This window comes from Paenibacillus plantiphilus (assembly GCF_927798095.1).
GTDB classification, from domain to species: domain Bacteria; phylum Bacillota; class Bacilli; order Paenibacillales; family Paenibacillaceae; genus Paenibacillus_Z; species Paenibacillus_Z plantiphilus.
In genome coordinates this window covers 57672-173014 of sequence record NZ_CAKMMF010000013.1, presented here as the reverse complement: position 1 = coordinate 173014, position 115343 = coordinate 57672, and the positions used below count along the sequence as shown (strand labels likewise).

Genomic DNA, 115343 nt, shown 5'->3' with positions numbered 1-115343 from the left:
ATCGGCTAGCTGCGATTGTTCCCGCCTCCATAGCATCCAGAACAGCGCAATCCGGCTCATGCATATGCGTACAACCGCGAAACTTGCAATCGGGCGCCAATTCGCGCATTTCCCGAAAACAGCTGCCGAGCTCTTCAATACCCAGCTCTGTGAAATCAAGCTGGCTGAAGCCCGGCGTATCGGCCACATAACCATCGCCAATGCTAACAAGCTCGACATGCCTCGTCGTATGCTTGCCGCGTCCGAGCTTATTGCTGATCGCATTCGTCTCCAGAGACAGACCTGGAACGAGCGCGTTCAGCAAGGATGACTTGCCCACGCCAGACTGACCGGCAAATACGGAGAGATGTCCTTGAAGACGCCCTAGAAGCAGCTCTGTTCCATCTCCTTGGCTGGAGCTGGTCGTCATCACTTCATAGCCAATAGGCTCGTAGATCCGAATGACCTCCTGCATCATATGCTGAGCTGCTTCGGTATCCTCGCCTTCCCTTGCGAGATCCTGCTTGCTTAAGCAAAGCAGCGCCTGAATGCCCGCATGCTCGATATGCACAAGAAACTTATCCAGCAATGTCAAACTTAGCGCGGGCTCGGTTAAGGAGAATACCAGAACTGCAAGATCGATATTAGCCACTTGAGGACGAATCAGCTCCGAGACGCGAGGCAGAATAAAATCAACTGTGCCTTCACCGTTCTCTGTTGCTTCGAATTCCACCAAATCACCGACTAGCGGCGATTCGCCCCGCTTCTTGAATATTCCCCGTCCTCTGCACTGAATAGGAGTCGAATCCTTGTCTGCGCCTTGGGGCAGCACATAATAATAACCGCTCAAAGCCTTGACGATTCGTCCAACCTGACTATCACTGTTCCGGTTGTTCTGGTTGTTCTTGCTGTCCTTGCTGTTCTTCTGGGATTGTACCGTCATTAGTTTCAATCTCCTCGGTCTGAGCCGGCTCAACTACCGGTTCCTCTTCACCTGGAACTGTCTCCGGCATGGAATTATCGCCAGACTTCACTTCATCATATGTCTTCGTAAAGGTATCTACCAGCTGATTGTCTCTATATATCGTTACCATAGCCTCTGTATTCGGCGATAGCACCACTTTAACCTCGAAGGATTTTGTGTCTTTAATCTTCTTTTTGCCCCACTCGACATTCTCTTGGCGGGCATCGCTGTAAACGATTCGAATTTCGCTCGTTTTGCCTGCTTGCGCTGGCGAAATCATAATATTATACGTATACTCAAGCGCATCCTTAGGCAAGCCCGAGCTGATCGTTAATGTAATCTCAGCGCCTTCTGCCACGGGATCTCCCTCATCATACGGATGCTGGGCGAGCACTTCACCCTCCGGTTTGTAGCTCTCTTCCCGTACAATATTATTCTCATCAATTTTCAGACCCTTGGCTTGCAGCTTCTTGATTGCATCCTTCTCCATAAGTCCAACAACCTTCGGCATCGGGAACGTTTCTTTCCCTTTGCTTACTGTAAAGGTAAACGTTGCTGTTTTCGGATCGAATGACTCGCCTAGCGCCGGTGTCTGCTTTAAGATAATGCCAGGGGCCTCATCACTATGATCTTCCACCTGTTCAATGCGGTTACCGTCAATGCCCATACTTATAAGTTCTTCGTACACTTCACTATAGACGCGCCCTTTATAATCTTCAACTGTCTCCAGCTTGGGCCCAGAGCTGACGAACAGCTTGACGAATGCGCCGACCTTGACACGTTGATTGGCTATGGATTGGTCATATACGGTATCCTTAGGAACACCTTCCTTTTCCATATACACAGAAGGATTCTCCACTTTGAGACCAACTGCTTCCAACGCCTCGCGCGCCTTGACCTCTGTCATATTAACGACGTAAGGAACCTCAACCTCTTCCTCATCGAACCATCCAAGCACTGTCCTTGCTCCCCAGAAAACAAGTGCAATGATCAGTAATGTAGTTGCAACCGTTACAACTGGCTTCACCCATTTGCGCTTGCGTGAATCATCAAGCCCGCTGGAGTCCCAGCGCTCTTCTTGATCCGGCTGGGCATTCGCCGCGTCATTCCGGACTGCAGCTCCCGGAGCAGCCGCCAGCGTATCAGCAATACTGCCGCGAATAGCCGGCATAATGCGTGTCTCATCCAGATCAGAGGTATCGTTATTGAACGTAATCTTAGGTTCATTAAGACGATTAGGCTGCAGACAGGTCTCCAGATCCTGCAGCATCTCGCTTGCTGAAGCATAGCGCTCATTCTGATTTTTCCGCATCGCCTTGAGTATGACGTTCTCTACGCTCTGCGGTATGTAAGAATTGACGATTCGAGGCTCCTCGAACGTCTCCTGCAAATGTTTGAGCGCGACACTGATGGGACTCTCCCCGAGAAAGGGCAGCTGTCCTGTAAGCATCTGGTAGAGCACAATTCCTAAGGAATAGATATCGGACTTCTCCCCTGTACTAATTCCCTTTGCATGCTCTGGAGAGAAATAATGAACAGAACCAAGCACCGAACCGGTTTGTGTTATCGTAGAGGACGTTACAGCACGAGCAATTCCGAAGTCGGTTACTTTAACACGGCCATTCTTCCCGATCAGAATATTATGCGGTTTAATGTCACGATGGATAATTTGATTATGATGTGCATGTTCAAGCGCATCGCATATTTGCAGCGATATTCGAACCGCTTCCTCTGTCTGCAGGGGCGCGCGCTCCTGAATAATCTCATTCAGATTGTTGCCCTCTACATATTCCATCACGATGTAGTGTGTATCTTCTTCTTGTCCAACATCATAAATACTGACGACGTTGGGATGAGACAGTGCAGCAGCAGACTGAGCCTCTCTGCGGAAACGACGAATAAACTCCTCGTCATGAACAAACTGCTGTCTTAGTATCTTGACAGCGACATTGCGGTTCAGCAGCACATCATGCGCCTTATAAACAAGTGCCATGCCGCCGCCGCCGATGCGGGTAATAATCTCATATCTCCCGCCTAATTCATGTCCAATCATGTCGCACACTCCTCTTGCACTGTGTCGTCGGCATGATGCAGCAGAACGACGGTTATATTATCGTCGCCACCGGCTTGGAGCGCCAAATCAACGAGCCTGTCCGCTTTGGCATCCAAATCCAGCCCGCTCTCCAGCAGCGTCAGACTAATTTGCTCTTCGCTCACCATGGTCGTCAAGCCGTCGCTGCATAGTAGAAGCAGGTCGTCCGGCGCCCATGATATTCCTCTGACATCCACCTCAACCAGCTCATCGGTTCCTAGCGCTCTTGTCAATACATTGCGTCGCGGGTGATGCACAGCTTCCGCTGGTGTTATCTGTCCTGATTTGACCAGTTCATTCACCAGCGTGTGATCCTCTGTCAATTGAGAGAGTACACCATCTCTCCATTTGTACGCTCGACTATCGCCAATATGACCGACTACGCCATTATCAGGCTGCAGCAGCGCTGCAACCACCGTTGTCCCCATATTATGATATTGCTTGTTGCTCGAAGCCATGCCATAAACCGTTTCATTGGCTTGAAGAATCGCTTGACGAACAAGTGTTTTGCGCTCTTCCAGCGTTAGCGTCGATGAGCTCCCTTGCAGCGCTTCGCGAAAGGTGTCGACAGCTAGCTGGCTTGCCACGTCGCCGGCTTGATGGCCTCCCATCCCATCGGCGACGATGGCCACTATCATATTCGAATCCGTCTTTTCTGCCCAAGCGCGATCCTCATTAACAAGCCGGATCCGCCCGATATCGCTTCGATAAGCCATTCTCATTACCAGATCACCCCGCAGTAGACTCCATATGTTTAGCTCGTAGTTGTCCGCACGCTGCTGCGATATCATGACCTTGCTCTCTGCGGATCGTTGCATTGATCTTGTTCTGTTCAAGGATGCGGTGAAATTCAAAAATTTGCTCGCGCGGCGTACGCACATAATCGCGCTCCGGCACATGATTGACCGGAATGAGATTAACATGGCACAGCATGCCATGAAGGACATCAGCAAGCTCCTGGGCATGTTCGCTGCCGTCATTCACACCGCCTATGAGCGCATATTCAAAAGTAATCCGGCGACCTGTCTTGGCAATGTAGGCATGGCAAGCATCCATCACTTCCTCGAACGGGTATCTCCGGTTCACCGGCATCAGCTTGGAGCGGAGTTTATCATTGGGTGCATGAATGGAGATCGCAAGATTAATCTGCGTATTCTCTTCGGCGAACTTGTAGATGCTTGGCACAATGCCGCTCGTCGAGACAGTGATATGGCGCTGGCCGATATTCAAGCCTTTCTCATGAATCATAATACGGAGAAAAGCCATCGTTGCGTCATAGTTCTCGAAGGGCTCGCCCGATCCCATTATAACGATACTGGACACTCGCTCATTCGTTGCATCCAGCATTTGCTGCGCTTGAACGACCTGAGCGACAATCTCCCCTGCGGTCAAATTACGTTTCAAGCCGCCAAGCGTTGACGCACAGAAGGTGCAGCCGATTCTGCAGCCGACCTGCGTCGTGACACAGATACTGTTGCCGTAGCTGTGACGCATAATGACGGTCTCGATCGCATGATTGTCGTGAAGCCCGAACAGAAATTTGACTGTCCCGTCCTTCGATTCAAACTTCGTAATCTCAGAAAGCGTCACAAAGCTGAACTGCTCCTCAAGCTTCTCACGCAGCGCCTTGGACAGATTCGTCATCTCCTCAAAGCTCATGACCCGCTTCACATAGAGCCAATCAAACAGCTGGCCTCCGCGAAAAGCAGGCTCGCCATTTTGTTTCATCCAATCTTGAAGCTGTTCTAACGTATAGTCGTAGATGAACGGTTTCATCGTTTCACACCTGTTTTCTATTAAATTGGAATTGGGCGGACCACATGACCGCCACCGCTTATTTTACCACAAACGCCCATGTCAGGCCACAGGACCGTCATGGGCGTTCATTTTTCAGTTGAAATGCACTTATTTTACACGTTTCAAACGAGCGATATAGAAGCCATCACTGCCGAAATGCTGCGGAAGCAGCTGGACGTCCCCCTTGAAAGAAGCAGCCGAGATGACGCCTGCTTGGCGCAGCGGCGCCAGCACCTCCTCCGGCCAATCCGAGTCCTGCTGGAAATCAGCATTGCTCTCCAGGAATGCTTGGATTTGCAGCTCATTCTCTTCTTCCGCTATCGTACATGTGCTGTAGATCAATCTGCCGCCAGGACGAACCAGCTTGGCTGCCTCCTGGAGCAATCTTCGCTGAAGCACTGCAATATCGCGAATATCCCCAGCAGTCTTCGTCCATTTTATTTCCGGCTTTCGCCTGATTACGCCGAGACCTGAACAAGGGGCATCCAATAGAACCAGATCGAAGCCGCCTTCACCATGCTGCTTCGCCAGATCGCCCGCATCGCCTGTCGCAGCTTGAATGGAGCGAAGATGCAGCCGCTCCCCCTGTTCTTCAATCAGCTTGCGCTTGTGGGGATGAACATCGTTGGCTATGACGCGACCTTGATCCTTCATGATTTCTGCTAAATGTGTCGTCTTGCCTCCCGGCGCTGCGCAGCAGTCCATCACGGTCATGCCAGGTGCTGGAGCGCAAACCTCGGCCACAAGCATCGAGCTCTCGTCCTGCATCGTCCAGAGTCCTTTATTGAACCCCTCCGACACCGCCAGATTCCCGCCGCCTCTGACAACGACACCGCTCGGCGCCAGCTTGGAAGGCGATGCGTCGAAGCCCGCCTCGGCCAGCGCTTGAATGGCCTCATCCCGTGTTGCTTCCAGTCTGTTGACTCTTATGCTTGCATGCGGCGATTCATTGCTGGAAGCGCAGATCGCCTCGGTCTGTTCTTCCCCGTACGTTCTGATCCAACGCTCTACAAGCCAATCTGGATAAGAATGTCCAATTCCAATCCGCTTCACAGGGTTCTTCTCATCAATTCCGCTCTTCATGCTCGCCAGCTGACGCTCCATGTTGCGCAATACACCGTTAACCATGCCAGATATACCGGCATGACCACGCCGCTTCGCAATAACGACCGCTTCATTAACAGCTGCATGCGCAGGAATACGATCAAGGAACAGGAGCTGATAAGCGCTCATTCGCAGCAGTTGAAGAACCCATGGCGTCAGCTTGTCCAATCCCTTGGACACCAAACCGTTCAGCCGGTAATCCAATGTGCGCTGCCGCTGAATCGTTCCGTATACCAGCTCAGTAGCCAGCGCGGCATCCTGACGTGACAGCTGCGCCTCCTGCAGAGTGCGATTCAACTGTAAATTGCTGAATGCGCCGGACTCCGCTACTTTAATCAAGGTATGCAGCGCGACTTCCCGGGCAGTAAGCTGCTGCCTCGACTTCTGGGGCTTTCGTTGGCCGCTCAAGATTGGCCACCGCCGAATTGCGAACCAGCCGCCAGCTTCGCGCCCTTGAGGAACTCGGCCGCTGGCATCGCTCGCTTGCCTGCTGGCTGAACCGTCGTAAGCAGCAGCAGTCCATCGCCAGTTCCGACCAGAATTCCCTCGCTGCTCGCATCTATAACCGTTCCTGGCTGCACATCAGCTCCGTCTTTCTTCGCTTCGATGATTTGACAAGCCCACAGCTTGAACGTTTCTCCATTCCACAGGGTGAACGCGCCAGCCATCGGCGACAATCCTCGCACTTGATTGAAGATCGAGCGGGCAGAGCCGCTCCAATTGATCCGCTCATCCTCGCGGGTTAGATTAGGCGCATAAGTGGCGTCCGCCTCATTCTGAACAGCAGCCTGCACAGTGCCGTCTTCTATTGAAGGCAGTGTTGCCATTAAGAGCTCCGCGCCGGCAGCGCTAAGCTTCTCGAACATCGTCCCTGAAGTATCCTCATCACTAATCGGCAATTCGACTCTGCTTATCATGTCGCCTGTATCCAGACCCTCTGCCATATACATGATCGTTACTCCCGTCACTTGCTCGCCATTCATAATGGAACGTTGAATCGGCGCTCCTCCGCGATATCGGGGCAGCAGCGATCCGTGCACATTCACACATCCAAGCCGCGGCACTTCCAGAACAGCTTTGGGCAAAATTTGTCCATAGGCAGCTGTAATGATCAGATCAGGATTGAGTGCTGCAATTGACGATACTGTATCTGAGCTCCTAAGCCGCTCAGGCTGCTCCACGGGCAGGCCGTGCAGAAGCGCCGCTTCCTTCACCGGAGGCGGTGTCATCGTTTTTTTGCGTCCCTTGGGACGATCCGGCTGCGTGACAACCAGAACCACTTCATGTCCTGCCCCGATTAAAGCCTGCAAGGATGGTACAGCAAAATCAGGTGTTCCCATAAAAATAATTCTCATCCCATCACTCCTCGTGCTTGCGCGCGCGGACTGCCGCATCGTAGATCGAATCCGCAATATCAGTGAATAAGACACCGTTCAGATGATCCACCTCATGCTGGAAAGCACGCGCCAGAAAATCAGTTGCCTCCATCTCAAAAGCCGCGCCATTGCGGTCAAAGCCTCTCAGCTTAATGCGCTGTGCACGACGTACATCGCCATTCAGGTCAGGTATGCTGAGACAGCCCTCCGGTCCGAGCTGCTCGCCTTCCTTCTCGATTATCTCAGGATTGACCATTTCGATCAGTCCGCTCTCATCACCCACATCAACAACGATTACGCGCTTGGATATGCCAATCTGCGGCGCTGCAAGTCCTACGCCTTCGGCATCATACATCGTCTCAGCCATATCGTTAAGCAATTTATGAAGATTCGCATTAAATTTCGTTACAGTCATTGCCTTCTCGCGAAGGATAGAATCTGGATCTTTCACTATAAACTTAATCGCCATCGCCGTTCCTCCTACTAAAATTTTGTACATGGCTGCACATTCAGCGCACCGCGCGCAGCTCCCAACATGCGGTGTTTCGCTGCATGACGGCGGTCGGCCGACCACACCGGCCTCTTCGCCGGAAGAGGACAGCCTAACCATTATCTATAAAATAACCTGTGGATCAACATCCACGCTTATTCCCACCGGGGGTACTCCGTTTCGGTCCGAAATTGCACGGATGGCAGCTTGAAGAATGCCGGTCGCGTCAATGTTCCCACGATATTTTAACATACATTGAAATCGATAGCGATCCTTCATTCTCGGAATCGGAGAGGCTACAGGTCCAAGTATATCAATGAATCTCCCGTCCGAATTGTCTGATGATGTGATTCCTGAATCCGCCACCCCCTGTCGAAGCTTGGCAGCCAGCTGCTCTCCTGTCGTCAATAACAGAGGCAGCGCTTCATGAGATAACGTGATCAAGATGAGTCGACAATAAGGCGGATAGGACATCACCTGCCTATGCTTCAGCTCAGCAGAGACAAATGCCGCAAAATCGTGATGCTGCGCCGCAATAATTGCAGCGTGCTCTGGATTGTAGGTTTGAATAATAACCTCGCCAGGAAGCTCATGTCTGCCCGCACGTCCCGCAACCTGCGTCAGCAGCTGAAACGTCTTCTCCGCAGCTCGAAAATCCGGCAAATGCAATGAAGTATCTGCCGCGATAACGCCCACTAATGTAACATATGGAAAATCAAGACCTTTGGCGACCATTTGTGTGCCAAGCAGCACATCTGCTTGACGATCTCCGAACATGGTCAGCCACTTCTCATGCGAACCCTTCTCTGTGGTCGTATCGACATCCATTCGAATGACCCGAATACCAGGGAACAGCTTCGACAATTCCTCTTCCACGCGCTGAGTGCCTGTTCCGAAGAAGCGGATATGCTCGCTTTCGCAGGAAGGGCATTGTGTCGGCGCAAGCTCCGCATGCCCGCAATAATGGCAGCGAAGCGCCCGGGACTTCTGATGAAAGGTTAGCGATATGTCACAATGCGGACATAACGCCGTATAGCCGCATGAACGGCACATCACGAAGGTAGAATGTCCGCGTCTGTTAAGCAGCAGAACCGATTGCTCGCCCCTCTCCAGACGCACGGCCAACGCTTCATGAAGCTGTCGGCTGAACATCGAACGATTGCCGTTCTTGAGCTCTTCCCGCATGTCAACGAGCTGAACCTCTGGAAGCGGCCGGCCGCCAACTCGATGAGGCATCGGGAGCAGTGCTGGCGGGCGTCCCGATCCGACAGCCCCGCTGCTCTCTGTCACGCCGCCTCCTGAGGCTGCTGCTGGAGCTGCCGCCTTCTCGGCAGAAGCTCGTTCAATCGCAGTGCCGCTTCTGGAAGCTGCTGCATAGCTTTCGAGCGATGGCGTCGCAGAACCGAGCACAACGACCGCGCCATGCTGTCTTGCTCTTCTCACTGCGACATCGCGAGCATGGTACTTCGGGCTCTCCTCCTGCTTATAAGAAGATTCATGCTCCTCATCGATAATAATGAGTCCGATGCGCTGGAATGGAGCAAAGATCGCCGATCGCGCGCCCACTGCAACCTGCGCTCTGCGTTCACGAATTTTGCGCCACTCGTCATAACGCTCTCCATTGGACAGACGGCTGTGCAGAACGGCAACCGCATCGCCGAATCTGCCTTTAAACCGCTCCACCATCTGCGGGGTCAGCGCGATTTCGGGCACTAGAACGATCGCTTGCCGCTCATGCTGCAAGCAATGCTGGATCGACTGCAAATAAACTTCTGTTTTGCCGCTTCCCGTCACGCCATGCAGCAAGAACACACGGGAATCCCCGGCATCTACTGCAGAAGAAATCTCGCCGTAAACAGCCTGCTGCTCAGCTGTCAAAGACATCGCAGTCGTTTGCATGAATGACCGTCCCGCATAGGGATCGCGGTTATGCTCTATCTCGCGCAAGACTATCAAGCCCTTGTCTGCCAATGCTCTTACTGTGCTTGACGTCGTTTGCGCCTCTTCCACTAGCCGCTGCAGCGCAATCGGCTCTCCATGCGCCAGCATATAGCGCAGCACCTCGCGCTGTTTTGCCGCTCTGGACGGAAGACCTTCCAGCGCCGCTTGCGCTGCTTCTTGATCCTCTGGAGGAAATACCGTCAGCACTTTGCGAACTGCTAGACGGTCGCGAATGGATACCCGTTCTATGAGAAGCCCGTCACTAATCGCACCCTTGACGGCGACAGCCTCTGTCGGATAGCGTTCTTGCAACGTGGAAAGCTTGACCGTTCCACCATTTCGTCTTATATAGTCCAGCCAATCATATTCGATCGGCAACAAATCAGACGTTTCCTTGCCTTCCTCTTCCGCGAGGGAGACATAGGTTTCCGCCTTCCCCTTCAATGCAGCAGGGATCATCGATTGCAGCGCTGTCGTAAGGGCGCAGCAGTACTTGCCGCTTATCCAAGTCGCGAGTTCAATCAGATCTGGCGATAGCGGCGGCGAATGGTCAAGGAGCTCTGAAATGGGCTTCAGCTTGGACACATCGACATCGGTGAACGGCGCCAGTCCGATTACAAAGCCCTGAACGACACGTCCTCCGAAAGGAACGCCTACTCTGCTGCCAATTTCCACCCAGCCTTCCAGTCTGGCCGGTACGTTATAATCGAATGGCCGGTCAGTCTGCCTGCTGGGAACATCAACGATTACTTTGGCGATCATCCACGATCCCCCTTGTCTGTTATCCGCTCTGCAATAAGCGTCAACAGACGATGAGCCACCTCACTCTTTTGCAGCATGGGCCAAGAAGCAATCCGTCCCTCTTGTCCGAATAGATGTACAATATTCGTATCTCCATTAAACCCTGCGCCTTCCACTGACACATCGTTCGCAACGATGAGATCGCAGTTTTTGCGAATCAGCTTATCCATGGCATAATGCTCCACCTGCTCCGTCTCAGCGGCGAAGCCGACTATAAACTGACCCTTTTTCCGCTGTCCAATCGTCTGGAGGATGTCGGTCGTCCGCTCCAGCTCGATAACCAGCCGATCGCTCTTCTTCTTCAGCTTGCTGTCAGCTCTGGCTATCGGACGGTAATCGGCTACAGCAGCAGCTTTAATAACGATATCCATATCGTCGAACCGGCTCAATACTTCCTCCAGCATCTGCTCCGCTGATTCTACCCGCACCACATGAATGCCCGCAGCAGGCTCCCCTTGAATTCTTGCAGCTATTACGGTTACGTCAGCGCCTCTGTTCACCGCAGCCTCAGCAATAGCGAAGCCCATTTTTCCTGACGAATCATTCGTCAAGAAACGAACAGGATCAAGCCGCTCTATCGTTCCACCTGCTGTTACAAGCACCTTCTTGCCCTTCCATGACGAGCCTTGGGCGAACCACTGCTCTGCCGCACGGACAATATCCTCAGGCTCAGCCAACCGCCCTTTGCCCACATAGCCGCATGCAAGCTGCCCTGTACCCGGCTCTACATAACGAACGCCGCGTTCACTCAGCAGCTCCATATTTCTCACTACTGCCGGATGGGCATACATATGCACATTCATCGCAGGTGCAACGAGTATCGGCGCCGTTGTCGCAAGCAGTGTAGTCGAGAGCATGTCGTCCGCAAGGCCGTTCGCCATCTTGGCCAGCAGATTGGCCGTTGCCGGCGCAATGATAACGAGATCGGCGCGGTCAGCCAAATCAATATGCGAGACAACAGCAGGATTAAGCTCGTCGAATGTATCGATATAGACAGGATTGCGTGATAACGTCTGCAGCGTCAATGGCGTAATAAATTTAGTTGCCGATTCCGTCATGATGACAAAGACGTTAGCGCCCCCCTGCACCAGCCTGCTGCAGAGCGTCGCCGCTTTATAAGCCGCGATACCGCCTGATATGCCGAGCACAATCGTTTTCCCAAGCAGCATGTAATTCCAGCTCCTCTCCGTTCCCCAATCATAAATATCCATGAAAATAAAGCAATAAAGCCGATTCCATCCCATTTTTCCGTTACAATAACTAAGCCTCTATATAAGTGAATAAAAGAATGAACAACAGAGCGGAGCAGGGGAATGTTTCTGGAGAAGCGTCAGCGCTCGCCTTTGTTCCCGGAATTCCACCATGAACCACTTCAATTCTAGAATTCCGGGAACAACAGCGATCGTAAGAACATTCCCCCGCACAGCGGCCGTTGTTTCTTTCATAAAAAAATAACAACCGCAAAGGGTTGTCATTGAGGAATTGATGTTAATCTTCTCTATTTCCGCTTACTACAACCAGTATATCATTGTAGATTTCTTCAAGAGCAACACCGACATATTTGTGTGACTTCGCATTGTACATGTCCGTCTTGCTGCCGTCTCGCAACATCCGGGCTCTTCTTGATGCAGCAACTACGAGTGAATATTTGCTGTCCACTTTCTGCAGCATTTCATCAATGGATGGATATAACATCTCTATTCACCTCGCTCATGCTTTCTCTGATGTTTCCTTTTTTGCAGCCAAACCAGCCAGAAACCGATCCTTGCGGCAGCGTTCTGCTGTTATAATACATTGTATTCTATGGCATGCGGCATCAATCTCATCATTCACTACCGCATAATCATAATAGCGGATAAGATTCATCTCTTCTACGGCGACAGACATCCGGTTGTCAATAACATCGGCGGCCTCTGTACCCCGTCCGGTAATCCGTTCCTTCAGTTCCTCCAAGGATGGCGGCACCAGGAAAATGAATACCCCTTCCGGGAACTTCTCCTTAACCTTCAAAGCACCCTGCACTTCAATTTCAAGTATGATGTCCTTGCCCGAATCAAGCGTACGCTCAACGAAATCACGCGGCGTGCCGTAGTAATTGCCTACATATTCCGCATATTCCAATAGCGCGTCACGAGCTATCATATCTTGAAACTGCTCTCTTGATCTGAAGAAATAATTCACGCCGTCAACTTCACCCTGGCGCGGTGCGCGCGTCGTCGCCGACACGGAATAAATAAGGTCATCTTGCTTTCGTCTAAGCTCAGAGCAAACAGTGCCTTTGCCGACGCCTGACGGACCTGATAATACGAGCAACAATCCTCTGTTCATAATACTCCCCGTCACTATTCGTCGTGATCGTCATCCTTGGTTGACAAGCGGTGAGCAACCGTCTCAGGCTGAACCGCAGACAGGATAACGTGGTCGCTGTCCGTAATGATAACAGCGCGTGTGCGTCTACCGTACGTTGCATCTATGAGCATATGACGGTCACGAGCCTCTTGAATGATACGTTTAATTGGTGCGGATTCCGGGCTTACAATCGAAATAATGCGATTAGCGGAAACAATGTTTCCGAAGCCGATGTTTATTAATTTGATGGCCATGTCAGGCTCCCCCCGGTCTATTTCGTGTATACAAGAGCAACGCAACACGAAGTATAAATGAACGCAAGAATGATGAGTTATTACCTCTGCCAAGTATCGATGAGGCGGCAGTCATTGCACTATTCTTGACGAAAAAAGTCCGGAGCATACGTTCGGTCCAGCAATGCTCTCTCTGCTGCCCTCTCTGGCAACCATCAAGATCAGCCTGTCCGTCGCGATATGCCTCTGGCATGGCAAGTGCATCCATTGCTCTATTCTAATTCATTTTGCTACGCTGAACAAGTGTTTCAGCTATTTTCTCCCTGTCTTGCTCCATACGTATTCTGTTAATTGAGCTGTCATTTCGTAGAACATAAATGGAGTAATGAGATAGATGCCGTTGAAATGATCCAGAGCGGCGTCGAGCAGCTCTTCCGCGATCCGTACACCCTCGGCGCGCCCAGTCTCGCCTTCCAATCCCGCCATCCGCTGGCGAACCTCGTCAGAGAGCTGAATCCCGGGCACTTCGTTGTGCAAATATTCCGCATTTCGCCCGCTGGCAAGCGGCATGATTCCGATGAACACCGGCACTGAGAGATGCTTCGTCGCTTCAGCGACCCGCACGATCAGCTCTTTGTCGTACACGGGCTGCGTCATAATGTAATCCGCCCCGGAATCGATTTTGCGTTCCAGACGCGTAACGGCCTTGTCCAGATGCTTGACGTTAGGGTTAAACGCCGCGCCTACGACGAATTTCGCCTTTTGCTTAAGCGGCTTGCCAGAGAATGCGACACCTGTGTTCAACTGCTTGATCATGCGAATCATCTCAAAGGAGGTCAGATCATAAACCGAGCTGGAGTCCGGCAGATCACCGAATCTGGCCGGGTCTCCCGTTACAGCCAGCACATGATCGATGCCTAAAGCATCAAGCCCCATCATATGGGACTGCGTTCCGATTTGATTGCGGTCGCGGCAAGCAATATGAACTAGCGGCCTTATTCCGACATGCTGCCCGACCAGAGAAGCCAGCGCGATATTGCTCATTCTCGTTACTGCGAGCGAATTATCCGCCATCGTAACAGCATCCGCCTGCACGGCTTTGAGCGCAGCAGCGCCAGCCATAAATTTGCGAATATCGAGATCGCGCGGCGGATCAAGCTCAACGATGACAGTATGACGATGCTTCACCAGCTCGACGATCGATGGCTCCTGCTCCTGCGATTGCGGCACGATTGGTTCGGATTGGGGCTCGGCATTCGACGAAATAACCGCGACCGAAGGTTGAAGAGTTTCCATCGTCGCCTCTTGAGCTTGAACCGCCTGCGGGATATATCCGTTCAAAGCTTCAGCGATGGCAGCGATATGCTCTGGAGTCGTGCCGCAGCAGCCTCCGATTATACGCGCGCCCCTGTCCGCAAATTTGCGTGCGGAATCCGCAAAGTACTCCGGTGATGCAGTAAACATATATTTGCCATCCACATAGTCGGGAATTCCGGCATTCGGAAATACAGACAGCGGCAGCTTGATTTCCTCCGCAATTGAATCGATGGCCCGCATGATGCCGTTTGGACCGCTTCGGCAGTTAAAGCCAACAACATCAGCTCCTGCACTACGCACACGCTCGAATGCTGCGCCAAGTGAAAGGCCGTCCTGGGTTACTGCTTCCTTCTCTACTGCAAATTGGCAAATAACCGGCAGACTCGTCGCTTTGCGCGCGATCGACAATGCCAGCTCCAGCTCCTCCAAATCATAGAACGTTTCAAGAATCAATCCGTCAACTCCAGCATCCACCAAAGCATGGATTTGCTGCTGGAATGATTTGGTCAGCTCGGATGTCCGGATGTTTCTGCGTTTGCCGGCTCTAATTGCTCCAACTGCGCCAACCACATACGCATCATCACCGACTCCTGCTCTTGCCAGCAGCACTCCTGCACGGATAATCGCCTCTACATCTGTATCCAAGCCATATTTGTTCAAGCTCTCGCGATTCGCTGAGAAAGTGTTGGTCTCAATTACGCGTGCACCTGCTTCATAATACCGGCGGTGAACATTCTCAATAAGCTCCGGTCGCAGCAAGTTGAATTCTTCGTATGAAACGCCGACAGGGAACCCCATCTGATACAGATAGGTTCCCATTGCGCCGTCCCCGGTTAAGATGCGCGCACCAAGCGCTTCCCGCAAATCCGGTTTCATGTTTGTAATCTCCTTCTTATGCCTGCCTTACAGTGTTCCGCGGAACACGTTTGCTGCAGGTCCCGTCATATATACATGATTATCTTCTTCGTTCCATTCGATGTTTAGGTCCCCGCCCTTTAAGGACACTACCGCCGTACGGTCGGTATATCCGTTCAAGACAGAGGAGACAACTGTCGCACACGCGCCTGTTCCGCATGCTAATGTAGGGCCAGCGCCCCGCTCCCATACCCGCATATCTGTATAATCACGCGAACGAACAGTCACGAATTCGACATTGATTTTACGCGGGAACAGCGGATGAACTTCAAGCTTGGGTCCCCATTGCGCCAGATCGAAGCCAGCAGCATCATCCACGTAGATGACACAATGCGGATTACCCATAGATACGGCCGTAAAGCGGAACTCGCGCCCGTCTACTTCAATAGACTGGTTGATTACCGGATTGGCATCAATGGTTGTCGGAATCTGCAAGCCATTCAGAATAGGCTCGCCCATATCGACACGCACAGTTTGCACCTCGCCGTTCACGATGTTCAGCTGAACCTGCTGCACGCCAGCTCCAAGCGTCTCAATGGTTATCGAATCTTTGTCCGTTAAGCCGTTGTCATACACATATTTGGCGACGCATCGGATTGCATTGCCGCATTGCTCTGCTTCCGTTCCGTCCGAATTGATAATGCGCATACGAAAATCTGCAGTCGAGGAGGGCAAAATATAGACTAAGCCGTCAGCTCCAATTCCGAAATACCGGTTGCAAAGTTCAAGCGCCAACTCCGAGGCATTGTTCGGCAAGCTGTTCTCACCTTCTATAACGATGAAGTCATTTCCTAGTCCATGCATTTTTGTGAAATTCATAATGCCGTACTCCTTCTCCCACAACAGTCTATACTATTGCTCTCAATTTTTCTATAGCTTATCGCAAAGAAAAGAGAATGGCTATTCATGATTTGATCGAATTTTTGTACTTTAATCCCCCTAAATCCCCCTTGGAAAGGGGGACCCCATTGGGCTCCGCCCTCTGGACACCCGGATTTTTGCCGTACTCATCTTCTGCGGCGCACCCGTTCTCTCTTCCCCCGTATTCCCGCTCTGTCCTTCGGACACGCTCTACTTCTATCGCCCCTGCTTGTGCTTCGCACTGTGATCTAATAACGTTTGTGCTGCTGAGACGCATTTTTAGTTTTTTTGTGCGACTGTGTCGCTTAAACCCCTGATAGTACCATCTTCATTTTTAGATGGTTTGCCCTGTCCGGTATTTGATTTTATTGCCTTTTATCCATAACCCGAGTCAGTATATCGAACATGTCGTCGATCTCTGCTTTGCTTACTGTGAGCGGCGGTATGAGTCTGATTGTATGCGGATGCGGCGAGTTAATCAGCAAGCCCTCTGCCATACACTCTTCCACAAGCTCTCTTCCTATTGCTTCTTGCAGGTCAAATGCGATGAGCAGCCCCTTGCCGGATATGCGCTGGAATTGGTATTTGCTTCTCATCCCCTCTAGTCGCTGAAGGATGTAATTTCCCTGCTGCTCGGCGTTGTCGGCTAACTGCTGATCGATGATTTCGTTCAAAACCGCAATTCCAACCGCCATCGCGAGTGGCTGACCGGAATAGGTTCCGCCTTGATCGCCTGCCTCGAACAGGTTATATTCTGCCTTGGTTAATACGGCCGACAACGGAAATCCGCCTCCAATGCCCTTGCCCAATGTCATGATGTCAGGCTGTATCCCATAGTGCTCGTATGCAAACATTTTCCCCGTTCTTCCAAGTCCTGTCTGTATCTCGTCAAAGATCAGCAGTACTCCGTTCTCATCACAAAGCTGGCGAAGCTTGGCTATGTACGCTTCCTCCGCTACTCGAACTCCGCCTTCACCCTGCACAAGCTCCAGCATGATCGCGCAGGTGCTGCTGCCTACTGCCGCTTGCATCGCTTCGATATCGTTGAAGGGAACTTGCAGAAACCCGGGAACTTTAGGCTCGTAGAGATGCGCCCACTGCTGCTTGCCAGTCGCCGACATCGTCGCAAGCGTCCTACCGTGAAATCCATTTTTGACGGTTATGATCTCATACGCCCCGCTTCGATTCCTCGCGCCATGCTTTCTCGCCAATTTGATCGCGCCCTCATTCGCCTCCGCTCCGCTGCTTGCGAAAAACACTTTGTCGAACCTGCTAATCTCCGTCAGCCGCTTGGCAAATTCTATCATCGGTCTGTTGTAGAACGCCGGGCTGGCATTTACGAGTGTCGCCGCCTGCTTCTCTAGCGCTTTCTTAATTGCGAATGGAGAATGCCCCAAGCACACGACCGCCCACCCGCCAACGAAATCCAAATATTTCTTGCCCGCTGTATCCCACAAATACAGTCCCTCGCCACGCTCCATTACGATATCTGGCCGATTCGCTGTAAAAAGTATGGTCTCATTCCCCGCGTCAAGCAAACGCGCTGTGTCTGTGTCTGGTTCTATGCTCATTCTCCATCATACCCTTCCCGCTCTGGTTTGAATTATTATACTTATTAATGTATATTTATTCAACACTTTGTGAAAAATATCTCTTGCTTCTTCATTTGAGAAGCTGCTCTTCTATTTCTCATCAATTTTTATCTGCAAGCGACGCTTCCATCCGATAACTGGAATCGGCTCTCCGCAACCTCTATAATATAGGTGTCGTATTGTCATTTCTGCACATACTATTCTGCACATACTAATGCAAACTTGAAGAGGAGAGATCATTTGAACCTACTACATAAAACTGCAATTATTACCGGGGCCGGCAAGGGAATCGGGAAGGCTGCTGCGATCGCTTTAGCCAAGGAAGGCGTCCATCTCGGACTGCTCGCTAGAAACAGCTCCAATCTGGAAACCTTGCAGTCATCGCTTTCTTCCGACTATGGCGTCAATGTCTATATTGTTACGGCAGATATTACCGACAAAGCTGCAGTGGAGCAAGCGATTCTACAGCTCGGGGAACAGCTTGGTTCTATTGATATTCTTATTAATAATGCCGGTATCGCCCATTTCGGGACGTTGCTTGATATGGATTCTGAACTGTGGGAGAGCATCATTCAAACGAATCTCATGGGCACGTATTACACGACTCGCGCTGTACTGCCGACTATGCTGCAGCAGAACAGCGGCACGATCATCAATGTCGCTTCAACCGCTGGTGAAAGAGGCTTCGCAACAGGCTCCGCTTATTGCGCCTCAAAATTTGCGGTGATGGGCATGACTGAGGCGCTGATGGGCGAGGTTCGCAAATCCAACATACGTGTCACTGCGCTAACTCCTAGTACGGTTAATACGGATCTTGCCGTTAATGCCGGTCTCAAAATAGGCGACGAGGATCGGATGATGCAGCCTGAGGATGTAGCCGAATTGATTCTCGCCACCATCAAGCTGCCGCCACGAGTGTTCATTAAATCAGCAGGCATTTGGACGACCAACCCGCAATAAGCAGCTAGGCCGACTGAAGCTGCCAACGATATGTTATGAAGGAGCTGACGATGTATGCCGTATGATCATCTACGTATTTCTGTGCTCGACCTCGCTCCCATCCTACTGGGTGGAACAGCGGCAGACTCCTTTCGGAATACGCTCGATCTTGCTCGCCATTCAGAGAAATTAGGCTACTTCCGATATTGGCTTGCAGAGCATCACAATATGCCGGGCATCGCCAGCTCGGCTACCTCGCTCGTTATTAGTCATGTTGCGGCAGGCACTGAACGGATTCGAGTCGGTTCCGGCGGCATTATGCTCCCTAATCATGCGCCGCTAACGATTGCGGAGCAGTTCGGGACTCTGGAGTCGTTATATCCTGGACGAATTGATTTGGGTCTAGGCAGAGCCCCCGGCTCTGATCAGCCCGCAGCCCGCGCTCTCCGGCGTACGCTGGGCACTGGCGGTCAGGATTTCCCGGAGCTGCTCAGCGAGCTGCAAGCTTTTTTGGACCCGGAATCCGATGCGCGGCCAATGGGAGTTCGAGCTGTTCCCGGCGAAGGTTTGAACATTCCGATCTGGCTGCTGGGATCAAGCGATTTCAGCGCTCGGCTGGCAGGCCGGCTTGGGTTGCCCTTTGCTTTTGCCAGCCACTTCGCACCGGATTATTTGTTGCCGGCCCTTGAGCTGTATCGAAGCAGCTTCACGCCCTCGGCAGCACTGAAGAAGCCCTACGTTATGATCGGCATCAATATTGTAGCCGCTGATTCAGATGAAGAAGCCAAGAGACTGGCTACCTCTCAGGAGCAGCAATTTCTGAACCTTATTCGCGGTCGTACAAGTCCGCTGCTGCCGCCAGTGGAAAGCATGGACACCCAATGGTCACCGCAAGAGAAAGCGTTGATTCGCAAGCAATTAAGCTATGCCATCGCTGGTAGCAAGGAAACGATTATAACGAAGCTCCCGCTCATTCTTGAGGAAACAGGAGCCGATGAGCTTATTATTACTGCCCAAATCTATGATCATGAAGCCCGGCTGTATTCTTATCAGCTGCTGGCGGAAGCTGTGGATGCCATTAAGCGCTGACAACAGAGCAATGCCTCCCTTCTCGCACCGCGCGCAGCAACAGAAAAGTCCATCCACGCCTGCAGCTGACAGCAGGTTTGCGGATGGACTTTCCTTTTTTATGAAGGCGGATCTGCAAATATATGATACCTCTATGATTGCTTGATCTGTATTAAATGATCTGTATTAAAGCACACGTCTTGCAGTTACGAACGTTTTATCCCATGTGCTGCCGGAGAACTTGGATACTGTGACGCCAATTCCAACCCGATAGGTGTGCAGTGTTCTGTCTCCGCCCATATATATGCCCACATGGTTAATGACACCGTCTCTATTCGTATCCGAGAAGATCAAATCACCGGCTCTCAGCTGGCTTTTGGACACTTTCACTCCCACCTTGGCTTGCGCTCTTGATGAACGAGGTATCGAAATGCCATTCTTTTTGAATACGTATTGGGTAAAGGAAGAGCAATCAAATGCGCTCGTAATTCCTGACTTTGCACCGAATTTATAACGAACACCAAGATACTGCTTTCCGGTCGCAATAACCTTGTCCGCTTTGGAAGCGCTCACAGTCGCAGCCTGCGCAGAATGCGGTGCAACGATGGCGCTGCCTGTAAATGCTATTGTTAAGCTCAATGCAATGCCCGCTACTGTTTTGAATACCTTGTTGTTTTTCATATTGATTTGTTCCTCCTTAGAAAATTAGGTTGGTGTGAATCTCTCTTGGGACTGGTATCACCTTAACACAGATATTTGTTCCACAAAGTACCTATGAACGAGCAACCATAGTCGCATATTGACTTCTGTCCGCTTTATTAGAAAACGATGAGAGTTTTCTAAGCAAATTCCTCTGGACAAGGTCGATAAGCATAAAAAAAGGCAAGCTCTCGTCGAAAATCACCTGCTTTCGAAATTGCGAAAGCACCGATTCTCTTCGGGTGAGCTTGCCTGAAATAAGGCTGCTACTTATTGATTCGACTAATTAATGCTACATCAACAATGAGCGGTTCAACGATTCGTTTGGCATCCTCTGCGCGGCCTCTGATCTTCTGAATGCGTGTCATTAAATCCAACTGGATGAATTGGACTCTCGTCTTATTGCGCTCGATCAAAACGCGATCGATTGCTGATTCCACGACGATTTCATTCAGCTTGGAGATGATGGCCTTCGTATGCTCACGCGTATCGCGTTCGATATCCTGCCCCTGCTGGGCGCAATGGGTTATGGCATTAAGAGCGGTCTGGACAAGCTCCTGATAAGCGTCTAGCATCGCATCATACTCCTTGGCTGCAGCAGGGTCCTCCGCAATCTCCAGAATGATGACCGGATTCCGCATGCCCTCAAGAGGGTCCTTCGGCAGCTCCGCTATCGCTGACAGCACCTCCTCCGTCTGCCTCGTATAGTCATCCAGATTGATCGTTATTCCTTCGATCTCCTTGTCTATTGGCTCCATATTGACAACGGCTGTCAGTACAATGCCCAAATATTTGACATGCGTTTTATGATAATCCATAAACTTATTCACTACAGGGACCTTGCCCAGCTTCTTCAATAATTTGAAAATAATATTCAGCGTCCATTTGATCTTGTTCTTGTCATATGCCGCCTTGGCGCGGTTTTTCAACGATTTGTCATTCAGCACTTTGTCTTCATTTTTCTTTAGCTTGAGTGGTTCCAATGGTTAGCACAGCCTCCTTCCGCTTCTGCTCCTTGCTTCGATCCGGCTTCTGCTCAGATGATCCCGGCAGGATTCTATTCACCTGTGCTTCCCTGCTGCTCCGTCTTCTCCGCGATCTGAGGCGGCGGATTAAGCACCTTGTAAATTTGCGCGGCCGCTTCATCCTTGTTGGTCATAATCTGCAGCGCCAGCCGCTTCATTGCTATCTCGGTCTCAAGCAGCTCATTGCGCAGCTCCTTCTCCCGAACAGATTCCAGCTGAAGATTGCGCGAGTAATTGTCCAGCGCCTCGCCTTGACCGAGAAGCGCCTCCACCACGATTCCATCCGTTCTCAGCACATGACGGTTTGCAGCCAGAATGATGCCTGGAACGTTAATTGTGGTGCCGCTCGCTTCATCACTGTAGGTGGACGTATAATCCTTCTTAATTCGCAAATAATTAGAGAGCGGGATGACGGTTCCATCCTTCCGCTTGAACGGCTCCTCTTCAATAAAGGCATGATGACGGTCCTGATAATCGAATATGTTCATCAGCTGACTAAGGATAGCATTGCGAACTTCGATTCTCTTGTCTGGTACGATGACTTCAGACAGCAGCGCGTCCAATTGCGGCAGCGTAATTTCGCGATACTGCTTCGTCTCAACGCCATTCACCATATCGATTGTAAAATAACCGATCCGCACATCCACAAGATGGAGAAGCGTAACAAACTCCTGATTCATCTGACGAAAAACAAAATTAAGCGTTCGGCTTACATTAATATTCTCGATTTCCCTCACAATGGTTGTTTCTTCTGTACTCGTCCGCTTCTCTTCATAGGTCGTATTAATCTGCACATCCCGTCTTGCGGACGCTTTCGCTACATGCTTCTGAGTATTATTCACGACATTCTTGGCGAACTGCTCCCTTGCCGCATTCGTTCCCCCGCTAGTGCTTGCGCTAATTGAAGCGCTGCCCCAACCCCAGCTGACGCCTGCCTCGCCCTCAATTTTGTACTCGTTGCTTTCACTGTAGTTCTTCTGATCCGCTTGCTCGGAAGCAATGGATTTCTCGAATTCAGCCGATATATCATCGGTCACGGAGTCGAGTATCGTTGCTGCGCTCTTCGCCGTCACTTCATTCTGATTATAAGAGCGAATGCTTATTTTACTCTTCTCGCCTGGCAGCAGAGAGAAGGTTTTAATCGTTCGTCCCGCTCCATAATTGGCTAGATAAGAGGACATCCGGTACGATTCCACCAGAATAAGCCGCTTCAATCTGGAGTTTACTTCCGGCATAATCGACACTTTGACGGCAATCGTCGTCTCCGTAACATTGTTGGAAAGATCGATGGCGCGCGCTGTAATCATATGCGTATCCGTTGAATTGACAGTAAACGTCGCCTTCCATGTCGACCAGTCGCCTGTAGCCTTCTCGGCAGCCCGAATAAATATCGGATTCTCGCTGTGAGACACTTCGACCCGATCGATTCCTCCTGCGTCTTCTGCAGTACCGAACACTTCTATAACTGCGCCTTGCGAGAAGGTTCCTGCAAAGGTGGCATTATTGAGGGGCGATGTAATACCGATCTTCGGCGGTTGACCATCGACATAGACAGCAATGCTGTGCGTCCCGACATTATTGGCGGCATCATAGCAGCGGACGGCAATGGTGTGATTTCCTGCTAGAAGCGAGACCTGCTTCTTCCAAGTCGCGAATCCGTTTGTGCTCTCTGCCATCACAGGGGCACCACCATCGATGATGACTTCGACTCTTGCTACACCGCGATTGTCTCCTGCGGTCCCTTCGACTTGAATAACGGCAGCGGGGCCACCCTTCGTATTGAGCAGCTCGCCTGCTTTTGGCGAAGTGATTGTTACCGTTGGCACTTCCGTATCAGGCGCCTGCGCCAATGTGACATGGACCGTAATTCTACTTGAAGCGGTTATCAATTTGGTGGAATGGGTTGCTTTTGCCAGAATCGTTATCGGTCCTGGTGTCGTCAGAACGACTGACAGCACCCATGAGCCATCCGGGGAGAGAGTCGCCGTCTGAAAGCTGCCGCTGCCGATTTGCACCTGCACCTTGCCAACCGCTCCCAGACCCGAAGAGATTGAAGCATAACCGCGAATCTCTACAGGAGCTCCTGTATGCGGTCCACTGACGGCCGCACCGGCGGCAGGCGAACCGATATTGACGGACACGATTATGGGGTCCGGCTCTTCTGGAAGAGGATCAATATCATCCCGTGGCCTCATTCCGATAATTCCACCATCGTCCTCCGTTGCTCGCATAGCTCTCATAGATGATGCAAACGTATGACTGCTGTCCGCCTCCAATCCCGAAGGAGCAGCCGCGAATACCGGTTCCTCGCGAGAGCTGGTATTCACGAAGGAATAAGTGAGCGCTCCTGTCATCGTTCGCTGAATATTCAGCTTCTGTCCTTCGCTCGCCTTGCGCAGCACTTCCTCCTCCGCCAGATTAGCCAATCTGGAAGTAAGCCTCTCTCCTGATTGCTGGGCCGCTCTCAGCACTTCAACCGGCGAAGAATCTGCGGCGCTGGCGCTCCCCTTCGATACCTGCAAGCCAGCATTCACACCTGGATTGGTAGGCAGGAAATACCCGTCATGCAGCTGCAAATCGATAAAGTTTCTTCCACTATAGGCTGTCGGCTCCGGCACGTTATAGCTGAGCACAGGCGCAACACCCCCTGGCTGCAATTTAATCATTGGCTCTTGTCCGTTATCTTTATCATTCCACTCTTCGTTTGTTGTGCGATCTGTCATCAAGCTCAACTCCATTTCATATTCTCATGTTCAGATGATGCTTGCTGCACCCTGACCTCTCTATTTTCCGCTAAAATTCGTCATATCGACCAGTGACTGCCGTCATCTGAATAGTCATCGTTTTTAGTCATCCTTCATATAGGCCTCATTGCTTAGAAAATTTGTCGAATAAGGTCGAATGAATCACATCCCACTGGATAGCAAAGCAAAAGACCTGTCAGCCGAAACCTCTGACAGGTCTTTCACATCGCCAATTACCGGGCCATCGTCCGTGAGCGGCTAAGCGGCCAGTTGGATTTCTTCTTGTTGACCCCGCCCAGTACGCTTCCGACTCCCATGAGGAAGGTTGGAATTCCTGCTGCGACCAGAACGAGACACCAATGACGGAAGTCTAGCGGAACCGTCTTGAAGATCGGCTGCAGGAAGTCGATATAGAGCACGCCAAGCATAAGCAGCAGCGAAGACAATACTGCAAATACGAGATATTTGTTCTGCAAAATATTACGATGGAAGATCGATCTAGAGCTGCGGCAATCGAACACATGGATCAGCTGAGCCATTACGAGCGTTGCGAACGCAACAGTCTGCGCTTCGATCAGGTTGCTTGGGCTGCCTGATGATTGCTTAAGCGTAATCCAGAATGCGCCGAGCGTACAGAGGCCGATTAGGAACCCTCTACTAATAATTTTCCACCCCAGGCGGCGTGAGAAAATATTTTCCTTGGCAGCACGCGGCTTCTGCTGCATTAAATCCTTCTCGGCCTGATCAACGCCGAGCGCCATCGCAGGAAGTCCATCCGTAACAAGATTCACCCACAAGATCTGAATCGGCACGAGCGGCAAGGGTAAGCCCGCCAGCATCGCGAAGAACATCGTCAATATTTCCCCTACATTGGAAGCGAGCAGGTATCGGATAAATTTGCGGATATTCTCATAAATCCCTCTACCCTCTTCAATTGCGGCGACAATTGTAGCGAAGTTGTCATCGCTAAGCACAAGCGACGAGGCTTCCTTCGTCACATCCGTTCCCGTGATGCCCATTGCAATGCCGATATCGGCTGCTTTAATTGCCGGCGCGTCATTCACGCCATCACCAGTCATCGCCACAACATGACCCTTCCGCTGCAGCGCCTTCACGATTCTCAGCTTATGCTCCGGCGAGACTCGCGCATAAACATAGGTGGTATCTACAATCCGGTCGAGTTCATCGTCATTCATTGCACCTAATTGAATGCCGCTAAGGGAAAGTCCGCCTCGCGGCATAATTCCAAGCTGGCCTGCAATCGCCTCAGCTGTTAATTGATGGTCTCCTGTAATCATGACGGTCTTGATGCCTGCGCGCCTGCAGGTTGTGATCGCTTCTCTTGCCTCACGGCGAGGCGGATCGATCATGCCGGTTAACCCGACAAAAACAAGCTGATTCTCAACCTCCGCCTCATGCTCGAAGGCATCGTTAGGGCGCAGGTCGCGATAGGCCATCCCGAGCACTCTTAATGCGGATTGCGCCATTCCTTCGCCCGCGGCCGCTACTTTGGATTTGAGCGTGGCGGTGAAGGGGACGACTTTGCCATCCCACAGAATATAGCTGCATTGCTGCATCAGCATATCGGGTGCGCCCTTCGTGCAGATAAGCCGACCGCCCTGATGCGATACGAGTACAGACATTCTTTTCCGATCCGAATCGAAGGGATACTCCTTCACCCTCTTGTACAATCCGTCCAATGACTTGGCTGTCACGCCGAGCTTCGCGGCAAGCACTGTCAGCGCCCCTTCTGTAGGATCACCCTTCAGCACCCATTCTTCATGGACGGAAATTTCTTTGCCCTTCTTGCGCTTTGTTTCTGTTTCTACCTCGACCTTCGCAAATGAAGCATTGTTGCACAGTGCCGAGACCTGGAGCAACCGCCGCAGCGGCAAATCATTTTTTATATCAACAACTTTACCGTCCTCTACTACAGTTCCGCTGGGCTCGTAGCCTTCGCCTGTAACGTCCAATTGCCGACCACTGACCCATACATTCGTAACCGTCATTTTATTCTGAGTCAGCGTGCCTGTTTTATCCGAGCAAATGACCGAAGCGCATCCCAACGTTTCTACCGAGGGCAGCTTGCGCACGATTGCCCTTCGTTTGATCATCCGCTGGACACCGAGCGCAAGAGCAATCGTCACTATAGCAGGCAAGCCCTCTGGAATAGCCGCAACAGCCAGACTCACTCCAGCGAGGAACATTTCGTAAGCGGGCTGTCCATGCAGAATACCAGCAAGGACGACGATAACCGTCAAGGCAAGCGCAACAACAATGAGAATTTTGCCGAGCTGCTCCAGTCGATGCTGAAGCGGTGTTTCCATCGATTCTGTTTGCTGGATCAGATCGGCTATCTTGCCCATCTCCGTACCCATGCCGGTACGGATAACGATCCCTTTAGCCGTTCCTCGCGTGACCATCGTACCCATGAAGCCTACATTTTTCATATCCCCAAGCGGCAGCTCTGACTCTTGAATAGATGTGCAATGCTTGCCGACAGGCACAGATTCCCCAGTAAGCGCTGACTCCTCGCAATAGCAGCTGTTCGCCTCGACCAGCCGGATATCCGCCGGTATTCGATCCCCGCTCTCCAGTACTACGATGTCCCCGATGACCAGATCAGTAGCCGGCACCGCATCGATAGCACCGCTGCGCATAACCTTCGCTACCGGAGCAGATAACGCCTTCAACGCGCGAAGCGAGCGCTCCGCCCGGTATTCCTGCACGAAGCCGAGCACGGCATTCAATACAATGATCGCCACAATTGTAATTGCATCCAAATATTCGCCGAGCAAGCCGGATATAAGCGTCGCACCCATCAGCACCAGCACCATAAAATCCTTGAATTGGCCCAGGAATAACGCCACAGGCGATGCCTTCTCGCCCTCCGACAGCTCATTGCGACCATTCTGCTGCAGCCGTTCTATCGCTTCACTTTGCGTTAAGCCAGTCTCTAATGAAGCGCTGAGCGCCTGCGCAAGGTCATTCGTCTCCATCTGATGCCACATTCGTTGTTCCATGCCCCGTCTCCCTCCTGTTACTTGCCGCCTGACGGACAGCCTTTATTGCCTAAATGTATTCGGACAAACTGCAAATTATCCCAGCAGGGACTTAAGTTTTTGTCCCATCTATGGCATGATAGGGGGATGAACGTACACAAAGGAGAAATCATATACTATGGCTTTGGATGGAATCGTAACCCGCGCTATCGTACACGAGCTTCAGGCTTGCGTCGGAACGCGCATTCATAAAATACATCAACCGACCAATCACGACCTTGTTCTGCAGATCCGGGGCAATGGCAAGCAAGGCAAGCTGCTCCTCTCTGCCAACCCGACCTATCCTCGTGTCCACTGGACCGAGCGATCCTTCCAGAATCCGCTTGAAGCGCCAATGTTTTGCATGCTGCTGCGCAAATATTGCGAGGGCGGCCTCATCGAGGCGGTTCGGCAAATTGACAATGAACGCATCATTCATATCGATATAAGACAGCGTGATGAATTGGGCGACATCTCATTCAAGACGATTATTATCGAGCTGATGGGTCGTCACAGCAATATCATATTAGTGGATCATGCTTCAAAAACAATCCATGACGGCATCCATCATCTAACGCCTGCAATCAGCAGCTACCGCATCGTCATGCCAGGCGTCGCCTATGTGTCGCCGCCGGATCAGCATAAGCGCGATCCGCTGACGATTACGACAGAGTCTGAGTTCGCATCCGCCCTGCAGGCTGCCCTGTCGGAGAAGGGCGAAGCTGCTGGGGAGAGCGCCCAGCCCCGTAATCAAGCGCCAGAGAAGCTCCTTGTAGCCGCTCTTAGCGGCATAAGCCCTCTTCTGGCGAACGAAATTGTTCATCGCAGCGGAATTTCCGCGCAGCTGGAGGAGCCAGAGAAGGCGCTATGGCCGGCATTCGACACCATGATGACCGCCTTCCGTGCTCATCAGTATGTACCGTCAATTGTCACGATCGAGGAGAGCGGCAAGTCCGCTTTCTCTGTCACCGCGCTTACTCATCTTCAGGGCAGCGTCGATTTCTACGAGACGATCAGTCCATGTCTGGAAGCCTTCTATGGCGATAAAGCACAGCGGGACGCAGTCAAGCAGCGCGCCTCCGATTTGTTCCGCTTCCTGCAGAACGAGCACAACAAAAATGTGAAGAAGCTGGAGAAATTGGACGAAACATTGGAAGAGGCGCGTGACGCGGATAAGTTTCGGATGCTTGGGGAGCTGGTCACAGCCTATATGCACGGCATTAAACGAGGCGATCCATGGATTGATGTGGTCAATTATTATGACGAAGAGCAATCGACCATCCGAATTGCGCTCGACCCGCAATTAACGCCTTCCGAGAATGCGCAGCGCTACTATCGGAGATATACGAAACACAAGAACAGCATGACGTTCGTGACCGAGCAGATGGAACGAACGCATGAGGAGATGAATTACTTGGCCTCTCTGCTTCAGCAGTTGGAGAGCGCATCCTTAGCCGATATTAGCGAGATACGAGAGGAACTGGTCGAGCAAGGCTATCTGCGGGACAGAACCAAGCGCGGCGCGAAGAAGCGCAAGAGCAGCCGTCCAACGCTGCTCTGCTATACCTCAACTGATGGTACGCCTATTTACGTCGGGAAGAACAATACACAGAACGACTATCTCACGAACAAGATCGCCGCTCCGAACGATACCTGGCTCCACACGAAGGACATTCCCGGCTCGCATGTTGTTATCCGGGCAGCCGACTATAGCGACACGACACTGGAGGAAGCCGCGATGCTCGCCGCCTTCTATAGTCAAGCGCGATCATCAAGCTCCGTCCCTGTCGATTACACACTCGTCCGCCATGTCAAGAAACCCAATGGCGCCAAGCCGGGCTTCGTTATCTATGATCACCAAAAAACGCTGTTCATCACTCCCGATGAACAGCGTATCAAAGAACTTCCTTCACAGCTTAAAACCTGATACTAGCTATATAAATTGAACGATTGAAATGAACAAAGGAGCCGCTGCACGGGGGAATGTTCTTACGATCGCTGTTGTTCCCGGAATTCTTGAATTCAGATTGTTTATCGTGGAATTCCAGGAACAAAGGCGAGCGCTGACGCTTCTTCAGAATCATTCCCCTGCTCCGCTCTGTTGTTCTTTCCTAAGTTCAACTTATACAGCTATCTGGAGCTGTCCTTTGGACAGCCCCTTCGCTTCTTCAACGTCCCCGATTCAATTGCTGCAGTACAGAGACATCAACGGTGCGACTGCCGATATGACCGTGGAACACCTCGCCTTGCCGCTCCCCATGATAATCAGAGCCGCCCGTCACGATCAACTTATACTGCCTTGCCAACCGCTCATATCTGGCTTCATCCTCTGGCAGATGATCAGAATGATACACCTCAATGCCGTCTGCGCCATAGCGGATAATCTCTTCGACCAGCTCATCATTCCCGTATATCCCCGGATGTGCGATCACGCTGGTACCGCCGGCTTCTCGAATCCAATCAACCGCTTCAAACGGATGAAGCCGTGGCGGATTAACATACGCGCTTCCTTCTGAACCCAGATAACGGTCAAAGGCTTCCTGCATGGAACCAACAAAACCTTTGGCAATAAGCAGCGCTGCGATATGCGGCCTGCCTATCGAGCCGCCATCCTTCCCCTGCTTGCGCGCTTCCTCAGCGACCTCTTCCAGCGTAATTGCGATGCCCATAGCGCGTAACCGCTCGATTATCATCTCATTCCGCCGGTCCCGCACGTCAAGCAGACTGCCCAGCTTCCTCCGCCAGGCATCATTCTGCCAATCCGTATAATAACCAAGAATATGAATGTCCCCGCCGCCCGCCGATGTGCTGATCTCGACACCTGGAACGACGATCATACCGAGCCTCTCTCCTGCCTCCATCGCTTCAGCAATGCCATCAACAGTATCGTGATCCGTAATTGCTACCGCCGCAAGCCCGGCTTCCTTCGCCAGACGAATATTATCCGCAGGCCGCTGCATGCCGTCGGAAGCTGTTGTGTGGGTGTGAAGATCGGCGCGATTTATAGCCATTGCTGCAAATCTCTTTCTCTAAGAAAAGTAAGGAAGGTTACCGCAGAAATCGGCAGCAGCGCGGATTTGAGATACATCGAATAAAATTGCCGCTTGAATGTAGCATCGGTAAGCGGAATCGCCTTAATCAAGCCAAGCGCAACCTCATGCTTGACGGATGAAGCCGATACGAATGAAATGCCGAGATCGGCTTCAACGGCGGATTTTACAGCTCCGGTACTGCCGAGCTCCATCACGATCTTCAATTCTCCCGGATCTATATTTTTATTGCGCAGCTGCTCCTCCATAACAAGCCGAGTGCCGGATCCCTGCTCACGCAAAACAAATGGATATGCAATCACGTCATTAATGCTCACACTCGAAGCTTCTGCAAGCGGATGTGATTTGGACACAATTAGCTTCAGTTCATCGCTCATGACCGCTTCCATATGCATATCCGGATGATTGACAGGCGCTTCAATCAGCCCGAAGTTCAGTTGATGATTTATTATTTCCTCCAAAATCTGAGCAGTGTTCATCACCTTCATGCTAATGGTAATATGAGGATATTCCTGACCAAAGGGACCGAGCAGCCGCGGCAAAATATATTCGCCGATCGTGAGGCTCGCACCAAGCTGCAATCTCCCCTTTAATTGCTTCGTGAATTTGGACATCTGCATATCGGTATCCCGTATAAGCTCAATGCTGCGCCGCGCATAGGGCATTAAGGCGTTGCCCGCCTCTGTCAACTCGATGCGTTTCGTCGAGCGAAGCAGCAGCTTCGTGCCGAAATAATCCTCAAGCGACTGCACCTGCATCGTTACTGCAGGCTGAGTCATATGAAGTGCTTGAGCGGCCGCCGAGAAGCTGCCGCGCTCAGCTACAGTATAGAATATGTGAAGTTGATGGAAATTAAGAGCCATTGGGGTCATCCTTTCTCTAAACAGAAGCTTGCTAAGCCATTAGGAACAACCTCATCCCTCCAGCTTGTACACGTTCATTATACATCAGACCCTATTTAATGTATCCACGTTCATACAAAAAAAAGCATAGCTATACAGCAGCCTATGCTGGTTCAAGCCCTTATTCAGCAGCATCTTGCTGTGAAGCGATGGTATGCTTTCTCCCGCCCTATCTATGAAATTCAATTCTCCCTGCTATATAGTCAGCCGTGCGGATCGCAAGGGCAATGGTCGATAAGGTCGGATTCGCTCCCCCTGTGCTCGGAAGCACGCTATTATCCGCAACGAACAGACCGGGCACGCCATGAATCTGACCAAACGGATTCGTTGCTGAAGTTGCGGGATCAGTCCCCATCCGGCATGTCCCCGATTCATGACTGTCCGCTCCCGGCGGAAGCATGCATATGCCAGGCGGCTGTATGACCGCTCCCCAGGCTGCGGCTACCTGCAGCAATGTTTGCCGCATTTGCGCGATAACGGCCCAATCTCGATCGCTATAAGCGAATTGCACCCGTATTTCAGGTACGCCATAAGCATCCTTCTTATACGGGTCCAAATAGACTCTGTTTGCATGGCGCGGCTCTACTCTGCCGAAAGCATTCAAATCCAGCTTCTTTTCAACCGGCATGCCCATAGGGTATATCTGAATTTGATAGGGATGGCCATTCGTCTGAGGTACTAGCAGCGCATAGGGAAATGCGGCGAAGCTGATTCCGCTTGCGAACCAATCCGGTCCCATCTGCACGCCGGTCCGTACATAGGAATGATTCCACAAGTAATGGCCAATATTGGCTCCTGGAATCGCTGAATTCAGAAGCAGCCTTGGGGTTTGGAAGGTTCCGGCCGCGAGAATGACTGTCTTGGCCCGCAGCCTGAATGTCCGCTTGTCCGGCCTCACTACCTCGACGCCGCATGCCCTGCCGCCGCATGTGAGGATACGGACTGCCCTGGCGTTCATGGCAAGATCGTAGGGGCGCAGATGCAAGCCTTCGCCGAAGAAATCGATCGAGCTGAAGTAAACATCGGAATTAATCGTCCCATCGTACTTGAGCGGCTCGAAATCAAGCGCTCTCGGTGCATATTGAGCTTGTGGAAAACCATTGTTCAGCAGCCCGTTCAGCAGCGCTTCCCACATCGGATATTTGAATGCAAAATAGCTTCGAACGTTCATAGCCCGCTCGGCAACTCCGAAATAATAGTCCAGCTCGCGTTTCGATACCGGCCAGCAGGCCAGCTCGCCAGAATAGGGACGGGGGGCAATCGCCGTCCAGAACAGCATTCGCCCGCCGAACGCAATGACTTGCATCGCACCGGAGAAATCAGGGAAGCTGCCTTCAACCGGCTCCTTGACAGCGCGCAAATAGCTTGCGAAGCGGGATTCGCTGGTCAGTGTGCTGACATTGCGCGCATGTGTATTCAGAAGGGTATCGCCGGCCTCTACCACGCCGATCGCTTTGTCAGCCCCCCACCTCTGGCATAATCGCCAAAGCGCCGCACCGCCCCCTGCACCTGACCCCACAATGAGAGCGTCATAGTCTCTATGCTCCATCTCCTCAAGCGATGTCAATGGAATCCAGTTCTGCTGAATCGGCTCTGCAGCCTGCGGGCACATGGGAATAGACTGCTGCGCTAATTGCATATTCCCTCATTCCTTTCCATGCAGGATCCCTGGCACTCACATATATATTCCTGGCAATGAACTTCATTCATTCTATACAAATAATTATGGAATTCTGCTGGTTCTATTTCTTTGATCCAATCGCGATTGAGAAAACGGCAGCCGATCATCTGACCGGCTGCCGTCGCATGTTTATTCAGCTATCCTTGTCTGCCTTTGCCTTTAAATTCACGGTATCCAGAATAATCTGACCTTCTGACTGTATATGATTTACCGCATCGTCCAGCGACGTTTTTCCATCAACAACCTTCCTCAACTCCTTACTTGCTAATTTGTTGAAAGGCTCATTGAAACCAAGCGGCATCGTGATGTATCTTGATTGTTCTCTTATTTCCAACGTATAAAATGGATCGTAACTGACACCCTCTTTATTGCTGTTATATTTGGTTCTGCTCTGTAAGTTCCCATTATTTATTCGCGAATCCATTTTCGCAACGCTATCACTATTAATGAATTTTATGAGTTCAAGCGCCGCGTCTTTATTGGGACTGTCTGCTCTAACACAGTAAATTTGATTGAGCGTAATGGTACCGTAGCTTGGATTCGACGGATCAATTGGCTCAGAAAGAATACCCCATTGAAATGGTTCATACTGGTCCACTTCTTCCTTGGCACGATCGATATAACGTCCTAATTCCGGGCCGCCCAAAGTCATTGCTGTTTTACCCATAATGAATGAATTACTTCTCAATCGATCACTCCTGTCTAGCCCAACTTTGCTTGCCAATTCGGGTGTGTAAATGGTTCCCGATTTAAAGGCATCTGTTGTGAAATTGAAAATCTCTGTCCATGACGGGGAGTTCATGACTAACTTCTGTCGATTGGGGTCTGCGAAATCCAACCCTTGAATAATTCCAATCGTTAAAGCCAGATTGTATGGATCGTTAGTTTCCCATGTAAATCCAAATACACTGTCTTCGTTAGGCTCATTAACCGGGAATCTCTTGGAAATCTCTAGCATTTCAGACCAAGTTAGTTTATCTTGTGGTAGTTGCACCCCATAATGTTCGAATAAATCCCGGTTATAATAGATGGCTGTACCGCTAAATGTTGGTGATAACCCGAATAACTTGCCCTCCCCGAAGCCCCTAAGCCTTCGAAGCACAGATGGTAAAATATCCTCCTGCATAAAATTTTTCTCCGCCACCATGATCTCAAGTTCTTCAAGATGACCGTTTGATGCTAAATGCTGAAACTGGCTCTGGTTAAGTACGAGTACATCCGGTTGTTCTCGATTAATATAATCATCTAACACTTGATTAGGGTCGAGGCCATCACTATTCCGCAAACCATTCGTACTTGTGACTTCTACATGAATGCCAGGAAACTTGCTAGTGAACAGATTTCCATAACTCCGATCAAAAAAATCCTGACTAGTAAACATGATCTTAACATGACCTGAAAGTTCTTCAGCCTTAGGGCTGGCAGTCGAGCACCCGACAACTAAGCCGATGCATATTATTAATGTTAATATTAGCCTAGCTTCTCTATAACCTATCATTATTACCCTCCATGCAATTAATAGTATTGTATATTCTACCATAATTTACAGAATGACACGAACTCCTCCCCTCCGGCAGGTTGTGTAATTAAAAGATAGGCATTAGCGGGGGAACTGCATATACTGGTTCCAAAGCTTGCAGTGAAGCAGGAACGGGAGGTTCAGTCGCCATGCCGACAAGCGTCAACTTCAGCATTAAAGGGCACGACAGGTCCAGCCTCTTCTCACAGCGCGTCAAAAAGGCGCTTATTGTTCAAGGAGGGTTTGCAGGGCATCACCCAAAGGAAATCGCCGCCCTCTTGGCGGGATTGCTGGTGCAGGCGCAATTCGAGGTCGAAATATCGGATTCGCTAGACGTCTTTCTCGATAAGGATACGCTGGCAGCGGCGGATCTTATCGTCCCGGTCTGGACGGGCGGCACGCTGACCCCGCCGCAGCTGGATAACTTGCTGGAAGCTGTCAGTATTGGCGGTTCTGGACTGGCAGGTGTGCACGGGGGAATTACAGATGCTTTTCGCTGCGAGGTTCGGTATCAGCAGATGGTCGGTGCGCAGTATGTCGTTCATCCCGGTGATCTGAAGGCCCATTACCGTGTGAATTTCACGAAAGTTCCCAGTCCGATAACAGTGGGCTTGTCCGACTTTGCAATTACGACCGAGCAGTATTATATGCTGATCGATCCGGCAAATATCGTCCTTGCGGACACCCTCTTCCCTGTCGCGATTCCGCCAGAGGTATGGAGACCGGTAACAATGCCGGTCGCCTGGGTCAAAATGTACGGCAAAGGCCGCGTATTCGCCCACACTTTAGGCCATTATCCCGAGACCTTGCTTATTCCTCCAGTACTGGCGATGACAAGGCGCGGAATGATATGGGCCGCTCGGCAAGCGGCGATTTAGAACCTCCTTATTCGCGCTGCGCATCGTGAGCTTTGAGCCCGCCCCTCACTAAAGTTACGGCAGCCAGCAGGAGGACCGGAATCATATAGACGACGCCCACCCACAGAGGGTGAACGACAAACACCATCTCTTCCCATTCCTGCATTGTAGCGGGCAATGTCATCGCCATCAGCATCGATAGCAGACATAGCGGATTCGTTAGCATCCTGCTGTCCTTGATGCCAAACACATCCGCGATTATCGTCTGAATAGCAAACAGTGTCACTGTCCCTTTCATTAGAGAACCGAGAATCATCGTCATGCCGGAGATCGATTCAATCCGTTCAATAATATCTCCAATCTCAACCAATTGTGCAAGCGTGAACAGGGAATATTTCTTCTCCGCCGCAAATGGTCCAAGAGCCATGATCGTACAGACTGTCGACAGCATTAATACGACTCCGCATCCGATCATCGTCCAAACCAAAGCTTTGTTCAAGCCTTTCATTTGTTTGATGCCCGCATAAGGCAGCACAAGCGCAAATAATATCACTTCTCCAAAGGGGATGCCGAATGACAAATAGGTTCCCAGCAGCAGGGGCTTGTATCCATCCGGCAATATGGGTCGCAGAAATTCCGGGTGATAGCTCGGGATCAGCAGCACCAGAACGACGAACCAGAACAGCAGCATAATAAGGACAAGAATGGAGAATATCCGGGCAATCGCTTCGATGCCGGAGTGAAGCAGCAAGGCAGCAATGATGAACATGAGCCCCATAAAAACATATGGCGGTGTTTCGGGCATCATCATGCTGTTCATAAAACCCGCCACATCGAGAAAAATCCCGGCGGCCATATGGAATGCCATCGTCAGCATCAAACCAGCAATGACCACAGTAGGCCAGTATCCGACCAGCTTCCTGCTATAGCCGATGAAAGTGAGCCCTGCGTGCTTGCGCTGCAAATATAAGATGACCTGAAGCAGCAAAATGCCGAAAGCCATCGCGATCAGAATGGATATCCATGCCGCATTTTTAGCCATCGTAACCAATGGACCCGGGATAATAATAAGCACCGAGCCGATGAGGTAGCCGAAGAACAAGAATACCATCTGCATATTGTTGATCGATTCTTTGCCCTTCATCATAGTCATCATCCCTTCAATGCTTGGACAATCGCCCGGGCCGGTTCAATCAGAACAAGATCGACAAGCGTATGCAAATCCGGCAATTCCTTCACCAGCAGATAGTCAACGCTCGCATACAGCACAAGCAGCATGATTCCGGCATACACCAGCTTTGAGCGGGATGTCATACCCATCAGCTTCCGCAAATCTGTAAGGAGCGTAATGCTGCAGATCGTCATCAGAACCAGCAACTTCTCTGTCAATGGTACACACTCCTACCTCGATTGAAACGGCTTGCCGATCGTTGTCAGCGTACTCTTCAGATCAACCGAAACCTCGATATCAAACTTGCTTTCCGCAAACCGGCGTTCCCAATCGGGTTTCCATTTCTTCCATAGCTGAGGTTTCTCCCGATAAATCCGGTTGCCGAGATCCAGTAAATCGATCCTCTTCTTCTGCAGCAGAGAAATGATCTTATGAAGCTGATTCTTTACCGACTGCTGCACTTGCATTCTCAACTTCAACTCATCCTCGCGCGTTTCAAGCTTCGTATATTTCAATTCTCCGATATTGCCTACAACATTAACCTTCAAGACAGCCCGTACGGCATCCCCCTCTATCGCAAGCTTCCAATTCGTGCGCACCTCCTCAACTTCAATATTCTCAACACCCTGAATTTCGTCCTTCTCGGAAGGGACTGGCATAAATTGAAGCACTCCCTTCCGATATTGATTGGTCAGCATCGTCAAGCTTTCCATTGATTTTCCGCTCAGGCTGCCGATCATCTTCCCTTTCTTGATCATTGCTGCGCCGGCGATTGGAATCGAGGACTGACTGTCTTTCGCGCGGGAGGCCAGTGGAATCGCAACATTCGGCACCTCGCTCTTGAGATAATGAGCTAGTCTCAGCAGATTAATATCGGTTGTTTTGCCGGAATTTCTGGCTACCGCCTTCTGAATCCGATTCATCTGCTGACTGACTGTCTGTTCGATTTTGGGCTTCACCTTCATGTAGCCGCCAGCTTTGCCCCGCGTGATCTGAACCTTCGTCGTAAGTCGGGCCTCGTGATCACGGTAGAAATATTCCAGCACAGACCCGATATCTTCCTTCCTCACCACATCCTCGCCAAGCAGGATCACCCGCATATGCGCCCATTGTGCACGACGGCCAACCTGAATCGTAATGTCCCGAACCGCCTCGAAGAGCGTTTCATCCTCTGTCTCAATAATGACGTAAGACAAGGCGGAGCCTCCTCCTTGTGTGCTCGTTTTCTGCGCCGGTTTATAGATCTGAGTGGTGAGCTTAAATTTGCCCTCGTCGGTTTTATCAATGGCAACGCCCATTACAAACCCTTTCTCCGGCAATTCTGCCCGATTCCAGCACCCCGACAGAACAGTCGCAACAAGGGCAGCAAGGATAATCATCACAAGCTGTTTCTTCATATGTGCCCATCTCATCATTCATTAGGCTGCGGCGTTTGACCCGTTCCTTGCTTTCGATGAGAGGCACGGTTCAAGTATTGGATAGGGGCGCGTATAAATACATTCAACAGCTGCTGCGGGCCTGACCAATGCATAGTACTGATATACTGCTGCCCCAGCGTTCGCAAAGTCATCATATGCCACAAAATAACTAATAAACCGAACAGTATTCCGAAGCCCCCCATGAAGGAGGCCATGACCATCATTGGAAATCGCATAATGCGCAGCGCAATTGCCATATTATATTGGGGAATAGAAAAGGAAGCGATGCCGGTCAAAGCTACCATGACCACCATTATAGGAGAAGCGATTCCTGCGTTGATCGCCGCTTCTCCAATGACAAGCGCTCCAACAATGCTGACTGCAGATCCGACAGGCCGGGGCAGCCGAATGCCTGCTTCCCGCAATAGCTCGAAGAAAAATTCCATTATTAATGCCTCAACAAAAGCCGGGAAAGGAATACCTTCACGAGCGTCGAGAATGGCCAGCAGAAGAACGGTGGGGATCATTTCCGGGTGAAAGGTTGTCAACGCGATATAGATGCTTGGCAATGTCAAAGCCAGGAAAAAGGCAACGATACGCACCCATCTGATCAACGTAGCACCTAACGTCCGCTGATAATAATCTTCAGATGCTTGCAGCATCTCGACGAATAAACCTGGGCATATCAGCATGGAGCCGCTACCCTGTGACAACACAACAATTTTACCGTCGATCAATGAAGCGACCGCAACGTCCGGACGCTCAGTAATGCGATACTGCGGAAACGGCGAGTACAGAGAGTCCTGTATCAATTCCTCAATATAGGAGGTCTCCATAATGTCCAGTTCCTTCACTCTAACGATTCTTCGCTTGAACTCCGCCAGCAGCTCCTCATGAATGACGCCTTTCAAGTAGAGATAAGCGATCGTTGTCCGCGTCTCCCCGCCGCCTTCAAGAGTGACCAGCTTGAGCTTGGCGCTTTTCAGCCTGATACGGAGAAGCGCAATGTTTTTCTTCAAATTTTCAACCGTGCTCTCACGTGGACCCTGCACGACCGCCTCATTGACAGGCTCCGAAATTTGCCTTGTCTCCACACCGGTCGCCGGGAAGCATAGCGCTTTGTTCCATCCATCGTACAGGATGACAACATACCCATCCAGCACCCTATTAACGGCTGCGTCCAGATTGCTAACGAGCTCGGCCGATTGTGCGTTTACTCCCTTTTGCTCGAAAAAATGAATGATGCTCTCCGTCGTTACCTCTGTTCCAGGACCAACCTCATGAAAGACCATATCTTGAAGCACACTCTTCATATAGTTCACTTGCTTGTTCATCACGATCGTATCAAAATAAAAGGATACTGCACTGCGCGACATATCCGGCCCATATTGCCACGGTAAAATAGACAGGTCATGGCAATCGCCCAATATCTGCTCCATCCGTTCTCTATTCTCCTCCAGCTTGCAAGAAATCGGAGTTAGTTGCACATTAAAGGACTTGGTTGCAGTCATGTCGCCATCACCATCCCTTTACCCCTGTTTAATGAATGATATGATTTGCAATTATTGAGAAAATTATGCAGTGTTACGCCTCGTCTGCCAAAACACGGGCCAAATAAAAATGAGTATTGGAGAGATGCCCTTCAGGCCTCCAATACTCATTTTTATCTGTAAGAAATTTGTAAAAACCACTTTTCTTTTTCGCTGCAACGCGTCCCTCTTGCATAAAAAGGAAATATAATCGCCAATCATTTCCTTTTCCTGCTATTTTTTATGAGGGTCATCCTTCTGGAATGTCGCAGCCAGGAATAATAGGACTTTAAGTCACGTAGTTCTATAGTCTCAGACATGCGTCCCAGGAACGTAACGACGATCATTTTGTGAAGGGGATTTCCTGCGAGATCCGTCTCTTTATCCAATGCTGCGAACTCAGCCACAAAGACAAGATCGTCATCGATCAAATAAACATCCTCTTCATTTCTATAATAGGGCTCGATTCGTCCCTGCTTCAAACATTGCCACATAAAATCCGCGATATCCTCAAAGCCAGTTTTCTCGTTTTCCACACGGTCCGACCAACGGATTTTGGCATGGTTCGTGATGACAATATCCGCTACCTTCTTGTCGCCTAGAACGATGTGAAACGACTCGTAAGTGTTCCACCTTTCCGTCATTTTATCCTTCAACACGAACCGCCCCTTCCGATGAGAATTAGGTCTAAGTATCTATTTCTCCATCCCATATTACGCTTTCATTGTAGCATGACTGTTCAGTTTTTCAACAAAAAAATAATCTCACCCCATTATTGTAACATTTTGGGTTAAAAAATACAAAAAAATAGGCGCCATTCCGTTACCGGCTTCGGTCGCCTGTAAAAATCACAAACTGTAAAACCGAGATTTGTCTGGTTCGTTGCTTGTATACTCGGTTTTAATCTCATTGCGATACGAACGTTCAACTTTCTTAACGAAAGAAAAGCGCTGAATGTTGCGAATAACTTCATCTGCACGATCAGCATTCATATACATGACCACATAATACAGCTTTCGCGACATGTAATGAACCGAGCCGTACTTTTCTAATGAGCGGGCCGCTTTGAGATCGCTGACCCAAATAATGTAACCAACGCGCTCTGAAAACATCTAAGCCCCTCCGTTCTCTTCTCTCCCTTATCCGCAGCTCCCGCTGCTGCAGCCGCATGAGCCTCCGCTGCTGCATCCCCCGCCTTTAACAAGCGGATCATTGCTGGGCACCTTGATGGTGTCCGATACGGATCCAGCGATTTCGCTTGCGATACTGAATAGCAGATCATCTACCGCTTGCTCGGCCGCCTTGAAGCGGCTCACGCAATCGATCTCATTCAGTTGAAGCTGAATCGCTTCCACCCCACCCTTGGCAGAATGATAGTCGGGATGAAACCGACCGAAACGCTCGCACTCCACGAACAGCTCCTTGGCCTTGTCGAACTGCTTCACAAGGTCGTGTACACGCTCATCCCCATCTACTATATTCTTCCAATATGCATATTCGGCAACTTCGGCCGACTGGTTGATCATATCGCCTAGCTCGTAAGCGTTCAGGAGCAGTGTCGCCATATCGATCGTCGGAGATATGTTTCCCTCTCCTTCAAGTGGCAACCCGTCCCATTCGCTCCAAGTGAATTCGGCTTGTTCTGTCGTTGACATCGCTTGCACTGCATTCACCCCTTTGCGCTGGATTAGGCAACTGCCTGCATACTATCATACCATATGAAGGGCTTGAAAAGGTAGAGTTGCCTTTCGCATCCTTCCCGTTCTTCCAATGCTGCCGCCTTTAATGAGGATGTGGAAACTCCAGCATCATCTCCTGCCACATGGCAGGCTCCAGTCTCATATGGAGAATGTCGCCAGTTTTTTCTGTATACCCGACCACAGCCCAGCCGTCAGCCGCTGTTTCGATTCGTTCCGGCACGAAGGAAACCGCGTCTTCCCCACATTGTAGTTTAACCGATATCCGCCAGCTTAAAGCACGCTCCAGCAGCTCCCTTCTTGTCGTATGATGGTAATTCCGATATTGGTTCAGCCAGTTGGACGGTGTTTCTTCCAGACCTTGAAATAAAGATTTCCCCGTTGGAAAATCAACGATTGGCTCATACAAATGGCATGAAGCAGGATCATGAAGGAGCGCTGCTGTGCGTTGTTCCGACCCATCGCTTCCCAAATTAAGAATCCTTTGCATATCCAGCGCGTCATTGTTCATGCTGCTGGATAAATCGGCGTATACAAGATCCGGCAAGCGCTCACCCGATGCATGTTCCAGCAGCTCCGCAATTTGCTGTGGTGTGTAACCTAGCCCGGCCGCATGCTTGAGAGAGCGTACATTCATGCGATAGACAGCAATTGATTCACTTTGCTCGCGCTCAGCGATCATCTCCATCTGCCATCGAAGAGCTGATGATGCATATGGCGGAACATAGATATTGCCATCTGACGCAATCGCTATGCGTTGATTATTGTTATGAGCATCGCTGGCGGCAGCCTTGCGCCGTTCGTAAGGCCAGGGTGTGACAAGCCATCGAAACACTTGTTTCCCTTCGCTCCACGCCAGCTCCATCCATCCCATATCCGCCATCCATTCGCACCAATGCTGAGCAGAGGCATCCTCTATCTCTATCTCGAACCATTGGAGCATGGGCAAGCCGCTAAGCCTTGCGGCAGCATGAGCACAGCTTGGACAGCGAACCGCATACTGCTCCATAACCATTCGCAGAAGCCTCTCCTCCTGCTCCTCCATCGTTAAACGGAGCCATTCAGCCAGCTTTTTCTCCTGTATGAAGAAGGCTGCCGGAGCAGCTGCAAGCAGGTGGCATCTCATAGCAAGATCCAGCACAATGGCAAGCGGCAGCGGATAGCCGATCAGCGGAGGACTACTGGACGATCCGAATATAAGATCCAGCGCAGCGCATTGCTTGATCATAATATGAGCTGCGCTTCTATCTATCGTTCGTTTAGAGAGCAGGCGCTTTGCCGTCCATTTCATCCCGGATCTCTGAAGCTCGGCAAGCGTATGCAGCAGCTGCAAGCTTAGCATTGGCGGCGTCACCCTGTCGCTCCAGAACGCCGCTGTCTCCGCTAACGGCTTAACGCCCGTATGACGTTCATAGATAATGCGATGCCAGTGAAAATACATATCACGCGGGAGAAAATAAAGCCGTTCTCCCCAGCCTTTCCTTACAATGAAGACGATTCCGGCTTCTGCAAGTGAAAGCAGGCCCAGCCGATAGGCCGAGCCTGTCATTCCTCTATCCGCCTCCTGCAGCAGCTGTTCCTCCAGAAAAGGCGATGCTCCGAACCGACTGACAATCGTTGCGAGCACCTTGCATTGCTGACCCGAAAGCTTGGACCAAGCGGCATGTACGCCATCCAGCGCCAACGGAGAGTCCTTCATCCATTCCTCCAAATCCATATGCGACCAAATCGTGGATTGAGCAAATCTTTCTACCTGTGAATAAGAGAGCTTATCGATCATATCCCGAAGATTCATTGTGCCGCCTCCTCTATCTGGGCTGGCGATTCCTTGACTGTTCGACCAATCGATGGCTGCCAGCAGCAAATGTCGTAGGGATACCCCTGCTCCAGCATAAAAAGCTGCCGCTTGCGGGCGAATTCGGTTTCCTTCGTTCCCTCCGTAACAAGCGTATAAAACCATGCTCTGTTATCGCTTCTCTTCGGACGCAGTATCCGACCAATCCGCTGCGCCTCCTCTTGCCTTGATCCATAGCTGCCGGAGAGCTGGATGGCAACGGCTGCGTCAGGCAGATCAACAGCAAAATTCGCCACCTTGGACACGACAAGAACCTCAATTTCTCCATCCTTGAACCGCTTATACAGCTTCTCCCGCTCCTGATGAGGCAGCTCGCCGGTCAATAATGGCGCGTGCAGCGCAGCAGCAGCAGCATGAAGCTGCTGAAGGTATTGGCCTATTATCAGTATTTGCCTGCCTGGATGCATGCTCAGCAGCCATTTTACCGTTTCTAGCTTTTCCTTGTTCTCGCCGGCCAGACGAGCCTTTGTCCTTGCTTCAGCATTATCGTAAGCAGCCCGATCCCCATGCGCAAAGGGCACGCGTATTTCGAAGCATTCCGCCGCAGCGATAGCTCCCGCAGATTCCAGCGTCTTCCATGGCATATCGAACCTTTTCGGTCCGATCAGAGAGAACACATCCTCCTCCCTCCCATCCTCTCTAATTAAAGTCGCTGTCAGTCCAAGACGCCTTGTCGCCTGAAGATCAGCCGTCATCCGAAATACCGGCGCTGGCAGCAGATGAACCTCATCGTAAATAATGAGCCCCCAATTGCGTTCCTGAAAAAGCTTCATGTGAGCATATTCATCCGAGCGCTGATGCTTGTATGTCAATATTTGATAGGTCGCAATTGTAACCGGACAGACTTGCTTGCAGGAAGCCGCATATTCGCCGATCTCATGGTCTGCCAACGTGGTCTTGTCTATGAGCTCTTGCTTCCACTGCTTGACAGAGGTCACATTCGACGTGAGGATCAGCGTCTCGCAGCCCAGCCTTGCTATCGCTGCAATTCCGATCACCGTCTTCCCAGCGCCGCATGGCAATACTAATACCCCGCTGCCGCCATCATCCCGATCCGCCCGATAGAACATATTAACAGCATGCTCCTGGTAATCCCGCAGTTCAAATTGGCTGCCGCTTCCTATTCTGCATCTCAGTCCCACAGTCAGCTCTTCGCCCCGCCGATAGCCTGCTCCGTCAACAACAGGATAGCCGAGTCTGACCAGCTCCTGCTTGAGCAGGCCGCGACAATCGGCTCTTGCAGCCCGCTGTCCCTCTCTCTGTCCTGCTGACAGATAGGAGCGGATTGAAGACTGCTGGGACAGCATTTGCAGCAAGACTTCATTCCCATGGAGCAGCAATCCTCCGTCCGTTGAACGTTCAAGCATAAGCTGGCCATATCGTTCAGCAAGCATCCGAATTTGGCTTATTGAACGCAGAGGCAGCTCATAACGGCTATATTGCTTCAGCCAAGCGATGATGTCAGCAGCGGATAATTGAGAGGCGGCAGCGTTCCACAACGATAGCGGCGTCATCCGATAGGTATGGATATGTCCTGGCCGCTTGATCAGATCCGCAAATTGCGACAGCTTCTCCCGGGCGGCATCGGCTTTCGGGTGACGCTCATCCAGCAGCACCGTCAGGTCGCCTTGCAGCATAAGAGGGCCATCTTCTCGATTCATTCTTCATCAGCTCCCATTTATATGTCCGTTACGAATGGACCATCTCCATCTTCTAAACAGTATGAAATAAATGCCCTTCTTTTATGCTGAAAGCGAATAGAATATGTATGCCTTGGACAGTTGTATATATAGAAAACGAGCGCGGTCGGTCTGCACCGAATCGCGCTCGTTCAACTTTAGTGAATAGATGCCTGTTCACGGTGCTCCTGCTCCGAAATGCCGCTCAGAGCATCACCTGCTTCATTGACGAAAATTTCCCTCACAGCAAGGTCGCCAATCGCAACAACCCCGATCAGCGTGCCATTATCTACAACAGGCAATCTGCGAATCTGGTTGCTGGCCATCAATCTCGCCGCTTCATCAACCGATGTAGTAGAAGCAATTGTTTTTATATCGTTTGTCAGCACCTCGGAAACAGCGGTGGAGCCGGAATGCTTCTCTGCATAGCCGCGCGTTACCAAATCCCTGTCGGTGACGACGCCAATCAATTTCTTCCCTTCCACAATGGGAATAAATCCGATATCATGCTGTTTCATTAATACGGCAAGCTCATAAATATTATCTTTCGTTGTAGCGGTAATACAATCTGTGGACATGATGTCTTTGACCGTTTTCATCACAGCTTCCTCCTCGGATGGTGTCATAATAGCTCAGAGAACAGCAAGCGATGTTCCTGTGCCTTATTCCATCGTTTAGAGTTGCCGTTTGCGCCACCGTTCATTCTAACACGGTGCTGGCATTTGATGTTATACGGTGTTCGCAGAATGCTCGGATATATAATCCTCCGCCATTGCAATCATTAATTGAGCAGATATAAGCATCGCCCGCTCGTCCACATCAAACTTGGGATGATGATGGGGATAGACAGCGCCGCAGGCCTCATTGCCTGCCCCGACAAACATGAAGCAGCCCGGCTTCTCCCGCAAATAATACGAGAAATCCTCACCGACCATTATTGGTTCGGAGACCTGTACAGCCGCCTTGCCGAATTGCTCCTCCGCGACCTGAAAGAATCGCCGAGCCTCCTCCTCGTCATTGACGACCGGCGGATAACCTAATCGGTAGTCCAGCTTGGCTGTCGCCCTATGCATCGCTGCTGTCTGACTCACCAACGTTTCCAGACGTTCCCGGATCCTATCGCGCGTCGCTTCGTTGAAGGTGCGGACCGTACCGAGCAATTGACATCGCTCGGCAATGACATTGCCGATCGTCCCCGCCTGGAACGATCCGATGGAGACAACTGCGGGTTCAAGCGGATTCACATTTCTGCTCACAATGGATTGCATCGCTTGTACGAGTGCAGAACCGATGTAGATGGAATCCACCGTATCATGCGGCAAACCTCCATGCCCTCCCTGTCCGGCAATCTCGATGCTAATCTCATCCGGAGCTGCCATGAATGCCCCTCCCTTGGAGGAGACGATCCCATATGGCAGCGGTGTCCATAGATGAACACCGAATATGACATCAACGCCCTCAAGCGCACCCGATTGGATCATTCCCAGCGCACCGCCAGGCGTCACTTCTTCAGCTGGTTGGAAGAGCAGTCTGCGCTCGCCCGACAGATTCTCTCTTTGCGAGCAATAATAGCGGGCAATCCCAAGCATGGATGCAGTATGGGCGTCATGCCCGCAAGCATGCATAACACCGGGAACCGATGATGTATAATCGCATGTCTTCTCATCTTGTATAGGAAGCGCGTCAATATCGGCTCGCAAGGCGACAACTGGCCCAGGCCGATCCCCGCGAATTCTGGCAATAAGACCGTAGCCTCCGATTCCTATTTCAACCTCGCAGCCTATCTCCTGCAGCCGCTCTGCAATCCAGCGGGATGTTTCCTTCTCCTGGAACGAAAGCTCGGGATGTCGATGCAAATATCTGCGCCACTGAATCATATCCGGATAAATGGATTTCAGCAGCATTTCCGTCTCCACTTTGCTACCCATAGATGCACTCGCCTCACTTTCGATCATGCTCTTGTGCCTATTGTATCAGATGGCGGGAAGTTCCCGAAAGTTCTTTCGCCTCAGCGAGCCCCGATTTTTCGTAAAAATGTCACTTTTGAACGTGAAGCACAGGCTGAGTAAGGCTTGCGCTGGCAGGGGAAACATACTATCATGATAAGAGAAACCAGCCATACAAGCGTGTTTCTTCTATAACAAAGCGAGAAGCTGTACATCAGAAAACGTAGCATATGCTTAGGAGGATCAATATGATTATTGAAAATACAGGCCTTAACGGTTTAACGAGCGAACTGGCTCATTTGGACGAATCCGCTGACAAACTGGGATTTGTTCGTTGGCAGTGGGAATATTACAGAGCTACCTATGATTTGAAACTGGAAGACCGCACCAATCGTGAGGAGTACTTCTTGCGTTTCAACGTCCGCGCAGTGGAAGGCAAGCTGGAATCCTCACACGCCGTGCTTCAAGTGGAATCCGTATACATAGGACGAGCTACTTTTCCACACGGTCTAGATTATGAATCGCCAGTACCGCAGCCGATTCTGAATGCTGCTACACAGCGATTGCAAGAATTGAAGAAGCTGCTGGTTTAATTCGCAGCCATTAACGGAATGAAGAACACAACGAACGGCCTGCGCGGCAGGCCGGATTTTTTATTACTCGTCCTTACTCTGCTGCTTGTCGGCTTTGGACTTGTAATGGTTTTCAGCGCAAGCTCCAATACCGCGGTCATAACTGAGAAGTTCAACTACGATGCTTTCCACTTCACCAAACGTCAAGTGATCTTTGCCATTATTGGCATTGTCATGATGCTGTTCATTATGAATATCCCCTACCCGGCATTTAAGAAGGGTTTCATTATTTATTTCATCCCTGTCATGATCTTGCTTGCTCTTGTCCCAATCATCGGCGTCGAGATAAATGGTGCACGAAGCTGGTTGCAAATTGGCGGAATTAGCATTCAACCAACGGAATTTGCCAAGCTAGGTCTCATTCTTTATTTGGGTTCGCTCATTGCCAAGAAGGGCGAGAAGTTCCGTGATTTCAAGAAGGGGCTGATGCCCGTCTTCATTATTGTCGGCATTATATGCGGACTCATTATGCTTCAGCCCGATCTTGGCTCTAGTATTGTGCTTGCTTCCTGCGCGCTTATTATTATAGTCGCTGGAGGCGCAAACTTAAAACAGCTGTTTCTCGCAGGTATTATTATCTCTACGATAGTCGCAGCATGGGCTAGCATCTCCATGATGAATAATCCTGCCAAATGGGATTACCGGATTGACCGGTTTACGGCCTTTATGGACCCACAATCGGATGAGCTGGATTCTACCTATCATATCTCCCAATCCTTGCAGGCTTTAGGTCATGGCGGTTTTACTGGTGCGGGCTTCGGCCATAGCGTTCAGAAGTTAAAGTATTTGCCATACGCCTACAGCGATTTTATATTTTCCATTATTGCCGAGGAGTTCGGCTTTATCGGCAGCGTGTTCTTCCTGCTCTTCTATTTATTGTTCTTGTGGCGAGGCCTTATTATCGCCCTGCGCTGCTCCGATATATACGGTACGATCATCGGTGTCGGGATCGTCGGGATGTTTGCGATACAGGCGATCATTAACATTGGCGGCGTTACCGGTACAATGCCAATAACCGGCGTTACCCTTCCGTTCATCAGCCATGGCGGATCTTCGCTGCTTGTCTCGCTCATCAGCATGGGCGTGCTGCTAAGCATTTCACGCGATCATAATCAGCAAGAGATCGCCCGCAAACAATAACAATAAGACGGTATGCTCTTGCAAGAGCATACCGTCTTATTAATTGTGATCGTCATTATTCGCATCTACGCACGAATGATATGACAGAGCATTTGAAGTTTACTTCAGTCGAGCTACTTCCTCAACCTCTTCTTCTTTGAAGGTAACGCCTTCTACTTTAACATTGACCTCAATAACGTGAAGTCCTGTCATGTTCTCAACTGCTTCACGAACATTCTCCTGCAGCTGTCGGCATACTTCCTGAATCGGAATGCCATACTTTACAATAATACGCAAGTCAATCGCAGCTTCGAGCTGTCCCACTTCTACCGAGACGCCCTTCTGCACGTTCTTGCCGCTAAGCTTCTTCGCCAGACCTTCCGAAATCCCGCCTGACATCGCGGCTATCCCTGGAGTCTCTAGCGCAGCCAGTCCCGCGATGGTGGCGACTACGTCATCTGAAATGCGAATAATTCCTGTCTGAAGGTCCTCTGTCATGCCACACACTCCTCTTCACCTTATGTTTCCATTGTACTGGATGAATTACTTTCAGGCAAGGCAAAAGCCGTGCAAACAGGAAGTTTACAATGTAAGAATTTTCCGATATAGTGTTATCAGATTCCAATCAAAAGCCAAAGACGAGGTGGATTGCAAGTGAAACAGAAACTATTCTTTATTACTCTGATCGTTATGTTTGCTCTAAGCGGCATCAGTCATTATGCCGGCTTTGGCGCAATCATCGAGTTCATATTCTCAGCTATCGCCATCCTGTTCGTCGCCGGTTTTCTCGGAAAAGCGACAGAAAGCGTGGCGCACTACGCCGGGCAGCGACTGGGCGGATTTCTTAATGCCACCTTTGGCAATGCCGCAGAGCTGATCATCGCGATTTTCCTCGTAAGAGAAGGCCTCTTCGATATGGTGAAGGCAAGCCTAACAGGCGCCATCATCGGAAATCTGCTTCTTGTCCTTGGCCTAAGCGTTCTGCTTGGCGGCCTCAAGTTCAAGGAACAGCGATTCAACATTCAATTGGCTGGTCATAACGCTTCGCTTATGATTCTGGCTGTAATCGGGTTGTTTATTCCTGCAATCTTTGTAACCTCCGAGCATTTTACCAAGCAGCAGGATGAGTTTCTCAGCCTGACTGTCGCCGGTATTTTGATCGTGGCTTATATTCTCTGGCTTGTCTTCTCCATGATCACACACAAGGATGTGCTCGCTGAGATGGAAGAGACCTCCGCAGACCACGGTGAAGAGCCCGCCTGGTCCAAGAGAACCTCCATTATATTCCTTGTTGTCGCAACCGCGATGACGGCTCTGGTCAGCGAATGGCTTGTCGGCACGCTGCACACCTTCACTACTGATTTCGGATTATCCGAGCTGTTTGTAGGCGCATTTGTTATTGCGATCGTAGGTAATGCTGCCGAGCACAGCGCCGCCGTCATGCTGGCGATGAAGAACAAGATCGGCGCAGCTGTCGAGATTGCTGTTGGAAGCAGCTTGCAGATCGCTCTGTTCGTAGCGCCTGTACTCATCTTCATCAGCGCGTTCTCCGGCAATACGATGGACATCCTGTTCACACCGATTGAGCTGGCCGCCATTGGCGTCTCCGTCTTCATAGCCAAGTCCATCTCCAGAGATGGCACCACGAACTGGTATGAAGGCGCCCTGCTTCTCATGGTCTATATCATACTGGGCATCGCATTTTATCTTGTCTAATAAAGCTGCGGCATAAAACAGACGTTTCCTTAGGGACGTCTGTTTTATGTATGGATTAGTTTTCAAAAAAAAAAGAGCATCCCCGCAAGTTATGTCTGCAGGATGCTCACTTTACTTATTCAGCGCTTCATACAGCTGGGCCAGATTTCGTTCCAGCTTGCTAATTATTTCTTTGCCGACCGCCTCAGACACCAGGCCAGCTCGAATCGCAAAATCGACCTCTCTGGAAAAGCCATATATTTGCGTGTCCAACACCTCTTCGTAGAGCGGACATTTTCTCGTCGTCAAATTTTCCATTTGCACTTCGATCAGCTTCTCGATTTTGAGTGCATCGTCCTGAAGGAGATTGAGTGCTTTTTGATGCAAATGGATGAGAACATCGGATGAAGACATCGTACTCCCCCTTGTGCGTATTGCTCGCCGTCTTCTATACCCTCTATATTAGACGAAAACCGAAGAATGTACAAGGTCAAAACAACAAAGCGCCCCATCGAATTATTCGATGAGACGCTTTACGACGATAGATCTTGAATTACTCCGCTACGATCTTAATATCCAGGCTGTGTTTCACGAATACTTCAGCCATTGCGGCCTTAGCTTCTTCTGCATCTGGACCATGGACATGCAATTCGTAAGATTGTCCGCCTACCAATGTAGTAAAGAGACCGAGAATACTCTTAACATCAATATATTTGTTCTCCGCTTGAAGAACGATGGACGAACGGAATTTGTTGGCTGTTTGGGAAATGTCTACGATTGCAGCATTATTGGACATGGGCGTATACCTCCAGTATTTAGATACAAGTGCTAGAAAAGCTTTCCTTCATCATAACCCGATTTCGATTCCTGTTCAAGGGGCTATTATTTCAAATTTTCCGGATTCAAGGCTTCTAATTCCGGCACAACGAAAAGTCCGTCCCTGCGAATCAGGCGATCATCGAAATAAACCTCGCCACCGCCATACTCCGGACGTTGTATAAGAACCAGATCCCAATGTACAGCAGAGCGGTTGCCGTTATCTGTTTCCTCATAAGCTTGTCCCGGGGTGAAATGCAGGCTTCCTGCTATCTTCTCATCGAATAATGTATCCTTCATCGGATGAAGAATGTACGGATTAAAGCCCAGACTGAACTCCCCTATGTAACGCGCGCCTTCGTCCGTATCCAGTATTTCATTCAGCTTGGACGTATTGCTGCCCCTTGCATCGACAATTTTGCCATCCTTGAACGTAAACGAAATATTCTCGAACGTTATGCCTGAGTATACAGACGGCGTATTATATGTAATGGTGCCTTGAACGGAATCGCGTATTGGCGCTGAGAACACTTCCCCATCTGGAATATTGCGATGGCCGGAGCACTTCTTCGCCCCGATATTCTTAATCGAGAAAGTCAGATCCGTACCTGGCGCAACGATGCGCACACGATCTGTCCGGGTCATCAATTGCAGCAGCGGGTTCATCGCCTGATCCATTTTTGCATAATCGAGATTGCACACATCAAAGTAAAAATCCTCAAACGCTTCTGTGCTGCTATTGGCGAGCTGCGCCATGGAGGCATTCGGATAGCGCAGCACAACCCATTTCGTATGCTTCACACGACGCTCAATATGTACGGGGTGACGGTACAGCGATTCATAAAGCCGCATGTTGTCGCTTGGCACATCGGCCAGCTCATTGGCATTCTCTCCGGCGCGAATACCAATATAGCCGTGCATTGCCTCCATACGCCTAAGGTCGAATGAGGCCCACAGCTCAATCTGCTCCTTCGTCGCATGCATGAGCATCGTGCGCAGAATGGAACGATCGCTCGTCTCGACAAAGGGACGGCCTCCTCGCTTGGCGACTTCCTCAATGAGACACTTGGCCAGCTCGCGCTCTGAACCAATCATATCGATTAGTATGTTCTCCCCTGGCTGTACATCAATGGAATAACCAACCAAATTAGATGCCAAAATTTCCAATCGACGATCACGCATTCCGCAACCTCCTAAATTTAAGTTTTCTTCGTGTCTTCATCCTATCATGTTTCAGTACGCCATGCACGCAGCCTTACCGCCTGCCCTCTGGCAGCGTCTGAAGCCTAATATCAGTATTTCGCGATTCCTGATAGGGCTCGCCTCCTGCTTCATAGCGAAGCTGCGTTTGCTCCTGAAGGCGAAGCGGCAGCATCTTCACACGATCTACAATTACGGTGTACGTCGATTGGACGTTCAACGTCCTCAGCATCTCGTCCAGCTTTCTTCGCGAACGGTCCACCTCCTTTCTCCATTCGCGTTCCAAGTCTGTGCTTGCGCTGGCTTTGCTGGCTGGCGCCGTCTTCCCTTTCGCATTGCCTCTGCCTGTTCCAGCCACCTTGTCAAATTCACCTCTCAACCGCTCTGACCATTGTCGACGAGCAGAAGCGCCATCCAGCTCTACACGCAGCGTTGCAGTCCGATTTCCTGATTGGGACGGCATCAGTGTGATCGTATCCGCATGAGCTTGAATATGCTCCAGCAGCTTCAGCGGATGATGGAAGGGCATTCCTTCTCCTGTACTGCCATTCAGGCCAGCGCTCATCCTGATGCGATTATGATCCTCTACAACACCTTTAAAGGTTAGCGGCTGCGGCATATTGCCATCTGCTATCGCTATTCCCGTTGCACCTGAGAATATATAATGGTCGATCCCGGACAAACCCGCAACCGATAGTGATAGAAGCTCCTCTGGCGATTTATTATCAGATGGAGCAGCACAGCCAGCCATTAGAAGAAGCGCGATTAGAATCCATTGTCTCATATATTCATTCTCCTCCCGTATATCTCAAGTGACAAAGCCGTTCTTCTGTATCCTCTGTCGCAACCTGCTTCTTTATGCGATACATTTGCGGACGCACGAAAAAACACGACTGCTGGCAGTCGTGTTCCTCTTGTCAGCGATTCGTTACACGCCGACGGAAATTCGGTTTCTTCCGTTATTCTTCGCCTCATACAGCGCCATATCCGCACGGTAGAAAAGCGATTCAACACTTATTTTCTCGTCCTCATAGGTCCACTCCGAAATACCGCAGGAGACGGTTACGGAAGGGTCTGTATCCTGCTCAACCCTGCTCCTTATCCGCTCAGCTATCCGGTATGCCTGCTCCGAACGAATCTGAGGCAAATAGACAGCCAGCTCTTCCCCGCCCCAGCGGGCAGCAATATCAGAGTCTCGGATACAACTGCGGATCACATCGCTTACAGCAATCAGAATGCGATCGCCGATCAGATGTCCGTACGTGTCATTGACTCGCTTGAAATGATCCAGATCAACCAATACCAATGAACCACATGGGTCCTTCCGCTGTTTTGATTGTATTTGCTTGTTCAAATAGTGGCGGGCATGAAGTCCAGTGAGGTTGTCTGTAATAACCATTCGGCGAACCTCCGCATGAAGGGATGCATTGGATATCGCAAGACCAATATGCGTAGACAGCATCTGCAGCAGCTTATAGTTGTCATAAGAGAAATAATTCGGACTCTGGTGCATAACCATAATGACTCCGACAACTTCCGTACTTGCCATAATGGGGGCCGCGATCAACGAACGCGAGGAGGTATCATCCATAAGCTGCGAATGGACGACACGCGTGCTCGCATAATCGGATATGATCAGCGGCTCCTTCGTTTCATAGACAATGCCGCAAAATCCGTAATCGGTGGAGAAGCCCTCCTCAACCTCTTTAGGCAAATTGCTCGACATAACATGGAAGCCTTCCGTCTCCTTGTTCAACTGGAGCACCGTACAATAATCTGCTTTAAATATAGTTAGCAGCTCATTCATCGCAAACTGAAAAATTTCATTCAAGCGCAGAGACTGATTCAGCCGCTTCGTAATCTCATTAATGATTTGCAGCTCTCCGATCAATGCATTGGACTGCTCGAACAGCTTGGCATTCTCGAATGCCGATCCCGCTGTATCGGCCAGCATAATAAATACTCTTAAATCGGATTCATCCCAAAGCTCGGTACGCATTGCGATGCTGAAGACGCCATACACCGCTTGCTTGCCGCTCATCGGTATAGCCAGCTTCACCATGCCGCTGTCATCATTATCGATAATGGGACTGCCCTCAAGAAAAGCTTTGGCATTAATATCATTGTCCGCTTGCCGGAAGAGAAGCGACTTCACACGGTCATCGCCATTAACATGGTCTTGGGACAAATAAAGATCGAAATTCGCGTATGGATACAGCCGCTCAACATCCAGCAGCAGCACATTCAAAACTTCATTGACATCATTCTGATCATGCAGACGCTTTGCCACTTGGAACATCGTTTCTCTCCGCTTGGCTTCCTTCTCGATAAGCTTCTGCTGATTGAACAAATCCTGGATGAGCATCTGCTCGAAATTTCTATATACGATACTGCGGAACAATAAGACCGCAGCCTTCATTGACAAGTTTCCACCCGATTGACGCAGGGATTCAACGACAGCAATAGCCGCAAACGCTTTCTTCTCGGAGCGCTTTGTTATAGGCAGAACGGCTGTCCTGCCATCCTGCTGCTGTTCATTCGTCCGGCAAGCCAGAGCAGCCAGACTTTGCACCTTCGCATTGTCCTCTTGACTTAATGTGCTCCTGCCTGCAGAACGGAGTATTCCCCCTTGCGCATCACAGAGGACAAGAGCATGGTCAAAAATCTCCAGCTCCTCCACTTCCTTGAGCCACTGGCGAAAGGAACTTTCGAGAACATTCTTCAAAAAATGATATTCCGTTTCATTAATATCCGCCGTATTCGCTAGCCAAATCGGTTCATGCTGGTTACCTGAACAATTGTTATCAGTCATGAAATCATTATGATGGAGCATTTGTTTTTTCACACAGCATCACCTCTTTGAATAGTACGATAGGAATTATATAATTATCATACTGTATATCCAAAAAATATGCACTACTTAAGGCTTAACAAATTAGGTCTTTAGATTCAATATGCAACAATATTTCAGATGCTATCAAATCCGCTTGACAAGTGTAACAGAATTTATATAATATTTATAGTTGAATATATGGGAACGGTTTTGTGTCACCCTCATGGAGGCTGTCGCTGACAGGACTGCGGCTGAACATTCCTGTCAAGTCTTGAACTTCAAGCGCAGACAGCACTCGGCGAAACACCCATTTTCAAACATCCCATTTGAAGAAGGAGTTTTACGACACATGTCAAGATATACAGGTCCTAAGTTTAAATTAAGCCGCCGCCTTGGAATTTCTTTGAGCGGTACTGGCAAAGAATTGAAACGCGCATTTCCACCCGGACAACATGGTCCAAGTCAACGCAAGAAAATGAGCGGCTACGGCATTCAATTGCAAGAAAAGCAAAAGCTGCGTCATATGTACGGCATGAATGAGAAGCAATTCCGCAACCTGTTCGACAAAGCTTCCAAACAAAAAGGTATTGCCGGTGAAAACTTCATGGCCCTTCTTGAGAGCCGTCTTGACAACCTGGTATACCGTCTTGGTTTCGCTAACTCCCGTGCAGGCGCTCGCCAGCTTGTATCGCACGGACATGTTACCGTTAACGGCAAGAAAGTCGATATTGCTTCCTACACGGTTTCAATCGGCGACGTAATCGGTCTTCGTGAGCGCAGCCGCGCTATGAAATCCATCAAAGAAGCTCTGGAAGGACGCAACTATCTTCCAGGCTACCTGGAATACAACGATGCAGCAGTAGAAGGCAAATTCCTTCGCCTGCCAGATCGCGCAGAGCTTCCACAAGAAATCGACGAGAAACAAATCGTTGAGTTCTACAGCCGTTAATAGATTCACACACAGTCCAAGGGCAACCTTGGGCTGTTTTTTATTTTGTCCCGCTGACGATTATGATCCAATATCATTACAAATGGTGGAACCATAGAGGAGGAGCTGTCTATGCAATTGAATCACCTGAATTTTTCATATTGGATTTATTCAAGAAAGCAAGGATTGGGTAAACGAGATCAATCAACGAATGAAGGACGATGGTTTTGATGTGGAACCTCCACAACAGTCGCACGGCTGGACGTTCTATATCCAAGCGCCTGTTGGATTTACAGTTGAGGTTCTTTGTTGATTTAAAACAGCGGCAGTCTAAGATGGAGCGCGAATGATAACTGAGCAGTTGACGAGCCTCCCACATGGGAGTACAGCAATATAAAAAGCCTCTAATGCCGCTCGGAAGAAGGGCCATTAGAGGCTGCTAAGGGTGCAATAAAACAGTGCTGACGATGCTATTGCAGGCTCAGCTTGACGAATTTGCGTTTGCCAACCTGAATGACGTCTCCATCGGCAGGTGTAATTTCCGCATTCGGGTCGTCGATCTTCTCTTCATTAATCTTCACGGCTCCTTGCTGAACGCTACGCTTCGCTTCGCTGCCGGAGGCCTGCAAGCCTAATGTCGTCAGAAGCTTCACGATGCGAATACGGCCATCCTCCAGCTCAGAGGCCGCCAGCGCAACGGTTTCAATATCGTCAGGCAGCGCGCGCTGCTGGAATACGGTTATGAAATGCTGCTCTGCGGCGACTGCCGCCTCTTCACCGTGGAACATGCGCACCAGCGTTGCCGCCAGCTGCATTTTTATATCCCGAGGATGCTTCGTTCCGTCTTCTACCCCCTGCCGGAGCGCTTGAAGCTCGTCATTGCTAATATCTGTGGCAAGCTCGTAATATTTCAACATCAGTTCATCGGGAATCGACATCGCTTTGCCGTAAATTTGATTCGGCTCCTCATCGATGCCGATGTAGTTGCCAAGGCTTTTGCTCATCTTCTGGACGCCATCGAGCCCTTCCAGCAGCGGTGTCATGATCGCGGCCTGTGTCGGCTTGCCGTATTCCTTCTGAAGCGTGCGTCCCATCAGAAGATTAAACTTCTGATCCGTTCCGCCAAGCTCAACATCGCTCTCCAAAGCAACGGAGTCATAGCCCTGCATCAACGGGTAGAAAAACTCATGAATGCTGATCGGCTGGCCGGATTGATACCGTTTCGTGAAATCATCCCGTTCCAGCATGCGCGCAACGGTCACTTTTGCAGACAATGTAACGACATCCGAGAAATTAAGCGGCGCCAGCCACTCGGAATTGTAGTAGAGCTTCGTGCGAGCCGGGTCCAGCAATTTATAAATTTGCTTCTGGTACGTCTCGGCATTGCGCTTCACATCCTCCTCTGTCAGCTGCTTGCGGGTTTCGGACTTGCCCGTCGGATCGCCGATTCTGCCAGTGAAATCACCAATAAGCAGCTGCACCTCATGGCCCATCTCCTGAAATTGACGCAGCTTGTGGAGTACAACCGTATGTCCGATATGAATATCCGGGGCCGACGGATCAAGTCCCAGCTTGATCTTAAGCGCCTTGCCTGTCGCTACTGCGTTCACAATCTTCGCTTTCAATTCATCCTCCGGCACAATTTCCACAACGCCGCGACGAATGACATTCATCTGGCGCTCTACCTCTTGCTGCTGCTCGGATGTAAGCTCTTCCCATTTAACCATTCACATTCACTCCTGTCCGGAAATAGAAAAAAATCCTTTCGCCACAAGGGACGAGAAGGATTTGCTCGCGGTACCACCCTAATTAGAGCTGCATGGCAGAACCGCCTGTATTGGCGCTCTGAAGCTGCTCTCACTTCATTATCATAACGGATTGTCTCCGGAATAGACTACTGACCAGTGCAAGGCTATGGCTGTTCATCCATTCAGCTCGAGGCGGTAATTCAATCTTCGGCTCGTACCGGTTCGCACCACCCACCGGCTCTCTGTAAACGTTCATCCGCAGATCTACTGCATGCCTGTCAACACTGTTTTACTATGCATTTATCTTGCTTCGTTATACCATAGCCCGTCATGAGAAGTCAATCCACAGCCATGTCCAGGGACACAGCACATCCCGCCATTTCGCCTAAAGTTTGGACAAAAATACAGCCGACTCCTCCTATTCAATGTCGATTTATGCTATAATATTTCTGTTAATCAGAGGAGGAGAGTATGACTTTATGGATCAAGACCACGATCTGAACAAGAATGGATATAGCCGATGGCGGACATTCGGACTCGTATCGTACATAACTGTAAAATGGATAATTATCTTCGCTATCATGTTCGGCCTATTAATAGGCGGCATCGTGACGGGCTACGTCGCCTCGAACGTTACCGACGAGCCAATCCGCACAAGAGCGGAAATTGTGTCGAAGATCAATGAAAACGCCATCACTGGCTTTGTATATTTCAACGATGGATATACACCTGTAGGTCAGCTTCGCACAGAAGAGGATCGGCGACTGATCAAGTATGACGACTTGCCCCTGCATGTCATCAATGCCGTCCTAGCAATTGAAGACAATAATTTCGAGAACCACCTTGGCGTAGATATGAACGGCCTGGGGCGCGCAGCCAAACAGAAGCTGTTCAACGAGGATACGCAAACAGGAGGAAGCACGCTGACACAGCAGCTTGCCCGGCGGGTGTTCCTCAGCTTGGACAAGACCGACAGCAGGAAAGTGAGAGAAATTTTTCTTTCCCTCCGGCTAGAGCGGTTTCTGACGAAGAAGGAAATATTGACCGCTTATTTAAACAAGGTTCCTTTCGGAACCGGTGCTAACGGCTACAATCTGTTCGGGATTAAAGCAGCGGCAAAAGGAATCTTCAATATTACCGATCTGAACAAGCTTAATATTGCACAAGCTGCCTATCTGGCCGGCTTGCCGCAGCGTCCCTCCGCTTATACGGCGTTTACAAGCAAAGGGAAATTTAATGAAAAAGGATTCAAGCTGGCCATAGACCGGCAGAAGCTTGTTCTTACACGTATGCTTGAAACCGGACGCATCAGCAAAGGGCAATATGATGAAGCTGCAGCGTTCGACATCAGCAGCTCCCTTGCCAAGCCATCGGAGAAGGCCTATTCCACTTTTCCTTATCTGATGCTGGAGGCGGAACGTCAGGCTGCAGAGATTTTATTGATGCAGAAGGATCCGTCACTGAAGCTCGCTGATGTGAGGAAAAAGGAAAATGCGCCTCTCGTTGAGGAAGCGCGTGAGCACCTGCTGCGCGGCGGCTATCATATTTATACAACGATTGATAAGCGCATTTACAACATGATGAAGAAGATCGCATCCGATGAGAACAACTTTACTCCGACAAGTGAAGAAAAAGGTATCGAACAGATTGCCGCCATCATGTTAGATCATAAGACCGGCGCTATCCTCAGTATGATGGAGGGGCGTGATTTCTATGAAGAACAGATGAATCACGCAACACAGATGACACGCCAGCCAGGCTCTACAATGAAGACAATTGCCGCCTATTTGCCCGCTATAGAGAGCGGACTTATTCAACCAGGCAGCATCATTGACGATGCGCCGATGGTGTTCAAGGATGGTCAGAAGGGTTTCCATATTCCGATGAACTCCAATAAGAAGTTCTACGGTCTCGTTACAGCAAGAGAAGCGTTGAACCGCTCGCTGAATCTTCCCGCTCTTAAAGTGTTCAACCAGAAGGTGACCATTCCAGAGGCATGGAAGTTCACCCGGAAGCTCGGGATTACAACTTTGCAGCCTGAGGATGACGGGGCTCAGACTGGTGTAATCGGCGGCCTAAGCCTCGGGGTTACCGTCGAAGAGCTGACGAATGCTTATGGCTCCATAGCTAATAATGGCATCCTCCATGATGCTTATATGATCAGCAAAATAACGGATGGCGAAGGCAATATTGTATACGAGCATAAGAGTAAGCCGCTTCGCGTCTTCTCGGAGCAAACTGCTTTTCTAATGACAGATATGCTTCGTACGGTTATATCTGATGGAAGCGGTACTGCTCATGCAATCACTTCGCAATTCAAGAAATACGGCGAAATTCCGATTGTGGGCAAGACGGGCTCCACTCAAAGCTACGGGGATGTCTGGTTTATGGGCTATTCGCCTGATATTACCCTTGGTGTATGGTCCGGATACGAGAAGCAGGCTCACACCCTCTCCAAGGATGGACGGACGAGAGCGCGATCGATCTGGACAATGATAATGAATGAAGTATCTGCGGAACGGCCAGAATTGTTCCCAACCAAGAAGTTCGAAATGCCGTCAGGCATTGTCAAAGCGACTGTCTCCAGTGTCAGCGGCAATCTGCCAAGCAGCCTGACAAGACAGATGGGCATGAGTGTTACAGACTGGTTCAACAAGAAGTTCCTGCCGAAGAAAAGGGATGATTCGCTCGTCAAAGTCGCTTATATCACATATAACGGGATCAACTATTTGCCGCATGATACGACCCCGTCAGATATGCTGAAGGAACAAGTCGTTATTAAGCGCGAGAAGCCGCTGGATGAATTAATGGAGGAGATCGCCAAAGCCCAATCCAAGCTGCCCGGCTCCAGCAGACGTTCCATGAGCGCCTATCTGCCTGCCGATGCAGGCAAAGACGCACCGTCCAAGACTGATCCGCGTACCGATGATGGGGCCGATCCATCCGCTCCTTCAAACGTTCGGATCGAGACGATCTCAGCTAATAAATCGTATCGCATAACCTTCTCCCCATCGAAGCAGAAGGATGTTGTTGGCTATCGCTTATACAGATCGATTAATCAATCTAAATACGCTGTCATCGGTTCTCCTGTTCTAGCAGGCGAGGACACGAAGTTTACAGTCCATCTCGGCGCGCCTGGCGAATACAGCTATTATATCAAGGCTGTAGACGTTGGCGGTCATGAATCTGCTCCGAGTGCGGTTGTAACTGTTGGCAGCAACGGTGCTGCAGGCTCATCGGGTACCGGCGGCACACCGCCGCCTGAGTCAAATGTAACAAGACCAAACCAACAGGGCAGCAACGGTTCAGAAGTAATACCTGACCCGAATGAGGTTGCCATCACGATCGCTTCCGCTCCATGGGACCTCAAGACTGAACCTAGCGGATCCGGAATCAAGCTGTCATGGGCCGCTAATGCAGCATCTGAACAGGTGACTGCCTACAATATCTACTATCGTTCCAATGAGAATAGCGAGTTTGCCCTCATTGGAACGTCCTCCAAATCAGAATATGAATCACCGCAGACATCAGGATCATTCCGTGTAACTGCTATCAATGAGGCTGGGGAATCCCCCTCCTCGGTAACCGTTCAGGTTAATTAATAACAAGGGGCTGACTGTCCCCAAAAGGTTAAGCCCTAGTGAGCAACCCCATAAAACGCACAGAAGAACCTTCAACACCACTACATAAGTGGAGCTGAAGGTTCTTTTGCAACCTCCTATTATGTACTAAGCGGGAGATGGGATTTCCATATATGCTTTTGGGCAGCCCAATTCCCTTTTGTTATTCCCGTAATCGCAAGAGCCGTCCATTCGTTCGCAGCCTGAGTGCTGTGAACGAATAGACGGCTCCTGCCAATCTCGTGATATTAATCCTCTATTGTTGAGAGATCGCCTGTCGGCAAATTCAATTCCCATGCCTTCAGGACGCGGCGCATGATCTTACCGCTGCGCGTCTTGGGAAGCTTGTCTCTGAATTCAATTTCTCTAGGCGCCGCATGTGCGGACAAACCTTCTTTGACGAATTTGGCAATATCCGCCTTGAGCTCTTCGGAAGGTGTGAAGCCCTCTCTCAGTGCTATAAAGGCTTTAATAATTTCACCGCGCACAGGGTCCGGCTTGCCGATTACGCCGGCCTCAGCGATAGCCGGGTGCTCAACAAGCTTGCTCTCGACCTCGAACGGCCCTACCCGCTCGCCTGCTGTATTGATCACATCATCGATTCTTCCTTGGAACCAGAAATATCCATCCTCATCCGTGTAGGCAGAATCGCCGGAAATGTACCAGCCTGGAATACGCAAATATTCATCAAACTTGGAGGGGTTATTCCATACTTTGCGCATCATCGATGGCCAAGGTGTCTTAATCGCCAGATTGCCCATTCGGTAAGGCGGCAGTATATTCCCGTTATCATCAATAATAGCTGCTTGTATGCCTGGCAGCGGACGTCCCATTGAACCGGGCTTAATCTCCATGCAAGGATAGTTGCAAATGAGTTGAGCGCCCGTCTCCGTCATCCACCACGTATCATGAATACGCTGCTTATAGGCTTTGAGCCCCCATCTGACCACTTCCGGATTAAGCGGCTCGCCTACGCTCAGAACATGTCTCAGGCTTGTAAGATCAAAGCCATTCACAATCTCATCGCTCGCACCCATAAGCATGCGGAATGCCGTTGGTGCACTGTACCACACCGTAACGCGATATTTCTCAATTGTCGCATACCAGTCCTGCGGACTGAACCGTCCCCCGCGAATGACGTTCGTCGCGCCATTCAGCCACGGAGCGAAGATGCCATACGATGTGCCGGTCACCCAGCCAGGATCAGCGGTACACCAATAAACATCATCCGGCTGAAGATCAAGAACGACAGCTCCGGTATAGTAATGCTGGATCATCGCATTCTGAACATGATAGATCCCTTTAGGCTTGCCCGTCGATCCTGAAGTATAATGGATAATTAATCCGTCTTCACGGCCTAACCATTCGATATTCGCTTCTGCGGAGGCAGCGGCCATCTCGGCCTTGTAATCTACGATCTGCTCATTCGTTTCTACCTCGTCGCCGAACACGATAATATGCTTGAGCAGCGGCAATTCATCCTTAGGTATGCGCGAGAGCAGCGAAGGCGTTGTAACGATCGCTACTGCTTCGCTATCCTGCAGCCGATCCCTTACCGCAGTTTCCATGAACGCTTCGAAGAGCGGGCCAACGACAGCACCTACCTTTAACGTGCCAAGCAGGCTGAAGTAAAGCTCTGGCGTTCGCGGCATGAAAATAAATACCCGCTCGCCCTTGGCTATCCCGAGCTTGCGAAGCACATTGGCAAATCGATTCGACTGCTCCGACATTTGCTGAAAGGTGTAGGATTCATCGCGATTCTTATCACTATAGTAGAGTGCAATTTTACCGCCCCGTCCCTGTTCCACATGACGGTCAATTGCCTCGTAGCCCATGTTGACTTTACCGGTTTCATGCCAAGAGAAACGCTGTTCCAATTGTTCAAAATTAAAGTTGCTCGCGGTTTCCTCATAATTGGTCATATTGGAGCCGGATGTCGAAACCGAGATCCGTTCTTGATGCAGATCAGCCATTAATCATCATCCTCCTACCCATTGTAAAGCTATTTCTATAACATATCAGAATACGCTTTCATATTACATCATCGGACGCTGCCATTCAACCATTGACTTCCCTTCTCGCTCATATTTTGTTATAAGTAGGTTAAGCACCCCGAAAGGAGACAAGGGCCGTGGAACATCGCAAAAGGATGCATGCGGAGCGTCTGCCCTACAAGGATCGGGAACTCATCATCGAAGGGCCGATTCCTGCGGAGGTCGTATCGCGATTAACGCTTCACCATGATTTGGACGCTTTCCGCCGTCCGGCAGAACAACATAAGGCGCTAATCGAAATCTCAGAGCTGGAAGAAGGACGCATCATTGCTGCCAGGGATGGAGAGATAATCGTTGGCTATGTAACCTTTCATTATCCCGATGAGCTTGAGCGCTGGTCAGAAGGCGGTATGGAGGATCTCATCGAGCTTGGGGCCGTTGAGGTTGCCGATGAATATCGGTCGCTCGGGCTAAGCAAACGAATGATTCAGACCGCTTTTGCAGCTGAGCAATTGGAGAACGCAATTGTTTATACGACGGAATATTATTGGCATTGGGATTTGGAAGGGACCGGGCTTAATGTGTGGGAATATCGCACCATGATGGAAAATTTAATGAAGACGGTCGGGATGGTCTGGTTCGCAACCGACGATGAAGAAATATGCGCGCATCCCGCCAATTGTCTGATGGTTCGTATTGGCAAAGAGGTTCCGCTCTCTTCTGTAGAACAATTCGACAGAGTACGCTTCAGACAACGATTTATGTATTGATTCAGACGAGGAAGGACGATGACGAGCGATGTCGGCTAATGCCGTATTTATACTTCATCCGGGCTCTGCCCGTTACAAGTTCAGTGATGAGCATCCCTTCAATCCCAAACGGTTATCGTTAGCGATTGATTTGCTGGAGGCTCTAGGGGCATTGCATGAGACGCAGCCTATAGCACCCAGCCTGGCAAATGAGCATATGCTAGCGCTTATCCATAGACATGATTACATCGAAGCTGTGCGCCAGTTAAGCGAAGAAACGCCTGACCCCCTATGGATCAGACAAGCCCAGCGCTATGGGCTATCTACGGAGGATACCCCCTATTTTGCCGGCATGCATGAAGCGGCTTCTGCTATAGTCGGCGGCTCATCGCTCGCAGCCGATATGGTGATGTCTGGACAAGCCCGGCATGCTTATCATATGGCCGGCGGTCTTCATCATGCTTTCCCGGATCATGCCTCAGGCTTCTGTATTTACAACGATGCGGCCATTGCCATCGCTCACATTCGGAAGCAGTATGGTGCGCGCGTCCTGTATATCGATACAGATGTCCATCATGGCGATGGTGTTCAATGGGCATTCTATAACGACCCCGATGTTTGCACATATTCCATCCATGAAACGGGCAAGTATCTGTTTCCGGGAACTGGATTCGTTCATGAGCGAGGGAATGAGCTTGGCTTCGGCGCGAGCTTCAATGTCCCGCTTGAGCCATATACCGAGGATGATTCCTGGCTGGAGAGCTTCACGACCTCTATCGAGAAAGTAGCTGCCGCCTTCAAGCCCGATGTCATCGTGAGTCAGCATGGCTGTGATGCTCATGCCTATGATCCCTTATCGAACATCCAGTGCAGCATGCGAATCTACCAAGCCATGCCCGCCATCATACATCGTCTCGCCCATACCTATACCGATGGACGCTGGGTAGCGGTCGGTGGCGGCGGCTATGACATCTGGCGTGTCGTGCCACGCGCTTGGGCGCTTGTATGGCTGGAGATGACGGATCATCCCCTTGCCGCCAAGCTCGGACATAGCGGGGCGAATGAGCCGCTTCCCGCAGCATGGCTGGAACGCTGGAGATCTCATAGTTCGGAGCCGCTTCCTGCGAATTGGCTGGACGATCCATCAGTCTGGCTGCCCATGCCAAGGCGAGCTATAATCGAAGAACGCAATCGGCAAACAACGGCGCTCTCGATACAAGAATTATAACGTTAAGCAAACATCAATAGGCTGCCGCATATCCTTCGTCACATGGACGGATGCGCGGCAGCCTTATTGTAGCTGGACTTTCATTTACATATGCTGGATCATTTCATCGATTATGCGATGTGAGTTAACAGAAGCCACCGCAGTGAACTCGGCAAAATTAACATGTGCTGAGCCGTCAGCCTTATCAGACATAGAGCGAATGACAACATATGGAATATCATTCATTGCGCATACTTGTGCAAGAGCCGCACCTTCCATCTCCGTACAAGTGCCATTCAACTCTTCGTGAAGCTGACGCACGACATCGCGAGAAGCTACGAACTGATCCCCGGATAGAATCTTCCCCTTCATATGGCGGTCAGGGAACAGCAAGTTGCATGCTTTGAATGCCAGCTCCACTAGCTTAGGGTCTGCAAGAAATTCGGATGTTTCCTGAAAAGGAATCTGTCCTCTCGCGTATCCAAGCGGTGAACAATCCATATCATGCTGAAGACATGAGGTCGAGATTACGATGTCCCCGATATTAAGCTTTGGATCAAGCGCACCGGCAACACCGGTGAACAAGACGCAATCTACTCCAGCATCAATCAGAACCTGCGTGCACACGGCCGCATTCACTTTCCCGACACCCGACCTGCAGAATACGACTTCACGACCGTGCAGCGTACCTTCCACATAAGTGATCCCCGCCTTGACGAAGACGTTGCTCTTCTCGACATACTCATGAAGCAGCTCGATTTCCTCCGCCATTGCGCCTATAATACCGACTCTTGAATATATTTTTGTCATTACTTGCTGCCAACTGATTGACGCATAACGACTTCGTGCGGCAGCACGACCTTCGCTTGCTCAACCGTCTCTTTCTTCATCAGCTTGGTAAGCAGACGCATCGAGACCGCGCCAATATCGTACATCGGCTGAGCGACCGCGCTCAGCTGTGGACGAACCATCGAAGCCATTCGGCTGTTATCCACACTTATGACTGAGAAGTCATCGGGAACTCTGAGACCATTATCTTGAATGCAATGAATCGCGCCAATGGCCATCTCGTCCGTCGCTGAGAATACAGCAGTGGGGCGTACAGGAAGATCAAGGAAATGCTTCATCGCTTCTGCACCGGACTCATAACGGTAATTGCCGATACGCACGAGATTCTCATCGTAAGTCAATCCGGAAGTTTCGAGCGCTCGCTTGTAGCCCTGGAAACGGGAATAGCCGTTAGCCGGGTCCTGCAGCGTTCCGCCGATCATTGCGATAGATGTATGTCCTTGCTTAATCAACGTTTGCACAGCATCGAATGCGGCAGCCTCATGGTCGATGTCAACCGAAGGTATCGTTCCATTCTCATCCGTGGTCGCACACAGAACGATGGGAACATTGGAAGTCCGAAATGCCTGCAGATGCTCGTCCGTAACTGCTCCGCCCATGAACAGCAAGCCGTCCACCTGCTTCTCCAGAAGCGTGTTAATAACACGAATCTCCTTGTCCTTCTTCTTATCCGCGTTACAAAGAATAATGTTGTAGTGGTACATATTGGCAATGTCTTCAATTCCGCGGGCAACCTCGGCAAAAATAGCATTGGAGATGTCGGGAATCACAACTCCGACTGTAGTCGTCTTCTTGCTTGCCAGTCCGCGTGCTACAGCATTAGGACGATAACCAAGCCGTTCGATTGCTTCGAACACTTTCTTGCGTGTCTGTGGTTTAACATTCGGATTGTTGTTCACGACCCGGGATACTGTGGCCATCGATACGCCAGCTTCCCTTGCTACATCATAAATGGTTACCGTCACGGCCTTCTCTCCATTAGCTCAAATTTTTATATCTCGCACCCGTATTACATGTACCGTAATGATAGCATAAAGGAGTTGACAACGTAAAGCAAAAGACGGCAAAAGCCTAGTTGTTTCGTGCTTTCATTCAAATTTTCATTGCGTATGGAAATGCAGCGATTGTCGTTCAAGAACGAAGGAGCACGATGAGCAATGCAGGCGCTGAAGCGCTCTTCAAATACAAAAAGAAGGCAAGATATACGCTTCTCGCCTTCACAATCATCCTGCTTTATACGGTTCATCAGCCCATTGTAGCATCACTCTGATGCATGGGATAAACGCTGCATTTCATCCGACCTATTGTAACTTTTCACAATAATTCCCGAGGTGCTCATCCAGAGTAGAATAAGTGATGCTCCAGTGCGAAGCATCCCACATCACCTTGCCGTTAACAATCAGGATCGCTTGCGGCGACTCATGCTTCAGTCCCAGCGTTCCGGCAATCGCATCGGATACTGAGCGGTCCTCAACAACATATACAAATGCGTAATCTATCCGAAGTCGGGACGCATCCTCAAGCCAGCCCGTTAATTCATCATAGGCGCCTGCGCTTACGGGACAACGAGTACTATGCTTGAAAATAAGCAGCGGGCGGTTTGCAGTGGCCTCAAGGGCAGTCATCCATTGGTCCACAGTCGTTAAAGATGGCATCTCCAACAATAACCGCTCCCTTCCCTTATCTCTTGTTTCGCTAATTTAGAAGCAATGTCCGGCTCAATTGACTTAATCGCTTATGTATATCTGCAATCCATTCCTCATCCTGCAAAGACTCGGCAACGATATGAAGATCAAGCAACATATTGATACGGTCCTCCGTCAACCGCCTTACGACGACAGGATCACATCGGTTGCGTTCACGATAAGCTTCTACAAGCAAGTTGGCCCATTCATTCCACTCGTTGAAGAAATAGGTTTGTTTCACTGGTTTTGCTCCCAGCTTGCCGATCAAACCTGTCAAATCAGGCTTAACATCTGGAAACACCTCGCTTCTGTTGCAAGCGGAACAAGAATAAATAGGAACATTGTCAATCTCTACTTTGTGTGAATAAATGACTGTACGAAGTTTTATCGGCATCACATCACCGCAAGAACAACGTTTCTGCAAAATGGTCACTCCTTAAAGTTTTGCGCAGCAAAACTGGCTTCGTAAGAATTCTCTTAGTTTTGCGCAGCAAAACTGGCTTCGTAAGAATTCTCTTAGTTTTGCGCAGCAAAACTAGCTTCGTAAGGATTTTCTTAGTTTTGCTCAGTAAAGCTAGTGCCTTGACCGCATCAAATTAATGGTTTAAGTAAACAAGCGAGAAGTGCAGAGTTAGACCTTCAATCATGAGCGATCATGAACAAGCTCGCCCGTATTCATTCTATGTGATTTTCCGAACAGAACGGGTTCCACGTTGCTATATTGCGAATTGTATGTGATTTATCGTATACAATCGCAAATTTTGCTTCTTGAAGGCGGATTGTATGTGATTTATCGTATACAATCGCGAATTTAGCTTCTTGAAGGCCAAATGTATGTGATTATTCATATACAATGGGTCAACACGGGCCTGCTTGTCGGTGCCAAACCTTTATTCAGAAGTGGTCAGGGTACTAGCTTCGTAAGAGTCCTCTTAGTTTTGCGCAGCAAAACTTCCTAAGCGTTCTCTTAGTTTTGCGCAGCAAAACTAGCTCGTAAAAAATCATCTTCATTAAATAGCAGAACGAAACTAGCAGTGGTTCGCTTGACGATAAGGTATTCGACCCATTCCAGATAAAGTCCTTCTTCATACAATTATGCAATTTTTACATCCTCGGGCTTATGGCGCTATTCTTCTCCAGCGCTTGCGGATTACCGGTATCGCGATGATCAGAACAGCGATTGCAGCACCGATGCAATCGTTGCGAATATCGTAAATATCAGGGGAACGACCACCGACAAACGATTGATGATACTCATCGGAAACCCCGTATAAACCACAGATAACAACAATGAGCAGCTTGCTCTTCCAGCTATCTCCTCTAGCACCGAAGCCGTAATCAACAGCAAGCGCTAGTATAAAATAAGCAGCAAAGTGCCCCCAATCAAAGCTCGTCATTGCAGGAAACAGCTCCTGAAACCACGGCAGCACCGAATCGAGATCATCCCCCGTACGCGAGGAGAACATAAATATTACCGCCATGACCGCAATTGCCGGAACAAACCGCCATTTGCTTCTATGAATCTCGTCAACAGAACCCCTTCGTTTACGATCGTATATTTGCTTCATTCATTCTCCTTCGTTACAATTAATGAGATAGGCCATTATAAGGAGGCTTCTGACCATGACCTTGCAAGGCAAAGTAGTAATCTGTCTATTGGATGATGAATTTGAAGATTTGGAGCTTTGGTATCCCGTATACCGCGTGCGTGAAGAAGGCGCTGTCGTCCTGTTCGCAGGGCCCGAGAAGGGTCGTACCCATATCGGAAAATACGGCGTACCCGCGAAGGCAGATATGTCCTTCGATGAAATAAACAGCACGGAAATTGACGGCCTGCTCGTTCCTGGCGGTTGGGCCCCGGACAAGCTGCGCCGCTATCCCAAAGTACTGAAAGTTGTACAGGAGCTGGACACAGCACGCAAGCCAATCGGCCAAATCTGCCACGCAGGCTGGGTACTTATATCAGCGAAAATATTGACAGGCCGCAAAGTAACCTCCACGCCAGGCATTCGGGATGACATGGAGAATGCAGGCGCTACCTGGATTGACGAGCCAGTCGTTGTCGATGGCAATCTGATCTCCTCGCGCCGTCCGCCGGATCTTCCGCCTTATGCCAAAGCATTCGTGGATGCGCTGCGAGAATCGTAGCCTCTGGCCAGTACCTCATGAATCTCTTTGCTCGTTCTGCATGCGAGCAGCTCATCAAATGTGGAACGGCTGTCTTCCTGCTTCAGGCGAAGCAGCCGTTCTTTTATAGGCAATATCGCATTGGAGGACATACTTAGCTCATCAACATCAAGGGCAAGCCAAATCGGCAGCGCCCGCAGGTCTCCTGCCATTTCGCCGCACACCCCGATATGTATGCCCGCTCTCTTTGCCGCCTCAACTGTCTGCTTAAGCATTCTCAGCACCGCTGGATGGAAGGGCTCATACATATGCGAGATTTGATCGTTCATGCGATCTACAGCTAGTGTGAACTGAACGAGATCATTCGTGCCGATGCTGAAGAAATCGACTTCCTCTGCCAATAAATCTGCAATCATAACCGCTGCGGGCAGCTCAATCATCACACCGACCTCAATATCCTCCTGAAAGCGATGACCCGCTTCAGTCAGTTCTTGCTTCGCTTCGTTCAACAGCGCATTTGCGGCGCGAACCTCATCAATAGAAGAAATGAGCGGATACATAATTTTCACTTTTCCATGGCAGCTCGCACGCAGTATAGCTCTCAGCTGCGTTTTAAACAAATCTGTTTTGTCCAGACAAATGCGTATGGCACGGTAACCAAGAAAGGGATTCTCTTCCTCTGGCAGCTCGAAATAATCAAGCTGCTTGTCTCCACCGATATCCAATGTCCGAATAATAAGCGGTCTGCCCTCCAGCTTATCTGCTACGCTCCGATAGACCTCAAACTGCTCTTCTTCCTGCGGCAGCCGGTGGCGGTCCATGTACAGAAATTCCGTTCTGAACAGTCCCACACCGTTCGTACCGCTGCTCAGAGCAACATCCAGCTCCTTAAGCGAGCTTATATTAGCGGCCAGCTCCATCTCCTTGCCGTCCTTGGTCATCGGCTTAATATCAATAATGCCTTTGAGCCGCTGTGTGGCTTCCTTTTGCAGAGCGTGCAGCTCAGAATAATGCTTCGTGAGCTCTGTATCCGGCTCCAAATGCACGATGCCTGATGCACCATCCAGTATGAGATAGTCCCCTGTCTGAATCGCATCCTCAAGCTTGGACTCCAGGCCCACAACAAGCGGAATACCGAGCGCTCTGGCCATAATGGAGGAATGTGATGTCGTGCTTCCAGCCAGCGTCGCAATGCCTAGCACATGCTTCGGATTCAGATGCGCCAGCTGTGAAGGAGACAGCTCCTTCGCAACCAGTATGAAGGGCTGCGTATCAGCAGGCAGTGTAATCTCCGGCGCCCCAAGCAAATGCTTGAGCAGCCGATTGCCAACATCCTTGATATCCAGTGCCCGCTCCTTCATATATTCATCATCGAGAAGATCAAACATCGTTACAAAATGGTCGATCGCTTCCTTGACTGCCACCTCAGCAGCTTTATATTGACGCTGAATGATACCTTGAATTTCGTTCATAAAGACTGGATCTTCCAGGATCGCCAGATGAGCGTCAAAGATGTAGCTTTCTTCTGTGCCGACTACCTCTCGAAGCTCATCCTTCATTTGCTCAATCTCTACCTTGGAAGTTCGAATACCTTCATACAAGCGATCAAACTCGCGGGCCAAATCGGCCACATCGATTTTTTGCTCAGGCAGATCCCACTCCCAATTCGGCAGTACGAACGCTTTTCCAATAGCAATACCGAATGATGCCCCTATTCCTTGAATCACTCCGAATCCCCTCCAACGCTTCTCTCTTTCAGAACGACTGACATTACCGAGGTTTGACCCCGCTTAACGCTTTTGAAAGGCGCATAGCTCCACGACTGGACCAGGTCTGCATTCGTAATGACCATTGGCGTAGCCAGTGACTTGCTGCTTTGACGAATAAGCGGTATATCGAATTTAATAAGAAGCTGGCCAGGAATGACCGCATCGCCCTCTTTGACGAATGCAGTGAATCCTTTCCCTTTCATCTGGGAAGTGTCGATTCCGATATGCAGCAGGACCTCAAGTCCCTCCGGTGTTCGTATGCCGAGTGCGTGCATAGAAGGATATATATGAATGACTATACCGTTAACAGGTGAAACCAGCTCGCCCTTATCCGGAATAAAAGCTACCCCTTCGCCCACAAGCTTGCCGGCAAAAATCGGATCGGGCACTTCGCTAAGCGCTATCATCCTGCCCTGCATTGGCGAGCAGAAGGATACCCGCGAGATGTCTCGCTGAATCACCTTGTGCATCTCTTCCCTGATCAGCTCCGAGTAGGTTCCGAATACAATCTGCACATTGCCGCCGCCCAATCGGATTACGCCAGCCGCTCCCAAATGCTTGAGCGCTTTGATGTCAATTCGCTTATCGCTGACAACCTTCAGTCTAAGACGGGTAATGCAGGCTTCCATCTTATGGATGTTCTCTTTGCCGCCAATAGCCTGTAGAATAAGCGGCGCCCGATAAGGAATATCACCTGCCCATTCATCCAGATGCGAGCCTTCCTCTCGGCCCGGTGTCGGAATGCGAAACCTTCGTATCGCCCATCGAAAGAGAACATAATAGAGTAGTCCAAAGACAATTCCGATTGGAATGAGCAGCCAGCCCTTGGTTGCCAGATGCTCATTAATGGAGAAGTCTATCGCCCCCGCTGAGAAGGAGAAGCCGTGCCGGATGCCCAGCTCATAGGTCAGCCACATCATAAATCCGGACAGCAAAGCGTGTACAACGAACAAATATGGCGCTACGAAAAGAAAAGCAAATTCAACCGGCTCCGTCACACCCGTCAGGAATGATGCCAGCGCCGCTGTAAGAAAAGTTTTGCGAATCTTGGGCTTCAGGTCTTCCCTTGCCTCATGTATGATGGCGAATGCGATTGCCGGCAGCGCGAACATCATGGTCGGATACAAGCCAGCCATAAATGCGCCTGCGGTAGGATCGCCTGCGAAGAAGCGGGGCAAATCTCCAAAAACCATTGCTCCATCCGTCTCATAGCCGCCTACCTGAAACCAGAACACATGGCTGACAAGATGATGCAAGCCGAATACGACGAGTATCCGCAGAACGAAACCAAATAAGAAAACACCAAATCCTCCGCCGGATGAAACGACATCACCCAGTTCAATCAGTGCGTTATGCAAATTCGGTGCTTGCTTGACCATTACAATACCCCAGATGACAGAGAATGCGCTCACAACTAGCGGTACGAATCGGGGGCCACCGAAAAACTGTATGTATTCCGGAAACTTGATCGTCTTGAATTGTTCATGGAACAAACTTGTCACGAGTCCGATCACAACACCTGTGAAGACGGTCGGCTCAAGCTCGTAATGACTGGAATTAATGATGCCCGTATATATGAACATGCCGGCCAAAGCTGCGAGTCCTGCTGCACCGGCATTGCTAGTCATCCCCATTGCGACACCAAACGCAAAAATATAAGGTAGAAACGCGAATAGCGCTTCACCAGCCGTCTGAAGATGTCCCGGAATACCCGGCATTCCCATCTCCGCCCACGGCAAGCCGCTTAAGCTTAAAAATATAGCCGCGCCAGGCAATACAATCATCGGCAGCATCAAAGACCGTCCCAATTGCTGCAGGTGACCCATAATGTTCATTCGCATTCCTCCTCTCTTACTCCGCTCCTAAACCTGTCTATTTCAAGAGTAAGGGTTTGCTTTCGCTTTGTCAAAAGAAAGAGGCGGACCAATGTGGCCCGCCGCTCATCCTTCATGCCGAGCTCAAAACATCGCTCTAGAAGCGTTGCAGAAACCCGGAATTCACGCCATAACCGCCCTGTGCGGATTGATAAGCTCCGCCCTGCTGCGTGCCTGCGCTGTAGCCAAGCTTCGAGATAACTGGGCCGCTGTTGGCAGCTGCATTCGTTGCTTGATAGACAGGATTGTATGACGTTGCAGCATGCGCATTGCCAGCAAAATTGCTGCTGCCGCCATAGCTGCCGCCAAAGGACTGGCCTGCTGGTTGATTCTGATTGAAGCTATAGTTCTGATTAAAGTTCTGATTCTGTTGCAGCTGTTGTTGGTGCTGCTGTCCATACTGCGATCCGCTTGCCTGGAAGTTCTGCCCCGCTGTATACCCCACATGGGATATAACAGGCTGCTGTCCCGTTTGAGCAGATTGCTGATTGGAGAAATTCGAGCCCATCGATGTCGTCGTTCCTGTCGGATAGAAGTCTTGTCCAGCTTGATATCCGACATGCGAAATCACAGGACCAACGTTACTGTTCGAAGCGCCATAAGCATTGTTCTGGTTCTGTGCGAACGCATTGGAGGAAGAAATGCCGTAGCTTTGCTGAGGCGCCGCCGAGTAGCCGGTATGCGCAATTACTGGGCTGCTGTTAGCAAAAGCATTCTTGGGCAAGCCTTGATAATGCGATTGCACATAACCAGCAGGCTGATACCTGTTCTGAAAGTTAGATTGCTGCTGGTTATTGAACAGTTGCTGGTTTGAAAATTGGCCTTGCTGATTCGACATCGGGTTCACGGGTTGTCCTCCTTGAAATGGTAAGAGTTGGCCTCTTGCGACCTGCAGCGGTCCTTCGAAGCCTCTCTTAGTGTGAGGAGAACGGCCGTTTTTTATAACCGTTAGGATTTGGATTTTCCTTGAGGCAGCAGAATCGCATCTTCCACCTTAATACAGCGGTCCATAACGACCTTCAAGCCGCCTTGCTTCGCAATAGCTGCCGTCTCATCATTGGCAATGCCAAGCTGCAGCCAAATAGACGCTGCGCCAATCGATACCGCTTCCTCGGCAATCGGCGGCGTATGCTCGCTGCGACGGAATACATTAACAATATCCACCTTCTCCGGAATATCCTTTAGAGAAGCATAGCTTTTCTCACCAAGAATGCTGTCCGCATTGGGGTTAACTGGAATAATACGATAGCCCTTTGCCTGCATTGCTTCTGCTACCATGTAAGAGGTGCGATCCGGCTTGTCGGATAGACCAACAACCGCTATTGTATGACTGTCCTCAAGTATGCGTTTGATCTCTTCTCTTGTTGGGCTCTCGTATGCCATATCAACCTGCACTTCCTTTCAATAATAACGAAATTGTTATTCCACCCACTCGATGTTAGCGCCCAGTGCTCTCAGATGATCGAAGAATATCGGGTACGATTTGGCAACATGATGCGCATCGCGAATCCGAATCGGCTCCTTCGCGCGAAGCCCGACAACAGTCAGCGCCATGATGACCCGATGATCATAGTGTGCGTTAATTTCGACTCCACCTTCCACGCCTTCCGGCCGGCCATGAACGATAATTTCATCGCGGCGCTCTTCCACGTTCGCCCCCGCCTTGCGCAGCTCATTCAAGTAATCCGTAATCCGGTCGCATTCCTTGAAGCGCAAGTTCTCCACGTCATAGAAGCGTGAAGTGCCCTCCGCGAATACAGCCGCCGCAACCATCGCCAGAACAGCGTCGGTTGCTTTGTCTCCATCAAACTCTAGCGCCTTGAGCTTGCCATTGCCTTGAACACGGACAATTCCGTTCTCATGCGTAAGCGGAACCTCCATCGCGCGCAGAACATCAATAATTGCGCGCTCGCCCTGCTTGCTCTTCTCCTCAAGACGGTGCACAATAATATCGGAATTCGTAACGGCTGCAGCGGCAAGAATAGCGGCAGAGCCCGGGTAGTCGCCTTGCACAATATATTTCTTCGCTTCGTAGCGCTGCCGTCCAGCTACACGATAATGCATCAGATCCTCGCTTGCCTCAATAACGATGCCTGCTTGCTCCAATACCTCCAGTGTCTGACCGACTACAACCTTGGATTTCAAATCATGCAGAACTTCAATTTCACTATCCTCTTCCAGCAATGGTGTCAGGAACAGAAGCGCGCTGAGGAATTGCGAGCTGACGCTGCCGGACACTGTTATTTTCCCTCCGCGCGGCTTGCCGCCACGAATTGTGATCGGCAGCTTGCCTTCGCGGTGCTGGACCTCCACTCCTAGCTGGCCAAGCGCATCGATCAGATCATCATGCGGACGTTTGCCCAAGGAATCCGGATATCGATTAATGAACGTTACCTCCGGGCTAAGCGCTGCGATCGCCATAAGGAAGCGCAGAACCGCGCCTGCATTGCCTACATCAAGCTCCTTGACATCGCTAGGATTGCGGCCAAAACCGGTAATGACGATTTTCTCGTCATCCTCTTCTATCGTTGCGCCAAGATCGCGAATACAACGGCGCATCGCATCGCTGTCCTCGCTGTGGGCAGGATAATAAATCGTGCTTGTTCCTTCCGCCAAAGCTGCAACCAGCAGGTAGCGAGTCGTGTAATTTTTGGAAGAGAGTGCTTGAATTTCCCCTTGCAGTCGGGGAGTAGGGGTAACGATAACGTCCATGAAATTATTTGCTCCTTTATATATAAAGTATCTGTAATTATTGTGTCATTATGTAGCCCATTGCAGCGAGCAAGAAACCACATCCAACCGTCATTGCCAAATAGATGATGCAATCCGCATATTGCCGCTTGCTTATCATATCAGCCAATTGAACGCAATACGTAGAAAACGTCGTGAAGCCGCCCAGAAAACCAATACCAGCAAATGGATAAGAGGCTGCCATGCTCTTGTCCCATCCCCAGCCTGTAATGACGCCGAGCAGCAATGCGCCTGTGGCGTTAATGAGCAATGTACCCCAATGAGGCCTCCAGCCTTGGTTAACGAACCAGCGGCCGATTCCATAGCGCAAAATTGCGCCAAGTGAGCCTCCAAGGGCAACAAGAAGCAACGCCGTCATCACGCTTCCTTCTTTCTGGCTGCTGTCATGCCTGCTAATGCTGCACAGACGCCAAGGAGAATGCTGGAGAAGGCATAGAGAACAGCAAGCAGCACACTGCCGGATTGTACAAGCCGGACGGTCTCCATGCTATAAGCCGAGAAGGTTGTGAACGCGCCAAGAAATCCGGTGCCGACTCCCTCTCTCCACACCATGCTTAGATTGTTGCGAGCAGCGAGTGCGAGCGTCACGCCTAAAGCCAAGCTGCCGACAACATTAATGAGGAAGGTTGCCCAAGGCCAGCCCGCAGGATCATGATGAGGGACCAGCAGGCTGATGCCATATCTGGATACTGCGCCGAGCGCTCCGAACATTAGGATCGAGACCCAGATTCTCAAAACAGAAGACGCCATTCCAATACTATCGCATCCGCAACCTGAGCGGGAGTCATACTCTCTGTATCGATGGTACAATGGGCGAAATCATAGGCATGCTTGCGATCCTCCAGCAGCTTGTGCACACGCTGGCTTACATCACCTTGAAGCAGCGGTCTTGAGGTGTCCTGGCTTACACGCTCTATAATCAATTCCGCCGAAGCGTGAAGATTGACAACAAAGCCGAACTTCAACATCATCTCCCGATTCTGAGACGCAAGCACAGCTCCGCCACCGGTTGCTATGACCCCCATATGCTCCCTTTGCAGCACATCCGAGAGTGCTTCCGATTCCGCTGTGCGGAACGCCGCTTCACCTTTGGTCGCGAATATGTCCGAAATCGGCATCCCTTCACGTTCAATAATAACAGCATCGATGTCGACTGCCTCGCAGCTTAAACGCTCTGCAAGCAGCTCGCTCACTGTTGATTTGCCTGTTCCCATGAAACCAATAAGCACAATATGTGTTCGTTGATTGTCCTTCATTGCGAGATATGCTCCTTCTTAATTATGAGCAGATGCCAATTATGTTCATCTTGAAATATCATACCATTTATTATGTATTTGCGGGTATAAAAAAGTGGTTTTTGCCGTAGAGATGATACTATACGGAGATCTCAGCCTATAGTTAGGAGCGACCCTTATGCCCCCTAATCATCAGCCTCAGTTCATGCAGGAACGAATCAACAAAATCCTTCATCCCGATTACCCATTGTGCCGGGACGATGTTGTCTGGATGTTGGAGTATATAAAAAAGAAAGTGGCTGACGAAGCGCCTGAATTGCTCAGTCTCCCCCAGCCACGATTATTGCGTAATTTTCAAAGCTTCGCCGAAGCATCCATGATTCTGATCAAGCAGCGCAGCGGCTGCAGCCATGAGGCTGACCGTCTGCGCGCCTGCTTGTCAGAAGCAATGTCCGGCTTGCGGCCGCTCACGGATTAACTGCAATTAAGATTGCATCCAGTTGAAGTGGAACGAGCCTTCCTTGTCCAGACGCTTGAACGTATGCGCGCCGAAGTAGTCGCGCTGCGCTTGCAGCAGGTTGGCTGGCAGACGCTCTGTCCGGTAGCTGTCATAGTAGGACAACGCAGTGGAAAATCCAGGAACCGGAACGCCATACTGTACAGCCGTCGAAACAACTTCACGCCATGCGCCTTGATACGATTGCACGATCTCTTGGAAGTAAGAGTCGAGCAGCAGGTTGCGAAGCGCTGGATCGCGATCATAAGCATCCTTGATGTTCTGCAGGAAGCCTGCGCGGATGATGCAGCCGCCGCGGAAGATCATTGCGATATCTCCGTAGCGAAGGTCCCAGCCGTATTCGTCGGAAGCTGCGCGCATTTGAGCGAAGCCTTGCGCGTAGGAGCAGATTTTGCTCGCGAACAGCGCTTTGCGAACGGCTTCGATAAATGCTGCCTTGTCTCCTTGGAAAGGTGTTGTTTGTGGTCCCTTCAGCAGCTTGCTGGCCGCTACGCGCTCTTCCTTAAGTGCGGAGAGAAAACGCGAGAAGACCGATTCTGTAATAATGGACAGCGGCACACCAAGATCAAGCGCGCTCTGGCTTGTCCATTTGCCTGTGCCCTTCTGGCCTGCGGAATCCAGAATGACGTCTACCATAGGCTTGCCCGTCTCTGGGTCATACTTGGAGAATATATCAGCGGTAATCTCGATCAGATAGCTGTCGAGCTCGCCTTTGTTCCATTCGGTAAAGATCTGGTGAAGCTCTTCCGTTCCTACGCCAAGAACGTTCTTGAGCAGATCGTAGGCTTCGCAGATCAGTTGCATATCGCCGTATTCGATACCGTTATGCACCATTTTGACATAGTGTCCGGCGCCATCTGGACCGATGTATGTACAGCAAGCATCGTCGCCAACCTTGGCAGAGATAGCTTTCAGAATCGGCTCAACAAGCTCATATGCGGATTGTTGGCCGCCCGGCATGATGGACGGTCCTTTCAGTGCGCCTTCTTCGCCGCCGGATACACCTGTACCGATGAAGCGGATTTTTTTCGCTTCCAGATCCTTGCTGCGTCGTTGTGTATCAGGGAAATAGGCATTGCCGCCGTCAATAATGATGTCGCCCTCATCCAGAAGCGGCACGAGCGAATCGATAGTTGCGTCTGTACCTGCGCCTGCTTGAACCATGATGAGAATTTTGCGTGGTGTTTCGAGTGATTGAACGAACTCTTCAATCGTGAATGTACCAACCAGATTCTTGCCTGCCGCTTCTTTCAGCAAGTCATCCGTCTTCTCCCGCGAGCGGTTGAACACCGATACAGTGAATCCTCTGCTTTCAATGTTGAGCGCGAGGTTCTTGCCCATTACGGCCAAACCAATTACACCGATTTGCTGTTTAGACATATGGTTCTTCCATCCCTTTTCTCGTTATTGTGATTACTTCTCTCGTGCGTCAAAGGCTCTGCGCACACAATATCCCTATTTTACTCTTTTTACTCGGGAATGAAAACCATAATGCAGAAAAATGTTCTATGACATCGAAAAAATAGCAAAACGGAAATCCGTTTATCAGAATTTCCGCTTTGCTCGATGGTTTTTATTTCAACCGATGCGCTTCACCTTCCACGTACCATTGTCGAAGATTATTGTCAGTCTTTGACTTCATGTCAATCACTATGACACCCCCGTTTGGCTTGACCAACATCAGAATCGCTCTGTCTTTCGCTTCATTTAACGAAAAAGTCACATTTATGGATAATTTATATGAAAAATAAATAAGCTCCCGGTCCTTATCGCCCCGGAAGCTTATTCTCTTGCAATTATTCGATTGATTCTTTTACAACTCAAGCTGTATCATCTCAGTTCTTAACGTATTTAGACGTTCCTTAGATAAGGCCGCATCCTCTTCGCGCCCAGCTGTAATCGCCTCATGAAGGACAGAAAGCTCATAATCCAGCTCCATTCGCAGAACAATCGCTCTTTCCTCTGCCCGCTTCGACTGAAACGCCTGTATTACTTCTTCAACCGTTACGAATGGTTTCTTCTGATAAATAATTCGATGCTCCATACCAGACACCTCCACGAGTCGAATAATTTCGCCGAACATGATGTTCTCAATAACAATTTGACGGTCTTTGAATCGTTTAACCACTGCGTGACCGCGTGAATCATTGATGAGCTTCTCAAGCAGCTCGGACAGCTTCTCATCCTTGATAATGTAGTCGCCTATAATTTTGTATCGGTTGCGCACCCGTTGAAACCGGAGCTTCACCAGCTTGCGACCGCTTCGTACTGATATGAGGAAAAATACATCCGTTTCGCTCCAATAAAGCGAATACCCTTCCTGAATCAAATCCCTAATCAGATTCTGGATTTGCCGGCGGTCGAATCGCAGCTCCAGGTTGCAATATTCTACTTCATGGCTCTTGTTCATCGGCAATCCCTCCCCAGCTCTTAGTGATTGGCGAAATGTTCTGAATATTCCCTCATATTAATATCTTATACTCCATCTTATGTAATGGCAACTTGGTTTATTGACTATTTTTAACCACGATACGAGGAAATGAACAATAAAGCTCAAAAATAGGTCCCTTCACTATACGTACAGGAGCACAGGCATCCGCAGGAGCGCATTCATAGTATGTAGGGAATTCAAACCTAAAGGAGCTGATTTCATTGTCATATGGTTATGGTGGCGTTGGTGGAGCTTTCGATAAATGCAAAAATGTATCCCCGATAGGCGGATGTTTCACAAGCGCGGGTGTTATTCTAGTTCTCTTCATTCTGCTCGTAATCATTAGCCGATCCATCCTCTGCTAATGACAAGAGACCATCCAGATTTCTGGGTGGTCTCTTCTTTATTCCCGAATAAACAGCTCATAGAACTGCTCGCCTGTATTACGCTTCCTCAGCTTAATCTGGAGCACTTGCTCCTTGAGGAGCACTTTGCCGCTTCGGGCTTCAACTAATTTGGGCAGCCTGATCAGCTGTCCCTTCGAATCTGGCAAGCCTTGCAATTTAACGCTGTAGGAGCTTGCCATCACTCTGACTTTATTCAGTTCAACCGATTCCGGGAGCTTGATCCGCACGATAAGAAAACGGTGGGTTTCGAATATTTCGGCAGGCAGCCGTCCATTTGATCCATGTGCCTTCACTGGCTTCACCAGCATATTGCGTACATAATCGTTAAACCAATTGGATGGATTGCCGGGTTCAAAAGGAAATGGCATCTTACCATTAAAGAACTTATCGAATTCTATGGAGGCAAACGGGTCGAAATCATCACTGCTCAAAGCAATCACCACCGCGTTAATGGAATAGTTCAGTTTATTCATTCTCTGCCCATTCAGTGCAGTCTTATTGCCGATGCTGCTCAGTTGATTTTCACGCCGCAAGAACATCGCTCTAATAAGAAAAACCGTCCGTTCATCCTGACGGTCCTTTGGATTGGATAATAGATGTAACTTCAAACTCGCATCCTAGTGCACCTCTGCAATACTCCAAGCACATCTCATTCACTCCTTCGGGCCGGGCTGTAAAACGATTTTTCCGGCTTATACGGAGGAGCGCACACTTTCTAATAGCTGTAAGCGGTTTTTATCTGCTTATCATCTCCATCGAAGCCCATTTCACTCGCTCGCTCGCGCTGTAAGACGTTTTTTCCAGCTTATACGACCGATCGCGATCCTTTCAGCAGCTTTAAGCAGGATTTATCCGCTTACAGCAGCCTCCTGCATCGACGCCCCGCCCCGCAAGGTTAAAAAAAGCTGCCTGTCGGCAGCTCACAATTGCTAATAACTATTGTTCTGCATCGCAACACAGCACAGCCGGTGCAGCTCCGTCAGATAAACCATTGATTCAGAATCAATCCGAATACAACGCTGCTCACGACTGCGCCAGCAAAGCTGTACCAGCCTGTACGAACTTGCTGCTGGAACATCTTCAGAATACCGAAGCTAAGCAGTGAGAAGATAAGCAGAATAAATATGGCTCCCGTAATGAACAAGCCCGCAGACACGTTGCTGACATCTACAAGTGACAAGTCAAACACTCCCTTGAATACAAGTCTTAATCTTTAATTTCTATTATAAGCGAATACCCTGCCTTTAAACCAGAAGTTTACTTGTGGAAAGTCAAACAAATTCGTGACAATTTCACCGCCATCGTTCAACGGAAAGCGTAATGGAACCTATAGGCGGATGCCGCATACCATGTAACATCAGCCCCATGCACCAACATGAAGGAGTGAGCAATCGAATATGCCTTCAATCGTCGGTTTTGTCAAAATCATCAGTGTTGGCTCCAGCTCCATCGTGCAGTTCGGCGATGCGCTGCAGCTGTCGCCCTCCAGTACTTCCAAGACCTACGCCGGATCCGGATCCTTCCTGACTGGCAGCCTGGCGAATTCCAATACCGGGGCAAGCGCTACGAACACAAGTGACCAGGATGTTCAAGACAGTGCGGAGAACAATATTGGGAACAGCGGGGTAGGAGGAATCGTATGAGCCTGACCGTCCATCAGCAAATTACAATCCATCAGCTGCGTGTAGACAGTGTGACGAATTCCTCCGTGCTGCAGGTTGGCGCAGCTGGCTCTATTCGGTCATTGTCGCAGCTATCTAATACGGGCGGTTTTACAGAGCCCGCCCCGCAGCTCGGAGGAGATAACCCGCTTTCCTTTGTCCCGCTTCCAAATCCTGTATAAGGATCGAGGTGATCATAGATGCAGCCTACGAATGGACCTAGCTATTCCCCATGGGAAATGTGGACAGCGATGTCCCGCCAGCTCCAGCAGCTTGCCGGCACGGTGGCACAGCAGCAAGCCGCTCTTCAGAAGCTCAATAATGAGATGACCGTACTTATGGAACGCGTCACGTCAGCCGAATCCAAACCGATGTATAATGTTGAGCGTTTGGAATACCATTTTGACCAATTAAAGGTAGAGAAGCTGGACGGTACGCTCAATATTGGCATGACACCGCCGACTGACGAGCAGTTCAAGGAGATTGGGCAGGTTGTAATCCCTAACGGGTCCTCCCCCCTTCACCACGGTATGATGAAGCAAAGCGAAGTGAAAGGATTGACAGATCTCAATGAACCCGCCAATGCTTCTGCACCATTCCTTGGAATGAATCCATCCAACGACCTGAACGGCGCTATGACTCAGCCCCCTTACCCTGAAATTCGACGAGATGTTGATCTGTACTTAACAACAGTAGCCCCACAGAAGCTTGCACAGCTGGAGGCCGAGTGCGGCCTGTCTCTTGACCCCTATCATCGGAATCTTATTCTTGGCGATATCCGCAGACAGATCGACTCGCGCATCAACTATTACATGCAAACCGCAGCCAAGTCCAATCAAGCACCTGTCGAGGGCTCGAATGAAAGTATGCTCGCGCAAGTGCATGCCAATGTCACAGCCAAAACAACGCGTGATATTGATGCCGCTCTTCAAAGTTATATTACGAGGCTTAAAACAGCAAACAATCAACAAGGAGGTGTTTCATCCTGATTCAATTCAACCTTGTGAACCACGGCCTTCAGGTCGGCTGCATTCAGATGACAGCCATAGCAAGCGCCTCATTGCTTCAGGTCGGTGATACGGAACAGGTCACATTGTACTCGATGTTCGACACGCCTCCCGAGTCGGTTATCGTCGGCCCGCTCGTTCCGCTTGGAAGTCCTGTAGAGGATGAAGAAGTTGGAGTAGAGGCCGGGAATGATTAATGCCGACTACCCTATTCGGACATCTGAGCTGGGCGCGCTGATCGTCGATAGCGCTGCCAGCTCTTCGATTATTCAATTGGGGGACCGCAAGGAAGTGAAAGCCTCGCTGCTGGGACTTGCTGTACAGCGAGAGGTTGATCATATTCAGGGTGGAGAATTCTATCTCGAATCGTACGAAATATTTGATCGTCCGCTGCCCAGCCTTATTGAATCTCCAGACGAAGATAATCGTGTCGTCCTTCACAGGCAGAACAGGCAGCCCTGTATTCGTGTTGGCTGCATTAAGGTTCTCGCTATGAGCGGTACTGCGCTATTGCTGATAGGATGTGGTCAAACGACCACCGCTGAATCGCGCATAAGCAACATCCGGCAGTTTGCGATGGGGAGCGATGTCCCTGGCCCCTGTTTGCCGCCAATTGCTGCCAGCCTTGCCGATTAGGCTGATGCGCAAATAACAAATGACACGGTACAAACGTCCATACGAATTCGCCTCCCCATCATACATTAGTACTGTGATCGAAAACATCACAAATCAACCTTTCAGGAGGTATGTTCAGTGGGATACCTACCAGGTGGTGTCGGCGGTGCAGGCTGCGGACCAGGCGTTGGCGGCGTGGGCATAGGCTGCGGCTTGTGGACTAGTGCGGGCGTCATTCTTGTTCTCTACATTTTGCTCGTAATTGTTCTTCGTGCTGGTATTTTCTAAATCGCATAATACGATACAGAAGGGCTGGCCGAACAGTCCAATATCCAATAAGTCAGTCCCCAATGATGTGAAAAGATGCCTCCAAAACCACGATAACAGTGGGGCTGGAAGCATCTTTTTCATCGTATGGGGCTTAGTTGGGACTCTGACAATCAACCCTCTTTCCAGCCTATTTTTCAGTTAATAAATTTACTCGATTGTTTCTCGCCTTTCAAAATGATCAAATTATATGAAATAATCAAGGTTCCAATACATTAATACGGATTTTTTCGACAGATATGACACTACATAAATTTGGTTATTGTAAAAATGAAAGCGCTATGATACATTTTATTTAGTTAATATGTTTACTAAAAAGGGGTGGGCGTAGTTTTTTGCAGTCATTGCAAAAGTAGTGAAGGATTTCGGGCAACACTAAACGATTAGGGGGATTTTCCGATGAAGAAAACGTTGTTTATTCTCATGGTTGCCGTACTTATGATTTCGATCTTAGCCGGTTGTGCTTCAAGTTCTAACTCCAATAAGAGCAGCGAAACAAAAGATGCTCAGCAGGTCGAATTGCAGTTTTTCCAATATAAACCTGAAGCCAGAGATACGTTCGATAAGTTAATTGCCAAATTCGAAGAACAATATCCCCATATTAAGGTGGTTCAGGATAACCCGCCGGATGCTTCTACGGTTTTGAAAACTAAGATCGCTGCGGGCGAGATTCCAGATGTGATCGCCAATGGCGGAGACAGTGTTCATGCTATGCTCGCTACATCCGGCGTGCTCGCTGATTTGAGTGCCGCACCGGAATTGAAAAATATTACGGAAAGCTACATTCAAATTCTTAAAGACATTACCGGAACCGAGGAAGTGTACGCAATCCCTTATGGCGTTAACGCCAATGGTGTCATTTATAACAAGGTCTTGTTTAAAGAGCTTGGACTTACCGTTCCTGCGACATGGGACGAATTTGTGAAGCTAAGCCAAACCATTCAAGAAGCTGGCCGCCTTCCATTCTATTTCACTTTTAAAGATTCATGGACGACCTTGCCTTCCTTTAATGCCTTTGGAGCAAGCACGCAAGGGGATCAATACTTTGCCAAACGTAAAGAGAAGCAAACCAGTTTTGCGGAAGGTTATAAAGCAGCTGCGGAGAAGTACTTGCAATTCATTTCGTTTGGTCAAAAGGACAGCTTTGGAAAAGGGTATAACGACGGCAATGCGGCTTTCGCTAACGGAGAGTCTGTCATGTACGCTCAAGGCGTTTGGGCGATCAGTGAGATCAAGAAAATTAATCCCGGGATCGAGTTAGGTGTCTTCCCTTACCCGGTAACGAATGATCCTGACCAGAACAAATTGGTTTCCGGCGTGGATCAGCTTCTGTCTATATCAGCGAAGAGCGAACATCCTGAAGAAGCAAAGCTGTTTATTCGTTTTCTGATGAATCCTGACAACGCCAAAAACTATGTTCAAGGAGTGAACACTTTTTCCGCGATCAAAGGAGTCACTCAGGACGATCCATCTGTAGCGGAATTGATTCCGGTCTTTGAGAAAGGACTCGTGTCCGACTTCCCGGATCATTATATTCCAAGCAGCATGAAACTGGATCAATTGCTTCAAGAACTAATCCTCAAACAAAAAACCGAGCCGTTCCTGCAGTCGATGGATGAGGCATACGACAGCTCGCTAAATAGATAAACGCTTTGAAAAAAAGGATGAATCGGGCCCATCGTCCGGTTCATCCGATTTATCCTTTTAATTATAAAGGAGTTTGGATTATGAAAAAGAATGCACGAATATTTTATATGATGGTCATCCCTGCATTTGTAATGTTCTTCGGTTTCCATACGTTTCCCGTTTTGCTTGGCATCTTTTATAGTTTTACAGATTGGAACGGCTTCGCCCAAAATTACGATTTTGTAGGATTTAAAAATTATCTCAACGTTTTTAAGGACGAGTCCATTTATGCAGCCTATGGGTTCACCTTTCAATTCGCCATTCTAACAACCGTTATTGTGAACGTGGTCAGTTTAACGGTAGCTATGGGACTCAACGCGAGAATCAAATTTAAAAACTTTTTCAGAGGCATCTATTTTCTTCCGAATGTATTAAGCCTTCTGATTGTCGGATATATCTTTAACTACATCTTCTCCAATATGCTTCCGAATTTTTTTGAAAACATTCAGATGAAGGATTGGGCCTTTAACATACTAGGCACCACCGAATGGGCCTGGTTAGGTATCGTAATCGTAACTGTATGGCAGGCTACGGCTTTCAATATTATTTTGTACCTGGCAGGACTGCAGACGATACCGACCGATATGTATGAAGCATCCAGCATCGATGGGGCAAGCAAATGGAAGGAATTTTGGCATATTACGTTTCCGATGATCGCGCCATTTTTTACGATTAACATGGTGCTTTCGATGAAAAACTTCTTGATGGCATTCGATCAGATTGTAGCTTTGACAAGCGGCGGGCCAGCGAAATCGACCATGTCGATCTCTTATTTAATCTATACCGACGGTTTCTCCGGGGGTTCGTTCGCCTATCAGTCTGCTAACTCTGTTATTTATTTTGTTGTGATCGTAATCATTTCGATTGTTCAACTCAAATACCTGCAGAGAAGGGAGATGAATCTGTAATGATAACACGAGCCAAAACGGCAAATTGGACGATCACGCTATTGATTGCAGCCGGCTCCCTGATTGTCCTGTTTCCACTCTACATGACGGTCATGATTGCTGTAAAAAGTCCTGCACAGATCGCCGAATCTGTACTGGCTATCCCTGCAGAATGGCATTGGAGCAACTTTGCCGAAGCGGTGCGGATGACGAATTTTGGACATGCGTTTAAAAATAGCTTTATTGTTACGTTGCTTGCCGTTGTGTTAACGATCCTTACGAATTCATTTGTCGGGTATGCCGTTGCAAGAAATATAAAGAAAAGGTTCTTCAAATTTTTATACTATTATTTTGTGAGCGCGTTGTTTGTTCCCTTTCCCATCATTATGTTGCCTATCGTGAAAGAGATGGCTTATTTCAATCTGAATAATCATACCGGACTTATTGTTTTATACGTCGTTTACGGGATTGCCTTCAACATGTTTTTGTATGTCGGTTATTTAAGGAGCCTCCCGACCGAGCTAGATGAGGCCGCTATGATTGATGGTGCGAGCGTATGGCAAACGTTTTGGAAAGTGATTTTCCCGCTGCTCGGTCCCATTAATGCAACAGTCGGTATTTTGACCTGTATATGGGCCTGGAACGACTTCCTGCTGCCGCTAATCATATTAAGCAAACCGGATATGGCGACGCTGCCGCTGGCTCAGTACATCTTTCAATCCCGGTTCAGCGTGAGTTACAATTATGCCTTTGCCTCCTATTTAATGGCGTTGCTGCCTATGGTTCTGGTTTATCTTGTTGCGCAGCGTTGGATTATTAATGGAGTCGTTCAAGGAGCTGTGAAGTAAGAAAGCACAAAGATCGGCACAATATGAGAATAGACAAAAGGTTTGGAGGAGAGAGCAATGACTATCCATTATATTTCAGAACAGCAGTTGTTCCATTTGGAGTCCAAGGATTCCAGTTATATCATTCAGCTTGTAAAATCTGCGTACCCGGCCCATCTGTACTGGGGGCCCCGATTAAACCCTTCTCTCTTTAAAGAGCAGCTTCATCGTGTGGAACGAGGTTCGTTCAGCCCGAATTTCATTAAAGAGGATCGCACCTTCTCTTTTGACACCTTGCCACAGGAATATCCTTCTTACGGAACAGGGGATTATCGCGAGCCTGCTATTGAAGTGCAGTTTCAAGACGGTTCGACGGTTATGGACCTGAAATATCAGCATCATGCTATTAAGAATGGCAAGCAGAGTTTGCAAGGCTTACCCTCCACCTACGTGGAAAGCGATCTCGAAGCCGATACGCTGGAATTGCATATGCTGGATGAAAAAAGCGGCCTGAAAGTGACTTTGATCTATAGCGTTTATAACCATATAGACGCCGTTACGCGTACCGTCCACGTGGAGAATAGCGGAGAAGAAAACATTATTTTGAACCGGATATTAAGCAGCAGTGTTGATTTTCATTGTTCGGATTACGATATGCTTCAGCTATCCGGCGCATGGGCCCGAGAACGTCATCTCTATAAGAGATCCTTAGTGCCTGGCATCCATCGCATAGACAGTAAACGCGGTTCGAGCAGCCATCAGCAAAATCCCTTTTTGGCGTTGCTTTCCAAGGGCGCATCTGAAGATAATGGCGAGGTATATGGATTTAGCTTGGTTTATAGCGGCAGCTTTCTCGCCCAAGCCGAGGTGGATCAATATGGTACCGCTAGAGTGGGTATCGGAATTCAGCCCTTCGATTTTAATTGGACACTGGAACCGGGTCAGTCCCTTCAAGCGCCAGAGGCAGTGCTGGTTCGATCCGGCGAAGGATTAGGCGGAATGTCTCGCATTTTCCACCGTTTATACCGTACGAGACTTTGCAGAGGAGAATATAGGGATCAAGCGCGTCCTATTCTCATTAATAACTGGGAAGCTACTTATTTTGACTTTAATTCCGAATCAATTGAAGCAATCTCGCTTGCAGGTCGTGAGCTGGGAATCGAATTGTTTGTTCTGGATGATGGCTGGTTTGGCAAACGGAATCATGACGACTGCTCTCTTGGGGATTGGATCGAGAACAGACATAAGCTCCCTGACGGACTGGAAGGATTAGGCCGCAAAATTACGTCGACCGGGATGAAGTTTGGGCTCTGGTTTGAACCTGAAATGGTTTCGCCCGACAGCGACCTGTATAGAAGACATCCCGATTGGTGCCTCCATGTGGCGGAGCGGAATCGGACCGTTGCTAGAGAACAGCTCATTCTGGATTTATCCCGTAAGGACGTGTGTGATTATATCGTGGATGCGCTGGGCAAGGTGCTTTCTTCCGCGCCAATCAGCTATGTCAAATGGGACATGAACCGCAATATGACCGAAATTGGATCGGCTCTATTGCCTGCGCATCGCCAACGGGAAACAGCGCATCGTTATATGCTGGGACTTTACGATGTGTTAGAACGGATTACAGCTCAATTCCCGCATATTTTGTTTGAGAGCTGCTCCGGGGGCGGGGGTCGCTTTGATCCTGGAATGCTGTATTATATGCCTCAAACCTGGACCAGCGACGATACAGACGCTGTGGAAAGATTGAAGATCCAGTATGGAACAAGCATTGTGTATCCAGCCAGCGCCATGGGAGCTCATGTATCCGCAGTGCCAAACCATCAGGTAGACCGGATCACTTCCATTGAAATGCGCGGTCACGTTGCTATGTCTAGAAATTTCGGCTATGAGCTTGACTTAACCAAGCTGAGCGAGAGTGAACGGTCGATCGTGATGGCACAGAACAAGCAATATAAAGAATTAAGAGGCCTGATTCAATTCGGGGACTTTTACCGGTTGTTGAGCCCGTTCGAGGGGAACGAGACGGCATGGATGTTTGTCTCTGAGAATAAGCAAGAAGCCTTTGCTGCTTATTTCAAGGTGCTGAGTGAACCTAATGCGCCGCTGCGCAGACTCAAATTTAAAGGGTTGGATCCCTCCAAAGTATACCGATTGATTGAAACCGGGGACATATATGGAGGAGACACATTGATCCACTATGGCCTCCCTCTTGGGGATCTAAAAGGTGATTTTCAAAGTCAATTATTCGTTTTTCAAGAAGTGCTGTAAAGCTGCACACCTTCTATCCTGCAAGTCCCGGGGCTTCCTTCCCGGGTCTTTCTTTTTCGTTTGTCATTATGGTAATATTGCCATAGAATCGCTAGGAGTGATAGCTTGTATTTTATTAAGGATCGTTAGGAGCGGCATATGGCTACCATTAAAGATATTGCGAAACACGCTGGAGTCTCCCAGGCCACAGTGTCGAGAGTGTTGAACAACGATAAGACGTTATCTGTCAGCCACGAGACGCGTGAACGGATCTTTTCAATTGCAGAACAGATGCAATACAAGCCTGTCAGAGTCCAGCGTCTGAAGAAAGAAAGCCAACTGTCCAATAAACAAATCGCATTGCTGATCACCGCATCGGACGAAGATGAGCTGCTGGACCCTTATATCAAACAAGTAAGAGATGGGGTTGAGAAGGTTTGTGGGGAATTGGGGTTGGTTTTGTCCCCTATTATTCGTGGAAGTCATATTCAAAATGTATCTTTGCAGGAGATTGAGGGATTGATTGTTGTTGGCACAATAGATATTGAGGATATACGCCACTATTATGATCCCAACAATAATATCGTTTTGATTAACAATTTGCTGCCTCATTTTTGCTGTGATACCGTGCATCTTGATTTTAGACAATCCATGACGGATGTTTTGACCCATCTCCTTCAACTGAATCATACTTCCATCGGTTTTATTGGCGGATCAGAATACGTTTATAAGCTGAAGGATCCCTCCAATACAACGAATAAGCTTAAAGATCCACGGTCAGCGTATTTTGAAAGCATCCTGAAAGAAAAGAACCTCTTTAACCCTGCCTATGTTCATGTTGGCGAGTGGTCGACTTCCGGCGGATATGAAATGATGCTGAAGCTGCTAAGTCAGCCGGACAAGCCCACTGCATGTTTTGTCGGGAGTGACCCCATGGCTATCGGAGCGCTTAGAGCATTAAGTGAGAGCGGAATAAAGGTTCCGGATGATATGGCAATAATTGGTTTTGATGACATTGAAGTCTCGGCCTATGTGAACCCTCCGCTAACTACAGTGAAAGTTTTCACAGAACAGCTGGGTCGCTCAGCGGTTCAGCTCTTGCTGGATCGGTTTGAAGGACGGACCGTCCCTCTGCATGTCACCGTTGGAACCGAACTGGTCATTCGGCAGAGCTGCGGTTATAAAAGCTGAACAATAAGGATCGACCTGCCGCCTGCTTGTATCTATTCTCAGAGCTAGAGCTATTCGTCTTCTTCCACGGAATAAGCGCGAAATGACTGCAGCACATGTTCCTTTTCCTCAGACATTCTGCTAGCCTGTTCCCAATCAGACTGCATGCGTGCATGCTCTACGGTGTCGGTCTCTTCCTCAACAAGGATGCATATGGAGCAATCGGTCGCTGAATAGGCAACAAAGGCGGTTCCGTTGACCCCACCAATCTCAGTGACACCATCTAGAAATTCTCTGTCTTCTTCAATGGACGCTTCAGTCGCTATCGAGAAGAAGTATAAACCTTGAACAGAAGGCTGCTCCTCGTCTACATACTTGCTGGTCTGGCTTTGGCCGATAAAGTAGATGTCAATCCCGTTTTCTCGTTCATAAATATTGTAATATTCACGCCATGCTGCCGGGAATTCTAATGTGAATGATAGCTTGCGATTGATATAAGCAATATTCTCATCCCTTGCTGTTAAGGAGCCATCTGTACCCGCTGCAGCATCTGGCGCTGCTTCCTGCACGGGCGGGTCAGCGATCACCTTATCGAGGTTAGCTGCTGCCGTATCCGGCTGCTCGATCTGATGTGTATTCACATCTGCAGTCGAGCAGCCTGCCAGAAAAAATAGAATACAAAAAACAATATATGATCTCCGCAAGCGCAATCCTCCTACTCCTATTAGCCGCCTAATGTATAACATCTATTCTCGTAGAATTCGATACTTGTGCGCACCACCAAAAAAGAGGTATTTACATCCTCCCCGACGAATAAAATACCAGTAAATATTATCCATAAAATCTCAGGAGGCGACATTCAAGATGCCACAGCAGCAATCGAACACCCCGAGTCAATCCTATGCCAATCACAAACGGTTGGACCCTCTCTATCACTTCGGGTTGTCATTACTTACAGTTGCTTCGATCATTCTGTCTCTTTATCTGCTCATAGCCGCCTTGTCAGACAGCATTTCATTGGCGCAACCGCTTCTTTTAGTAATCTTCTCTTTCATCGCGATTATTACGCTTGCGCGTCTTCGCCAATATGCTACCAAGGTTCAGGATCGCGCCATTCGAGCAGAGGAGCAGCTTCGTCATTTCATACTGACCGGCAAGCCTATTGATCCCCGACTGTCGATCAAGCAGATCGTCGCCTTGCGCTTCGCATCAGATAACGAATATCCGTCACTAGCGCTTCGCGCTGCTGAAGAGGGCTTATCTACCGATGCGATCAAGAAGTCCATCACATCCTGGAGGAGCGACGACTACCGCGTATAGCGCGTACGCAGCCCATTGTCGGAAGATTGGGAGCTCACTGACCTCACAATCTTCCGTCACATTTATCTATGGGGCCAAGTATCCGAGTACTTTCCCTCTAATATTGGCGGCAGGCAATGGCCCAAAATTAAGACTCCCCCTGCTCCTTAACGCATTATCGCCCAATACATATACGAAACCCGCTGGGACTTCAATTTCCTCCATATCCGTATCAAAATATTTCTTGTGCGTATCTCTGCATGCTTCATCGCAATTGATATCAGCTAAAGCATTAAACTCCTCTGCATCCATGCCCCCGGCAAGAAGCTTCCCATAGAAGGTATCTAATTTGCTGTTGTTAATATAGATTTGTCCCTCACTTATCGAAACCCTCTCTCCTTCCAAGGCAATGACTCGCGAAATCTCGTTTTCCGAATTCTTGCTTTCGTCCGTATCCTCGCTTCCGTCCGTATCCTTAGTTGATGGAACTGTAAAGGAGATAACATCTCCGCGTTGCAGTGCATTGTTCTGGTAGAAATCCGGTTCTACTACAATCTTTCTATCAATAAATTCAAGCTTCTTTCTTGCCATTCCATCATTCCTGTAGAAAATAACAATATCCTCATCCTTCTTATCTATCGTCTTGATTTCCACGAGATTCCTTGTATCCACGATCGTATTCTGGTTCGTACATCCCGCTAAAATAAGGACAATCAAAACCGTGATCGCACAAAGTTTTCTTACTATTACCATTATGCCTCCCCCTTTAAAAAAAGCCGCCCCAGCAAGCCCATCAGCTTCAAGCCAATGAGCTGCCGGAAGCAGCTATTATCCCTTACCGCATTCTATGATTGCGCTGCAGCAGCCGACAGCTCTGCATATCTGGCCGAATATTTGCTCACGCATTGCACGAAGGTAGCATGCGACCACGTAAGCGGCGCAACTGAGAGCGGGCTTCCATCATGCGGATTCAACTGCTCTGGCAGCAGTCCGCTGGACAATGCATGCTCTACAACCCATTGCAGCGTCTCGCGCGGTCTGACCAGGTCCGCCAAGCTTTTCGCTGACTCAATCTCGAAATTCGCTATCCACAGCGTGCATATAATCCATGGATTGCCGGGCACATTCTCAATATCGCCAGATTGCTGGAAGTAATAGTCATTCGTATAGCGGGCCACCCCGCCAACGCCTGTACGAATCGTCAGCCCTTGCTTGATGGCCTCCATCGTCCGTATGACGCGGCTGTCATCCACTGGCAGGACGCCGAACTCCCAGATGCCAAACATGCTGCTCTCCAGCGTCATATCCTTTTCCCAACCATTGTCGGTCTGGATCAATCCTCGGGCGAATCTGCCCGATTCCTCATCCCATAGATGAGTCAGCATGCCCTGCTTAATCGTTTGAGCCGTATTGCGGAAATGATCGCTTCGCTCATAATCGCCAAACAGCTCTGTGAAAAAGGCTGCAGCCATCAGTCCGCCATAGACGGAAGCAACGGTATACGTCCAGATGCCGTAGCGCTCCTCCCATAAATCATAGCTCGGCTTAGGCAGGGACAGACTGTCCTCCACATACGAGCTTAAGAAAGCCGCTCCCTTGCGGATCAAATTATTGTACAAGGACTGGGGCAGCTCAATGACCTGATTGCGCATATAATCCTTCCACAGCGCGAACAGGACGAGCGCGGTCTCATCCTCTTGAATCGGCAGTCGCTCATTCCCCTGCACCACATAAGGATGCCAGCTCGAACCTACGGTTCCGTCCGGATTGTACTTGTGATACAGATAGCCGTCAGGAGACAGCGTCCGTTCGCAGAATTGGAAGAATGGCGCAATTACGCTCTGAAATCCGGCAAGCGACATCGCCTCTGCGATCAATGCGCCATCGCGCGGCCACATATAGCTGTAATGATCCCGATTGTACTGCAAAATATCGGTATCATTCGCCGCAATAATCGCTCCGCGCTCATCCGTTTGCGTACGTACGATAAGCAGGCTCTGACGGAACATGCGCTCAACCTCTGGCGGCAGATCGCCCAGATTGTTCTCCGCGCGATGCAGCCAATGCTTCCAATAAATAACGATGCGGCTGAGCAGCTTCTCCGGATTGGTGTCCTGAACATATTTGTTCAGCGCTTTAACCTCTTCGAGATCCTTGCCGATCGACATCCAGTAATAGACCGATTTCTCTCCATGGGGCGGGACGACAGTATGAAAGCTGATGGTGCTGTCTACGGAGCCCTGGGCTATCGTATTCCCCATCAATATTCCATCCTCGGCATCGCGCCACGTGCCCTCTGCGTGATGGAATCGCTTAATGCCCGTCGAATACTCCTTTATGCCGCCTTCATCAGAGAAGCCGTTGAACATAAAGTAGGAGGAACGCTTATAATGGAATACCGTATTGTTCTCTGGATAATAAGCCGCCGTATCGCCGACCTCAGAGCCGTCAATCATCAAATCCTGATTGAAAAATAACCGGACTTCTCTCGCCTCAGAGTTTAAGTTGCGCACGACAACCCGCTTGAGGTAGATGCACTCCCGCTGATGAATGCCGTCATTGATGTGCAATTCGACGCCGAGACGTTCATTTCTGGCGACGATGTTTGTGACCAGTGAATCCTCAATATAGCCCAGATCAAACTTCCACTCCGGATTCTCCAACCAGGAGAATTGACCGCCAACCCAGATGCCGAACCGGCAATATTGCCCTCCTACATGATTGAGTTGACCTACAAATGGATAATAAATATCTCGGATGTAGCAGTGGCGGTCCAGATTGACCAGAAGTTTACCGTTGCCGATGACTAGATGACGGGCCATGAGTTATTCTCCTTTCGGTTGGACAAAAGTTCAGAGTATATGGACATATAAGATTTAGCTGATTGCTTCCAGCTATAATCATCCTTTGCGCCATTGGCTACAATTTGCTTCCATGCATCCTCATTATTATAGAACGCAATCGCCCGCTCAATGGTGAATAACATATCATGCGCGTTATAATTCGTGAAGGTAAACCCATTCCCGCTGCCTGTGAATTCGTTGTAAGGGGTAACCGTATCCTTCAGCCCCCCCGTTTCACGCGCAATAGGAACAGAGCGATAGCGCAGCGCAATCAGCTGACTTAAGCCGCATGGCTCAAACTGTGAAGGCATGAGGTACATATCGCATCCGGCATAAACTCTGCGGGCTAACGCATCATTGAAGCCGAACCATACCGCCACCTTGTTCGGCTGTCTCTCAGCCGCCCTACGGAACATCTCCTCATAATGCCAATCCCCGGAGCCGATTACGGCAAGCTGAACATCAGCGCTCACAATAGAATCCAGCACAGCCTCGATAAGATCGAAGCCCTTCTGATCTACAAGTCGGGATACAATTCCGATAAGCGGCGTTGACTCCGATTCTTGAAGCCCCATCTCGCGCTGCAGAGCCAGCTTGTTCTTGCGTTTGCGGGCAATCGCATCCCGATATGGCACTTCTATCGCCGGATCATTCATCGGGTCGAAGGAATCGGTATCAATTCCGTTCACAATGCCGATCAAATCCTGGGAACGCCAGCGCAGCAGCCCATCCAACCGCTCGCCATAATGCTCGGTCTGAATTTCTTGCGCATATGTCGGGCTTACCGTTGTCAGCTTGTCCGAGTATACGAGACCGCCCTTCATACAGCTGCCAGCACCGTGAAATTCGATGCCTTCCGAGCCGAACAGCTCGTCGCCGGAATTAAGCAATTCCTTAAGCAGCTCCTTGCCAAACACGCCTTGATACTTCAAATTATGTATCGTATAAACAGTCGCTATATGGCGGCAGACAGGATCATTCGCATATCGCGTCCGCAGCAGAAAAGGTATTAGCCCTGTCTGCCAGTCATGACAATGTATAATATCAGGCTTATAATCCATATGAAACAGCGATTCAACGACAGCTGAACAGAAAAACACGAACCGTTCGGCATCATCGCCGTACCCATACAACCCGCCACGCCTGAAGTAAAACTCATTATCGATCAAATAATAGATGATCCCGTCGATCTCCGCCTTTAGCAAGCCGCAATATTGCTTCCGCCAGCCAATGCGAACGGTGAATGTCGCGATCGTCTCAAACTGCTTCGCATACGATTCCGGAATGGCTTCATACTTGGGAAGAATAATTCTGATCTCCGCTCCAAGCTCCGTCAGCGCTTTAGGCAGTGATCCGGCAACATCGGCCAGACCGCCTGTCTTCACAAGCGGCACTACCTCCGATGCGGCAAATAACAGCTTCATGGTTTCCCCTCCTGTGCAGCGAGCATTGACCTCATCCAGCGTCATTACGCCGCTCTCTGTCTATGACTTTCCGTATCTGAGATGAACTTGTGCTTCATTCTCAGATGAACTTGTGCTTCATTCTCAGATGAACTTGCGCTTCATTCTCAGATGACCTTGCGCTTCATCGCCAGGAATGGCGACAGCTCTGCTCCGCGAAGCTCACGCCCCTCCACAATGCTGACATCCTTATCCAGAATAACGCAATTCACATTGCTGTTCTCGCCGATATCGCCATTCTGCATGACGATGCTGTTGCGCACGACCGCACCTTTGCGAACATGGACGCCGCGGAATAGTATGCTGTTCTCCACAGTACCCTCGATGATGCAGCCATTGGCGATAATTGAATTGCTCGTTTGGGCTCCCGTCGTATAGCGGGCCGGTGGCTCATCCTTAACCTTCGTATAGATAGGGCCAGGCTCATTGAACAGATTGCGCCATACGCCAGGATTCAGCAGCTGCATGCTATTCTGATAGTAGCTGGATACAGTATTGACAACACCAAGATATCCCTCGTACATATAACTCTGAATGTTAAGCACGTCTAACCGCGACATTATTGCATGACGGACCAGATGATCCTGCCCTTGGGCAAGAGACGTCTCCACCAGCTCCAGCAGCAGCTCCTTGCGCATGACATACATTTCCATGGATACCAGATCGCCTGTCATACGGCCATAATGATCCTGCATCGCCGTAATTCGCCCATCTGCGTTCACTTGCACCTTGCGGGCTTTGCCATGCATCAGCTCAGACTGTTCCTTGCAGATGACCGTAATATCTGCCCGACTTTCCTTATGCTGCGCAATGATAGGGGCAAAATCAATATTGCACACCATATGGCTGCGCGTAATGACGACATAATCCATCGAGCTGCGCGTGAAATAATCACGATGCTGATAGAAATGGAACAGGTCTCCGCGTTGCACCTCATTCACATCATCCGTAATCGGAGGAAGCATAAACAGCCCGCTCTGCCGATGATGCAAGTCCCAATGCTTGCCAGAGCCAAGGTGATCCATAAGCGAACGGTACTTCGTATGAGCGAATACCGCTACCTTCGAAATACCTGAATTAACCATGCTCGACAGAGTGAAATCAATCAAACGGTAGCGAGCTCCGAATGGCACAGTAGCCAAACAGCGTCCTGCTGTGAGTGATTCCAACTCATCGGATTCATGAATTAAATTAATGACGCCGAGTACATTTGTATTCATGGCTACTCCACCTCCTGAAGCGATTGACTCGTTGCGATATATTCGTCATTGCCGATAACGGCAACAGATTTGCTCTCAGGACTGCCGAGCGTCACACCGTCTGCAATAATCGTGCCCTCGCCAATAATTGTCCGATAAATCTTAACATCCTTGCCAATCCGCACATTGGGCATAATGACCGATTCTTGAATTAAACTGCCCTCTCCCACATCGACCCCGTGGAACAAAACAGAACGATTCACTTGGCCTTCTACAATAGAACCCTCCGTTATAAGAGAGTCGTTTATCACTGCGCCTGGCGCAATAAATTGTGCTGGCCGATTCGGATTTACCGAATAAATCCGCCAGCTGCTATCATTCAAATCCAATGCCGGCTCATCCGACAGCAGATCCATATTCGCTTCCCACAAGCTCTCAAGCGTTCCGACATCCTTCCAATAACCGTTGAAGGTATAGGAATTGAGCTTCACATTGTCCTGCAGCATTGCCGGAATGACATCCTTTCCGAAGTCATTGCCCGACAGTCGATTCGCCTCATCCTGAATCAGATACTTCTGCAGCACAGACCATGAAAAAATATAGATACCCATTGAAGCCAGATTGCTTGAGGGCACTTTAGGCTTTTCTTCGAAATCCGTAATCCATCCTTCATCATCAACATGCATGATGCCGAAGCGGCTGGCTTCCTTCCAATCGACCTCAATGCAAGCGATCGTCACATCTGCTCCCCGTTCCTCATGCTTCTGCAGCATGAGCTCATAATCCATCTTGTAGATATGGTCACCTGAAATAACGAGCACATACTCGGGATCAAACCGATCGATAAAACCCATATTCTGATAAATCGCATTAGCGGTTCCCTTGTACCACATGCCGCCCTTCTGCTTCATATAAGGAGGCAGAATAGCCATGCCGCCATCGCGGCGATCCAGTCCCCAGGGGCTTCCGATACCGAGATAGCCATTAAGAACAAGCGGTTGATATTGCGTAAGCACACCTACCGTGTCGATGCCCGAATGAGCGCAGTTGCTTAAAGTGAAATCAATAATCCGATACTTCCCGCCAAAGTGAACGGCCGGCTTGGCCAAGTCCTTCGTCAAGACGCCTAACCGTTTACCTTCTCCTCCTGCGAGCAGCATAGCTACCATTCTTTTTCCGCCCATGGACATCATCTCCCTTACTGCAGCTTTCAGCGACCAAATTGCAGCCTCTTAGCTGTCAGTCAAATTTGCAACACAGCAGCCTCCACCCTATCCCACAGTTGCTCTCTAACTAAATATCTGATTTTTTTTGCTCTATATCTCTAGCTTTCTGATTCTGTTGCTCAATATCTCTAACTATCTGATTCATTTGCCCTGTATCTCTAGATATCTGATCGGTTGCTCACTATCTCTAGCTAACCGATTTATTTGCCTTGTATCTCTAGATATCTGATCTGTTGCCTTTTTCTCTAGCTCTTAGATTCGGTTCCCCTTTTCACTAGCTCTTAGATTCTGTTCCCCTTTTCACTAGCTCTTAGATTCTGTTGCCCTTTTCACTGAATAAGTTGAAGGGGTGAAGGAACAACGGAGTGGAGCAGGGGGAATAATTCTGGAGAAGCGTACGCGTTCGCCTTTGTTCCCGGAATTCCACCTATAAAAACCAAATTCAAGAATTCCGGGAACAACAGCGATCGTAAGAACATTCCCCCAGCGCAGCGGCCCCATTGTTCAAACCAGTCGTTCAACACCCGCCCCGCCCTCATAAGTCAGAAGTTGAAAAGAAAATGGCGGTACTTCAACAGCAACACTATATTCCCTGCCATGCCAAGGTATGTCGCTGCTTCGCAGCAGCCGAGGAACCTCCTGAACAGAGCCGCCGAATACGGCATCTTCACTATGAATCAATGTCCGGTAAGCGCCTGATTCAGGAACGCCTATCCTATACTCCGCATGATGCTGATAAGAAAAATTGCAAATTGTAATCGTGAACCGATTGCCTGTAAGGCCTCGCCGCATGAACACGATCATGCTCTGGGCCGCATTGTGCACATCAATCCATTCGAAGCCCCCTGGGTCGCAATCCCGCTCCCATAACGGGGGTTGATTGCTATAAATCGTATTCAAGGTTCTCACATAATCCTTCATAGCCAGGTGCAAAGGATAGTCAAGCAGCATCCAATCCAATGCTTCAGCATCCTTCCACTCATCGAACTGTCCCAGCTCACCGCCCATGAACAGCAGCTTCTTGCCTGGGTGGGTCATCCAGAAGCCATAGAACAATCGAAGCTGAGCGAACTTCTGCTCATAAGTGCCGGGCATCTTGTTCAGCAGCGAACGTTTGCCATGCACGACCTCGTCATGCGACAGCGGCAGTATATAATTCTCTGAAAAAGCATATACCAGCGAGAAGGTTATAAGATTGTGATGATGCATGCGTTCATTCGGATCAAGCTCTATATAGCGGAGGATGTCATTCATCCATCCCATATTCCATTTGAAGTTGAAGCCCAGACCGCCCATATATGTCGGTGAAGTTACCGCAGGCCATGCTGAGGAATCCTCGGCAATCATCAGCGCTTGCGGATAGTAATGAAATACCGTCTCATTCAGCCGTTTGAGCAAAGAGATCGCATCCAAATATTCCGAGCCCCCATGCCTGTTGAAGGTATGCAGCTCAGGAGGCTTGTCGAAATTAAGGTCAATCATGCTCGCCACTGCATCAACGCGAAGGCCGTCTATATGATACACATCCATCCAGAAGATCGCATTAGAGATCAGAAAGCTCTGAACCTCCGATTTTCCAAAATCGAACGAAAGTGTTCCCCATATAGGCTTTTCCGCCCGCTTCCAATCTGTTCCCTCGTATATCGGCGTCCCATCAAATCGTCTAAGTCCGTGATCGTCCTTGCAGAAATGACAGGGAACCCAATCCAGAATTACTCCGATCCCCCTTTCGTGGCATTTGTCAACTAGAATCATCAATTGCTCTGGTGATCCATATCGGCTGGTCGGAGCATAATAGCCCGTAACCTGATAGCCCCAAGACTGATCGAGCGGATGCTCCAAAATCGGAAGCAGCTCAATATGGGTATAGCCCATACTCGCAACATATTCCACCAACTCGCCAGCCATTTCTTCGTATGTCAGGAATTGCTCCTTTCCTTTATTCTTCCAGGAACCGAGATGCACCTCATAAATGGTCATCGCCTCATTATAGGGACTTCCATTCACCTTGCGCTTCTGCCATTCCTCATCCCGCCACTTGTAACCAGTCAAATCATGAACGACAGACGCCGTATCCGGCCTTCGCTCAGCGCCGAATGCGTATGGGTCCGACTTCAGCAGCCAGTCGCCTTCTAAAGTCTCGATCTCGTATTTGTACAGCTCTCCAGGACCGATCCCAGGCACGAACAGACTCCAGACCCCTGTCTCTCCTACTAGTTCCATAGCATGATTCTCACTGTTCCAATGATTGAATGAGCCGGATACTCTGACCTGCTTCGCATGAGGAGCCCATACAGCGAATCGAACCCCCTGCTTCTCACCCGAACGTATCGGATGTGCTCCGAATGTCCTGTAGCTGTGAAACAGCTCGCCTTGATTAAACAAATACAAATCGCGCGTAGATAAACCAGTTGATGCAGCGTTAACCATGAACGGCCTACACCTCCAAAATAAGAATACAATGTCAGATTACCTGACATGAATGCGCGATTTCTTTAATTATACACTGAGACTCTCAAGTTGGCACTCTATTTTCAGAATATTTCAATTCTATTTGCGCCTAAATAAGATTCGCCATCTCAAACCCACCATCACATATATATTGGAGGTTTATTAAAGTGATGCTGCTTCCATTGAAGGATATAAGATGGTTCAATATACCTATTTTTTATCGGAGAGGAAGTCTCTTAAATGAATACCCGAAAATGGGTTCGTTGAAAGTCCCTTTTGCAAAAAAATAACGATCCGGCAGCCTAAGGACTACAGAATCGTTCGTTTCCATATATTGGATTAATTAATCCGCACCCTCCAGCTTCGTTTTCCTCCTCGATACAGTGCCGCCTGTAAATTTCTTTCGGAACAGAAGCGGCGCCTGACCTACCGATTCCGAGAAAGAACGGGAGAAGTGCGGGGTTTGCTTGAAGCCTGTCTCCTCCGCAATTCGGGCAATAGGCCAATTGGTCTTCATGAGAAGCAGCTTGGCCTGATCCATCCGGTAAGCATGCAAATATTGCTGTGGTGTGCAATTGAACACTTCGCTCATACAGCGTGCAATATAGTTGGGATGAAGTCCGAGAGCATCACCCAGCATCCGGTTCGTGACCGTCTTGCGATAGTGGAGCTTCAAATACGCTGCCGCTTCCTCTGCAACAGCAATAGGAGCCTTGGCAGAATCGGTCCGCCAGCTCTCGTCCATCAGCTGCAGCAAACCAAGGAACCAATGCTGCCGCTGCCAGAACGCAGCATGCGATGTGCCCGTTGCCGCTTCCTGAAGCTTGTCGAGCAGCGCAATTGCCTCCTCCGGCGAAGGCAATGTCATCGCCTTGGGCAAGCGAATTGCATGAGAATAATAATCACCGCTAAGCGTTCCGCAGCTATTGTCCAGCAGCTCTTCCCACGGTCCTGCGGTCTGAAAGTGCACCCAATCGATAATCGTTTCTTCCTTGCATGGCTGAATCGAGTAATGCATACAGTCTGGCCGAAGGATGAGCATCCCGCCTGGACCAACTGTCCAGCTTCGATTCTCTTCCCCTATATAGAGGGTTCCACTGTGAACGAATAACAGGTCGAATACACCGAGATTGCGGCGGCTAGGATGCTCGCTGCCAGGCTGATAAATGGTGCGGTTGGATTCAATGAAATATGGCAATGGCGGCGAAATAAAAGTAAGAAGCGGATTGGACGACAAAAGCTAGCCCCCCTGTTGTGTGCAATTAAGCAAATTAGTCAAAGCCGCCCGTTTATTTTATCAAACAAACCCGATACATGAAACATAAAATTTGTGCAAATTATGAGGAGAAGAGAATCCACTCTCCATGTGCCATGCATCGTCTTGCCGCGATGGAATATCCTGATCAAGTAGATGAACGTTTTGTTTATGAGAGGTTCCCTTCGGTAATACTGCATCTCATAATGACTTCATAAGGGGAACATACGATGCGATATCGGACACCACCTATAGACAAGACCAAGCAAGCTCCAACAGCGGATGCCGGAATTACAAGAAACGCACAGTCTCGGCAGCCCTTGAGCGTCAGCTTGAACGACAATATTAAGCAAGTCAAGCAGGCACTTGGCAACAGTACTGATATCATAATCAAGGAAATAACGATCGGCCCCGGCCCCGGCGGGGGGCTGCCCATTGCAATCCTGTACACGGATGGCTTGGTGGATAAACAAGTGATCATCGGCCTCATGGAATCGCTCATGATGGACACTGCACTGACCAAGAGGCTTGAACAGGATTCAGCAGCACGAGCCAATATCGTGCAGATTCTCAAGTCTGATGTTCTCAAGAACGCGGAGATTCAGGAGGTAACGAATTTTGAAGCGCTGTACAACGCGATGTTGTCTGGCGACTGTGTGTTCCTAATTGACGGTCTGCCACAGGGACTATCTGCCGGCGCTCGCGGCTGGACTGATCGGGGCGTTGCCGAGCCGGGAACCGAGAACGTTGTTCGTGGACCGCGTGAAGGATTCACCGAAACCTTGCGTACGAATACATCCTTGATTCGGAGGAAAATCAAGGATCCCAATCTATGGGTGGAGACGAAGCAGATTGGCCGTGTTACAAGAACAGATATTGCTGTGATGTACATCAAGCATATTGCCAATGACGGAATTGTCAAGGAAGTGAACGCGCGGCTGGATCGCATAGATATTGACGGCATCCTGGAGAGCGGATATATTGAGGAGCTCATTCAGGACGCAACCTTCACCCCATTTCCTACTCTGTACAGCACGGAGCGTCCAGATGTCATCGCCGCAGAGCTGCTTGAAGGGAAAGTCGCCATTCTGGTGGATGGAACACCATTCGTGCTCATCGCTCCGGCTCCTTTCGTCTCCTTCCTGCACTCGGCAGAGGATTATTACCAGCGTGCGGACATCAGCAGCTTCATCCGTATTCTGCGCTATGTCGGCATCTTCATTTCCGTACTGGCGCCGTCCCTTTATGTCGCTATTACAACCTTCCATCAGGAGATGCTGCCTACTGAATTGCTGATCGGATTGGCTGCCCAGCGGGAACGTGTCCCCTTCCCTGCCTTTATTGAGGCTCTCATGATGGAGATCACCTTTGAAATATTGCGGGAAGCCGGCATACGCATGCCCAAATCGATTGGATCAGCAGTCTCTATTGTCGGGACGCTTGTAATCGGACAGGCAGCCGTTGAGGCTGGAATTATTTCGGCTGTTATGGTCATTGTCGTTTCAATTACAGCCATCTCCAGCTTTGTCATGCCAGCCTATAATGTTTCAATCGCCTTTCGCATGCTGCGGTTTCCATTAATGGTTCTTGCCGCTTCGTTCGGCTTGTTCGGAATTATTGTGGGGATCATTGCTCTTATTCTGCATATGTGCAGTCTGCGTACATTCGGCATTCCTTATATGAGTCCACTTGGGCCGCTCGTTCCTTCCGATCTGAAGGATACCATATTGCGGCTCCCTCATTGGATGCTGAATACCCGCCCACGTTTGCTCAATCAGCAGAATACGACGCGGAGTAAACAAACGCCTCCCAAGAAATCCAACGAGTAGTCAGACAGATGCCGGAAAGGAATGTGAACCATGATAAGGCGAGCAAGCTGCATCCTGCTGATCCTTGTGCTGATCGTATCACTAACTGGCTGCTGGAGCAGACACGAATTGAATGAGCTCGCGATCGCTGTCGGTGCCGGAGTTGACAAGAAAGGCGACAAATACCGGCTATCCATTCAGGTTGTAGATCCTGGCGAAGTAGCTTCCAAGCGGGGTGGAACAGCCGCCTCACCTGTCACTTTATTCACAGCAGAGGCTGAGACTATATTCGAAGCGGCTAGAAAAATGACACGGACAGCACCGCGCAAAATCTATTTCTCCCATCTTAGAATGTTCGTCATTGATGAGGCGCTGGCCAAGGAAGGGATCGGTCCTGTTCTTGATTTTCTCTCCAGAGATCATGAGTTCAGAACGGATTTTTATATTGTGGTGACAAAGGGCTCTAAAGCTGAGGAAGTATTAAAGATTATGACGCCTTTGGAGGATATTCCTTCCAACAAACTATATTTCTCATTGGAGTCATCGGAGAAAAACTGGTCGCCAAGCTTAACTGTAACACTGGATGAATTAATTCAGAATTTCACATTGAAAGGAAAGCAGCCCGTCCTAACCGGACTTATGATTACTGGAAATAAGAAGCTTGGCAAAACGAAGAGGAATATAGAAAATATCGAAACCTACAGCAGATTGCAATATTCAGGACTTGCCGCATTTAAAGGAGACAAGCTGCAAGGCTGGTTGAATGACAATCAAAGCAGGGGCTACAACTATATCCTTGGGCTTGTCCAAGGCTCGGTTGGCCATGTGCCGTGTGACGGGGAAGGGAAAGTCGTTACAGAAATCATTCGCACCAAAACAAACATGAAGGGGCGCATTCATCAGGGACAGCCAGCAATCGATATTAGCGTAAATATTGAAGGAAATGTTGCAGAAGTAAGCTGCCGGGATCTGGATTTGACGAAGCAAAGTACCCTTACTGAGATTGAAAAGAAGAGTGAGCAGAAGATTAAGGGTTTCATCGAGTCGGTTATCGGAAAAATGCAGAAGGAGTTCAAAGTCGATATTTTCGGATTCGGAGAAGCCATTCGCCGTGCCCATCCTGCAGCCTGGAAGTCAATGAAAGAGGACTGGGAGGAACGATACTTTCCAGAGCTTCCCGTTACGATTAAGGTCGATTTCAAAATTAGACGACTGGGAACAGTAAGCAATTCGTTCCTGAATGAGTTGGAGGAATAGGGATCGATGCTGGGTGTAGCCGGAATTATTGCAGCTGCCGGGGTTATCATCTTGCTTCAAGTGCCCGTGCTGCGAAAAAAGAAACTAAAAAAAGAGCTGTGGGCATTCTGGATTCTGCTCCTGCTTGGTGTTGGAATCAGCATCTCCAAATCCATTTTGTTGAATATTCCCACCCCAATGAGCTGGATCGCAATAGCACTAAAGCCATTCAGTGATTTTCTCATCCATATCGGTTTGATAAAGTGAAATAGAGGTGCAGTCAGTGCTGAATAAAGTTAAAATATCATCACGTCAATTCACCATATTAACGACGCTGTTTACAATTGGGAGCGCGATTCTCGTTGTCCCTTCAGGAATCGCTGCCTTGGCCAAGCAGGATGCATGGATAGCGGCGCTGGCAGGTCTGGCAGCAGGGGTTATAATCATCTCGATGCACATCCTGCTTGCAAAGCAGCATCCTGGCAAGACACTCGTCGAGATGCTGGATACGCTGCTTGGCAAATGGCTCGGCCGAACGGTAGCTCTCGTGTTTATTGCTACATTGTTTTTGTGCGGTCCCTCTGCAGTATTAAATATATTAAGCAATTTCCTGACCACTCAAATGATGCCGGAAACACCGATTCAATCCTTGAATATCCTTTTTGCTGTCATCGTATTGATGGGGGTTTATCTAGGTATTGAGACTTTTTCCCGGTCTGCGGAATTGATATTCCCTTGGATCGCGCTTCTTTATATCGCTTTCATCGTGCTTGTATCGTTTGATGTCAAACCAACGAACCTGCTGCCAGTGCTGGAGAATGGGATGCGTCCGATCTGGCCTGCAGCACTATCCTTTGTTTGTACCGCCTTCCTGCCCAATATCATCCTGCTAATGATCATTCCCTCTGTCGATAATCGTCGCAATGAAGCAGGAAGAGCCCTTCTAATCGGGGGCATTATAGGCAGTGTTGTCACAATAGTGATCATTACAATAACGATCATGGTATTCGGTCCAGAATTTACCGCCAGAAGCATGTATCCGACCTATGCATTAGCGAGAAAAATCAGCATTGGCAATTTTCTTCAGCGGCTTGAAGCGATCATGGCAACCATCTGGTTTATTTCTCTTTACTTTCGAATGACCATTTACATGTATGCCATCTCGATCGCATTGGCTCAAATCTTCAATCTGAAGGAATACCGCCCGCTTGTTCTCCCCCTTGGAATGCTGCTCGTTGTCATGTCGGTCATTGTCTATCCCAATATTACTTATCAGAATAGCTGGGATACTCGGACATGGATTCCTTATACACTGGTAATCGGGTTTATTCTGCCGCTGCTAATGCTCTGTCTGAGCGGATTCCGCAATCTGAATAAGCAAGGATAGATGAAGAAACAGCCTAACGCGAATCCTCCCATGATGAGCGGATGTGAACGTTAGGCTGCTTATGGAGCATTTAGCGCTATTTCTAAAACTATAACTAATTCACAATTCGGTCCAGAATGGCTTCACCCTCTGCGATAATCCGGTTGAATGCCTGCTGCAGCGGCTCTAATGAAGAGACATCAGCCCCGATAGCGTTCAGCTTGCCTCCTGCCTCTGCCATGATGGCATTAAAGGAAGCAACACACCCTGCGAACTCCTCCTTGCCCTGCTTATACAGCACTGTTTTCTCGTGTGCCGAGTTCGATATAGCAAACTTAAAGGCGACATTAATTAACGTGCTTTGGCAGCCCGATTTCAGCACCTCCAGCTTCTTGACCGTATCCTTGACGATACGATCAACTTCCTTCTGATCAGGCTTGTCCGGTTTGTCCGGTTTGTCGCTTGGCTTGCCCGGTTGATCCGGCTTGTCGCTTGGCTTGGTCGGCTTGTCAGGCTTATCGCTTGGCTTGCCTGGCTGGTCCGGTTTGTCGCTTGGCTTGCTCGGCTGATCGGGCTTGTCGCTTGGCTTGGTCGGTTTAGCAATGTTTTTGAGTGCTTCGAACAATTGTGCGATAAAGCCGCCTGTGTTCCCTTCCGCATACGAAATCGCGGTTGTCATAGGCGCAAATATAGAACTAAGCAATACAATCGATAGCACAATTGCAATTTTTCGCAGTTTCATTCATGCATCCTCCTTTATAAGGTCGGTTGATTCATGTTGTCCCAAAAAGACATCTGCAAAAACTATCATGACATCAAAGTCCTCACCCCCGGAATGAAATATAGCAGTTGAGAATGAAACTGGGTGCTGAGAGTTGCCTACTATATTCCATATAAAGTTAGACTGCTCAGAAAGTCCGATGGAAAATGAGATGCAAACTCCAACTATACTAGCTTTCAATCGTACATAACTGCTGAAATACATCTCCTGCATCCAAAAACGATGCACACAGACGGAGTAACTGCAAAAATCCCTCAAATATCGCCAAAATCCAGCGTATACAGTACTTTCCTGCGATTTTGCTGCACTTTTGCAGGTAAGTGGCTCGAAATGGTTCATTCTGGTCAGATTAACTGTAAATTTGCAGTAACAAAGTGAAAGCGACGGTTGGAGCAGTAGAGTCCCTACAATTGTGTAAAATGGCTACTGGAATAATAAAGAAAGAGCCATGGTTGGAGCAGCATGCGGCGGGAGAATCTCCTATGAATCTCCTATGGATTTTCTCAGCAGCCTCTTTCGCGGGAATGAGTTGAAATTGAGAAAGCTCTACGGCCTACTCTTCCTCTGAAGACTGCTTATAGCTTTTCCCCTGGCTCATGCCATATTTCTTCGCAATCGCAATTAGCCTGTTATACTCTTCCTCCGACAATTGCTCCATAGCTTTGCGCTTCAGCTCACGCTTCTCCTCTACGGTCAAACCGCCGCCGAGTGTTGATTGAAAGGATTTCAAATCATCTGCGCTCCAATGCTGCAAGAGAACAGAACCGATCTCAATCTTTTCCATCATCGTCACCTTGCTCCCAGCCTCGCTGGCTTCATCCACGGAAATACCGGCCTTATTTGCAGAACCTGACTTCTTCCCTGTATGAGCTCCATTCTCAGCACTCGGCTGGTTGCCAGCATTGGACCCTATATTCTCGTCACTAGACTGATTGCCCGCATTGGTCCCATTCTCACCATTGGGCTGATTGCTGCTTGCAGCTGCATCTTCTTCAGCCCCCGTTCCTTGGCTTGTGGAGGATGGGTTCGAAGCTGCATCAACTGAATCGTCCCCTATTGGCTGACTAGCCGTCCTTGGGGTCTTATTCGAAACAGAATCCTCCTGCTCCGAATTCCGACTTGCAGCTCCCGCCAGCTCTGTAGTCTCGTTAAGAGGCAGCGACTCTTCCATGAGCACTTCCAGCAGATGGTCCGTCATGCGATCATAGGCATACCACACCGCTCCAAATAGCAGCAGCATCATCGCGCCGAAAATCAACAGCCATCGCCGCCACCTTGGCGCTTTTACAATCTTCTCCTCAGGCTCATGCTTCATCAGGCATCACCTCCCAGGATCGATTATGAACGCTTGCTCGTTAATCTATAGATTAACGGATTGACGATCTCTCTCCGCCATATTAACAGGAGGTCGACCAACGGAATGATACTCGAACCCGAACCGTTCCATCACCTGCAGGTCGAAGCAGTTGCGGCCGTCTATAATAACCGGATGCTTCATCAGGCTGCGAATGAGCGCAAGATCCATCGACACTACACTCTGCCACTCCGTCAGAATGACACAAACATCGGCGCCATTCACTGCCTGCTCCAGCCGTTCATAATAGTGCACGCCGGATGGCAGCTCGCGTTTGGCGGAATCGGACGCGATAGGATCATACGCCCGTACAGATGCGCCTTGCTTCAGCAGCTCCGGCACAATCGTAAGCGACGGCGCATAACGCATATCGTCCGTTTCCGGCTTGAACGCCAGTCCAAGGACAGCCACCTGCTTTCCAGCCAATCCGCCAACCGCTTCCCGCAGCTTGTCCATGACAATATAGCGCTGCTTCTGGTTCGTTCGAATGACCGACTTCAGCAGCTCAAAATCATAGCCCGCCTTGTCTGAAATATGCGCTAACGCATACGTGTCCTTCGGAAAACAAGAGCCGCCGTAGCCAATTCCCGCCTGCAGAAATTTACTGCCGATCCGCGAATCCAATCCCATGCCAGCAGAAACGTCCGCAACGTTCGCCCCGACACGCTCGCATATGTTGGCTATTGCATTAATAAAGGAGATTTTCGTAGCGAGGAACGTATTCGCCGCATATTTGATCATCTCGGCGCTCTCCAGATCGGTGAAGAAAATTCTTGTTTTGAAAGGAGCATGAAGCTCTGCTATAACATCTGCCGCCTCTTGATTGTCGGAGCCGATAATCGCCCGGTCCATGCTCATGCAATCGGCAATAGCCGAGCCTTCGCGCAGAAACTCAGGATTGGAGACGACGTCGAACCGCGTCCACGGAACCTTCTTATTGGCCTGAATGACTTCGCGTACCAGCTCGCCTGTCCCGACGGGGACTGTGCTTTTGTTCACGATGATCTTATGCCCGTTGAGATGCTCGCCAATCTTCTTCGCAGCAGACATGACATATCGCATATCCGCCTCGCCCGTCTCTGACATCGGAGTGCCTACAGCAATATAAATAATATCCGACGACTCAATCGCCTCTCCGACCTCTGTTGTGAAATAGAGCCGCTCTGCCTTCGCATTGCGCTCGACCAGCTCCTGCAAACCCGGCTCGTAAATCGGAATTTCACCACGGCGCAGCCTGTTGATTTTGTTCTCATCCACATCACAGCATATTACCCTGTTGCCAATCTCCGAGAAGCATGCCCCTGACACTAGACCGACATAACCTGTACCGATAACCGTTATTTTACGCATCTACTTCGCCACCTTGTTTAAGAGTGAGAAATGCTGTTCATACACGTTCTGAATATAACCAAGCATGTCCGCCTGCAGATCCTCGCGCTGCAGCGCGAAATCGAGTGTCGCTTTAATAAATCCGAATTTATCCCCAACATCGTACCTCACGCCGTCAAAATGATACGCCAGCACCGTCTTCTGATCATTCAGCTGCTTAATCGCATCGGTCAACTGAATCTCTCCGCCGGCTCCCGGCTTCTGATGCTCCAAAATATCGAATATTTCCGGTGTTAGAATATAACGTCCCATAATCGCATAATTGGATGGCGCCGCTTTGCGGGAAGGCTTCTCTACCAGCGTGTCCAGGAAAAATACCGATGGTTCGATGGAAGCGCCGCGCGGAGCGATGATCCCGTACTTGGACACATCCTCATCCGCAACTCGCTGCACGCCGACCACCGAGGAGGAGAAGCGCGAGTAGACCTTCATAAGCTGGCTCAGACATGGCTGCTCCGATTGCACGATATCGTCCCCGAGCAGCACCGCAAACGGCTCATTGCCGACAAAGCTGCGCGCGCACCAGATCGCGTGACCGAGACCCTTGGGCTCCTTTTGGCGAATATAATGAATATTGGCCATTTCGGAAATGGAGCGGATCTGTTCCAACTCCTTACTTTTTCCTTTCTGATTCAACGTCTCTTCCAGCTCAAATGATTTGTCAAAATGATCCTCTATCGCTCGTTTGCCCCGTCCGCTGACGACCAGAATATCTTCGATTCCCGAGGCGATAGCCTCTTCGATAATATATTGAATCGTGGGCTTGTCCACGATAGGAAGCATCTCTTTAGGCTGCGCTTTCGTGGCCGGCAGGAAGCGAGTGCCGAGGCCAGCCGCAGGAATAATCGCTTTACGCACTTTCATGAGTCGCCCTCCTTGTCTCCATAAGATGCGAGATACCTGATATGACCCGCTCCTGATCCTGCTCGCTCATGCTGGAGCCTGATGGGAGACAGATCCCTTGCGTGAACAACTGATCCGACACGCTGAATTGCTCGGTATGCGGATAGTAATCATATTTGCGCAGCAGCGGCTGCAGATGCATCGGCTTCCACACAGGCCGGGCTTCAATATTGTCTGCCTCAAGCGCCCGCACAAGCTCAATAGCGCTTACTCCAGCGATTCGCGGATTGACGGTCATTGCTGTCAGCCAGCGGGTTGAACGACCGTATCCTGCCTCCGGCATGAATTGAATGCCGGGGGCATTCCGAAACGCCTGTTCATAACGCTCGAATACAGCTCGCCTTGCACGAACCCGCTCCTCCAGCAATTGCAGCTGGCCGCGGCCGATTCCCGCAAGCACATTGCTCATCCTGTAGTTGTACCCGACCTCGCTATGCTCGTAGTGCAGCGCCGGATCACGGGATTGCGTGGACCAATAACGGGCTTTGGCCAGCGCATCGTCGTTGTCAGAGACGAGCATGCCGCCGCCTGAGGTCGTAATGATTTTGTTCCCGTTGAAGGAATAGATGCCGAACGCGCCGAGCGTTCCGCTGGCCCGGCCTTTATATGTGGCGCCGAGCGATTCAGCCGCATCTTCAATGACCATGACGCCGAAGCGATGGCACAGCTCAATAATCGGGTCCATATCGGCGCTTTGCCCGTATAGATTGACTACGATAACCGCTTTGGGCAATCGATTTTCTTTTCTGGCGGCAATGAGCGCCCGCTCCAGCGCCTGGGGCGACATGTTCCATGTCTCAAAGTCGCAATCAATGAACACTGGCTCTGCTCCCTCATAAAGCACAGGATTCACACTAGCGATGAACGTCAATGTGGATACGAATACTGTATCCCCTCTTCCAATTCCGGCAATGCGCAGCGCCTGATGAATAGCTGCTGTCCCCGAGCTTAACGCCAATGCCCCTTTGATGGACACTTTATGGGCAAGCTCCCGCTCGAACTCATCTACATTAGGACCAAGCGGCGCGATCCAATTCGTCGCGAACGCTTCCTGCACATAGCGCTGCTCCCTATCCCCGATATGCGGAGGCGATAGATAGATTCGCTTCTCGTTCGTCATGAGCCTCTCTCCTTTGGTCGTGAAATTATGCTGAATATAATGAATGTGTTCTTGTGTGTAAGTTAAGTTGAGTTGAGTTAAGTTGAGTTGAGTTAAGTTGAGTTGAGTTAAGTTGAGTTGAGTTGAGTTGAGCTGAGTTGAGCCAATGGCATAATTGCTTGCTAATATTGACGCAATATTCCCACTATTCTGAATAATTAGAGGTCCATACAGCGTCCTCAGCAGCACTTGAACTGCTAAACTGCAGAAATGAAACGCGGCATAAACACTCCTGATGTCTATGACGACACCCCAGAATGACAATGGGAGTTGTGTGCGCTGTCTGGTAGTTGCTTGCTATTATCGTATAAACTGCAAGAAACCGATAACCCAGCCCACTCACGTTACTAATCCGCGCAGTTTTACTACATTTCCTCCTTACGATACTAACCGGAGGAGATTCTGCTACGTCCTGCCATCTGTAAGGCGGTTTTTCAAGCTTACAGCGCGTTTCATTCTACTTTTCCGTGCTGTAACACTGTTTTTCAAGCTTACAGCGACAGATGCAAGGGATTCTACTACGTCCTGCCATCTGTAAGGCGGTTTTTCAAGCTTACAGCGCGCCTCAATCTACTTTTCCGTGCTGTAACACTGTTTTTCAAGCTTACAGCGACAGATGCAGGGGATTCTATTACGTCCTGCCAACTGTAGGGCGGTTTTTCAAGGTTTCAGCGTGCCTCAATCTACTTTTCTGTGTTGTGTGAACTGATAGTTACGTTCTAATTTCGTATCTGCAATCCCGATGCTTGATTACTTTGGCTGGAACACCGACGGCAGTTGCGCCCTCCGGCAAATCCCGTACCACGGCTGCGCCTGCTCCAACGATGCACCACGCGCCGATTCGGATAGAAGGGATGACAGATGCACCAATGCCAATATGCGCACCATCCCCGATGCTGGCATTCCCCGCTACTGTGCTGTTCGGAGACAAATGGGCGAACCAGCCTACCTCAGTATCATGCTCCACAACAGCCCCCGAGTTGACGATGGCATGCGCCCCTATGCAAGCGCTATGATTAACAATTGCGCCTGCCATCACAACCGATCCCGGGCCAATGTAAGCATGCCCTGAAATAGTTGCCGCCGGATGAACAAGCGTTGCATAGCTTTCAAGCGCCAGCCCAAGCCGCTGCACCATTGCAGAACGGGCTTCATTGCTCCCAATCGCGATCATGACCTTCGTATTCCTGTCCGATTCTACCAATTCACGCACCTTATCTGGATGGATATGGAAGATGCCGTCCTTGCAGGCAATATCTGTGCATAAATCATCCGCCATCGCGATAACCCGATACTTTCTCGCCGCTTCCACTAGATCGGCAATAACGCGTCCGTGACCACCATTTCCTACAATGATGAGCGGTATCCAGCCAAGTGGAGATGTGCGATCTAGTGGAGATGTGCGATCTAATGGAGATGTTCGATCTAGTGGAGATGTTCGGTCAAGAACATTGCTCTCACTTCCGGAACAACACAAGTCCAATGCTTCCCTCTCCCGAATGATTGCAGCTATATCCCGATCAGTAAGTACGGTCATATGGCACGCTCCGCATTGCGGCTGCCGGAAAATTTGCAAACAGTGGCTTGCCCTTCCTGTTGAATGCCTTCCCGCTTCATCACTTTAATAATGGTCATCAGCACAATCTTACAATCCAGCAGCAAGGAATGATGATCGACATACCATACATCGAGGTTGAATTTCTCCTCCCAAGTCAGTGCATTGCGCCCATTCACCTGAGCCCAGCCCGTAATGCCGGGACGGACCTCATGTCTGCGCGCTTGCTCAGGGGTATACAAATCCATATATTCCATCAGCAGCGGTCTGGGACCAATTAAGCTCATGTCTCCGCGAATAACGTTCAGCAGCTGCGGCAGCTCATCAAGACTCAATTTGCGAAGCAGCTTTCCGAAAGCAGTCAGCCGCACCTCATCCGGCAAATCATGGCCTGCAGCGTCTTTTCCATCCGTCATCGTGCGGAATTTGAACAGAAGAAACGGATTGCCATATCTACCTGGACGCTGCTGCCGAAACAGCACCGGCGAACCCAGCTTGAAGCGGACAGCCAGAGCTGTCACGGCAATAACTGGCAGGAGCAAAAGCACCGCAGGGATACTAATGATCAAATCAGCCGCACGCTTGATGAATCGCTTCCCTATTGCATTCCACCTGCCCGTCTTGGATTTATGCGCCGCAACCTCGTCATACATAGCGCTTATCCGTTCAACGACTAGCGATTCGGTAAATTGTGATTCAATGCGACGCCTTCCCGCTGCGCCTAATGATTCGCGAAGGCTTTGATCGCTCATCATGCGATGGAGCGCAGCAGATAGTCCCGCCGCATCGCGGTAAGGCACAAGCTCGCC

Annotated in this window: 103 protein-coding genes, 1 pseudogene and 1 other annotated feature (2 of these 105 cut by a window edge); of the genes and pseudogenes, 30 read left to right on the top strand and 74 right to left on the bottom strand. The window is 49.6% G+C overall.

What is annotated here, in order from left to right; genetic code table 11:
- The 15 genes from rsgA to L6H65_RS13335 form a co-directional block, all read right to left on the bottom strand.
- A protein-coding gene (gene rsgA, locus L6H65_RS13405) for a ribosome small subunit-dependent GTPase A (protein ID WP_236343043.1) crosses the window boundary here: on the bottom strand, positions 1-922 show its 5' portion. Its footprint begins 56 nt before the window's first position; only the first 922 of its 978 coding nucleotides appear in the window; it begins with the start codon at positions 920-922; its stop codon lies off the left edge, out of view.
- A complete protein-coding gene (gene pknB, locus L6H65_RS13400) occupies positions 858-2996 on the bottom strand; it encodes a Stk1 family PASTA domain-containing Ser/Thr kinase (RefSeq protein ID WP_236343042.1) in 2139 nt (712 codons plus the stop codon). Before pknB ends, rsgA begins: the two co-directional genes overlap by 65 nt.
- Positions 2993-3757, bottom strand: coding sequence for a Stp1/IreP family PP2C-type Ser/Thr phosphatase (locus L6H65_RS13395; protein WP_236343041.1), 765 nt, complete (start codon positions 3755-3757; stop codon positions 2993-2995). The genes pknB and L6H65_RS13395 overlap by 4 nt, the downstream gene beginning before the upstream one ends.
- A 7-nt stretch (positions 3758-3764) precedes the next feature.
- A complete protein-coding gene (rlmN, locus tag L6H65_RS13390) occupies positions 3765-4811 on the bottom strand; it encodes a dual-specificity RNA methyltransferase RlmN (RefSeq protein ID WP_236343040.1) in 1047 nt (348 codons plus the stop codon).
- 129 nt (positions 4812-4940) lie between these two features.
- Positions 4941-6344, bottom strand: a complete 1404-nt coding sequence (gene rsmB, locus L6H65_RS13385) for a 16S rRNA (cytosine(967)-C(5))-methyltransferase RsmB (RefSeq protein WP_236343039.1) — start codon at positions 6342-6344, stop codon at positions 4941-4943.
- Positions 6341-7291: a methionyl-tRNA formyltransferase gene (gene fmt / locus L6H65_RS13380; protein ID WP_236343038.1), complete on the bottom strand. Its 951-nt coding sequence runs from the start codon at positions 7289-7291 to the stop codon at positions 6341-6343. The genes rsmB and fmt overlap by 4 nt, the downstream gene beginning before the upstream one ends.
- A 4-nt stretch (positions 7292-7295) precedes the next feature.
- Positions 7296-7781 carry a peptide deformylase gene (gene def / locus L6H65_RS13375; RefSeq protein WP_236343037.1) on the bottom strand — a complete coding sequence of 162 codons (486 nt, stop codon included), beginning with the start codon at positions 7779-7781 and terminating at the stop codon, positions 7296-7298.
- Between the two features lie 144 nt (positions 7782-7925).
- Positions 7926-10505 carry a primosomal protein N' gene (gene priA / locus L6H65_RS13370; protein ID WP_236343036.1) on the bottom strand — a complete coding sequence of 860 codons (2580 nt, stop codon included), beginning with the start codon at positions 10503-10505 and terminating at the stop codon, positions 7926-7928.
- Complete coding sequence (coaBC, locus tag L6H65_RS13365) at positions 10502-11713, bottom strand: bifunctional phosphopantothenoylcysteine decarboxylase/phosphopantothenate--cysteine ligase CoaBC (protein ID WP_236343035.1); 1212 nt, start codon at positions 11711-11713, stop codon at positions 10502-10504. Before coaBC ends, priA begins: the two co-directional genes overlap by 4 nt.
- A 319-nt stretch (positions 11714-12032) precedes the next feature.
- A complete protein-coding gene (gene rpoZ / locus L6H65_RS13360; RefSeq protein WP_236343034.1) occupies positions 12033-12239 on the bottom strand; it encodes a DNA-directed RNA polymerase subunit omega in 207 nt (68 codons plus the stop codon).
- A gap of 15 nt (positions 12240-12254) precedes the next feature.
- Positions 12255-12872: a guanylate kinase gene (gene gmk, locus L6H65_RS13355; protein ID WP_236343033.1), complete on the bottom strand. Its 618-nt coding sequence runs from the start codon at positions 12870-12872 to the stop codon at positions 12255-12257.
- A gap of 14 nt (positions 12873-12886) precedes the next feature.
- Positions 12887-13147 carry an extracellular matrix/biofilm regulator RemA gene (remA, locus tag L6H65_RS13350; protein ID WP_020615370.1) on the bottom strand — a complete coding sequence of 87 codons (261 nt, stop codon included), beginning with the start codon at positions 13145-13147 and terminating at the stop codon, positions 12887-12889.
- A 291-nt stretch (positions 13148-13438) separates the two neighbouring features.
- Positions 13439-15319, bottom strand: coding sequence for a bifunctional homocysteine S-methyltransferase/methylenetetrahydrofolate reductase (locus L6H65_RS13345; protein ID WP_236343032.1), 1881 nt, complete (start codon positions 15317-15319; stop codon positions 13439-13441).
- Between the two features lie 27 nt (positions 15320-15346).
- Complete coding sequence (dapF, locus tag L6H65_RS13340) at positions 15347-16177, bottom strand: diaminopimelate epimerase (protein ID WP_236343031.1); 831 nt, start codon at positions 16175-16177, stop codon at positions 15347-15349.
- 407 nt (positions 16178-16584) lie between these two features.
- A complete protein-coding gene (locus tag L6H65_RS13335; RefSeq protein ID WP_236343030.1) occupies positions 16585-17790 on the bottom strand; it encodes an aspartate aminotransferase family protein in 1206 nt (401 codons plus the stop codon).
- Between the two features lie 261 nt (positions 17791-18051).
- Between L6H65_RS13335 and L6H65_RS13330 the strand changes: the two genes are divergently transcribed.
- Together L6H65_RS13330 and L6H65_RS13325 are read left to right on the top strand one after the other, a co-directional pair.
- Positions 18052-18771: a 3-ketoacyl-ACP reductase gene (locus L6H65_RS13330; protein ID WP_236343029.1), complete on the top strand. Its 720-nt coding sequence runs from the start codon at positions 18052-18054 to the stop codon at positions 18769-18771.
- Between the two features lie 54 nt (positions 18772-18825).
- A complete protein-coding gene (locus L6H65_RS13325) occupies positions 18826-19839 on the top strand; it encodes an LLM class flavin-dependent oxidoreductase (protein WP_236343028.1) in 1014 nt (337 codons plus the stop codon).
- A gap of 165 nt (positions 19840-20004) precedes the next feature.
- Here the strand turns inward: L6H65_RS13325 and L6H65_RS13320 are convergent, their stop codons facing one another.
- From L6H65_RS13320 to L6H65_RS13305, 4 genes are all read right to left on the bottom strand, one after another.
- Complete coding sequence (locus L6H65_RS13320; protein WP_236343027.1) at positions 20005-20499, bottom strand: C40 family peptidase; 495 nt, start codon at positions 20497-20499, stop codon at positions 20005-20007.
- Between the two features lie 284 nt (positions 20500-20783).
- Complete coding sequence (locus L6H65_RS13315; protein ID WP_236343026.1) at positions 20784-21500, bottom strand: hypothetical protein; 717 nt, start codon at positions 21498-21500, stop codon at positions 20784-20786.
- A gap of 74 nt (positions 21501-21574) precedes the next feature.
- Complete coding sequence (locus L6H65_RS13310) at positions 21575-24265, bottom strand: Ig-like domain-containing protein (protein ID WP_236343025.1); 2691 nt, start codon at positions 24263-24265, stop codon at positions 21575-21577.
- 254 nt (positions 24266-24519) lie between these two features.
- Positions 24520-27309, bottom strand: a complete 2790-nt coding sequence (locus L6H65_RS13305; RefSeq protein WP_236343024.1) for a calcium-translocating P-type ATPase, SERCA-type — start codon at positions 27307-27309, stop codon at positions 24520-24522.
- A gap of 157 nt (positions 27310-27466) precedes the next feature.
- Between L6H65_RS13305 and L6H65_RS13300 the strand changes: the two genes are divergently transcribed.
- The gene (locus L6H65_RS13300) at positions 27467-29254 is read left to right on the top strand and encodes an Rqc2 family fibronectin-binding protein (protein ID WP_236343023.1); all 1788 of its coding nucleotides are present in this window, start codon (positions 27467-27469) and stop codon (positions 29252-29254) included.
- A gap of 241 nt (positions 29255-29495) precedes the next feature.
- Here L6H65_RS13300 and L6H65_RS13295 read toward each other — a convergent pair whose 3' ends face one another.
- From L6H65_RS13295 to L6H65_RS13280, 4 genes are all read right to left on the bottom strand, one after another.
- A complete protein-coding gene (locus L6H65_RS13295) occupies positions 29496-30338 on the bottom strand; it encodes a PHP domain-containing protein (RefSeq protein WP_236343022.1) in 843 nt (280 codons plus the stop codon).
- A complete protein-coding gene (locus L6H65_RS13290; protein WP_236343021.1) occupies positions 30329-31240 on the bottom strand; it encodes a selenium metabolism-associated LysR family transcriptional regulator in 912 nt (303 codons plus the stop codon). Before L6H65_RS13290 ends, L6H65_RS13295 begins: the two co-directional genes overlap by 10 nt.
- Positions 31241-31448: 208 nt before the next feature.
- Positions 31449-32918 (bottom strand): GMC oxidoreductase, encoded by a 1470-nt coding sequence (locus L6H65_RS13285; RefSeq protein ID WP_236343020.1) that lies wholly within the window; start codon positions 32916-32918, stop codon positions 31449-31451.
- Between the two features lie 175 nt (positions 32919-33093).
- Positions 33094-34458 carry an ABC transporter substrate-binding protein gene (locus tag L6H65_RS13280; RefSeq protein ID WP_236343019.1) on the bottom strand — a complete coding sequence of 455 codons (1365 nt, stop codon included), beginning with the start codon at positions 34456-34458 and terminating at the stop codon, positions 33094-33096.
- A 170-nt stretch (positions 34459-34628) separates the two neighbouring features.
- Here L6H65_RS13280 and L6H65_RS13275 point away from each other — a divergent pair, with 170 nt between their 5' ends.
- Positions 34629-35357, top strand: coding sequence for a ThuA domain-containing protein (locus L6H65_RS13275; protein ID WP_236343018.1), 729 nt, complete (start codon positions 34629-34631; stop codon positions 35355-35357).
- A 7-nt stretch (positions 35358-35364) separates the two neighbouring features.
- On the opposite strand, the gene L6H65_RS13270 is transcribed toward L6H65_RS13275, so the two are convergent.
- The 11 genes from L6H65_RS13270 to L6H65_RS13220 all read right to left on the bottom strand — a co-directional run bounded on the left by L6H65_RS13270 (position 35365) and on the right by L6H65_RS13220 (position 46613).
- Positions 35365-36483, bottom strand: a complete 1119-nt coding sequence (locus L6H65_RS13270; RefSeq protein ID WP_236343017.1) for a GerAB/ArcD/ProY family transporter — start codon at positions 36481-36483, stop codon at positions 35365-35367.
- 5 nt (positions 36484-36488) lie between these two features.
- Positions 36489-36725: a hypothetical protein gene (locus L6H65_RS13265; protein WP_236343016.1), complete on the bottom strand. Its 237-nt coding sequence runs from the start codon at positions 36723-36725 to the stop codon at positions 36489-36491.
- Between the two features lie 12 nt (positions 36726-36737).
- Positions 36738-37904 (bottom strand): Ger(x)C family spore germination protein, encoded by a 1167-nt coding sequence (locus tag L6H65_RS13260; RefSeq protein WP_236343015.1) that lies wholly within the window; start codon positions 37902-37904, stop codon positions 36738-36740.
- A gap of 14 nt (positions 37905-37918) precedes the next feature.
- A complete protein-coding gene (locus L6H65_RS13255) occupies positions 37919-39436 on the bottom strand; it encodes a spore germination protein (protein ID WP_236343014.1) in 1518 nt (505 codons plus the stop codon).
- A gap of 236 nt (positions 39437-39672) precedes the next feature.
- Positions 39673-40110 (bottom strand): hypothetical protein, encoded by a 438-nt coding sequence (locus tag L6H65_RS13250; RefSeq protein WP_236343052.1) that lies wholly within the window; start codon positions 40108-40110, stop codon positions 39673-39675.
- Positions 40111-40302: 192 nt separating this feature from the next.
- The gene (locus L6H65_RS13245) at positions 40303-40566 is read right to left on the bottom strand and encodes a YlbG family protein (protein ID WP_236343013.1); all 264 of its coding nucleotides are present in this window, start codon (positions 40564-40566) and stop codon (positions 40303-40305) included.
- Positions 40567-40593: 27 nt separating this feature from the next.
- A complete protein-coding gene (locus tag L6H65_RS13240; protein ID WP_236343051.1) occupies positions 40594-41019 on the bottom strand; it encodes a YlbF/YmcA family competence regulator in 426 nt (141 codons plus the stop codon).
- A 217-nt stretch (positions 41020-41236) separates the two neighbouring features.
- The gene (locus tag L6H65_RS13235; RefSeq protein WP_236343012.1) at positions 41237-42946 is read right to left on the bottom strand and encodes a helicase-associated domain-containing protein; all 1710 of its coding nucleotides are present in this window, start codon (positions 42944-42946) and stop codon (positions 41237-41239) included.
- Positions 42943-44667 carry a DNA repair helicase XPB gene (locus L6H65_RS13230; protein WP_236343011.1) on the bottom strand — a complete coding sequence of 575 codons (1725 nt, stop codon included), beginning with the start codon at positions 44665-44667 and terminating at the stop codon, positions 42943-42945. Before L6H65_RS13230 ends, L6H65_RS13235 begins: the two co-directional genes overlap by 4 nt.
- Positions 44668-44843: 176 nt before the next feature.
- Entirely contained in the window at positions 44844-45284 is a 441-nt protein-coding gene (locus tag L6H65_RS13225) for a CBS domain-containing protein (RefSeq protein ID WP_236343010.1), read from the bottom strand.
- 129 nt (positions 45285-45413) lie between these two features.
- A complete protein-coding gene (locus L6H65_RS13220; protein ID WP_236343009.1) occupies positions 45414-46613 on the bottom strand; it encodes a M20 metallopeptidase family protein in 1200 nt (399 codons plus the stop codon).
- A gap of 266 nt (positions 46614-46879) precedes the next feature.
- On the opposite strand from L6H65_RS13220, the gene L6H65_RS13215 reads away from it, so the two are divergent.
- Together L6H65_RS13215 and ftsW are read left to right on the top strand one after the other, a co-directional pair.
- Positions 46880-47224, top strand: coding sequence for a YugN family protein (locus L6H65_RS13215; protein WP_236343008.1), 345 nt, complete (start codon positions 46880-46882; stop codon positions 47222-47224).
- A gap of 18 nt (positions 47225-47242) precedes the next feature.
- Entirely contained in the window at positions 47243-48403 is a 1161-nt protein-coding gene (ftsW, locus tag L6H65_RS13210; protein ID WP_236343007.1) for a putative lipid II flippase FtsW, read from the top strand.
- A 99-nt stretch (positions 48404-48502) separates the two neighbouring features.
- Here ftsW and L6H65_RS13205 read toward each other — a convergent pair whose 3' ends face one another.
- Positions 48503-48880, bottom strand: a complete 378-nt coding sequence (locus tag L6H65_RS13205) for an Asp23/Gls24 family envelope stress response protein (protein WP_236343006.1) — start codon at positions 48878-48880, stop codon at positions 48503-48505.
- A gap of 156 nt (positions 48881-49036) precedes the next feature.
- Between L6H65_RS13205 and cax the strand changes: the two genes are divergently transcribed.
- Positions 49037-50098 (top strand): calcium/proton exchanger, encoded by a 1062-nt coding sequence (cax, locus tag L6H65_RS13200; RefSeq protein WP_236343005.1) that lies wholly within the window; start codon positions 49037-49039, stop codon positions 50096-50098.
- Positions 50099-50209: 111 nt separating this feature from the next.
- Here cax and L6H65_RS13195 read toward each other — a convergent pair whose 3' ends face one another.
- The 5 genes from L6H65_RS13195 to L6H65_RS13175 all read right to left on the bottom strand — a co-directional run bounded on the left by L6H65_RS13195 (position 50210) and on the right by L6H65_RS13175 (position 54938).
- Positions 50210-50491, bottom strand: coding sequence for an Fpa/YlaN family protein (locus L6H65_RS13195; protein WP_236343004.1), 282 nt, complete (start codon positions 50489-50491; stop codon positions 50210-50212).
- 139 nt (positions 50492-50630) lie between these two features.
- Complete coding sequence (locus L6H65_RS13190) at positions 50631-50873, bottom strand: HPr family phosphocarrier protein (RefSeq protein ID WP_236343003.1); 243 nt, start codon at positions 50871-50873, stop codon at positions 50631-50633.
- An 86-nt stretch (positions 50874-50959) separates the two neighbouring features.
- Positions 50960-52075: an aminopeptidase gene (locus tag L6H65_RS13185; protein WP_236343002.1), complete on the bottom strand. Its 1116-nt coding sequence runs from the start codon at positions 52073-52075 to the stop codon at positions 50960-50962.
- Between the two features lie 73 nt (positions 52076-52148).
- Complete coding sequence (locus L6H65_RS13180; protein ID WP_236343001.1) at positions 52149-52877, bottom strand: hypothetical protein; 729 nt, start codon at positions 52875-52877, stop codon at positions 52149-52151.
- Between the two features lie 144 nt (positions 52878-53021).
- Positions 53022-54938 (bottom strand): sensor domain-containing diguanylate cyclase, encoded by a 1917-nt coding sequence (locus L6H65_RS13175; RefSeq protein ID WP_236343000.1) that lies wholly within the window; start codon positions 54936-54938, stop codon positions 53022-53024.
- Positions 54939-55275: 337 nt separating this feature from the next.
- Between L6H65_RS13175 and rpsD the strand changes: the two genes are divergently transcribed.
- Entirely contained in the window at positions 55276-55875 is a 600-nt protein-coding gene (rpsD, locus tag L6H65_RS13170; RefSeq protein WP_236342999.1) for a 30S ribosomal protein S4, read from the top strand.
- A gap of 133 nt (positions 55876-56008) precedes the next feature.
- Positions 56009-56167: pseudogene (locus L6H65_RS13165) on the top strand (VOC family protein); the annotation flags it as partial.
- A gap of 157 nt (positions 56168-56324) precedes the next feature.
- On the opposite strand, the gene tyrS reads toward L6H65_RS13165, so the two are convergent.
- Positions 56325-57581 carry a tyrosine--tRNA ligase gene (gene tyrS, locus L6H65_RS13160; RefSeq protein ID WP_236342998.1) on the bottom strand — a complete coding sequence of 419 codons (1257 nt, stop codon included), beginning with the start codon at positions 57579-57581 and terminating at the stop codon, positions 56325-56327.
- A 43-nt stretch (positions 57582-57624) separates the two neighbouring features.
- Positions 57625-57893, bottom strand: a binding site (T-box leader).
- 188 nt (positions 57894-58081) lie between these two features.
- Between tyrS and L6H65_RS13155 the strand changes: the two genes are divergently transcribed.
- Positions 58082-61204: a transglycosylase domain-containing protein gene (locus tag L6H65_RS13155; protein WP_236342997.1), complete on the top strand. Its 3123-nt coding sequence runs from the start codon at positions 58082-58084 to the stop codon at positions 61202-61204.
- Between the two features lie 266 nt (positions 61205-61470).
- Here the strand turns inward: L6H65_RS13155 and acsA are convergent, their stop codons facing one another.
- A complete protein-coding gene (gene acsA, locus L6H65_RS13150) occupies positions 61471-63195 on the bottom strand; it encodes an acetate--CoA ligase (RefSeq protein WP_236342996.1) in 1725 nt (574 codons plus the stop codon).
- Between the two features lie 158 nt (positions 63196-63353).
- Between acsA and L6H65_RS13145 the strand changes: the two genes are divergently transcribed.
- Together L6H65_RS13145 and L6H65_RS13140 are read left to right on the top strand one after the other, a co-directional pair.
- On the top strand, positions 63354-63986 hold the full coding sequence (locus L6H65_RS13145; RefSeq protein ID WP_290370418.1) for a GNAT family N-acetyltransferase: 633 nt from the start codon (positions 63354-63356) through the stop codon (positions 63984-63986).
- A gap of 28 nt (positions 63987-64014) precedes the next feature.
- Positions 64015-65193, top strand: coding sequence for an acetoin utilization protein AcuC (locus L6H65_RS13140; protein ID WP_236342995.1), 1179 nt, complete (start codon positions 64015-64017; stop codon positions 65191-65193).
- Between the two features lie 84 nt (positions 65194-65277).
- On the opposite strand, the gene L6H65_RS13135 is transcribed toward L6H65_RS13140, so the two are convergent.
- The 5 genes from L6H65_RS13135 to L6H65_RS13115 all read right to left on the bottom strand — a co-directional run bounded on the left by L6H65_RS13135 (position 65278) and on the right by L6H65_RS13115 (position 69274).
- On the bottom strand, positions 65278-65982 hold the full coding sequence (locus L6H65_RS13135) for a 5'-methylthioadenosine/adenosylhomocysteine nucleosidase (protein ID WP_236342994.1): 705 nt from the start codon (positions 65980-65982) through the stop codon (positions 65278-65280).
- Positions 65982-66986: a catabolite control protein A gene (gene ccpA / locus L6H65_RS13130; RefSeq protein ID WP_236342993.1), complete on the bottom strand. Its 1005-nt coding sequence runs from the start codon at positions 66984-66986 to the stop codon at positions 65982-65984. The genes L6H65_RS13135 and ccpA overlap by 1 nt, the downstream gene beginning before the upstream one ends.
- Positions 66987-67322: 336 nt before the next feature.
- The gene (gene ytxJ, locus L6H65_RS13125) at positions 67323-67676 is read right to left on the bottom strand and encodes a bacillithiol system redox-active protein YtxJ (protein WP_236343049.1); all 354 of its coding nucleotides are present in this window, start codon (positions 67674-67676) and stop codon (positions 67323-67325) included.
- 40 nt (positions 67677-67716) lie between these two features.
- Positions 67717-68130, bottom strand: coding sequence for a YgiT-type zinc finger protein (locus tag L6H65_RS13120; RefSeq protein WP_236342992.1), 414 nt, complete (start codon positions 68128-68130; stop codon positions 67717-67719).
- 694 nt (positions 68131-68824) lie between these two features.
- Positions 68825-69274, bottom strand: a complete 450-nt coding sequence (locus L6H65_RS13115) for a VanZ family protein (protein WP_236342991.1) — start codon at positions 69272-69274, stop codon at positions 68825-68827.
- 55 nt (positions 69275-69329) lie between these two features.
- Between L6H65_RS13115 and L6H65_RS13110 the strand changes: the two genes are divergently transcribed.
- The gene (locus L6H65_RS13110; protein ID WP_236342990.1) at positions 69330-69854 is read left to right on the top strand and encodes a type 1 glutamine amidotransferase domain-containing protein; all 525 of its coding nucleotides are present in this window, start codon (positions 69330-69332) and stop codon (positions 69852-69854) included.
- Here L6H65_RS13110 and ptsP read toward each other — a convergent pair.
- The 8 genes from ptsP to L6H65_RS13070 form a co-directional block, all read right to left on the bottom strand.
- Complete coding sequence (gene ptsP, locus L6H65_RS13105; RefSeq protein ID WP_236342989.1) at positions 69815-71560, bottom strand: phosphoenolpyruvate--protein phosphotransferase; 1746 nt, start codon at positions 71558-71560, stop codon at positions 69815-69817. The two genes, L6H65_RS13110 and ptsP, sit on opposite strands and share 40 nt — an antisense overlap.
- Complete coding sequence (locus tag L6H65_RS13100) at positions 71557-73437, bottom strand: glucose PTS transporter subunit IIA (RefSeq protein ID WP_236342988.1); 1881 nt, start codon at positions 73435-73437, stop codon at positions 71557-71559. Before L6H65_RS13100 ends, ptsP begins: the two co-directional genes overlap by 4 nt.
- 136 nt (positions 73438-73573) lie before the next feature.
- Positions 73574-74323 carry a hypothetical protein gene (locus tag L6H65_RS13095; protein WP_236342987.1) on the bottom strand — a complete coding sequence of 250 codons (750 nt, stop codon included), beginning with the start codon at positions 74321-74323 and terminating at the stop codon, positions 73574-73576.
- 101 nt (positions 74324-74424) lie between these two features.
- Positions 74425-74859, bottom strand: a complete 435-nt coding sequence (locus L6H65_RS13090; protein ID WP_236342986.1) for a CoA-binding protein — start codon at positions 74857-74859, stop codon at positions 74425-74427.
- A 36-nt stretch (positions 74860-74895) separates the two neighbouring features.
- Positions 74896-76188: a 3-phosphoshikimate 1-carboxyvinyltransferase gene (gene aroA / locus L6H65_RS13085; RefSeq protein ID WP_236342985.1), complete on the bottom strand. Its 1293-nt coding sequence runs from the start codon at positions 76186-76188 to the stop codon at positions 74896-74898.
- 37 nt (positions 76189-76225) lie between these two features.
- Entirely contained in the window at positions 76226-76585 is a 360-nt protein-coding gene (locus L6H65_RS13080) for a fluoride efflux transporter FluC (protein WP_236342984.1), read from the bottom strand.
- On the bottom strand, positions 76585-76962 hold the full coding sequence (gene crcB, locus L6H65_RS13075; protein ID WP_236342983.1) for a fluoride efflux transporter CrcB: 378 nt from the start codon (positions 76960-76962) through the stop codon (positions 76585-76587). The genes L6H65_RS13080 and crcB overlap by 1 nt, the downstream gene beginning before the upstream one ends.
- A complete protein-coding gene (locus L6H65_RS13070) occupies positions 76959-77483 on the bottom strand; it encodes a shikimate kinase (protein WP_236342982.1) in 525 nt (174 codons plus the stop codon). The genes crcB and L6H65_RS13070 overlap by 4 nt, the downstream gene beginning before the upstream one ends.
- Positions 77484-77640: 157 nt before the next feature.
- Here L6H65_RS13070 and L6H65_RS13065 point away from each other — a divergent pair, with 157 nt between their 5' ends.
- Positions 77641-77940, top strand: coding sequence for a hypothetical protein (locus L6H65_RS13065; RefSeq protein WP_236342981.1), 300 nt, complete (start codon positions 77641-77643; stop codon positions 77938-77940).
- A gap of 6 nt (positions 77941-77946) precedes the next feature.
- Here the strand turns inward: L6H65_RS13065 and gnd are convergent, their stop codons facing one another.
- From gnd to L6H65_RS13045, 4 genes are all read right to left on the bottom strand, one after another.
- Positions 77947-79359, bottom strand: a complete 1413-nt coding sequence (gnd, locus tag L6H65_RS13060; protein WP_236342980.1) for an NADP-dependent phosphogluconate dehydrogenase — start codon at positions 79357-79359, stop codon at positions 77947-77949.
- Between the two features lie 433 nt (positions 79360-79792).
- Entirely contained in the window at positions 79793-80389 is a 597-nt protein-coding gene (locus L6H65_RS13055) for a YkzI domain-containing protein (protein ID WP_236342979.1), read from the bottom strand.
- A gap of 424 nt (positions 80390-80813) precedes the next feature.
- A complete protein-coding gene (locus L6H65_RS13050; RefSeq protein WP_236342978.1) occupies positions 80814-81425 on the bottom strand; it encodes a hypothetical protein in 612 nt (203 codons plus the stop codon).
- A 371-nt stretch (positions 81426-81796) separates the two neighbouring features.
- Complete coding sequence (locus L6H65_RS13045) at positions 81797-82006, bottom strand: hypothetical protein (RefSeq protein WP_236342977.1); 210 nt, start codon at positions 82004-82006, stop codon at positions 81797-81799.
- Between the two features lie 208 nt (positions 82007-82214).
- On the opposite strand from L6H65_RS13045, the gene L6H65_RS13040 reads away from it, so the two are divergent.
- The 11 genes from L6H65_RS13040 to L6H65_RS12990 all read left to right on the top strand — a co-directional run bounded on the left by L6H65_RS13040 (position 82215) and on the right by L6H65_RS12990 (position 91268).
- A complete protein-coding gene (locus tag L6H65_RS13040) occupies positions 82215-82460 on the top strand; it encodes a spore germination protein (protein ID WP_236342976.1) in 246 nt (81 codons plus the stop codon).
- Entirely contained in the window at positions 82457-82660 is a 204-nt protein-coding gene (locus L6H65_RS13035; protein ID WP_236342975.1) for a spore germination protein GerPB, read from the top strand. The genes L6H65_RS13040 and L6H65_RS13035 overlap by 4 nt, the downstream gene beginning before the upstream one ends.
- Before the next feature lie 18 nt (positions 82661-82678).
- A complete protein-coding gene (gene gerPC / locus L6H65_RS13030; protein WP_236342974.1) occupies positions 82679-83467 on the top strand; it encodes a spore germination protein GerPC in 789 nt (262 codons plus the stop codon).
- A complete protein-coding gene (locus L6H65_RS13025) occupies positions 83467-83682 on the top strand; it encodes a spore germination protein GerPD (RefSeq protein WP_236343048.1) in 216 nt (71 codons plus the stop codon). Before gerPC ends, L6H65_RS13025 begins: the two co-directional genes overlap by 1 nt.
- On the top strand, positions 83675-84121 hold the full coding sequence (locus L6H65_RS13020) for a spore germination protein GerPE (protein ID WP_236342973.1): 447 nt from the start codon (positions 83675-83677) through the stop codon (positions 84119-84121). The genes L6H65_RS13025 and L6H65_RS13020 overlap by 8 nt, the downstream gene beginning before the upstream one ends.
- A 117-nt stretch (positions 84122-84238) precedes the next feature.
- On the top strand, positions 84239-84388 hold the full coding sequence (locus L6H65_RS13015) for a hypothetical protein (RefSeq protein ID WP_236342972.1): 150 nt from the start codon (positions 84239-84241) through the stop codon (positions 84386-84388).
- A gap of 438 nt (positions 84389-84826) precedes the next feature.
- A complete protein-coding gene (locus L6H65_RS13010) occupies positions 84827-86074 on the top strand; it encodes an ABC transporter substrate-binding protein (protein WP_236342971.1) in 1248 nt (415 codons plus the stop codon).
- A gap of 80 nt (positions 86075-86154) precedes the next feature.
- Entirely contained in the window at positions 86155-87021 is an 867-nt protein-coding gene (locus tag L6H65_RS13005; protein WP_236342970.1) for a carbohydrate ABC transporter permease, read from the top strand.
- Complete coding sequence (locus L6H65_RS13000; RefSeq protein ID WP_236342969.1) at positions 87021-87848, top strand: carbohydrate ABC transporter permease; 828 nt, start codon at positions 87021-87023, stop codon at positions 87846-87848. The genes L6H65_RS13005 and L6H65_RS13000 overlap by 1 nt, the downstream gene beginning before the upstream one ends.
- A 57-nt stretch (positions 87849-87905) precedes the next feature.
- The gene (locus L6H65_RS12995; RefSeq protein WP_236342968.1) at positions 87906-90098 is read left to right on the top strand and encodes an alpha-galactosidase; all 2193 of its coding nucleotides are present in this window, start codon (positions 87906-87908) and stop codon (positions 90096-90098) included.
- A 138-nt stretch (positions 90099-90236) separates the two neighbouring features.
- The gene (locus tag L6H65_RS12990) at positions 90237-91268 is read left to right on the top strand and encodes a LacI family DNA-binding transcriptional regulator (protein WP_236342967.1); all 1032 of its coding nucleotides are present in this window, start codon (positions 90237-90239) and stop codon (positions 91266-91268) included.
- Between the two features lie 50 nt (positions 91269-91318).
- Here the strand turns inward: L6H65_RS12990 and L6H65_RS12985 are convergent, their stop codons facing one another.
- Complete coding sequence (locus tag L6H65_RS12985; protein WP_236342966.1) at positions 91319-91951, bottom strand: hypothetical protein; 633 nt, start codon at positions 91949-91951, stop codon at positions 91319-91321.
- A 160-nt stretch (positions 91952-92111) separates the two neighbouring features.
- Here L6H65_RS12985 and L6H65_RS12980 point away from each other — a divergent pair, with 160 nt between their 5' ends.
- Positions 92112-92567, top strand: coding sequence for a DUF6526 family protein (locus L6H65_RS12980; RefSeq protein ID WP_236342965.1), 456 nt, complete (start codon positions 92112-92114; stop codon positions 92565-92567).
- A 66-nt stretch (positions 92568-92633) separates the two neighbouring features.
- Here L6H65_RS12980 and lepB read toward each other — a convergent pair whose 3' ends face one another.
- The 7 genes from lepB to L6H65_RS12945 form a co-directional block, all read right to left on the bottom strand.
- Positions 92634-93299, bottom strand: a complete 666-nt coding sequence (gene lepB, locus L6H65_RS12975; RefSeq protein WP_236342964.1) for a signal peptidase I — start codon at positions 93297-93299, stop codon at positions 92634-92636.
- A gap of 92 nt (positions 93300-93391) precedes the next feature.
- On the bottom strand, positions 93392-95368 hold the full coding sequence (locus L6H65_RS12970; protein ID WP_236342963.1) for a glycoside hydrolase family 15 protein: 1977 nt from the start codon (positions 95366-95368) through the stop codon (positions 93392-93394).
- Entirely contained in the window at positions 95353-96813 is a 1461-nt protein-coding gene (glgA, locus tag L6H65_RS12965) for a glycogen synthase GlgA (protein ID WP_236342962.1), read from the bottom strand. The genes L6H65_RS12970 and glgA overlap by 16 nt, the downstream gene beginning before the upstream one ends.
- 146 nt (positions 96814-96959) lie before the next feature.
- Entirely contained in the window at positions 96960-98072 is a 1113-nt protein-coding gene (glgD, locus tag L6H65_RS12960; protein ID WP_236342961.1) for a glucose-1-phosphate adenylyltransferase subunit GlgD, read from the bottom strand.
- Between the two features lie 2 nt (positions 98073-98074).
- Positions 98075-99235: a glucose-1-phosphate adenylyltransferase gene (locus L6H65_RS12955; protein ID WP_236342960.1), complete on the bottom strand. Its 1161-nt coding sequence runs from the start codon at positions 99233-99235 to the stop codon at positions 98075-98077.
- A 546-nt stretch (positions 99236-99781) separates the two neighbouring features.
- Positions 99782-101707 (bottom strand): 1,4-alpha-glucan branching protein GlgB, encoded by a 1926-nt coding sequence (glgB, locus tag L6H65_RS12950; protein ID WP_236342959.1) that lies wholly within the window; start codon positions 101705-101707, stop codon positions 99782-99784.
- 364 nt (positions 101708-102071) lie between these two features.
- The gene (locus L6H65_RS12945; protein WP_236342958.1) at positions 102072-102965 is read right to left on the bottom strand and encodes a helix-turn-helix transcriptional regulator; all 894 of its coding nucleotides are present in this window, start codon (positions 102963-102965) and stop codon (positions 102072-102074) included.
- Positions 102966-103213: 248 nt separating this feature from the next.
- Between L6H65_RS12945 and L6H65_RS12940 the strand changes: the two genes are divergently transcribed.
- The 4 genes from L6H65_RS12940 to L6H65_RS12925 are packed head-to-tail and all read left to right on the top strand — an operon-like array spanning position 103214 to position 107414.
- Complete coding sequence (locus tag L6H65_RS12940; protein WP_236342957.1) at positions 103214-104812, top strand: spore germination protein; 1599 nt, start codon at positions 103214-103216, stop codon at positions 104810-104812.
- A 30-nt stretch (positions 104813-104842) separates the two neighbouring features.
- Entirely contained in the window at positions 104843-106048 is a 1206-nt protein-coding gene (locus tag L6H65_RS12935) for a Ger(x)C family spore germination protein (protein WP_236342956.1), read from the top strand.
- 6 nt (positions 106049-106054) lie between these two features.
- Positions 106055-106294 (top strand): hypothetical protein, encoded by a 240-nt coding sequence (locus L6H65_RS12930; RefSeq protein ID WP_236342955.1) that lies wholly within the window; start codon positions 106055-106057, stop codon positions 106292-106294.
- Between the two features lie 16 nt (positions 106295-106310).
- Positions 106311-107414 carry a GerAB/ArcD/ProY family transporter gene (locus L6H65_RS12925; protein WP_236342954.1) on the top strand — a complete coding sequence of 368 codons (1104 nt, stop codon included), beginning with the start codon at positions 106311-106313 and terminating at the stop codon, positions 107412-107414.
- 94 nt (positions 107415-107508) lie between these two features.
- Here the strand turns inward: L6H65_RS12925 and L6H65_RS12920 are convergent, their stop codons facing one another.
- The 7 genes from L6H65_RS12920 to L6H65_RS26700 all read right to left on the bottom strand — a co-directional run.
- Positions 107509-108135: a hypothetical protein gene (locus tag L6H65_RS12920; RefSeq protein WP_236342953.1), complete on the bottom strand. Its 627-nt coding sequence runs from the start codon at positions 108133-108135 to the stop codon at positions 107509-107511.
- Between the two features lie 592 nt (positions 108136-108727).
- The gene (locus tag L6H65_RS12915) at positions 108728-109489 is read right to left on the bottom strand and encodes a dermokine domain-containing protein (protein WP_236342952.1); all 762 of its coding nucleotides are present in this window, start codon (positions 109487-109489) and stop codon (positions 108728-108730) included.
- A gap of 45 nt (positions 109490-109534) precedes the next feature.
- Positions 109535-110878 (bottom strand): UDP-glucose 6-dehydrogenase TuaD, encoded by a 1344-nt coding sequence (tuaD, locus tag L6H65_RS12910; protein WP_236342951.1) that lies wholly within the window; start codon positions 110876-110878, stop codon positions 109535-109537.
- Positions 110879-111781 (bottom strand): UTP--glucose-1-phosphate uridylyltransferase GalU, encoded by a 903-nt coding sequence (galU, locus tag L6H65_RS12905; RefSeq protein ID WP_236342950.1) that lies wholly within the window; start codon positions 111779-111781, stop codon positions 110879-110881.
- Positions 111768-112940 (bottom strand): DegT/DnrJ/EryC1/StrS family aminotransferase, encoded by a 1173-nt coding sequence (locus L6H65_RS12900; protein ID WP_236342949.1) that lies wholly within the window; start codon positions 112938-112940, stop codon positions 111768-111770. Before L6H65_RS12900 ends, galU begins: the two co-directional genes overlap by 14 nt.
- A 751-nt stretch (positions 112941-113691) precedes the next feature.
- The gene (locus tag L6H65_RS12895) at positions 113692-114516 is read right to left on the bottom strand and encodes an acetyltransferase (protein ID WP_236342948.1); all 825 of its coding nucleotides are present in this window, start codon (positions 114514-114516) and stop codon (positions 113692-113694) included.
- Positions 114513-115343: the final stretch of a sugar transferase gene (locus L6H65_RS26700; RefSeq protein WP_307728340.1), read on the bottom strand. The gene runs 1125 nt beyond the window's last position; 831 of the gene's 1956 nt are visible here — the last part of the coding sequence; its start codon lies off the right edge, out of view — the gene reads right to left on this strand; its stop codon occupies positions 114513-114515. Before L6H65_RS26700 ends, L6H65_RS12895 begins: the two co-directional genes overlap by 4 nt.

Bases quoted from the DNA above. Each gene is read 5' to 3' on its own strand.
- pknB (WP_236343042.1), bottom strand. From the start codon at position 2,996: ATGATTGGACATGAATTAGGCGGGAGATATGAGATTATTACCCGCATC.
- L6H65_RS13395 (WP_236343041.1), bottom strand. From the start codon at position 3,757: ATGAGAATGGCTTATCGAAGCGATATCGGGCGGATCCGGCTTGTTAAT.
- rlmN (WP_236343040.1), bottom strand. From the start codon at position 4,811: ATGAAACCGTTCATCTACGACTATACGTTAGAACAGCTTCAAGATTGG.
- fmt (WP_236343038.1), bottom strand. From the start codon at position 7,291: ATGAGAATTATTTTTATGGGAACACCTGATTTTGCTGTACCATCCTTG.
- def (WP_236343037.1), bottom strand. From the start codon at position 7,781: ATGGCGATTAAGTTTATAGTGAAAGATCCAGATTCTATCCTTCGCGAG.
- priA (WP_236343036.1), bottom strand. From the start codon at position 10,505: ATGATCGCCAAAGTAATCGTTGATGTTCCCAGCAGGCAGACTGACCGG.
- coaBC (WP_236343035.1), bottom strand. From the start codon at position 11,713: ATGCTGCTTGGGAAAACGATTGTGCTCGGCATATCAGGCGGTATCGCG.
- rpoZ (WP_236343034.1), bottom strand. From the start codon at position 12,239: ATGTTATATCCATCCATTGATGAAATGCTGCAGAAAGTGGACAGCAAA.
- gmk (WP_236343033.1), bottom strand. From the start codon at position 12,872: ATGAACAGAGGATTGTTGCTCGTATTATCAGGTCCGTCAGGCGTCGGC.
- remA (WP_020615370.1), bottom strand. From the start codon at position 13,147: ATGGCCATCAAATTAATAAACATCGGCTTCGGAAACATTGTTTCCGCT.
- L6H65_RS13345 (WP_236343032.1), bottom strand. From the start codon at position 15,319: ATGAAACCGGATTTGCGGGAAGCGCTTGGTGCGCGCATCTTAACCGGG.
- dapF (WP_236343031.1), bottom strand. From the start codon at position 16,177: ATGAATTTCACAAAAATGCATGGACTAGGAAATGACTTCATCGTTATA.
- L6H65_RS13335 (WP_236343030.1), bottom strand. From the start codon at position 17,790: ATGAGCATAGAACCAGACACAGACACAGCGCGTTTGCTTGACGCGGGG.
- L6H65_RS13325 (WP_236343028.1), top strand. From the start codon at position 18,826: ATGCCGTATGATCATCTACGTATTTCTGTGCTCGACCTCGCTCCCATC.
- L6H65_RS13320 (WP_236343027.1), bottom strand. From the start codon at position 20,499: ATGAAAAACAACAAGGTATTCAAAACAGTAGCGGGCATTGCATTGAGC.
- L6H65_RS13310 (WP_236343025.1), bottom strand. From the start codon at position 24,265: ATGACAGATCGCACAACAAACGAAGAGTGGAATGATAAAGATAACGGA.
- L6H65_RS13305 (WP_236343024.1), bottom strand. From the start codon at position 27,309: ATGGAACAACGAATGTGGCATCAGATGGAGACGAATGACCTTGCGCAG.
- L6H65_RS13300 (WP_236343023.1), top strand. From the start codon at position 27,467: ATGGCTTTGGATGGAATCGTAACCCGCGCTATCGTACACGAGCTTCAG.
- L6H65_RS13295 (WP_236343022.1), bottom strand. From the start codon at position 30,338: ATGGCTATAAATCGCGCCGATCTTCACACCCACACAACAGCTTCCGAC.
- L6H65_RS13290 (WP_236343021.1), bottom strand. From the start codon at position 31,240: ATGGCTCTTAATTTCCATCAACTTCACATATTCTATACTGTAGCTGAG.
- L6H65_RS13285 (WP_236343020.1), bottom strand. From the start codon at position 32,918: ATGCAATTAGCGCAGCAGTCTATTCCCATGTGCCCGCAGGCTGCAGAG.
- L6H65_RS13280 (WP_236343019.1), bottom strand. From the start codon at position 34,458: ATGATAGGTTATAGAGAAGCTAGGCTAATATTAACATTAATAATATGC.
- L6H65_RS13275 (WP_236343018.1), top strand. From the start codon at position 34,629: ATGCCGACAAGCGTCAACTTCAGCATTAAAGGGCACGACAGGTCCAGC.
- L6H65_RS13270 (WP_236343017.1), bottom strand. From the start codon at position 36,483: ATGATGAAGGGCAAAGAATCGATCAACAATATGCAGATGGTATTCTTG.
- L6H65_RS13260 (WP_236343015.1), bottom strand. From the start codon at position 37,904: ATGAAGAAACAGCTTGTGATGATTATCCTTGCTGCCCTTGTTGCGACT.
- L6H65_RS13255 (WP_236343014.1), bottom strand. From the start codon at position 39,436: ATGACTGCAACCAAGTCCTTTAATGTGCAACTAACTCCGATTTCTTGC.
- L6H65_RS13245 (WP_236343013.1), bottom strand. From the start codon at position 40,566: ATGTTTTCAGAGCGCGTTGGTTACATTATTTGGGTCAGCGATCTCAAA.
- L6H65_RS13240 (WP_236343051.1), bottom strand. From the start codon at position 41,019: ATGGCGACACTGCTCCTGAACGCTTACGAGCTAGGCGATATGATCAAC.
- L6H65_RS13235 (WP_236343012.1), bottom strand. From the start codon at position 42,946: ATGAATCTTCGGGATATGATCGATAAGCTCTCTTATTCACAGGTAGAA.
- L6H65_RS13230 (WP_236343011.1), bottom strand. From the start codon at position 44,667: ATGAATCGAGAAGATGGCCCTCTTATGCTGCAAGGCGACCTGACGGTG.
- L6H65_RS13225 (WP_236343010.1), bottom strand. From the start codon at position 45,284: ATGAAAACGGTCAAAGACATCATGTCCACAGATTGTATTACCGCTACA.
- L6H65_RS13220 (WP_236343009.1), bottom strand. From the start codon at position 46,613: ATGGGTAGCAAAGTGGAGACGGAAATGCTGCTGAAATCCATTTATCCG.
- L6H65_RS13215 (WP_236343008.1), top strand. From the start codon at position 46,880: ATGATTATTGAAAATACAGGCCTTAACGGTTTAACGAGCGAACTGGCT.
- ftsW (WP_236343007.1), top strand. From the start codon at position 47,243: ATGAAGAACACAACGAACGGCCTGCGCGGCAGGCCGGATTTTTTATTA.
- L6H65_RS13205 (WP_236343006.1), bottom strand. From the start codon at position 48,880: ATGACAGAGGACCTTCAGACAGGAATTATTCGCATTTCAGATGACGTA.
- L6H65_RS13195 (WP_236343004.1), bottom strand. From the start codon at position 50,491: ATGTCTTCATCCGATGTTCTCATCCATTTGCATCAAAAAGCACTCAAT.
- L6H65_RS13190 (WP_236343003.1), bottom strand. From the start codon at position 50,873: ATGTCCAATAATGCTGCAATCGTAGACATTTCCCAAACAGCCAACAAA.
- L6H65_RS13185 (WP_236343002.1), bottom strand. From the start codon at position 52,075: ATGCGTGATCGTCGATTGGAAATTTTGGCATCTAATTTGGTTGGTTAT.
- L6H65_RS13180 (WP_236343001.1), bottom strand. From the start codon at position 52,877: ATGAGACAATGGATTCTAATCGCGCTTCTTCTAATGGCTGGCTGTGCT.
- rpsD (WP_236342999.1), top strand. From the start codon at position 55,276: ATGTCAAGATATACAGGTCCTAAGTTTAAATTAAGCCGCCGCCTTGGA.
- tyrS (WP_236342998.1), bottom strand. From the start codon at position 57,581: ATGGTTAAATGGGAAGAGCTTACATCCGAGCAGCAGCAAGAGGTAGAG.
- L6H65_RS13155 (WP_236342997.1), top strand. From the start codon at position 58,082: ATGGATCAAGACCACGATCTGAACAAGAATGGATATAGCCGATGGCGG.
- acsA (WP_236342996.1), bottom strand. From the start codon at position 63,195: ATGGCTGATCTGCATCAAGAACGGATCTCGGTTTCGACATCCGGCTCC.
- L6H65_RS13140 (WP_236342995.1), top strand. From the start codon at position 64,015: ATGTCGGCTAATGCCGTATTTATACTTCATCCGGGCTCTGCCCGTTAC.
- L6H65_RS13135 (WP_236342994.1), bottom strand. From the start codon at position 65,982: ATGACAAAAATATATTCAAGAGTCGGTATTATAGGCGCAATGGCGGAG.
- ytxJ (WP_236343049.1), bottom strand. From the start codon at position 67,676: ATGCCATCTTTAACGACTGTGGACCAATGGATGACTGCCCTTGAGGCC.
- L6H65_RS13115 (WP_236342991.1), bottom strand. From the start codon at position 69,274: ATGAAGCAAATATACGATCGTAAACGAAGGGGTTCTGTTGACGAGATT.
- L6H65_RS13110 (WP_236342990.1), top strand. From the start codon at position 69,330: ATGACCTTGCAAGGCAAAGTAGTAATCTGTCTATTGGATGATGAATTT.
- L6H65_RS13100 (WP_236342988.1), bottom strand. From the start codon at position 73,437: ATGAACATTATGGGTCACCTGCAGCAATTGGGACGGTCTTTGATGCTG.
- L6H65_RS13090 (WP_236342986.1), bottom strand. From the start codon at position 74,859: ATGGCATACGAGAGCCCAACAAGAGAAGAGATCAAACGCATACTTGAG.
- aroA (WP_236342985.1), bottom strand. From the start codon at position 76,188: ATGGACGTTATCGTTACCCCTACTCCCCGACTGCAAGGGGAAATTCAA.
- L6H65_RS13080 (WP_236342984.1), bottom strand. From the start codon at position 76,585: ATGACGGCGTTGCTTCTTGTTGCCCTTGGAGGCTCACTTGGCGCAATT.
- L6H65_RS13070 (WP_236342982.1), bottom strand. From the start codon at position 77,483: ATGAAGGACAATCAACGAACACATATTGTGCTTATTGGTTTCATGGGA.
- L6H65_RS13065 (WP_236342981.1), top strand. From the start codon at position 77,641: ATGCCCCCTAATCATCAGCCTCAGTTCATGCAGGAACGAATCAACAAA.
- gnd (WP_236342980.1), bottom strand. From the start codon at position 79,359: ATGTCTAAACAGCAAATCGGTGTAATTGGTTTGGCCGTAATGGGCAAG.
- L6H65_RS13055 (WP_236342979.1), bottom strand. From the start codon at position 80,389: ATGAACAAGAGCCATGAAGTAGAATATTGCAACCTGGAGCTGCGATTC.
- L6H65_RS13040 (WP_236342976.1), top strand. From the start codon at position 82,215: ATGCCTTCAATCGTCGGTTTTGTCAAAATCATCAGTGTTGGCTCCAGC.
- L6H65_RS13035 (WP_236342975.1), top strand. From the start codon at position 82,457: ATGAGCCTGACCGTCCATCAGCAAATTACAATCCATCAGCTGCGTGTA.
- gerPC (WP_236342974.1), top strand. From the start codon at position 82,679: ATGCAGCCTACGAATGGACCTAGCTATTCCCCATGGGAAATGTGGACA.
- L6H65_RS13020 (WP_236342973.1), top strand. From the start codon at position 83,675: ATGATTAATGCCGACTACCCTATTCGGACATCTGAGCTGGGCGCGCTG.
- L6H65_RS13010 (WP_236342971.1), top strand. From the start codon at position 84,827: ATGAAGAAAACGTTGTTTATTCTCATGGTTGCCGTACTTATGATTTCG.
- L6H65_RS13005 (WP_236342970.1), top strand. From the start codon at position 86,155: ATGAAAAAGAATGCACGAATATTTTATATGATGGTCATCCCTGCATTT.
- L6H65_RS13000 (WP_236342969.1), top strand. From the start codon at position 87,021: ATGATAACACGAGCCAAAACGGCAAATTGGACGATCACGCTATTGATT.
- L6H65_RS12995 (WP_236342968.1), top strand. From the start codon at position 87,906: ATGACTATCCATTATATTTCAGAACAGCAGTTGTTCCATTTGGAGTCC.
- L6H65_RS12990 (WP_236342967.1), top strand. From the start codon at position 90,237: ATGGCTACCATTAAAGATATTGCGAAACACGCTGGAGTCTCCCAGGCC.
- L6H65_RS12980 (WP_236342965.1), top strand. From the start codon at position 92,112: ATGCCACAGCAGCAATCGAACACCCCGAGTCAATCCTATGCCAATCAC.
- lepB (WP_236342964.1), bottom strand. From the start codon at position 93,299: ATGGTAATAGTAAGAAAACTTTGTGCGATCACGGTTTTGATTGTCCTT.
- L6H65_RS12970 (WP_236342963.1), bottom strand. From the start codon at position 95,368: ATGGCCCGTCATCTAGTCATCGGCAACGGTAAACTTCTGGTCAATCTG.
- glgA (WP_236342962.1), bottom strand. From the start codon at position 96,813: ATGAAGCTGTTATTTGCCGCATCGGAGGTAGTGCCGCTTGTGAAGACA.
- glgD (WP_236342961.1), bottom strand. From the start codon at position 98,072: ATGAATACAAATGTACTCGGCGTCATTAATTTAATTCATGAATCCGAT.
- L6H65_RS12955 (WP_236342960.1), bottom strand. From the start codon at position 99,235: ATGGGCGGAAAAAGAATGGTAGCTATGCTGCTCGCAGGAGGAGAAGGT.
- glgB (WP_236342959.1), bottom strand. From the start codon at position 101,707: ATGGTTAACGCTGCATCAACTGGTTTATCTACGCGCGATTTGTATTTG.
- L6H65_RS12940 (WP_236342957.1), top strand. From the start codon at position 103,214: ATGCGATATCGGACACCACCTATAGACAAGACCAAGCAAGCTCCAACA.
- L6H65_RS12935 (WP_236342956.1), top strand. From the start codon at position 104,843: ATGATAAGGCGAGCAAGCTGCATCCTGCTGATCCTTGTGCTGATCGTA.
- L6H65_RS12930 (WP_236342955.1), top strand. From the start codon at position 106,055: ATGCTGGGTGTAGCCGGAATTATTGCAGCTGCCGGGGTTATCATCTTG.
- L6H65_RS12920 (WP_236342953.1), bottom strand. From the start codon at position 108,135: ATGAAACTGCGAAAAATTGCAATTGTGCTATCGATTGTATTGCTTAGT.
- L6H65_RS12915 (WP_236342952.1), bottom strand. From the start codon at position 109,489: ATGAAGCATGAGCCTGAGGAGAAGATTGTAAAAGCGCCAAGGTGGCGG.
- tuaD (WP_236342951.1), bottom strand. From the start codon at position 110,878: ATGCGTAAAATAACGGTTATCGGTACAGGTTATGTCGGTCTAGTGTCA.
- galU (WP_236342950.1), bottom strand. From the start codon at position 111,781: ATGAAAGTGCGTAAAGCGATTATTCCTGCGGCTGGCCTCGGCACTCGC.
- L6H65_RS12900 (WP_236342949.1), bottom strand. From the start codon at position 112,940: ATGACGAACGAGAAGCGAATCTATCTATCGCCTCCGCATATCGGGGAT.
- L6H65_RS12895 (WP_236342948.1), bottom strand. From the start codon at position 114,516: ATGACCGTACTTACTGATCGGGATATAGCTGCAATCATTCGGGAGAGG.